We start from the raw sequence: 109,683 nt of genomic DNA, 5'->3' as shown, positions 1-109,683 counted from the left end.
TTTTCAGAGCTTCCTTAGCGTTACGATAAAGCTAGCATGGAAACGATAGGTGCAAGCAAGTTAAGGGTTGCATCGCGGATGTCAATCTAGGCTATAGCCTAGCCGGACAGCCTTCATGGCTTGTTTTTGATTTAAGTACTAAATTGCCCCAGACCATACGGCGAGAAGCCTTGAGGGGGAGCCTGACTCAAGATTTCAAATGAACCAGCCGATACAATGAAGGCACATTGATATGCCTAATAATGAGGTGAAGTAGTGAGTGATTGGCTAACCCGTTTTTCAATTAAAACCCGTCTCATCAGTTTGCTCATTCTGCTAGCTGCTACGGCTGCCGGCCTGACAATGGAGGGGCTTAACGGCATGCGCAGCAGCAATGCCGATATTAACCAGATGTACAACAACGTTCTGCTACCGCTCGATAAGCTTGGCGACCTCACCAATCACATGCACCATGCACGCACTCAGCTTTTGCTTGCTCTGCAACATCAGCCTGGTAGTGCGTTCGAAAAGGCACATGACCACCCCGCGAGCATGCATTTCGATGCTGTGGATAGAAGCGTAGGCAGCATGCGTGAGCGCCTTGCTGACTATCAGCGTATGCCAATGAGCAAAGAGCATCAGCGCTTGGCCACTGAACTGCAAAACAAGCTGTCTGATTATCTGGATAATGGTGTTCAACCGACGCTCAATGCAATGCGCCAAGGTGACTATGCGGGAGGGAATGCAATCCTGCTGAATCGCTTGCAACCTGCATTTATGACGACCTATGCCAGCGTGCGTAATCTGGTTGAGTCGGAGCAGGAGAGCGCCAATGCAAGCTACCAGCGCGCTAAAGAGAGCTTCGATCGTCTGGTTGTGATAATCGGTCTCACGCTAGTGGTTGCTCTGTTTCTGGCCACAGTCGTGGCTTTGGCTACTGTATCTGGCATCACAAAAGCTGTTCGCGAGCTTCAAGTCGGCGGTCAGCAGCTAGCTGATGGCAATTTGGGCTATCGAGTTACCTATCAGGGGCGTGATGAGCTGGGCGAAATCTCTAGCTCATTCAATGCAATGGCTTCGCGTTTTCACCACACCATTCAAGAGTTGGCGGGGGCTGTGGAGCAACTGGCAGCCGCAGCTGAGCAGACTGCTCAGATCAGCACTGAAACCAGTGACGGCATCCGCCGCCAGCAGTTGGAGACAGATCAGGTTGCTACTGCGATGAACGAAATGTCAGCTACTGTGCAGGATGTGGCTGGGAACGCGGCCAGTGCAGCAAGAGCAGCACAGGAAGCAGATCAGCAGTCGGAAAGTGGAAAGCTTGTTGTTCATCAAACAATCTCTTCTATCGACAGCCTAGCCAGTGAAGTTGAGCACGCGGCCACCGTTATCCATGAGCTTGAAGCAGACAGTGCTGGTATTAGCTCTGTGGTGGATGTCATTCGCAGCATCGCCGATCAAACCAATTTACTTGCCCTTAATGCGGCTATTGAAGCTGCAAGAGCTGGTGAGCAAGGGCGAGGCTTTGCTGTGGTGGCGGATGAGGTGCGCTCGCTTGCTTCGCGCACGCAACAGTCAACCAGCGAAATTCAGACCATGATTGAAAAACTGCAGGGCGGGGCAAATCGTGCTGTTGCGGTCATGCAAAGTAGTTGCACCAAAGCACAAGCTGGTAAACAACAGGTTGCCAGCGCAGGTCATATGCTGGATCAGATCAGTAACGCTGTTGCGATTATTAATGACATGAATGCCATGATTGCATCTGCCGCTGAGGAGCAAAGCTCTGTCGCGGAGGAGATCAATCGTAACGTTACTAGTGTCAGCCAGATTGCCGAGGAAACTAGCGAGGCTTCCCGTCAGAATGTTGCCACCAGTAAGCAACTATCTGCTCTGGCAACCCAACTTCAGCGTCTGGTGCATATGTTCCGTCTTTAGGCAAACTGACGCAGGATTGTAGTCTCGTACAGCGCCTCCTCCATCGCCGGGTCGCTGTAGCCGAACCAGTTCTGCATCAAATGCACGCACAACATCGCCATCAGCGGATAGGCTGGACTGCCGCCTTCACCCTTCGGGTAGTGCGGCTCGATCAAGGCGATCAAACCCTTCCACGGCACCACCTGATCCATCTCGATCAGGAACAACTCTTTGCGGGCCTGCTTGCGCTTGCCGGCATACTCGGCGTAGGCGAAGGTCATCTGCTTCATCGGAAAACTCGGCGGGTGGAATCCGGGTATTTTGCCAAAATCAGGAAGTCTTCTTCAGAGTTTCCTTAGCGTACGTTTTTCTCCGAATTCTGCGGGGTCCCCTGCCAGACCTCGGTGACGAAGGGCAGGCACAGCGCGACGGCCGCTCGCACGAGGTCCAGCGCCACGAGCAGCGAGCGCCGCGGGAGCCGGTCGGCGAAGGCCTGCGCGACCGGCGCGACCCCCGCGTAGGCCAGCATCTTGATGGCCAGCGCCGTCCCGAGCACCGCGCCTGCATCCGCGCCGGCCAGCTCGTAGGCCAGCAGGCCGAGCGCCACCGTCATCAGGCCGGTGCCGACGAGCGCGATCACCTGGGCGGTGAACAGGTGGCGGTAGGTGCGGTTATTCAGGACGGAGAGCATCGGACGGCCTCAGAGCAGTTTGGTCAGCGCCTTCATTTCGGTCAGAACGGAGTCCTCGTCATGGGACAGGCAGTGGTCGATGTGGTCGTGGATCAGGACGCGCTTGGCCGCCGTCACCGCGCTTTCCACCGCCGCGAGCTGGCGGGCGATGTCGAGGCAGGTTTCTCCCCCTTCGATCATCCCGATGACGTGCCGCAGATGCCCCTCGGCGCGCTTGAGCCGCTTCACCAGGTCGGGATGGGTGGTGTGCTTATGCATGTCTTCCATGCTGAAATCATATCCCCCCAGGGGGGATACTGCCACTGGATGTTAGATCAACGGCTGCTTGCCAGGCGGGGGGAATGGTCGCCGAGCCAGGCTAAGGCAATTGCCCGGAGCGGCATCCCGGCCGTGGTGAGACGCGAACACAAATGTGTACAACAATTCACATGAGAACATGTTCATGTGTTATATTTTGAGCCACAGTCAAAGACCCAGTTTCCCGAGGCCCCATGTCCCAATCCCACGCACATGACCATGGTCACGATCACGACCATGATCATGACCACACCCCGACCGTGACCAGCGCCAACGAGCGCAAGGTCCTGCTGTCCTTTTTCCTGATCTTCGGCTTCATGGTCGTGGAGGCCGTCGGAGGCGTGCTGTCGGGCTCGCTGGCCTTGCTGGCCGACGCGGGCCACATGCTGACCGACGCCGCGGCGCTCGCACTGGCCTACGCAGCATTCCGGTTCGGCCGCCGCGCGGCCGACAGCAAGCGCACCTTCGGCTACCTGCGCTTCGAGGTCATCGCCGGTTTCCTGAACGCCGTGACCCTGTTCGCGATCGTCGCTTGGATCGCCTACGAGGCGTGGGAGCGGCTGCAGGCGCCGCCCGTGATCCTGGCCGGCCCGATGATGATCGTCGCCGTGCTCGGCCTGCTGGTGAACGTGCTCGTGCTGTGGATCATGACCCGCGGAGAGACCGATCACGTCAACGTGAAGGGGGCCATCCTGCACGTGATGGGCGACCTGCTCGGCTCGGTCGGCGCCATCGTCGCTGCGATCGTCATCTACCTCACGGGCTGGACGCCGATCGATCCCATCCTGTCGGTCCTGGTCGCGGCGCTGATCCTGCGCAGCGCATGGAAGCTGCTCGCCAAGTCGATCCACATCCTGCTGGAAGGCGCGCCGGAGGATGCTTCGCCGGAGAAGGTGGAGCAAGGCCTGATGGGCGCCGTGCCGGGCCTGGCGGCCGTCAGCCACGTTCACGTGTGGCAGCTCACCTCCGGGCGCACGATGGCCACGCTGCACGTTCGCCCCAACGTGGACGAGGAAGCACGCGCCGTGGTCAAGCGCGTCGAAGCGGTGCTTCGAGAGCAATTCAGCATCGAACACGCCACGGTCGGGATCGACTGGAACTCGGGCACCGACGAGAACGTCTGCAGCTTGCAGCCCACGTCGGAGCGTCAGGACCACAGCGGCCACGATCACAGCGGTCATGACCACAGCGGGCACGACCACAGCGGCCATGATCATGGCAATCACAAGCATGGCGGCGGGCACAGCCACGGCCATGACCACGACCATTCCGCTCCTGGTCACAGGCATTGAGGCCGCGCGAGCCGGCTCGCACTCCACTTGAGGATTTGCATCCATGACGTCCCGCAAAACCACCAGCGCCGACACCGCGCAATGCTCGACCACCAGCCACGACGCGGCGACCGATGCCCTCGCAATGTCGCAAAGTGACGTCGCTGTTCTGGCCGAGACCTTCCGCCTGCTGGGCGACCAATCGCGATTGAAGATCCTGCTGCAGTGCATGCATGGCTCGGTCGCCGTGGGGGACATCGCCGAAGCGCTCGACCTGTCGCAGTCTCTGGTCAGCCATCACCTGCGGCTGCTGCGCGGTGCGCGCCTCGTGCGCGGCGAACGCCAAGCCAAGCACATCTTCTACAGCATCGCGGACCAGCACGTCAGCCAGGTGCTGCAGGACATGGCGGTCCACATTTCCGAGGACAAAGCCGACGACTGACCAGGCCCAAGCACCCAGGCGAATGGCAGGTTGCGAGGCGCCGGTACCCACGCCGCCGGTTAGCCTCAAGGACGTCCTCGATGCGGCCTGGGCGCAACACCCTGAATCGCGGGCCCTGCCTGGGCGCCGGGATGCCGCGCAGGCACAGCAATGGGCGGCGGCAGCTTGGACGCCTGAGCCTCCCGCGCTCGCAATCACCCACAAGACCGACCGGTTCAACCGCACAACGGCACTCGTGAGCTGGATGTCGGAGTGGCCACAGCGACGACGCGGGGTTTTCCCACCACCTTGTCCATGCAGCCTGCCCGCTAGGGCAACCCAAAGGGCTTGACCTTGCCTTCGTTGTAACGCCTAGCCTCCACACAAATTTCTGCAGAGCGCTTCGGAAGGGCCGGAGTCCTGCATCCAAGAAAGGGGCACTTCGGGGTTCTAGGGATTTTCCGTCCAAATGCGACATTCAGACTGCTAAGTGATTGATTTATTGTGACTGGCTATGTGAAGCGCCAAAAAAGTAATACCCCTCTGGAGGCCGCGGACGGCGTGGCCTCCAGAGCACTTTGTCGTTTTTGGACGGAAAATCCCTAGAACCCCATACCGCCCGCATAACACTGCCATTCAAAAATCCCTGTAAAAACCGGATTTTTATCCATCAAAGCAACGATCGCCATCACATAAACCACAACAAACACCAAAGACAGTGCGCCAGTTTGACCGCCATCAATTTACTGACGATTGCATCATTCATACTGCGAGCGATTAAATATTTATTCAGATGGAGCTAAATCATGACTGACAAATCACGCTCGGTAACGATAGGCAGTTACCTGGCACTGGCGTTCGCCATCGTCTTCTTTTCGGGACTGTTGCAGTCCAACCAGTGGTACGGAGTGTTCGACTTCACCACACTGAACGGTTCGTTCGGCACCATGGTACAGAGCGTCAGCGAGAACGGCGACGGCCTCAAGACTGCCATGACCGACATGCGCGGCAAGGGGGGCAACGGCGCCCGCGACGGCTTCCTGTTTGCCCTGACCCTGATCCCCACCGTGATGTTCGCCCTCGGCATGATCAATGTGCTGGAACACTACGGCGCCCTGGATGCCGCCCGCAAGCTGCTGACCCCGCTGCTGCGCCCGCTGATGGGGATCCCTGGCAACACGGGCCTGGCGCTGATCGCCTCCCTGCAGAGTACCGATGCCGGCGCCGCCATGACCCGCCAGCTCAAGGATGAAGGGCTCATCACCAAGCGCGAGACCGACGTCTTCACCATGTTCCAGTTCTCCGCCGGTGCCACCATAGTCAACTTTTTCTCCTCCGGCGCCGTGCTGTTCACCCTGACCCTGGCCGATGGCAGCCCGGCGGTCAGCTCCTCCATCGGTCTCGCCGTGGTGGTGATGTTTGCCTTCAAATTTGTCGGAGCCAACCTGTTTCGGGTCTACCTCAACCTGACCGAAGGCAAAAACAGCGACAACACCCAGCACGCCACGACCCCCAGCACTCAGGAGCAAGCCAAATGAGCCAGGCCAACGTCAAGAAACCCATCGTCACCGATATCTTCGTCGAAGGGGCCAAGAAGGGATGGGTCATTGCCACCACCTCCACCGTCCCCAACGTGCTGATGGCCTTCGTCATCATCAAGGCGCTGCAGATCACCGGCGCCCTGGACGCCATGGGGGCCATCTTCTCCCCCATCATGGCGGTGTTCGGTCTGCCCGGTGAGGCAGCTGCAGTGCTGATCGGCGCCTGGATGTCCATGGGCGGCGCGGTCGGCGTGGTCATTACCCTGTTCGATCAGGGGATCCTCAACGGTACCCACATCGCCATCCTGGCCCCCGCCATCTACCTGATGGGCTCCCAGGTGCAGTACATGGGCCGCATCCTCGGCTGCATCGGCACCGAAGGGCGCTACATCCCCATCATGGTCGCCATCTCAGTGCTCAACGCCTTCGGCGCCATGTTGGTGATGAACATCCTTCTCTGACCCTTTTCGTACAACCACACAAGTGGAGCAACCGATGACTTTTTCTCTGGATGAATACCTGGCCGAGCTGGCCCCTCTCATCAACCTGGATTGCGGCTCATTGCACCAACCTGGCATAACCGCAGTGGCTGATCTGATGGCCGCCAAATACGAGGCCATGGGTGGCTGGCACATCAAGCGGGTCGACTGCGGGGTAGCCGGGGTGGGACTGGAAATTCGCAACCAGCCTGATGCCGAGCAGATCGATGTGATGTTGATTGGCCATATGGACACCGTCTTCCCCCTCGGCACCGCCGCCGCCCGCCCGCTGAGCGTCGATGGCGAGCGGGCCTACGGTCCCGGCGTCTCCGACATGAAATCCGGCCTGCTCAACATCGTCCATGCCCTGCGCGCCCTGCCCCGCGAAGTGCGCGACAGCCTGAGCATCTGCGTCTGCATGAACCCGGACGAAGAGATTGGCTCCCTGCACTCCAGCGACTGGCTGGCCTCGGTGGCCAAACAGGCCCGTCAGGTGCTAGTGGCCGAAGCAGCCCGTGCCGACGGATCCTTGGTCAAAGCGCGCAAGGGGATGGCTCGCTATCGCCTCGATTTCACCGGCAAGGCGGCCCACGCGGGCAACGAGCCGCAGAAGGGGCGCAGCGCCATCACCGAGCTGGGTCACTGGATCCTGGCCATCAATGCCCTCACCAACTTCGAGAGCGGCACCACCCTCAACATCGGCATCGTCGAGGGGGGCAATGGCGCCAACATAGTGCCGGCCCATGCCAGCGCAGTCGTGGACGTGCGCTTCTGGGACAATCAGGAGTACAGCCAGGTCAACGACCGGCTGCTGACCCTGGCCGAGCGCCCTCATCTGGAAGGGGTCACCATCAAGCTGACTCGCGAGGCCCACAAGCCGGCCATGGTGCCGTCAGAAGGCACCAAGGCCCTGATGGCCATCGTGGAAGAGTGTGGTCAAGAGCTGGGTCTGCCCATCCGCTGGCAAGAGGTCGGTGGCGGCTCGGATGCCAACCTGACCGCCGCCCTCGGCATTCCGACCCTGGACGGTCTGGGCCCTATCGGCGCCGGTTTCCACAGTGACGAGGAGTATCTGGATCTGGCGAGCATTGCCCCGCGCATCGAGCTGCTGGTGAAGGTGCTGACCCGCCTGGCCGCGTGATATCCCCATCCATGGCCAAGGCCAGCCGGTTTGCACCGGCTGGCCTTTTTTATATCCGGCGACGCCGTCACTCCAGCGGCGGCAGAAACTTCGCCATCACCTTGCCGGTATGCCCCTCCTCCTCAAAGGCCACCAGCGTCTTATCCAGCTGAGTAATGAGCTCCTGAGCCCGCGGCGATCCCTTGCTCACCATCAGGTAGAATCCCTTGCGATTGGGTAGGCGCAGATGGGTCAAACCGGGTTCACTCTGGTAGATGCCAAGGCTGAGGCCGCTTAGCAACGGCTCGACCGAGTTTGGCAGAAAATCGCAGCGCCCCCGCGCCAGCAGGTCGAGAGCCTGCTGCAGCCGCTTGACCCGCCGCAGCTTCTTGTTGATGCCATAGGGGGCATAGTTGTAGCCAAGCAGTCCGCACATCCGGCCGCGGCTGGCCACCTCCAGATCCGGCGCCTCGGGGAAGCGGCGCTTGAGGTAGAAGAGACCGAGGCGGGTGTGATAGAGGGGAACACTGTAGTAAACATGGGCCGCCAGCTCCGGCTTGTAGCTGGCATCCCAGGTCAGCTCGCACAGGCCGTTTTGGCCATAGTCGACCAGCTCCTGCTTGACCCTGGCCCATGGCAGGTAGCGGATCTGGGGAGACAAACCATTCTGGCGCAGGGCATCGAGCACCAGGGTCGCCGCCGCCCCGGTCAGCCGTTCGGGTTCCGGCACGCCGTTGTGGCGCACCCAATAAGTGTAGGGAGGCCATTCACTGCCATTGCCGAGGCAGATCCGCACCGGCGCGTCACTCTCCTGTGCCGAGGCGACCGGCATCAACATGGCAAGGATCATGCCCGACAACAGCCAGAATCCCTTCATCCCTCTTCCTCCATGTGCCAATCTCCTGAGTGCAGAGCGTCTTGCCCTCTGTGCTACCCTCACAGCCCGTGCTCCGGGCGCCATAGCGCCAACAGGAGGGGCGGAATATCGCCATAGGCCAGGGTCGGCGTCTGGTGCCACTGCGCCAGCTTTTGCAGCGCCTTCCCCAGCTCCCCTGCCAGGGTGCGGGTCACCCTGACCCCAGCCTCCAGATAGAGGTTCTTTATCTCGAAGATCCCCTGCTGGCGATGGGCCTTGGCATCCATCCGGCCCACCAGTTTGCCGCAATGCAGCAGCGGCAGCACGAAGTAGCCGTACTGGCGCTTGTGCGCCGGGGTATAGCACTCGATGCGGTAGTCGAACTCGAATAGCTCGCGGGCCCGCCTGCGATCCCACACCAGAGGATCAAAGGGCGACAAGGCCGTGGTATGGGTCGCCCTGAGGGTGCCCCCCTGCGCCTTGACCAGCTCGTCAGCCAGCGAGGCGTGGACGAAGGCGCCGTGCTGCCATCCCTCCACCCGCACCGGAAACAGCTCTCCTTCGTCGGCCAGTTGATGGAGCAGGGCATCGTATTTGCCGCGTCGCAGCCGGTAATAGTCGGCCACCCAGCCGGCCTTGACCAGCCCCAGCGCCCGGCAGCTGGCACGCACCATCTCTCGCTGCGCCGTCTCCGGGCTCGGCAGATCCCGCTCGTCGCACCAGCCGGGCATGACCCGCTCTGCCAAATCATAGACCCGCTGGAAGTTGCGCCGCTCGCGCACCATCAGGCGCCCCGCGGTGAAGAGCACCTCGAGATGACGCTTCTCCGGCTTCCAGTCCCACCAGCCGTTGCCCTTCTCTCCCTGGCGGGCAAAGTCGGCTGCTCGCACCGGCCCCTGCTGGCGGATCTGCTCGAGTAGCCGGTCAATGTCCTGCTGATGGGTGGCGAGCCAGTGGGCCGAAAACTTCCAGCCCATGGCGGCAGGATCCAGCATGCGATGGCGCAGCAGCCGGTAATCCTCCCGGGGCACGAAGCAGGCCTCGTGGGCCCAGTATTCGAAGAGGTCGCCCTCGGCCAGCAGCCGCTCCAGCCAGACGGGATCGTAGTGGCCGAGGCGGCTGAACAGCACCAGGTAGGGGTTCTAGGGATTTTCCGTCCAAATGCGACATTCAGACTGCTAAGTGATTGATTTATTGTGACTGGCTATGTGAAGCGCCAAAAAAGTAATACCCCTCTGGAGGCCGCGGACGGCGTGGCCTCCAGAGCACTTTGTCGTTTTTGGACGGAAAATCCCTAGAACCCCATATTGGCGGTCATGCCACCTCATTGCGCCGACTTGATGCCGTTATTTTTACCGGCGGTATTGGCGAGAACTCCACGTTTATCAGAAAACTGGTGTGTGAACGGCTGCAGGTATTTGGCATCGCCATGAGCGAAGCGTTGAATAAACAACCCAATGCCATGGGATGCCGGATTATTTCTGCACCCGCTTCGGCAATATTTGCAGCCGTCATTCCGACCAATGAAGAAAAAATGATTGCGCTGGATGCCATTCGCCTGGGTCAAGAGATCCGTCAGGTCGAGTGTGTCTGAATATTTCAACTGTAATGTCATGAATCGTGAACGAGGTTTATTGAATGAAAATTGATGTGCAATTGGAGCAGGATAGTTATATCCAGGCATGGCAAGGTTTTGCCGGTGAAAACTGGAAACATGAAATCAATGTTCGTGATTTCATTCAGCAAAACTATACCCCGTATGAAGGCGATGAACAGTTTCTGGCCGATGCTACCGAGGCGACCACCACCTTGTGGCACAAGGTGATGGAAGGGATCCGCATCGAGAATGCCACCCACGCGCCGGTCGATTTTGATACCAATATTGCCACGACCATTACTGCCCACGGACCCGGTTATATCGAGCAGGGGTTGGAAAAGATCGTTGGTCTGCAAACCGATAAACCGCTGAAAAGAGCGCTGCACCCCTTTGGTGGTGTAAATATGATCAGAAGCTCTTTTGAGGCATATGGTCGGGAGATGGATCCCGAATTTGAATATACCTTCAGCGAATTGCGCAAAACCCACAATCAGGGTGTATTTGATGTTTATTCACCCGAGATGCTGCGCTGCCGAAAATCGGGAATTTTGACCGGTTTGCCGGACGGTTATGGCCGTGGTCGCATTATCGGAGATTATCGTCGGGTTGCACTCTATGGCATAGATTATCTTATCCGTGAGCGGGAGCTGCAGTTCGCCGATCTGCAACCGGCCCTCGAACGTGGCGAGAATCTGGAGCAGGTGATCCGTCAGCGTGAGGAGCTGGCTGAGCACAAGCGGGCGCTGGTGCAGATCAAGCAGATGGCGGCGAGCTACGGCTGCGATATTTCCGGCCCGGCTCGCACCGCGCAGCAAGCGGTGCAGTGGCTCTACTTTGCCTATCTGGCTGCGGTGAAGTCGCAAAATGGCGGGGCCATGTCCCTCGGTCGCACCGCGACCTTCCTCGACATCTATATCGAGCGGGATCTGAAGGCGGGGCTTATCAGCGAGCAGGATGCCCAGGAGCTGGTCGATCACTTCATCATGAAGATCCGCATGGTGCGCTTCCTGCGCACCCCCGAGTTTGATTCCCTCTTCTCCGGCGACCCCATCTGGGCGACCGAGGTGATCGGCGGCATGGGGCTGGATGGTCGCACGCTGGTGACCAGGAACTCTTTCCGTTACCTCCATACCCTCAAGACCATGGGGCCTGCGCCCGAACCCAACCTCACCATCCTCTGGGCGGAAGGGTTGCCACGTGCCTTCAAGACCTACGCGGCCCGCGTCTCCATCGATACCTCATCCCTGCAGTATGAAAATGATGACCTGATGCGTACCGACTTCGAGAGCGATGACTACGCCATCGCCTGCTGCGTGAGCCCCATGGTGATCGGCAAGCAGATGCAGTTCTTCGGTGCCCGCGCCAACCTCGCCAAAACCCTGCTCTATTGCATCAACGGTGGGGTGGACGAGAAGCTGAAGATCCAGGTTGGCCCGAAAGTGGCGCCCATCATGGACGAGGTGCTGGATTACGAGACCGTCATGACCAGCCTCGACAGCTTTATGGATTGGCTGGCGGTGCAGTACATCAGCGCGCTCAACCTTATCCACTACATGCACGACAAGTACAGCTACGAGGCCTCGCTGATGGCGCTGCACGATCGCGACGTCTATCGCACCATGGCCTGCGGCATTGCCGGTCTGTCGGTGGCGGTCGATTCGCTGGCGGCCATCAAGTACGCCAGGGTCAAGCCGGTGCGCGATGCGGACGGGTTGGCGGTCGATTTCGTGATTGAGGGGGAGTATCCCCAATACGGCAACAACGACGAGCGGGCCGACTCCATCGCCTGCGATCTGGTTGAGCGCTTCATGAAGAAGATCCAGGCGCTGCCGACCTACCGCAATGCGGTGCCGACCCAGTCGATCCTGACCATCACCTCCAACGTGGTCTATGGCCAGAAGACCGGCAACACCCCGGATGGTCGCCGCGCCGGTGCACCGTTTGCGCCGGGGGCCAACCCTATGCACGGCCGGGATCGCAAGGGGGCGGTCGCTTCGCTGGCCTCGGTGGCCAAGTTGCCGTTCAAATATGCCAAGGACGGGATCTCCTACACCTTCTCCATCGTGCCGGGGGCGCTCGGCAAGGAGCACGCCAATCGCGAGAACAATCTGGTGGGGCTGATGGATGGCTACTTCCATCACGAGCGGGATGTGGAAGGAGGTCAGCACCTCAACGTCAACGTGATGAACCGCGAGATGCTGCTGGATGCTATCGACAATCCGGACAAGTACCCCAGCCTGACCATCCGGGTCTCCGGCTATGCGGTGCGCTTCAATGCCCTGACCCGCGAGCAGCAGCAGGATGTCATCTCCAGAACCTTCACCAACATGATCTGATTGATGCGCCCGGAGTGAGCGGGTTTGCTCCGGGCTGACCACTTATATGAAATCAAGGAGAAAGCTTAAAATGCGACAGGTTATCAGTACCAAAGCGGCACCGGGTGCCATCGGCCCCTATGTGCAGGGCGTTACCTTAAGCAGCGTGACCGGCAACATGATCTTCACGTCGGGCCAAATCCCGCTGGATCCGGTGAGCGGTGAGATCCCGGAGAGCATCGAAGCGCAGACCCTGCGTTCGTTGCAAAACGTTCAGGCGATTGTCGAGGCGGCAGGCGGCCAAGTGCGCAACATCATCAAGACCACGGTGTTTGTCTCGGATCTGAACGACTTTGCTGCGGTGAATCAGGTCTATAACGACTTTTTCACCGAGCACGATGCCATGTATCCGGCGCGATCCTGTGTGGAGGTGGCCCGGTTACCGAAGGATGTGAAGATCGAGATTGAGGCGATTGCTGCGCTGTAGCCCCCATCGGAAGGTGTCAGCAAGCCAAAACAAAGCGGCTGCCATAGGCAGCCGCTTTTTCTATCTGGTCATCGGGCAGATCAGGCGATCCGTTCGATACGAGCCATGTAGAAACCGTCGAAGCCGGTCTCGGACGGGCTCACGGTGTGATCGTCACGCAGACGGAAGTTCTCGTTGGCCGCGAGGAACTTGTCCACCTGCTGGCGGTTCTCCTGCGGCAGGATGGAGCAGGTTGCATAGACCAGCAGACCGCCCACCTTCACCATCTGGCTGTAACGCTGCAGGATCTCTTCTTGCAGCGCGACCAGCACCGGCAGACGCTCGGCGGTATCACGCCACTTGGCATCCGGATTGCGCTTGAGGACGCCCAGACCGGAGCAGGGCACGTCCAGCAGTACGCGGTCGGCGCTCTCTTTGAGGCGCTTGACGGTCTTGCTGCTGGTGATGACCCGGGTCTCCACGTTGTGGGCACCGGCGCGACGGGCACGCTGCTTGAGGTTCTCCAGCTTCCACTCTTCCACATCCATTGCCAGCAGACGGCCTTTGCCCTGCATCATGGCGGCGATGTGCAGGGTCTTGCCACCGGCACCGGCGCAGGCGTCGATAACGCGCATGCCCGGGGTCACTTCCAGCGCAGCAGCCACCAGCTGGGAGCCGGCATCCTGCTGCTCGAAGCAGCCATCGGCAAAGGCCTTGGTGCGGAACAGGGCGGCGTCGGAGGTGACCTGCAGGGCAGTCTCCACACCTTCAACCGGAATGGTGGTGACCTGCTCTTTGGCCAGAATGGCCTGCAGCTCATCACGGGTGCACTTGAGGGTGTTGACCCGCAGGTAACGCTTGGGCATCCAGGCCAGGGCGGCACGCTCGGCAGGCCAGGCTTCACCCAGTTGCTCGCTGCCCAGTTTCTCCAGCCAGCTCGGGCAACCATCCATCAATACCGGGTTCTTCTTCGCCTCGGTCAGACGGCGGCGGAATGCTTCTTCATTGAAGCGATCCAGGGTCGGGTTGTTGGGCTGGGCAATCTTGTGGAAGGCGTGCCAGCTGTGCAGCAGCGGCCAGACATTCTTTTCGGCCTGACGGACCTGGATACCGGTCAGGAAGCAATAGAGGCTGAGACGGCGCAGCAGGTCGCCGGTGACCAGGGCAATCCTTGCCTGTTCTTGCGGTTTGAGTTCGATACCGGAGAAGTGACGGGCATAAGCGCGATCCAGGGTGAGACCCTGACCGAGCACATCGTCAACAATGGCAACGACCAGATCCCCGAAACGGGGCAACAGTGGGGATTTGAGCATGAGATTAACCTTGGCCAGATAAAGATGAACCGCACCTTTGTGAAGAGGGGCAGTTCTAAAATTGACAAATCCGCGCAATGATAGGGGTTAGACGGGGTTGGCGCAACACTCCCACTCGGGAATGGTGGAAAGGGTTGCTTCAGCTTTGTATTGATGTGGCCGAATAAAAATAAAGTACAGGCCGCAATTCAGGCGATTGCATTAATACAAGGACTAAAAACAATGCATGTGACGAAATACTCTACGGTTGCCTTGCTGATGGTCAGCATGCTGGGCTCAACCAGCCTGATGGCCAGCGAATGGGGCACGGTTGCCGCCAGAGCAACAGCAGACGAAGGTTATGAGGTGCGGGCCCATCAGTTCCGGGTCGCCAAGGTGCCGCTCGACTATTTTGCCGCGTTGCAAGCGGGAGCCAACAAGCTGACCCTGCCGCTACCCGATGGGGGGGAGGTTACCTTTGCTCTGGGAGCTTACGACGTGCTGCCCGCAGACCTTGCAGCCAAGTATCCTCAGATCCGTACCTTCAAGGGTTACAACCCGGCGCATCCGGTCGATACCGGGCGCTTCGATCTGGGGCCACAGGGTTTCCACGCCATGTTCAGCCATCAGGGCCAGATGGTGTTTGTCGATCCGCTGCGCAATGCCGAAGGGTATGCCGTCTATTACCAGAAGGATGCCCATAGTCGTCTGGAAGAGGATGCCGACAAGGTAATCGGGCCGGGTGTCAGCAAACTGGTGCGCAAAGTGCAGGTTGATGGCAATGTCCGCAAGCGTTACACCATCGCTATCTCGGCAGCCGGTGAGTACACCCGATATCACGGTGGATCCAAGGTGCTGGCCCTGGCGGCCATCACTACCCTGCTCAACCGGGTGAACGAAGTCTATCAGCGCGACGTGGGGGCCGAGTTCGTGCTGGCCAGCGGTAATGACAGTGTGATTTTTAGCGATCCGGTCAGCGATCCCTTTGATAACACCGATGCGGATGCGGATCGCAACGTCGATGTGCAGGCGCAGGCCTTTGCTGATGGGGATTTGGGGGCATTTGATATCGGCCATGTGCTCAACACCGGTGGCGGAGGCTTGGCGGGGTTGGGTGTGTTATGTGTTGATGCCATGCCGCCTTATTACGCCTACGGGGCCAAGTCGTCAGGTATGACGGGTTCGTCAGACCCCGTAGGGGATGCTTTTTTTATCGATTATGTGGCCCATGAGATTGGCCACCAGTTCGGTGCCGATCACACCTTTAACGGTACAACGGGCAGTTGTGGTGGGGGCAACCGGGCCACCGGGCAGGCGTTCGAGCCGGGCAGTGGCAACTCCATCATGGCCTATGCCGGCATCTGCGGTGAGGAGAATATCCAGCCGCACAGCGATCCCTATTTTCATAGCAAATCCATCGAGCGGATGCGTGCGCACATGGCGACCGTATCGACTTGCGGAACCACACTCCCGTTGAGCAATAATGCCCCGCAGGCTGCCGCTGGTAGCGATTATGTGATCCCGGCCAATACGCCATTTGCCCTGAAGGGGTCGGGTGCAGATCTGGACGGCGATACTTTGCTCTACAACTGGGAGCAGATCGATCTGGGCAACGAATCGAGCAGTGTCGCAACCATGGTTGATGATGGTTTCAGGCCGATCTTCCGTTTTGTTTCTCCAACGAAATCGCCGGAGCGGATCCTGCCAAGCTTGCCATCGTTGCTCTCCGGTACTCTCGCCAAAGGTGAAGCTTGGCCGACCACCAATCGGGATCTCAATTTCAGACTGACGGTGCGCGATGGTCAGGGTGGCGTTGCCAGCGATGACATGAAAGTGCAGGTGATCAATACCGGCGCGGCATTTCGTATCACCAGCCCACTTTCCGGGGTCACTCTCACGCCGGGGGGCAGTCAGTCCATTGCATGGGATGTGGCGGGCACCACGGTGGCACCTATCAGTTGCAGCAAGGTGGACATCTCGGTGACCCAGGATGAGGGTGCGAGCTGGACAACCCTGGCGGCAGGTCAGCCCAACAATGGCGCTGCAACGGTGACGCTGCCCGCCAATCTCACCAGCAGCGTCAGGTTGAAAGTGGCTTGCAGCGACAACATCTTCTTTGCCATCAGCCCCCTCAAACTGCCTTTGGTGCAAGGTGGCTCTAATTCAGGTGGCGGTGGTGGTGGCGGGTCGCTCGGATTGTGGACGCTGGCACTGGCGCTGCTCGGCTGGCAACGGAGGCGCACATGAGGGGAGTCCCCCTGTTGCTGCTTGCCATGCTAGGTGGCTGTCAGGCCGATGCCAGCACGCTGGAACAGGAGCTGAGTGCCAACCTCGCCAAGCAGGATTATCGCCTAGTAGTGATAGCCGGGCGGGGAGAGTTCGCCCCCGGTATTGCAGCCGAGCAGCAGGCCTCAGCCAAGGCACGCTGCGGCGTGCGTTATCTGGATGGGTTGGGTGATGTGATAAGACCCGAGCAGAAAGAGGCACATGCCAGGCTGAGCGCTTATGCCAGCGAGTATAACCAGCTCATGGTGACGCACTGCCAGGCAGCATCGGGTGCTGACAAGCCGTAATACACCAATATATCCATCCAGATGAGGGGCTCTTCTGCCCCCAGGTTATCCGTGAAGGCGCCAATGGCGCCTTCATTTTTTTCCGCTTTTGAACGGAGTCCGCTTGTTTCACCGGAGGTGTGGGGATCGGTAGTAGCAGGATTTTTAAGCGTGATAGCGGTTTTGTGCGGATTTTCTTTTCTGTCTGTCACGCAGATCGGCCATTTACGCTGCACCATACTTGGGATCACCAAGGTAGGGCAAGGAGGCTCTATGAAGCATGGCATTGCGGTGATTATCACCAGTTTGTCTGTTCAGGTTGCGGCAGAACCCCAGTGGACCTTCATGGATGAGAGCGTGGCAAGGGGGGGCGTCTATGATGTGCGAGCTGACAAGGTCAGAGTGGTCGTTCCGGACAAGCCTTTTGAACCCGGGCATCTTGCCAGTGTGTTGACCTTGCCACTCCCAGATGGCACTACGGTGCAGTTTGATGTTCATCCCAATGCCCTGCTCCCTGACGCGTTGGCCCAACGTTACCCTTCTATCAATACCTACAATGGCAAGGCCATCGATCAGGCCACGGATACCGGTCGATTCGATGTCACCATGCATGGTTTTCACGGTATGTTTACTCACCGGGGGCGTACCTTTTACATCGATCCGCTTCAGGACGGTTTCTCCTATGCCGTTTATGAGCAGCAGGATGCCTGGCGCCGACAGGATGTGGATCAGGTGCTGGATTCTCTGGGGGACGATCGCGAGCGGGCCGTGCTGGTCGATGGCAATTTGCGCAAGCGCTACACCATCGCCATCTCGGCAACGGGGGAATATACCCAGTATCACGGTGGTACCAAGGTTGCTGCACTCTCGGCTATTGCAACACTGCTTAATCGGGTCAACGAAGTCTATCGCCGTGATGTGGGTGCCGAGTTCCAGCTTGCAGCCGATACGGACAAGGTGATTTTCACCGACCCGGCAACGGATCCCTTCACCAACTCGACCCAAGATATCGCCATCAACCAGACCCAGCAGGGGTTACTGTTAAATCCAACCTTTGATTTGGGTCATCTGCTGGCGACATCCGGTGGCGGCGTGGCGACCCTGAGATCCCTGTGTAACCCCTTCAGCCGTTCACGGGGCATGACGGGGGGCTCACCGCCTGTCGGCGATGCCTTCTTTATTGATTATGTGGCGCATGAGCTGGGGCATCAGTTGGGGGCCGAACACTCTTTCAACGGCACAGCCGACAGTTGTGCGACGGGTCGCAAGGCTGATTCAGCCTGGGAGCCGGGCAGTGGCTCGACCATCATGGCCTATGCCGGGATCTGTGGTGAAGAGAATCTGCAGGTTAACAGCGCGCCTTTTTTTCACAGCAAGTCGATCGAGCAGATGCGAACCCTGATGGCCTCTTTGCCCTCCTGCGGCACAGATCTGGCGCTTGCCAATAACGCGCCGGTCGTGGATGCGGGGAACGATCGGGTGATCCCCGCCAATACCCCTTTCACACTGGTCGGCAGCGCGCTGGATCTGGACGGTAATCCCCTGAGTTACACCTGGGAGCAGGTTGATCTTGGCAATGCATCCTACAGTGTGGCGACCATGGTGGATGATGGAACCCGCCCGCTGTTTCGCTTTGTCTCTCCGACATCGGATCCCCGCAGAACCTTGCCCGCCATGAGCTCGCTGATCTCGGGTGTATTGGCCAAAGGAGAGGCGTGGCCTGCGACCAATCGTAACCTTCAGTTCCGCCTTACCGTGCGTGATGGGCAGGGGGCGGTGAGCAGTGATGAAATGGTGGTTCAGGTGATCAATACCGGCGCAGCATTTGCCATCACAGCTCCGCAGATCGGCACCATGGTGGCGGGTAGTACCCAGATGGTGACATGGGATGTTGCAGGGACCGATCAGCCTCCCATTAACTGCTCTCGCGTGGATTTGGCACTGACACAGAATGGCGGATCTAGCTGGACGACGCTGGCAAGCGGGTTGGCCAATAACGGCTCGACCAGTGTGGTGTTGCCTGCACCGTTGACCAGCACGGCCAGGCTGAAGTTGGCATGCAGCAATAATATTTTTTTCTCTATCAATGGGATAAAAGGTAATGCGTCGGCCACGACGGAGAGTGCAACCGTGATCAACAATAACAGTGCGGGTGGCGGCGGTGGTGGTGGCGCTGTGAGTCTTATCGTGATCCTCCTGATGGGAGGGGCAGCCGGATGGCGCAGATATTACGGCTAGTCGCCAGTTTGCTGCTTTTGCATATATGCGCAGAACAGGTTATGGCCGCCTCTCTGACCGAAACAATAGAGGAGAGCCTTGCCGCGCAGGATTATCGGCTCATCGTGCGCGGCGGGCGTGGCGGTATGGCCCCGGGAGTTGTGGAGTCACTGCAAGCAGAAGCGAGGACCCGATGCGGAGTGCGTTATCTGGAAGGGTTCGGTGATGTCATTGAGATGGGCAAGGAGGCGGAGTTCGAGCAACGGATTGACTATGCCGCCCGATATAACCGACGGATGCTGGAAAAGTGCATGCCGGAGGCGATTGAGAGGTAATTGAGAGGTAATAGTGTGCAGGTAAGCACAGCGGGGAGGCAGTTGCCTCCCCGCTGCGTTATGGCTTGTCACTGGCAGACGGGCGGAGCACAATGCCTGCGTCACTCTCTTGATGGTCGTGGAACCATTATTTATTTGAAGGAAAATCAAGATGATGGATGTTGCTGATCTGCGCCGTGAATACTCCCGTGGCGGGCTGCACCGGGCCGACTTGCCGAGCGATCCGCTGGTGTTGTTCGAGAAGTGGTTGGCGCAGGCTTGTGAGGCCAAACTGACCGATCCCACCGCCATGGTGGTGGCGACCGTCGATGCCGAGGGTCAGCCCTGGCAGCGTACCGTGCTGCTCAAGCACTACGACGCCCAGGGGATGGTCTTTTACACCAACATGGGTAGCCGCAAAGCGCAGCAGCTGGAAGGCAATCCCCGTATCAGCCTGCTCTTCCCCTGGCACACGCTGGACAGGCAGGTTCATGTGACCGGTCGGGTGGAGAAGATGAGCACCTTCGAGGTGATGAAGTATTTCCACAGCCGCCCCAAGGACAGCCAGATCGCCGCCTGGGTCTCAAAGCAGTCGACCCGCATCTCGGCCCGCGGCGTGCTGGAGGCCAAGTTCCTTGAGCTCAAGCAGAAGTTTGCCAATGGCGAAGTGCCGCTGCCGAGCTTCTGGGGCGGCTTCCGGGTGGTGATTGAGACGGTAGAGTTCTGGCAGGGGGGCGAGCACCGGCTGCACGACCGTTTCTACTACACCCGCGAAGGGGATGGCTGGCATATCGAGCGTCTGGCCCCCTGATCGCGCTGTTCAAATCCGTTTTCACAAGGAGTGTGTATGCGTCTGTATGGTGATCTGCGTTCTGGCAACTGCTACAAGGTGTGGCTGCTGGCCCGCTGGTTGGAGCTGCCTCTCGACTGGGTGGCGGTGGATATTCAGGCGGGGGATACCCGTACCCCCGCGTTTTTGGCCATGAACCCCAACGGCAAGATCCCGGTGCTGGAGATGGGCCAAGGCGATGCGCTGGCGGAATCCAACGCCATCCTCTTCTATCTGGCGCAAGGCAGCGCCTTGTGGCCCACCGATCCGCGCCAGCAGGCCGAGGTGCTCAAGTGGCTGTTCTTCGAGCAGTACAGCCATGAGCCCTATATCGCGGTGGCCCGCTTCATCGTTCACTATCTCGGCCGCCCCGAGTCCCAGGAGGCGCGGCTCGATGGGCTGAAAGCCGGTGGCGAGAAGGCGCTGGCAGTAATGGAGCAGCAACTGAAACAGAGTCCCTACCTGTGCGGCGATGCCCCGACCATCGCCGATATTGCCCTTTATGCCTACACCCACGTGGCAGAGGAGGGGATCTTCTCCTTGCAGGGGTGGCCGGCCATTCGTGACTGGATCGCCCGTATCGAAGCCCATCCCCGCCACCTGACGCTGCCTGCGGCCTGTCAGGCCAGCTGATGGAACTGCTGATCGAGGCGAGTCTGTGGCAGCAGCAGTGGGCTGCGCTGTTGCGGCACTGGCAGCAGCGAGGCCATCGCTGGCAGCTGCTGCTGGGCAAGGAGGCGGCGTCCTCCCTCGATCAAAGCGATGCTCCCTGGGCGAGTTGTCCCCCTGACGGGGTGCTCTGCCCGGGGGCCCTGCTGGCCGCCTGGCTCGATGGCGATCTGTTGGCGGATTTTCATGTCGATCCCAGCCGCCAGATCCTGATCAGTGCCTCCACCTCGCTGCTGACCCTCGCCAGGGAGCAGGGGCTGCTGACCCTTGGCCCGGTGGGGGTTGACCTGCCACTCACCCCCGAGGCCGATTTGGGCGCCGTGCTCAATCGCCTGCTGGCGCGCCGCGTGATGGTGCCGACCCTGGTTGAGGACCATCCGCTATCAGGCATCGTACTGCGACCACTGCAGGCGGCCGATGATCGCGAGATCGTGCGCTACTGCAGCGACGAGGCGCTGGCCCGCTACACCCTTAATATTCCTCATCCCTATCCGCCGGAGGGGGCCCGCGACTGGCTGGCGCTCAGCTGGCGCAAGGCGGCGCTTGGTCTTGGCTGGAGCTGGGCCATCACCTTGCCAGAGGAGCAAGGTGCGGCGCTGGTCGGGGTGATCTCCTTGCACTGGAATGGCGAGCTGGCCTGGTGGGTGGGCGTGCCCTGGCAGAATCGCGGTCTGGCCACCCGGGCGGCACGCTTGGTCAAGGGGTTCGCTTTTGACCAACTGCAACTGCCAGCGCTGACGGCTCGCCATATGCCGGACAATCTCGCCTCCGGCCGGGTGATGGCCAAACTGGGGATGCACTATCGCGGGCGGCGCCAGCTCAGCGGTCGCCAACCGTGCGAGGTGAGCTACTGGCGGCTGGATCGCGCTCCCTCCTTGCCCAACTCCTTGCCCGAGGAAATTGCCCATTGGCTTGCTGATGAGCGGATCGCCGTGGTGATCCTGTGGGATCCCGCAACGAGCAATCGGCAGAGTGCCAACGGCAAGCTGGCCATCTCGCTTTTTGTGGATGAGACCGGAACGGGGGAGGAGCCCTGCTGTTCGCCGCATCTTGAGCAGTTGCTGACGCTGCGCTGTTACCCCGTTGATCTGCTGGATCAGGCTGAACCGGAACAGATGTCCCATCTTGGTGGTGTGTTGCTCAAAGATCGGGATGAACAGGGGCTGGCATGGCTGCTGCAACTGGCTGCGCTGCAGCGCCAGGGGCCCGAACTGCTCAGCCGCGAGGATCGTGCATCACGGCTCCACTGGTTCAACCAATTGATGGCGCAGGCGCTGGGTGACCAGGGTGGCTCGCCGCAGATACGTTATCAGCAGTTACGGCTGCTGGTGGAGCTGCCGGAGCTGGTCGACGAGCTGGATGGCTGCTGGCATCAAACGCCCGAATTGACCTTCGCGCGGCTGGCGAAGGAGGCTCCCGCCCTCTGGCTTGCCTACTGCGAGGCGATGAACAGGGTCACCCCGGCTACGCTGTCAGTCTTGCAGCAGCAGTTTGCAGCTCGTTTTCCTGAGTGCACCCTCCCATTTTTGGACAAAGGTACTCAGAGTGACCAGCCGTTGTGTGGAATAATGCCTGCTCTGCTGTACGAGGAGTAATACCAGATGTTGAGAACCGAGCGCCCCGGTGACATGCTGCCGGTCTATGAGCTGCTGAGTGCCGCCTTCGGTCGTTCCGATGAGGCCGAACTGGTCAACCGCCTGCGCGAATGTGGCGCTGCCGTGGTGACCATGGTCGAAGAGGAAGAGTACGAGTTTATGGGGCACCTGATGCTAAGCCCGATCACCATTAACGGCCTGGAAGGGCCCTGGCTCGGTCTGGCGCCGGTCGCGGTTCATCCCGACTGGCAAGGTCAGGGGATTGGCTCTGATCTCATCCGTGAAGGGCTTGATACGGCGCTCGAGATGGACTGGAAAGGGGTGGTGGTACTCGGGGATCCGGTCTACTACAGCCGTTTCGGTTTCCGCCCGGCCAGCGAGTTTGGCCTGTACTGCATCTATGAGGTGCCTGCCGACTGCTTTATGGCGATGGAGCTGCAGGAGAGCGGTTTTGCGGGTGTGCGGGGTGAGGTGCTCTATCACCCCCTGTTTGATGAACTCCCCGACGAGTTACCGGATGCGCAGGCAGAAGAGGCCCATCTATAGCGAGAAGCTGTAACGAGAGTGATAGCGAACAGTCGCAGCGACAAGTCATAACGAAAAAGCCCTCATCGAGGGCTTTTTCAGTTTATATCGGTCCCTGCTGGGCTGACTCAGGCTAGTCACTCGGGCAAGTTAACTCAGGCGACGATGTCCAGCTGGGTGCCCTTGCGATTATCTTCGCCCACCATGTCGCCCATCTGCCGGGCGAGCGGGCTCTGCTGGAATTGCATGTAGTCGCTCAGGTTCTGCTGGCGCTGGTAGCGATTGGCCGCCTGATACACATCAGCAGTGCTCGGGCCCGACTTGCTGTCGGTCTCCTGACCGCTGGCCTCCAGGTAGCGCTCCACCACGGCTTTATCCTGCTGGTGGGCGGTATAGGAGACGGCCATGGTTCTGCGAGCCGTTGCTTTCTCCTCGCTCTGCGCCTGCAATTCATCCTTCTTGGCCAACGCTTCATTGCGGGCTTTATTGATCTGCTCGGGTGTCACATCGGGGTAGGAGGGGTATTTGCTGTAATCGGGCAGTGGCATGGGCTGGGAGGTGATCTGCATGGTGGCGCTTCTCTTCTGAACAGGAACGGCCGCATCATACGTGGCCGCTTTCGTTCAACAAAGCACCACTTGCCGGTTCATCAAGAGTAGGTTCAGCTTCGCAAATAGATTGTTAATTGAGCAGCTGCGGAGCCATTAAAAAGGCGCCAAAAGGCGCCTTTTTATCCTTCGGTTACCGCCGGATCAGTTGAAGAACCAGTAACCGCGGTTAACCAGACGGGTCAGCAGTTGCAGGAAACCGGCCTGATCGGCCAGCTCCACCATGTCGGCCTGAGTGATGATGTCTTTGTCGCACAGCAGCGAAATGGCTGCCGCATCTTCGCTTTGCAGGGTCCAGGCTTCGCCGTCGATATAGCACTGCTGGCTATCGCCGCTAAACCAGACGCTGCGCAGGCCCGGCACCTTGATGGCGGGCTCGCCCTGGGTCAGCAGGTCGGCAACCTCTTCGGCGCTATAGTCCGGCTCGACCGGATTGACATCCAGATCGTGCTTGGCCTCCGAGATCATGGTGCCGAACCACTCCTTGAACAGGGTCTCGTCATCGAGGGCCTGCTGCATCAGCTCACGCAGACGGTGCAGCTCGTGGGGTTGGATCTCGCCATGACGGGCACGGGGCTTGAGATCCGGGTCGCTGTAACGCTCGGTGCGCACCTCGTTGTCGATCAGATGATCGGCAAAGGAGGAGATAAGTGCCTTGGCATCCGGTGCGCGGAAGCCCACCGAGAAGTTCATGGAGGGCTCGATGGCGTAGCCTTCGTGGGGGAATCCGGGCGGAATGTAGAGGATATCGCCCGGCTCCATGATGACATCGATGATCGCCTCGAACGGCTCGCAGTGAAGCAGCGCGGCGTGGGCGGCAAACTCGTTGAGCGGCAGCGCATCACCAACCCGCCAGTGACGCTTGCCGATACCCTGGGTGATGAATACATCGTAGTGGTCGATGTGGGGGCCGACACCCGCGTGGGGGGTGGAGAAGCTCACCATCACGTCGTCCAGTCGCCAGCCGGGGATGAACTGGAACGGCACTGCCAGCTCGTTCACCTCGGGCGCCCAGTGGTTGCAAGCCTGTACCAGAATGGTCCAGTTCTCTTCGCCCAGATGGTCATAGGATTCGAAGGGGCCGTGGGCTGCATCCCACTTGCCGTCGAAACGGGTGACGAGGCGGGACTCGACCACCTCTTCCATGGCCAGACCCGCCAGCTCGTCCGGGCTGATGGGATCCTGAAAGTCGGTGAAGCCGCCCTTGATAAGGAGCGGGCGCTTCTGCCAGTAGTGCTCGAGGAAGTGAGCGATATCCAGATTGAGTTCGTACATAGATCTTCTCGTCAAAGGGTTCGACAAAGGTCAGGAGAGGTCTTGCCAGAGGCGGCTGCCAAGCTCGGGCAAGCCCTCTTGCAAACCCTGTATAGGGTGCCACATAAAATAACCGGGGCCCTGTTGCAGATCATGCACAGGGCCCCGGTGGTGTCATTTATCCGCTTATTTCAGCAGATCAACCAGACGCTGGGCGTCACCGATGTAGTTGGCCGGGGTCAGCTTCTTCAGCTCAACCTTCACCGCTTCCGGCAACTCCAGGGTGTCGATAAAGGTACGCATCCCTTCGGCATCGACGCGGCGACCACGGGTCAGCTCTTTGAGCTTCTCGTAAGGCTTCTCGATACCGTAGCGGCGCATCACGGTCTGGATCGGCTCGGCCAGCACTTCCCAGTTGGCGTTCAGGTCAGCGGCCATGGCATCGCTGTTGGCTTCCAGCTTGGAGATACCCTTGAGGGTCGCCTGATAGGCGATCAGCGAATAACCCACCGCCACACCCAGGTTGCGCAGCACGGTCGAGTCGGTCAGGTCGCGCTGCCAGCGGGAGATGGGCAGTTTGCTCGCCAGATGCTGGAACACCGCATTGGCCAGACCCAAGTTGCCTTCGGAGTTTTCGAAGTCGATGGGGTTGACCTTGTGCGGCATGGTGGAGGAGCCGATTTCACCGGCGATGGTGCGCTGCTTGAAGTGACCCAGCGAGATGTAACCCCACACATCGCGGTCGAAGTCGATCAGGATGGTGTTGAAGCGGGCCATGGCATCGAACAGCTCGGCGATATAGTCGTGCGGCTCGATCTGGGTGGTGTAGGGGTTCCAGGTCAGGCCCAAGGAGGTCACGAACTCCTCGGAGAACTGGTGCCAGTCCACATCCGGGTAGGCGCTGATGTGGGCGTTGTAGTTGCCGACCGCCCCGTTGATCTTGCCGAGGATCTCCACCGCCATGATCTGCTTGTACTGGCGCTCCAGACGGTAGGCGACGTTGGCCATCTCCTTGCCCATGGTGCTTGGAGTGGCCGGCTGACCGTGGGTACGGGAGAGCAGCGGCATGTCACGATACTCGTGGGACAGACGCTTGAGCTCGCTGATCAGCTTCTCGCAATAAGGCTTGATGACCTCTTCGCGCGCGGTTTTCAGCATCAGACCGTGGGAGTTGTTGTTGATGTCTTCCGAGGTGCAGGCGAAGTGGATGAACTCGCTGACAGCCGCCAGCTCCGGGTTCACTTCGACTTTCTCCTTGAGGAAGTACTCCACCGCTTTCACATCATGGTTGGTGGTGCGCTCGATCTGTTTGATACGGGCGGCGTCACTCTCGTTGAAGTTGCTGACGATGCCATCGAGCAGGGCGTTGGCGGCCGCGCTCAGGGCAGGGACTTCCGGGATCCCGGCGTGGCTGGCCAGTTTTTGCAACCAGCGCACCTCGACTTCGACGCGAAAACGCAGCAGGCCGAATTCGGAGAAGATAGGGCGCAGGGCATCGGCCTTGTCGCCATAACGACCGTCAATCGGGGAAACAGCAGTCAGCGCGGACAGCTCCATGGGGTGAACTCCTGATGATTTGTGTGGGGGTATCCGTATCCACTCGCGCGTGGGGCTGAGTCGTTATCAAGGCGGATGTGCGGCTGTTCACCCTGATGTCGACCTCGCTTGCCCGCGCGCGAGCCGATGATTAGTAACGTTTGGCCAGCTCCACCATCTTCTTGCGAGCGAAGATGATCTGGGTCCGGCTGCCACCGAGCTGACGCCACAGCACGCAGGCACGAATGCCCGCCAGCAGCAGGGCGCGCACCTTGTGCTGCACCAGCGGCTGCTGCAGGAACAGCGGGGTGCCCGCCACCTGGATTCTGGGGCCGATCGGGCTGATAAGATCGCTGTAGATGCTCGCCATGTTGGCCAGGATCTGCTCGTCGAGCAGATCGAAGTGTTGTTGCTGGCGACCAATCTGGCTGATCCGCTCACCCAGCATGTTGAGAATATCCTTGCGCTTGGCCAGCTTGCGCTCCAGCGCAATCAGGCTCACCACGTAGCGGGTCAGCTCGGCATTCTTCTGGCTGCCATCGGCTCCCAGCTGCTCGACCAGCGCACGGTAGCCGTCGCGAATGGCCAGATGGGTGTTGTTGAACACCTCGAGCGGCTGGCTCGGGTTGGTCACCAGAATGCTGGAGAGGCTCTCGCGCAGGGCGGCCTCGTCACAGCTGCCGTCTCGGGCCACCTTCTGCACCAGATACGCGGCCTGGCAGATGCCTGCAAAGGCCATTGTTCTGTCTTGGAATTTGTCGCTCATATCTTCACGGCCCTGTTCCGTTCATTCACTGGCAGATGTCCGCAGCAGGCCATGATCCGGCCTTGGAATGTATCGCTCACGTCTGCTGCCTTCTGTTAAGGATTCAAACCGGATGGCTGAAACGTTGTTCGATGATGCCGCCGCCCAGACACACTTCCCCGTCGTAGAAGACGGCGGACTGGCCCGGGGTCACCGCAGCCTGTTTCTCGTCGAAGATGACCCGGATGGTCTCATCGTCGATGGGCTGGATCAGGCAGGGGATGTCCTGCTGGCGGTAGCGGGTCTTGACGGTGCAGCGACGCGGCTCGCGAATGGGGGTGCGATCCACCCAGTGCAATTGGCTGGCAATCAAACCATCGGAGTAGAGGCGGGGATGTTCGCCCTGCGCCACCACCAGCACGTTGCGTTCGACCTCTTTGTCGACCACATACCAGGCCTCTTCGGTGGCATCTTTGCGACCACCTATACCGAGCCCCTTGCGCTGGCCCAGGGTGTGATACATCAGACCCTGATGCTCACCGATCACCTTGCCATCCACGGTCTCGATTTTACCGGGCTGGGCGGGCAGGAACTTGGCCAGGAAGTCCTTGAACTTGCGCTCACCGATAAAGCAGATGCCGGTGGAGTCTTTCTTCTTGGCGGTGATGAGATCCAGCTGCTCGGCGATGCGACGCACCTCCGGCTTTTCCAGGCAGCCAACCGGGAACAGGCTCTGACCCACTTGCTTTTCGCTCAGGGTATAGAGGAAGTAGCTCTGATCCTTGTTGGTATCGAGACCGCGCAGCAGGCGCGGGCGGCCGGTGCTGTCGTCACGGCGCACATAGTGGCCGGTGGCGATATAGGTGGCACCCAGCTCTTCGGCGGCAAATTCGAGGAACGCCTTGAACTTGATCTCCTTGTTGCACAGGATATCCGGGTTCGGCGTACGGCCAGCCTTGTACTCTTCGAGGAAGTGCTCGAACACGTTGTCCCAGTACTCGGCCGCGAAGTTGATGGTGTGGAGTTTCATCCCCAGCTTGTCGCAGACGGCCTTGGCATCAGCCAAATCCTGGGCGGCAGAGCAGTACTCGTCCGTGTCGTCTTCTTCCCAGTTCTTCATGAACAAGCCTTCGACCTGATAGCCCTGCTGCTGGAGCAGGTAGGCCGAGACGGAAGAATCCACGCCGCCGGACATGCCGACGATCACCTTGATTTGGCTGTTGTCTGTCATTAGTCGAAGTTACCAGTTCGTTTAAACGGGGCGTATTCTACCAGAGTTTTGCGCCCCCGGTCACATATCCATGCCGCAGTTCCCATCAGGAGCCTGATAGCAGGAAATCGTTTTTCTGTTGTTGGCCTGTGCCGCCGGAAAAGAGTGTCAAATGGCCTCAGATAAAGGCCTTGAGCGCCGAGAGCGGCAGCCGTGTCCCCGCCAGATAGTCCTGAATGCACTGCCATACCAAGGGGCTGCGCAGGGCCGGTTTGCATTCCGCTATTTCTTCCAGCGTAAGCCAGTGGCAAGCGAGCACATCGCCGTCAGGATCCTCTGGATGGTGCTGACCGGGCGCTTTTTCAAGGTCGAAGATCAAGGCGGTGCGCACATAGGTGGCCTCGCTGTCGGCCGGTTTGAACAGATAGGTGCCGAGCCAGGCGGTCGGCGTGGCGGTCAGACCCGTCTCCTCTTTCAGCTCGCGGCAGGCCGCTTCCAGCAGGTTTTCTCCCGGCTCCACATGACCTGCGGGCTGGTTGAAGCGGCGCTGGCCTTTTATCTCCTCTTCCACCACCAGAAAACGGCCTTGCCACTGCACCACGGCAGCGACTGTCAGGCGCGCCTCCATGCGGGCATAGCTGGTGGTCGATTGCTCTGCCTGATTGCTCATCATGACTCCTTGTCGCTGCTATTGGGATTGACTGCGCGGGCCGGTCTACGTGCCGTACCGCGCCCGCTGCTGCGGGGTTTGCCGCCGGTCGGGCTTGAGGTTGCTCGCTCGGTTACGTGAGTGCTGCGGGGACGCTCGTCCCGTCCCGGCTGGCTGGCCCGCCGTGGTGCATCCCCTGCCGGTTTGGCGGTATGAGCCCCCGCACGGAAGGAGGATGGACGCGGGCGGCTGGTGGAGAGCGGCGCCAGCTCGGGGGCGGGCAGGGTGCGGCTTGTCCCCGGCGCCAGATCATCGAGGGTCCATTCACCGATGGCGTAGCGAATAAGGCGCAGGGTGGGGTGACCGATATGGGCGGTCATCCGCCGCACCTGCCGGTTGCGCCCCTCGATGATGGTGATCTCCAGCCAGCTGGTGGGGATCTCCTTGCGCTCGCGAATGGGCGGATTGCGCGGCCACACCGCAGGTTCATCCATGATGCGTGCCCCGGCGGGCAGGGTCATGCCGTCATTGAGCTCGACGCCGGCGCGCAGGGCGGCCAGCTTCTCTTCACTCGGGATCCCTTCCACCTGTACCCAGTAGGTCTTGGGGGTCTTCTCCCCCGGCTGGGTGAGGCGCGCCTGCAGCTTGCCGTCGTTGGTGAGCAGTAGCAGCCCCTCGCTGTCGCGATCGAGCCGCCCCGCGGCATAGATGCCGGGTTCGGTGATGTAATCCTTGAGGGTCTCGCGGCCCGCCTCGTCGGTGAACTGGCAGAGCACCATATAGGGCTTGTTCAACAGCAACAGCTTGCGATCCTCGGGGGCCAGCTCCGGTTTGCGGGGAGAAACATGGCGGGATGCGGCAGGTTTGGCCGCCGAGCGCGGGGCGTTATCGCGCGGCGAACGGCTGACAGAGAGACGGGAACGGGGAGATTTCATCGGATACACACTTCAGACAGACGATGGCAGCGAGTGTACCACAGGGTGCTGAGGGCAGGATGAATGGCTGCGTGACAAGACGCGTGCAAAGAGCCCTGTATGACATGGGGCCGGGTGGTTTAGTGTCGCAGGCTTAGCTCAGCAGACTCTCGATCACGATAGCTTGACGGGCGGGGGGCGAGCCCGCTAACAGCAGGGCGTGGCTGACCACATCGTCGATCATCGCCTGCGCCAGTCGGGTGAGGGGGCGCAGGGTCTCCCGCCCGCTGCCAACCGGCACCGCCAGCAGAATAATGGTCTCTACCGGCCCGATTTGAGAGCCCCACTCGATGGATTCTTTGCAGCTAAGCAGGGTCAGCGCTGGCTGGCTGATCCCTTCGCTCAATACATGGGGCATGGCAAGGCCCGGGCGAATGATGGTGGCAGAGACCTGCTCGCGCCGCTCTACCGCGGCGGTCAGTGTGGCGCGGTTGGTGACCAGCTCGGCGGGCAGCAGATCGATCAGATGTTCGAGTGCCTCGGCCTTGCTCAGCCGTTCGGGGCTGTGTGCCAGCTGGCGCAGGGCAAAATGGTAGTCGGGCAGGGCGTTGGCCAGTCGCAACTCCGCCAGCGCGGCGGTGCGCGGGCGCACCAGCGGTTGACCCAGTTCGCCGCACCAGCAGGTGAAGGCCATGTGGGCCAGTTCGGCATCGCACCCTTCAATCTGCAACTGGCAGAGATCGCCGGGCTGGGTGGCGAGGGTCAACAGGGAGAGCTGGTTGCTGGCGGCAACAGTCTGGCGCCGGGTGAGGTTGGCGCAGCGGATGGTGGATTTGAACATCCCCGCCAGCCGGTTCAACTGCTTGGCCTGGGTGATGCTCAACCCCTGCTGGCAGTAAAAGGTGATCTCGCGGGTCAGCATCAGGCCGGGATCGGCAGGGCCTTGAGTACGGCGTTGGCATCCAGCAGCACGGTTTCCAGTGTCACCTGATGGATGGGGCAGCCGAGGAAGCGCTCTTTCTGCTCAATCTCGATATCGGAGGCAATCAGCACCAGATCGGCGCTGGCGATATCGCGGGCGGTCAGCATGTTCTCCATGCCCATGGCGCCCTGTGTTTCGACCTTGATCTTGAGCCCCAGCGCAGTGGCGGCTTTTTGCAGGGCATCGGCAGCCATATAGGTATGGGCAATACCGGTCGGGCAAGCGGTGACGGCGACGATCTTCATCTGCTCTCTGTGATGCTGACAAGGGGGAGCCACAAGATAGCGCCAGCGGGGGGCTTTTACCAAAAGTCCATATGAAAAGTGGGATCTTGATGGGGATATGCCTGCCCCTTGAGCGGCAGTGCAGGCAGATGTCGGGCCAGTCGGGTGTCTGGGTTCCCCAAACGACAAGGGCCACCGCTGTGGGTGGCCCTGAACAATCAGCGACAATCTTGAGGGGATCAGGCGGTCTGGGCTGCCAGCTCGGTGGCTTTCAGTTCGCGCTTGATGCGGCGGATCTTGCGCTCTTCGGCTACGGCAACACAGCCCATCAGCACCAAACAGGTGGCTGCGGCGATGTCCAGCGCAGCGAAGGTGCCGGTCCAGCCGGTCAGGCCGAAGATGGGGGTGCCATCGGCGATCATGCCCAGACCCAGTTTGGCGAAGCTATCACCGATCAGGTAGGCAAAGGTGCCCTTGACGCCATCGGCCACGCTGATGCCCTGCTTGGGTACGAAGCCCACGGCGGCCACGCCGATCAGCAGTTGCGGACCAAACACCAGGAAGCCCAGGGTGAACAGGGAGCCCAGGAACATAAACTGGGTAGTCGCATGCTGGTAGAGACCCAGGGTCGCGATGATCAGCGCCAGCGCCACGCAAGCCACCAGACCACGACGGCCGTTGGCCAGATCGGAGAGGTAACCCCACATCAGGGTGCCGACCAGTGCGCCCACTTCGAAGAAGGTGAAGCCCTGAATGGCGATCTCTTTGGAGAAGCCCAGTACCTGGTGAGCGTACACGGTGGACCACTGGTCGATACCGATGCGCACCACGTAGAGGAAGATGTTGGCAAAGCAGAGCAGCCAGATCACCTTGTTCAGCAGCACGTACTTCACGAAGATCTGACCCTTGGTCAGCTTCTGCTCTTCGGTGGCGATATCTTCTTCGCTCGCCACTTCGTCAAACAGCTCTTCTACCTTGCCCAGACCATAGGCTTCCGGTGAATCACTACCAAAACGCAGGCCGATAAAGCCGACTACCAGCGCGATGATGGACGGGAAGATAAACATGCCGAGCACGTTGCCATCAAACAGGTAGTTGGCACCGAACAGCGCCACACCGGCCGCACCGGCACCGCCCACGTTGTGGGAGAGGTTCCACATACCCAGATAGGTGCCGCGCTTGTTGCGAGGGGTCCACTTGGTGATGGTGGAGTAGCTGCACGAACCGCCGCAGCTCTGGAAGAAACCGCTGGCCGCGTAGAAGAAGATCATGAAGTAGAGGCTGAACCCGGTGCCGCCCATGCTGGCACTGAAGCCCAGCATGCAGAGTGCGGAGAGGATCAGCATCAGCGGCAGGAACTGCTTGGTGTTCTTGCCATCGGCGTAGTAGGAGACGATGGTCTTGCCCACCCCGTAGGTGATGGAGAAGCCAAGGCCGATCATGCCGAGCTCGGTCATCGAGAGACCGTACTCCTGGATCATGTCATTTTGCGCAATGTTGAAGTTCTTGCGGATCAGATACATGGTCAAATAGCCAATAAATACAACCAGATAAGATTGCATAAACGGCTTGAACCAGAGCTTGCGCCGGGCTTCGACCGGCAGGTCCAGGGTGGGGACCCGGACCTGTTGGAGAAATTTCAACATCTTCGTTCATCCTCTGCGAGATAGACGGTATTTCCGCCGCGCCCCTCATTTGTAGATAGGTTGTAAGAGGTCACGCCACGGAAGGGGGAACGGAAAGTCAGGGGCTGCCAGCCGTTGCTGCGCTCGACGCTCCATCCATATAAACCCGGGCCCGGCACGGGGTGACGGGGCACATTGCCCGTCGTGGTGCGGGTCACGACATCAGGTGAGGTGACTCTAATCAGGGGGGAAATAAATGGCTTGAGAGCCATCCCTAGTGGGGCTAGGAAATTTTCCTAGTTTTTGCGCTTTCGCGGACAAAGCGTGAGAAACATCACACCGCTGATGCCGGATTGCTGCCATTTCAGCCAGCTGGCGGGGGGAAGGGCATCTTGCAAGCGGTGGCGCGAGAGGTGGCGCAGAGAGAAAAAGGGCCAGCCCGAGGGATTGGCGGACTGGCCAAAGAGGGGGACAGGAGTGCCCGGTGCACTCCTGCGTATTGTCTAGACCCTCAAGGTGGAGAGATTGTCGCTGTGTGGGGAGGATTCCCCTTCACAACTCAACGCGACCGCCCGGGCGACCAGTTGCTGCAGGGCAAGCTGGATCTGCGCGGCCTCGCTGTTTGCCAGCGGCAGCTGGCACCAGAGGAGCAGATGATCGTCCTGACCCAGCGCCACCCGGATGGTCGAGGGCTCGGCGCTAAAGAGGTTGCCGCGCAGCAGGTCGCGCGCATGCGCGTCGCTGCCAAGGGCACTGGCACGCAGAAACATGACCATGCTCTCTGTGCCTAGCGGGGCCAGATGAATGGCCCAGAGCCGGTCCAGGGTGAGGCAGGCATGGCCCGTCTCGTCCTGTTCGATAGTGTTGATGCCAAGGTGGGCGGCCAGTTCGCCCAGACGAGTGACATAGAGGTTCATGGTGTGGCTCATCCCAGATAGTTGTTGCTGACGTTGAAGCGGCCCTTGTTCTCATCCTGCGGACGGCAGAAGTGGCAGACCAGCTGGTCGGGCAGCCACCCTACCGTGTCCTTGAACCCCTGCAGCAGATCTGCGAAGTGAACCCCCTTGGCCTCACGGTTGAGCAGCACAAAATCAAAAGGCTGTTCGGCCCCGTTGCGGTTAATCCGCCCGATCAGCTCGGCAGCCTGCTCCGGTTGGGTGCGAATGCCGCCATCGAGCCGGTAGTTGGTCGCCTCCCGGCTCAGGGTGCCGTAGATCTGGCTCTCGTCGTGAAAGCCGACCAAGCCATCCTTGAGCTTCTCGGCGAAAGCCATGGTGTTGGAGACCAGCACATTGTTGCGGGTCGAGGCGAAATCAAATTCGATCCCCTCCGGCTTGGTAAAGGTGCCCTCATTGATGCCACTGCCGTGGGAGGAGAAGAGCACGTTCCGGTTCAGCTGCTGCTGGCCGCTGAACAGATAGGCGATCTCCTTGCCATTGATGATGATGGGGGTGATGGCAATCTGATGTTGCCGCTCAAGCGAAACTCGCGTGGCTTCAGGCAGATTGGTGCCATTGACCTTGATGTGCTGGCCATCGCTCAGGCGAGCGGCAATACCATTTTTGGCAAACAGGCTGTCGGCCTTGGCCAGATCTTCGGCCCGCATGGCGCTCTTGCCGGGAATATGGATACCGTAACTGCCCGGTTTGCTGGCGCTTGGCCAGATGGCCGGACGGTCAAAATCGGCAGCCGGCTTTTCAGCGAGCACACTGACGGCGCCGCCCCAGCGGGCCTCCAGCTGTCTGGTCAGTTGGCCAGCACTGTAGGCATCCAGCTGGCGCTTGGCATCGGCCAGGGTCGGGGCATGTTTCATCCCTTCGCCCGGAATAAAGACGCCGAACTGTCCCGGCTTGCTGGCACTGGGCCAAATGGCTGCGCTATTGCTGCCGGGGGCCGGTTTGCTGGCCAATACCTGCACATCCTGCCCGGCGAAGTGGTGGCAGAGATCAACAGTGTTGTTCTGCTGGCGGGGCGGGAGGGCCGGCGCCGGTTTGGCCGGACGCTCCGGCAACGCGGGTGGCAGCTGACGAGCGGCGGCATCAAGCAGCAGCTTGGCATCGGTGAGGGAGAGTTGGTCGGATCGCAATCCGGCGAGGATGGCGCGGCCCCCCTTGTCCTGATGCAGGGTGAAGCTGGCGATATGCGGCAGCAGCCCGGCGACTTCCTGCTGATTGAGGGAGATGTTGCGAACCTGCTCGAAGACGGCGTGGGCAAAGGCACGCTCCTGTGACGAGGCGCCGACCCCAGCGCTGGCTGCGCCCTGGTTAGCCAGGCGGCCCGCCTGCTCGGCATGGCCGAGCTGATTGATCTGTTGATTGACGAGTGTTTGTAGGGAGTGGATCTGCATTGAACCTCCGGTCTTATGTATGACGAGGATTCTATGAAGATGACGGCGGGGGCTCCGTCACTAAACAGCGCTTAATTTGTAGAAAATGGTTGTTGTGCAAGGCCACGTGATTGCAGGAAAAGCAAAAGAGGGGCCACTGGGCCCCTCTTTGATTGCAGGTTGATTGCAGGTTTCAGCAGGAGGTGGGAACTCAGGCCGCCTTGGCCAGGGTCACCTCGTCACTCTTTTTGACCCGCAGCTTTTTCAGGGCAACCGCCACCACGCCGGTGACGATGGCGCCGCAGATCATGCAGAGCAGGGCCAGCAGCGGCTTGTTGACCGCACCCAGCAGGGCCACGATGGGGCCACCGTGGGCAACGCTGTTGGTGATGCCGAACAGGAAGGCCATCACTGCAGCGGTCATGCTGCCCAGAATGTTGGCCGGGATAACGGCCAGCGGATCACGGGCGGCAAACGGAATCGCCCCTTCGGAGATCCCCACCAGACCCATGGCACCGGCGGCTTTGCCCGCTTCGATTTCAGAGGCATCGAAGATACCCAGCTTGCGACCGAGCACGGTTGCCAGCGACATGCCAAGGGGCGCGGCCGGGATGGCGCAGGCCATGGCACCCATAAACTGGGTCTGACCGGAGGCAATCATGCCGACCGAGAACAGGAACGCCACCTTGTTGACCGGGCCACCCATATCAAAGCCAGCCATACCACCCAGCACGATACCCAGCAGCACCAGGCTGCCGCCGCTCATGGAGAGCAGCATGGCGTTGAGGCCAGTCATCATGTCGGCAATCGGGGCGCCGATGATGAAGATGAATACCGCAGCGATAAACAGGGAACCGACGATGGGAGCGATCAGGATCGGCACCAGCGGCTGTACCATCTTGTGGTACTGACGGGTCGCAATCCAGCGCACCAGATAGCCGACCAGCAGGCCCGCGATGATGGCACCGATAAAGCCGGTCCCGGCGTCAGCGCCGTAGAAGCTGCCGTTGTTGGCGATCCAGCCGCCGATAAAGCCCGGTGCCAGCGCCGGGCGATCACCGATGGCGTAGGCGATATAGCCCGCCAGAATGGGGATCATCAGGGTAAAGGCGGCCACGCCCACGTTGAGGATCTGGTTCCACATGCTCCCTTCCGGGATCTGCATGCCGCTCGGGGTCGGGTTGCCGCCGATGGCCAGCGCCAGCGCAATCAACAGACCTCCGGTCACCACGAACGGGATCATGTGGGATACGCCGTTCATCAGGTAGCGATAGAGATCGGAACTGCCGCCCGCGCTCTTCTCTTCACCCTTTTTATCTTCTTTGCCAGCCACATAGGCCGGGGCTTTCAGTGCCTGCTCGATCAGACCCTTGCCATCCTTGATGGGAGCCTTGACGCCGGTTTTGATCAGAGGCTTGCCCGCGAAGCGGGCCATGTCCACCTGCTTGTCACAGGCGACCACGATGGCGGTGGCGCGGGCAATCTCGTCCGCAGTCGGGCTGTTCTTGACGCCGATGGAGCCGTTGGTCTCCACCTTCACCTCGTAACCCAGCTCACGGGCGGCGCGCTCCAGCGACTCGGCCGCCAGATAGGTGTGGGCGATACCGGCCGGGCAACCGGTGACACCGATAATGAAACCCTTGCTGGTGGTCGGGGATGCGCTCTGTTCCTCTTTCTTGGCCAGCAGCAGTGCCAGCGCGTCGGCCGGGCTCTTGGCTGCCAGCAGCTTGGCGATAAAGCCTTCTTCGATCAGCTTGCCGGAGAGCTCGGCCAGCACTTCGATATGGTGATTGGCGCCGCCATCGGGGGAGGCGATCATAAAGAAAATGTGGGACGGCTTGCCATCTTCGGCGCCGTACTCGATGCCGTTGCGGCTGATGCCGATGGCGACCGCCGGGTTGCAGACCGCCGCACTCTTGGCGTGGGGCAGGGCCACGCCTTCCTCAAAGCCGGTGTTGCCCAGCTCTTCGCGGGCCCACAGATCCTTGATAAAGGCCTGCTCGTCGCTGACCTTGCCTTGCGACGCCAGCAGGCGGGCCATCTCGGTGAAGACCTCTTCCTTTCGCGTCGCTTTCAAATCGAGGTTGATCAGATGTTCATTGATCAAGGTGGTGATCATGGCGCTCTCCCCGCTTCCGGTGACGGAAGCTATGCGTGAGTACGTATCGACGTACTGGATAAAAATGACCTGAACATTATCGCGGCTCGCCCGCCCCCTCCCTATCGGACAAATGTGCTAATCACTGGATTTTTGTGCGCAGTAAAACGCGATGTGATGAAGATCCCGTTTTCAGGCAGGACTCGCCATTTTCAGGTCATTGCTGATTTTTTCTTTAAAAACAAACAAATGAATTGGTATCAAGCGTGCGGCAAGGTTTGTTATGCGCCATATCAATAAATTAATCACCTGCGGGGTCTGGATTTATATGTGGTTTAACGGTGCCGCGAGATGTGACCTTTCTCACAAAAAGTCGCGCTTTCGCCGGGCGGATTAGGATTTTTATGCGCCTGATGGTGGAGGCCAATTGGATTGGCAAGGCGAGCACAGAGGAGGGATGGGAGACGTAGGGGACAATAAACGAAGTGAATGGCACCGCCTGTTTGGGAAGCGGGTGTGGTGGCAAGAGAGAGGATGGCAGAAGGGTAGAGGTGATGACGCGAATGTCCGAATACGCTGCGCTATTCGCACCAGCGGGCCATGACCGTGCAGGCACGAAATGAATGTTGCATCCGTCAGTTTAAAATACTGTGCGGGCCTTAAATTTCGAATATTAATGTGGTTATTGTAGTTATAAACCCACGTAGATCACAGATAAACCCTACCGCAGCAGGTAGCATGCCCCGACTGGCACTAACAATAAGCGAGAAAAATAACAATGCACTTCACTCTCAAACTGAGCGCGGTGGCGGTACTGCTTGCCCTCTCCGGATGCCAAAGCAGTGACGACAGTACCCCGGGCGATGTCAATCTGCGGTTGATGGAGACCTCCGACGTTCACTCCAACCTGCTGAGCTTCGACTACTACCAGAACAAGCGAGATGATTCGCTGGGCCTTGCCCGCACGGGCTTGCTGATCAAGCAAGCCCGTGACGAGAACAGCAACAACCTGCTGATCGACAACGGTGACCTGATCCAGGGCACTCCCCTGTCTGACTATGTCTTTTCCCAATACAAGGGCGATCCCGATTATCTGACCAAGTCGGCAGGTCACCCCGCCATCAAGGTGCTCAACGAGCTGAAATATGACGTGGGCAACCTCGGCAACCATGAATTCAACTACGGCCTCGAGTTCCTGGCGAAAACCCTCTCCGGGGCCAACTACCAGGTCGTGAATGCCAACGTCTTCGACGGCAACACCCTCAAGCGCGGCAGTGATGGCAAGGTTGACTGGGATGCCATGCCGCAACACTTCAAGCCCTATGTGCTGCTGGATCGTCAGGTAAAAGATGCCAACGGCAAGATGCAGACCATCAAGGTGGGTGTGCTGGGGATGAACCCGCCCCAGATCCTCCAGTGGGACAAGCACAACCTTGAAGGCAAGGTCGTCGTGGCTGACATGGTCGAGACTGCCGAGCACTACATCCCCGAGATGCGTGCCAAGGGTGCCGATCTGGTGATCATTGCGGCGCACTCCGGTATCACCGGCACCCCGCAAGAACCTCTGATGGAGAACGCCGCCATCTATCTTGCCCAGGTGAAGGGGCTGGATGCCCTGCTGCTGGGCCATGCCCACAAAGCCTTCCCCGGCGAGTATCCCGATATCGAGAACGTGGATAACAAAACGGGCAAGATTGCTGGCGTTCCGGCCGTTATGCCCGGCGTGACAGGTAACCATCTTGGCATCATCGATCTCAAGTTGACCTATCAGGATGGGCGTTGGCAGGTGGCGGATAGTCACTCTGAACTGCGCAAGGTCAAAGCGTTGCCAAGCGGTGAAGAGGATCAGGGGGTCGTGAATCTGATCCAGACCGTCCACGACGAGACCATTGAGTGGCTGAGCCTGCCTATCGGCAAGCTGACCGCCCCTATTCATAGCTTCTTCTCGGTCGCGCAGGATGATGCCTCCATCCAGATCGTGAGCGATGCCCAGCAGTGGCATGTCGAGCAGGTGAAAGCGGATTGTCTGAAGCAGAACGGCCTTAATTGCGGCCTCAAGGAAGACCTGCCCGTGCTGTCGGCGGCGGCGCCGTTCCGTGGCGGGCGCAACGGTCCCAACGACTACACCTGGGTGCAGGCGGGCGACATCTCCGGGCGCAACGTCGCGGATCTCTATGTCTTCCCCAATACCTTGCAGGTGGTGAAAGTCGATGGCGCCACCGTGAAAGAGTGGCTGGAGAAGAGTGCCGTCCAGTATCGTCAGATTGACCCGAACTCCGATCAGGCGCAGTGGCTGGTGGTTGACGATTTCCGTCCCTACAACCTCGATGCGATCAAAGGGGTGAGCTACGAGGTGGATGTCACCCAGCCTGCTCGCTATAACCAGGATGGCAAGAAGGTCAGCGACAGCCAGCGCATTAGCCAGCTCACCTACAATGGCAACGCGATCGATCCGAAGCAGAACTTCTACGTGGTCACCAACAACTACCGCGCCAGCGGTGGTGGCAGCTTCCCGGGCATCAATGGTCAGGCACTGGTACACGAAGATCCGATGGAAACACGTGAAGTGCTCTCTGCCTATGTGAAGCAGCTGACCAAGGACAACCAGGAAGGTTTCGAGGTTAAAGCCGCTGACAACTGGCATCTCAAGCCGTTGCCTGCGAAGACCAAGGTCTACTTCTACTCCTCGCCAAACCCCGAGGTCGAGAAGCTGGCAGGCCCCACTCTGAAACGGGTGGAAGGCGTGGTGGCCAACGATCCCAAGTTTGCCAATCATGCGATCTACCAGCTGTTAGGTCAGTAATGCCGGGCGGCCTGCGGGCCGCCTTTTTTTACCCCGCTCTTGCCATTACACGGCTTGTGGGCCGATCAACCACCCCGGCTGCTGCGCTTGGCTCGATAGCGATGCACGAGCCAGTCAATTCCCGCCATTGCCGCCGCGACGCCGATCATGATCAGAGTGAGGCGGCCGCCCTTCTGCCATGAGAGCAAATCCATATGAAAATCCTGCCGGATAAATTCCGGGATCAGACCGATAGGTGCGGTAATTGCCAGATAGGATATAAATTTTTTGAAAAACAGATAGTCAGGTTTTGGCGTCTGTTTGTATTGGTCCATCAAGTCTCCTGTTAGCGCTTAACGGTCAGTTGAGTGAGATAGCTATTTACCGCTGCCCGAGTCGTGAAACGGTGCTTGTCATTTGGGAATCGATCAAACAGTTCGCGATGAAATTGGCGGGAGCTTTTGCCAGCTCGCTGCCCATATTCCGATGCCCACACCAGCAGTTGTTGAAAGTTCTCTTCCGCAGCCACTGCATCCCGTTGTCTGGCGCTTTGTGATCCGCGCGATAGCAGTGAGTCACGGCATACAGACCAGTCGAGATCGAGAAAGAGCAGGGTATCGGCGGTATCAAGCAGTTGCTCGGCCAAGGCACCAAATACCCCTTCGACCACCCATGAGTGCTCTTGAGCAAGTGTTTGAATGGCATGGTCAATCTCATGCTGGGGCCGTTTCTGGTTAAAGCCGCCCGTCTGCCAGACGATGGTGTCCAGATTGACCTCGCGGATAGTTAACCGCTCAGCCAATCGGGCCGCCAACCAGCTCTTGCCCGAGCCGGAGTTGCCAATAATCAGAATTCGTTTCATCTCTGGGTGCTCTTTCTGGAACAGATATCTGGAGGCTGGAAAGTAGAGGTGCAAAGTGCTGTGCTTATTGCACCCTACCGGGGGGATTACGCGAATGTTAGAATATGCTTCGTAATTTATACCTCCAAGTTTTTATGCGTTTATTTTATTAAGGTATTGCAGCAAACATTCTGGGGGTTTTGCAAAGGGAGATATTTCTTCAAATAACTTTCTTGGATCTCTTCTTGAGACATTAAATTTTACTGACGTGTTTAAGTAAGTCCGTTTTCTTTCATCATTAGCATCATCAATGAGTAGCCCTAGAATATATGAGAAAAAATGCCAGTTAAACTTACCTCTAAAGGTTAGTTCTGGGTTAATATTCTTCAGTGCTTCATCTGCCAATCTTAGCATTTCTTGAGTTAGCTTTGGTGCTGTCGGATGTTTTGTTTCAATGAGGTTAAGATCGTATTTGGCTTCTATGTTGGCATTAGTAACATGAATGAACTCAGTGGGTAAGCATTTAGGAAGATTTAGTTTTTTAGCTTTATCTACGGTTGCGTAATTCCTTTGAGCATATATCCACATATTATATAGGCGTATTGATTCATAGAATTTCATTGATAAAGAATCATATAGTTTTAAACATTTAGTGAAACCATCGTCGGTAGGCAATAATAAAAATCTACCTATCAAAAAATTTATAAAAGTCTCTCTGTTGTACACAATGTTTTCCACCGAATATGTTGGTGTAATGTAAACGTCTTTGGGTATGGAAGGATTTTTTTGTTCATCAAAATCTTTGTCAACAAAAAAACCTACGATACAATCACCAAGGTCCTTGGAGAGAACTTCATTTGCTTCAATAACTCCATCTTTTCCATCACAATTTAGAGGTAGGATGTACTTATCGTGGTACATATTTTTTGCATTCTGAGGGTAAAAGTAGACATCATCCTCACCTTCAAGAAATAAAAAAACATAGGTTTTTTTATTCTTTAGCAATTTGAATTTATGAATTGATATAGCGACAGCGGAGCGACTCATCTGGGCATTTATCTGTTCAAGCATCGGAGCTGAGTTCCTTGTTGATATGAATGAAGTCAGATAAATTTTTTGCTTTCGTTTTTAAATTGTTGTCATAAATAAATGGTGAGTGTGTGACAGCTATAAGCAAACTACATTTTTTCGATGCTACGATATCTGGGAGTAAGTTCATTTGCCAAAAAATAGAAAGCGAAAGTTCCGGTTCATCAAATAGAATAATGAATTTCTTTTTAGAATTAAGATATATCTTTGAAAATAGTGAGACTATTTGTTGTTCTCCAGAGGACAATGCACTTAGAGAGATTTTATTTTTTGATTTATTACTATGGACATAGATATCTGCATTTGATTTATCGTAAACTAATTCTGTTTGTTCCAAATATCCATTGCAAACTTCGACAAATTTATCTGTATATAGGTCAATTTCTTTTTGCTCTCCATAGACCTCAACGAGTTTACTGAGAAAATATACTAATAAATTATCTGAAGCCGGATAACTACCACTCTCTACTATATCTATGATGCCTTTTTTATCGCTTGGGCTAAACATTGTTCCGACGCGAGCCAATACAACCTCAATATCGGATTTTGAAATTTTCGATAGGTCTGGTACTTCTGTTACATCACCGCGCACTAATTGCCTTAACATTTCCCCAGATAAATTAGTGAGTGCTTTACTAGATAGTTTTGATACTTCTGATTTTATTTCTTCAAATTTTTCATTTACATCTTTCATTCCGAATTGTATTGGGATGTCAGAAGAACCGGATATTCTTAAATCAACATCATCTTCTTCGTTAATATCAATTTCTAGATTTTTTAAATCTTCTTCAACTCGACGATATGTAGGGAAGTATAAAATATCAGCTTCACCAATATTATGTTTTATGATCTCATTAAAACGATTGAAAGTCTTTTCCGGATGAGAGATAAGTAATTTGAAATCACTGTTTAATTCATCTTTCCATTTGCTTTTTTGATATCCAAGTCGAGTTGATAAAATTTCACTATCAATGCTATCTATATCAAACTCGTTACTTTCTATTTCAGAGATGACTTTTTTGAATTCCATGGAATTTTCAAAAAATGAATTTAAATTACGCTGAACCCTTAAAAAAGATTGTCGGCCTTTATATTTAGTCAGCAACTTCAATTCATATTTGCTAAAGCTAATAATGTCTTTATTGGAAAACTCTAGTTCAATTTTATCAAACTCATAGTTTTCTAGTTTTTTAAAGTCAGCTTTTAGCATATGATAAAGCATATTAATAACAGTGGTTTTTCCACTGCCATTTTCACCAACCAGTATTAATTCGTTATCTTCAAATATAAAGTCAACATTTTGAATGTTGAATAGATTTCTTATTGAAAATCTAGATATGATATGATTCAATTTTATCTCCAGATATGATTTTTTCTAGCGTTACATGAATTCAAAGTGTCGTTAAATCTCTAAAGAATTTTAGATGATTTTAAAAAGTCATAGATTATTATAAGTCTAAGGGAACACAAAGAATTTATAAATGCGTGTAAATTAATTAAATAGATAATGGAATATGTCACGCGATAAATTCACGCAATAAATCAATGAGTTCTATTGCAATATGCTTGTTTTATACTTATCCTTTAATAAAGGAAGGCTAACTAAGAATAATATCACGTATTTAACAACTAAATACTTGCGTCTACATTTACTATACATCGCGCTTGAACATGGTTGTTAATATTATAAGTATTAAAACTACCCATATACTGGTTGCAGAAGACAAGTTGCACCCTGAGTCACAAGTGTATTGAATTGTCTCAAAGAGAAAAAAACACGCTACCGCCCGTGGATTACAGCCTCCAGCCTGCTGCGGTTATCCGACGATGTGGGGGGATGGCGAAACGGCTGCACAGGGTGATCTCTGCAAGAGTGGTTGCCAAGTGGGGCATATTAATCGAGATGTGGGCAGAGTAAAACCGCCGTCGGGCAAAAAACCTGCCAAAGATCAATAAATTACTCACTAAGAGGTTTCTATCTGACCGTTTTGCACAGCAACCGCAGGCAGAGCTTCACCTCATGCCGGGTACAACCGCCACTTAATACTCCAGAAACTTCTCCCCGCACCGCTCACAAATAAGATGTTTTACATGGGTGGCCTGATAGGCGAGGGTCTGGCCGAAGACCGCATTGGTCAGGCTGCTGGAGCGAAAGGCTTGCCAGAAGGCTTTGCGCGGGTCTTTGGGCATCACATCCTGGCTGTGATCCCGTGGCACCAACACCACGATATGGCGGGTGCGCTCCCTGCATTTGTCACAGCGATGGATTTCAGTTGGCGGGTTCTGGTCGTGCGGGTTGCTCATAAAGGGGCTCGTGAAGAGAGGGAGGCGCCCATCATATTCCTCTCCACTTGGCTCTCAATCTCTCCTTGCCAGCGCAGTGAGCAGGCTCACGTTTTGCGCCCCTTCTTTACTACTTGACCTCGACAGCCCCTTGCCCGCGCGTTGCAACCGTGTGCCTCAGGCCGGTTCCCGCTTCTGCGGTTTGCTGGTGAGCGGTGATGATATGGCGGTTGGGGCGAGCTCAGGCTGTTGCAGGCTTGCCCAGCCAGCTCAGGCCGATTCTCGCTTCTGCGGTTTGCTGGTGAGTGGTGATGTGATGGCGGATGGGGGCAAGTTCGGGCTGCTGCAGACGGGCCAGCCTTGCCAACTCAGGCCGACTCCCGCTTCTGCAAGTTGGGGGTGATGATATGGCGGTTGGGGGCGAGCTCGGGTTGCTGCATCCGGGCCAGCAGTCGCCTTGCCGCCTGTCGGCCAATCTCCCGCGCCGGTGAGCTGACAAAGGTGAGAGCGGGGGTGGTGAGTTCCGCTTCCGCCACGTCGTCAAAGCCAAGCAGGGCCACCTGCTGGCCGATGTAGTTGTCCTTGCCCACGGTGCGGCCGCTCGCCTCGACGCCATAGATGGCGCCGAGCGCCACCTCGGGGTAGTGGCAGAGCACGGCGGTCACCTTGGGGTGCTGGTGCAGCAGCTGGGCGATGGTGTCGGCGGCGCTGCGCTGGGTGCGCTCGCACTCCAGTACCCACTCCGGTTTGAAGGGGAGGCCATATTGCAGCAGGCTGGCGCAGTAGCCGCCGATCCGCTCGGCGCGGGTGAGGGAGTCGGCCCGCCCGCCGACGTAGGCGATATGGCGGTGACCCTGTTCGATCAGATAAGTGGTGGCCTGTTTGGCGGCGTGGGTATTGTCGGGGCCGATAAAGTCCACATCATCCCGATAGTAGGAGCGGGCGGCGCACACCACCGGCAGTTCGGAATCGAGCAGGGTCTCCAGTGTCTTGGCCGCCGCGCCGCGCACCGGATTGAAGATGATGCCCGCCACCCCCTGCCGTGACAGGGACTGGATGCTCTGCTGCAACCGCTCCGGGCTGTGGCCGCACTGGGTCAGAAACAGCAGATAGCCCTGCTGCTCCAGCACCTCGCTCACCCCGGCGGTCACTTCGGTATAGAAGGGGTCGGTGATGTCGCGCAGGATCAGCCCCACCAGATTGGATTGCTGGCTGCGCAGGTTGGCGGCGGCGCTGTTGGGCACGTAGTCGAGCTCTTTTATCGCCTGCTGCACCCGCTCGGCGGTGGCGGGCGAGATGCGCCCCTTGCCGTTGAGCACCATTGAGACGGTGGTGACCGATACTCCCGCCCGCTGGGCGACATCGGTGATCTTGACGTTTTTCGAGACGAGCGGTTTGGACGGCATAGGGCGAACGGGGTGCGATGGCTGATTGAGAGCGAGGCCCCAGCATACCTGCTCAGATGCTCAAGTGAAACGTTACATCACCATTGGGCCGATCCGGCTCACAAATTTGGATCCAGCTGCCAGCCAGCCCCCTAATTCTGTGATCTTGTCGGCACTTGTAGTTTGATAAAACGATTTATCATCCGGCAAAACCTGATGCTGACCCGCGCCTCTGCTTCGAGATTGCGTCGAGATCGCCTCGAGCGGGGGAGGGCAGCCGCAGATATTGCTGTTTATTCACAAGGAGCCGTTTCATGGCCAAGCCTCAAGCCAAATCCACCATCTGGGAGTTCCTGCAGAGCCTCGGCAAGACCTTTATGTTGCCGGTCGCCCTGCTGGCCTTCTCGGGCATTCTGCTCGGTGTCGGCAGCTCGCTCACCAGCGATGCGGTCAAGCAGAGCATGCCCTTCCTCGACAATACCGTGCTGCAACTGCTGTTCCTCTGGATGACCAAGGTGGGGCTGGTGGCCTTTATCTACCTGCCGGTGATGTTTGCGGTGGCCATTCCGCTGGGATTGGCGCGAGAAGAGAAGGGGGTTGCGGCCTTTGCCGGTTTCGTCGGCTATGCGGCGCTCAACCTCTCCATCAACTTCTACCTGACCGTGGCCAACGTTATCGGTGATGCCGCGGCGGAGAAGGCCTACGGGGTGAAATCGATCCTCGGCATCAGCTCCATCGACACCGGGATTCTGGGGGCCATCATCGTCGGGGTGATCGTCGCCAAACTGCACGCCCGTTTCTACACCTACAAGATGCCCGATGCGCTCGCCTTCTTCGGCGGTGCCCGCTTCGTGCCCATCATCACAGTGCTGGTACTGGGTGTGGTCGGCTTGGTCGTGCCGTTCGCCTGGCCCTGGTTTGCCGCAGGCATTAATGGTATCGGGGCGCTCATTTCCCACGCCGGTCCCTTCGGCCCCTTCCTGTTCGGTACCGGTGAGCGTCTGCTGCTGCCGCTCGGTCTGCACCACATTCTGGTGGCGCTCATCCGCTTTACCGAAGCGGGCGGCACGTCACTTGTGTGCGGCAACGAGGTGAGCGGCGCGCTCAATATTTTCTACGCCGAGCTCTCTTGCGCCGACACCAGCGGCTTCTCGGTCTCTGCCACTTCGTTCCTCTCTCAGGGCAAGATGCCTGCCTTCCTGGGCGGTCTGCCGGGGGCGGCGCTCGCCATGTATCACTGCGCTCGCCCGGAAAATCGCGGCAAGATCAAGGCGCTGCTGGTCTCCGGTGTGGTGGCCTGCGTCATTGGTGGCATCACAGAGCCGCTTGAGTTCCTGTTCCTGTTCGTGGCGCCGGTGCTCTACGTTATTCACGCCATCCTGACGGGTCTGGGCTTTATGACCATGGGGCTGCTCGGCGTCACCATCGGCAACACCGACGGTAACCTCATTGATTTTCTGGTGTTCGGCGTGCTGCAAGGCACCGCCACAAAGTGGTATCTGGTGCCGGTCGCGGCCGCCATCTGGTTTGCCATCTACTACAGCGTGTTCCGCTTCGCCATCGTGCGCTTTAACCTCAAGACCCCGGGCCGTGAGATTGAAACCAGCGAGGCTGCCCAGCCTGCGGGCAAGAAGGCTGGCAACAGCGGTTACAACGGTGAAATCATCCTCAACGCCTTGGGCGGGGCCGATAACATCCTGGCGCTCGATAACTGCATCACTCGCCTGCGGATGTCGGTGCAGGACATGAGCCGGGTCGATGACAAGGTATTGAAGGCGAACGGTGCCATCGGGGTGATCAAGCTCGACGAGCACAACCTGCAGGTGGTGATCGGCCCGCAGGTGCATCTGGTGAAAAACCAGCTGCAGAGCCTGATGGGGGCCTGAACCGGCCAATAAGATCCGAACGGGGGGCGCAAGCCCCCCTTGTTTGCCTCTCCCAATATGTCTCCTGTTTATGGAGGGAGAAACTTCATGCACGATATTTATGACTTCGACCGCGTGGTCGACCGCCACGGCACCTACTGCACCCAGTGGGACTATGTGGTCGACCGTTTTGGCCATGCCGATCTGCTCCCCTTTACCATCTCCGACATGGATTTCGCGACCGCCCCCTGCATTCGCCAGACGTTAGCAGCCCGCCTTGAGCACGGGGTATTTGGCTACAGCCGCTGGAATCACGACGACTTCAAAGGGGCGGTGAGCGACTGGTTTGCCCACCGTTACGGGGCGAGCCTCGACCCCGAGACGCTGGTTTACGGCCCCTCGGTCATCTATGTGATTGCCCAGCTGGTGAGCCTCTGGTCGGCGCCGGGCGAAGGAGTGCTGGTGCATACCCCCGCCTACGACGCCTTCGGCAATATGCTGGTTGCCAATGACAGGGTGCTGTTGCCTTGTCCGCTTAAAAAAGAGCAGGGGAGTTACCAGATAGACTGGGTCTGTTTCGAGCAGCAAGCGGCCCGCCCCGATTGCCGGATTTTGCTGCTCTGCAGCCCCCACAACCCCACCGGCCGGGTCTGGACGCGGGATGAACTCGGCCGGATGGCCGCCATCTGCCAGCGCCACGGGGTCAAGGTCATCACGGACGACATCCATATGGATGTGAGCTTTGCCCGCTACCTGCCGTGGAGTGAGGTAGCGCCGGATGACCACTGGGCGCTGGTGAGCTCGGGATCCAAATCCTTCAATATTCCCGCCCTTGGCGGCGCCTACGCCTTTATCGCCAACGCCGAGGCGCGGGCCGCCTATCTGCAGCGGCTCAAGGCGGCCCATGGCCTCTCATCGCCGCCCATTCTCGGGGTGCTGGCCCATATCAGTGCCTATCGGGACGGCGCAGCCTGGCTCGATGCCCTGAAAAGCTATCTGCATGGCAACCTCACCCAGGTGGCGGCGCGGCTCAACGCGGCTTTCCCCGCCATCGACTATCGGGTGCCCGAAGGGACCTATCTCGCCTGGATTGATCTGCGCGGCCTTGGCATCGATTCCACCGAACGGATGGATGCGCTGCAGACCTTGCTGGTGGAGAAATACCGGGTCGCCATCATGCGCGGCGACACCTACGGCCCGGAAGGCAAAGGCTATATCCGCCTCAACGTCGGCTGCCCCCGCTCGAAGGTCGATCAAGGACTCGACGCCCTGATCGGCGCGCTGGGGGAGGTGGGGTAGGGCAAATCCATTCAACGTGAGAAACAAAACGGGGCCATCAGTGATGGCCCCGTTCTGGTTGCGCTGTGTTCCCTTATCAACCGACGCCAAACTCAGGCGCGAATGGTCGTCGGGATAGCGCAGTTCGGGCGTGATACGGCTGGTTCGATTGCGGGCTCACTGACCCCAGGGGTTGCCGGGGCCGTGCTTTGGGTCAGGGCGTCGGCTTGATGCAACATGCGGCTGACCATGTCGGTCAGGAGATCCACATCCAGTTTATCCAGCCACTCGCGGCACCAGAGCAGGGTGCTCTGCTCGCTGCCGCGACTGAGTTGCAGCACCGGCCAGTCGGCCATGGCGGCGAGGGAGGGGGTCTGGATATCCCCCAGCGGGATAAACAGGGTCACCAGTTGATCCCGCTCGCGAATATGGAGGCTGAAGGGGCCCGCCTGCAGATCCAGTCCCTCTTCGTGCAGGCACTCCTGCGGCAGGGATAGCTGGCGAACGAGGGTCGATAGCATGGCATGAAACATCATTAATCCTCCTGACGGGCGTTATCAAAGACCGACTCTGTGGGCGGCCACAGGTTGGCGATAGGGGGGCGGGCGGGGGTGCCGACCAGTGGCGCACCGATGGTTGCGGCCCAGGGGTCGACCACTTTGGCGTGTGGCCCCCAGCTCTCCGGCTTGGTGAGTTCACTCCCCTCGGCACGGCCAATCACCACAAAGCAGTGAGTCTGGGCGTGACCTTGTGCGCCACGGTGGGCCAGCACTTCGATCCGCTGATCACTGTTGTGGCGCAGCAGTTCGGCCGCCGCCGAATAGGCCAGGGTCGAGCAGCAACCGGCCTTGGCGTCATCCACCGCCTTCGCGATGTTTTCCATGGTGCGCAAGGAGAGTGGCTGCTTGTTTTTGGTGATCTGGATGGCGGCCATATTGGCGCTGTTGTTGGCGCGCTGGTTGGCCGCCAGACGCTGGGGATCCTGCCCGAAGTCGTTGAGTTTGCCGATGATCTTCTGGTAGCCCGGGTTGTTGGGCCGGACAAAGGTCTGGGCGTCGGTGCAGGCGTAGCTGCCCAGTTTTTCCAGTCCGGCCATGCTCTTTTGCAGCAGTGCCTGAGTGCCACCCGCCATCACTTTCGGTTCATGTCGCGGGGCGGCTCTGGTGATGGCCCCCTGTTCGGCCAGCGCCTGTTTCAGTTCGGTCAGACGAGCGCCGCGAGCGGCCACCTCTTTCGGGTGGTGCTGTTCCCAGTGCTGGATTGCATCCTGCACCCGCTGCGCCTTGCCGCTATCGGGGGCGCTTTGCAACTGGCGCAGGGCGCTGATGACCTGCTTGAGATCGCCGCTCTGGAAGTGGCCGATGCCACGCTGAACGGACTGTTCGAACAGTTTGTTGCCCCGGGTCAGCAGCGGGCTGGCTTCTGCCTGATGAGACGGCGCGGTGTGGTTGAGGTGAATGTGTCCACCGATTGCTGGTAAGGCCATGATGTGATTCCCGACAGGGTTGACGATAAGGGGATGATAACGAGCCGTGGCGGTGCGCTATATCAGGGGGCGGTCGGGGATTTGTCAGTTTTTCACTGTTTATGCCGTTTGTTCGGCGATGTGGGCAGCTTGCAGCCCTACCACTGTGGCCCTTCGCTCTGGCGCCACTGCTCCAGCCAGCGCAGGACTTCGGCGGTCGCCTCGATCTGGTCGGCGGGAATGTAGTTGTTGAGCTGGGCATCCCGATAGAGGGCGCGGGCCAGCGGAATGCGCTGCAGCACCGGGATCCCCTCCTCTTCGGCAATTTTGCGCACCTGCAGCGCCTGGGCATCGGTGAACTTGAGGGTGATCACCGGCAGCGGGGTTTCTCCCCGCTCGTAGCGGATGCCGATGGCGATATGGGTCGGGTTGGCGACGATCACCGAGGAGCGCTTCACGTCGGCGCGCATATTGCTCGACTGCAACTCCTGATGGAACTGGCGGCGCTTGCTCTTGATCTCGGGGCTCCCCTCCATCTCCTTGTACTCCCGCTTTACCTCGTCCTTGCTCATCTTGAGCTGCTTGATGTGCTGGTAGTGTTCGAAGGCGTAATCGGCGATGGCAATCACCACAAAGCCCATGGCGCAGACCGCCATCAGCTGGCCCAGCATGCCCCCCAGCACCGGGGTGATGCAGCTCATGCCGCAGCCGGGCAACTGGAGCATCGCCTGCAGGTTGCCCTCGATGGTGACCCATACCAAGAGGCTCAGCAGGGCCACCTTGAGCAGGGATTTGGCGAACTCCATCAGGCTCTTGATGGAGAAGATCTTCTTGGCCCCCTCCACCGGATTGATCTTCTTGATGTCGGGCTTGATGGACTCGCCGCTCAGCAGAAAACCGTACTGGGCGAAGTGGGAGACGAGCACCACCAGCGCCGAGACCGCGAGGATCGGGATGCAGAGATAGGCCATCTCCTGCATCAGGTTCTCCAGCACATGGTTGAGCGCCTGGCTAAAGGGGAGGTTGAGATGGGATTCGGGGATCAGCATCAGCTTGCCCAGATGTTCGAGGTAGTAGTCGGACATCGCCATCAGCATGCCGATCAGGCTCAGGATGATGGCGGTGGAGACCACCTCCTTGCTCTTGACCACCTGCCCCTTCTTGCGAGCGTCCCGCAACTTCTTGGGGGTGGGCTGTTCGGTCTTCTCGCCGCTCATCGCGCCTCCAGAATGGGGATCAGCAGTTGCAGCGGGTCCATCACCGCCAGCACCTGCTTATAGGCGTGATCCATCATCAGCTTGATGTAGATGACCAGCAGCAGGCTGGCGACGGCGCTCTTGATCGGCATCGCCAGCACGAAAACGTTGAGGGAGGGGGCGAAGCGGCTGATCAGCGCCAACCCGAATTCGGCCAGAAACATGGCGATCAAGAGCGGCGCCGCCAGCAAAGTGCAGAGCAGCAACATATGGCTGAACTGGCCGTAGAAAAAGTTGACCCACTGCTCGTCGATGGTGGGAAAAAAGTGGGCGACCGGCCAGCTGATATAGCTCTGGAACAGGGCGGCCAGCAGGGCAAGAAAGGCGCCGCTGGCAAAGAACAGGGTGATCAGGGTCTGGGTCAGCAGCAGGCCGGTGGGACTGGTCTGGCTGCCGAGACTCGGGTTGAACAGGGATCCCATGGCGGCACCGCGCTGGTTGTCGATAAGAAACCCGCTCGCCTCGATGGCCCAGAAGGGGATGGCGGCGACAAAGCCGATCAGCAGGCCGAGCAGCACCTCCTTGGCGATCAGCATGGCCAGCGCCATGCCGTCGAGCTGATCCGGCAAGGTGTCGGCGACCGTGGGATAGGCGTAGAGCGCCAGCGAGCAGACCACGCCGTTGCGGATCATCGCTCCTCCCAGCATCTGTTTGCTCAGCACCGGCAGCATCACGAAGCAGCTGATAAAACGCGGTAGCAGCAAGGTATAGGCCAGCATCTGGGCCTGCAGGCTCTCCAGCGTCATTGGATCTGCGGCACCTTGAACAGCACCATGTCGGCAAAGCTGTAGAGCTCGTTACCCAGCCAGGCGGTGGTGGCAAACAGGGTGATCACCACGGCGATCAGCTTGGCGACAAAACCCAGGGTCTGCTCCTGGATCTGGGTCAGCGCCTGCAGCAAAGAGACCAGGGTGCCCACCAGCGCGGCGACCAGCACCGGCGGCATGGAGAGGATCAGCACCAGCCAGAGCGCCTGGCTGGTGAAGTGAAGGATATCGGCGTGACTCATGCTAGCCTCCGTAACTGATGACCAGCCCGTGGGTCAGGCGGGCCCAGCCATCGAGCAGCACAAACAGCAGCAGCTTGAAGGGGAGCGAGATGGTCATGGGAGAGACCATCATCATCCCCATCGCCAGCAAGATGTTGGAGATGATGAGATCGATGGCGATAAAGGGCAGATAGATGAGAAACCCGATTTCGAAGGCGCGGCTCAGCTCGCTCACGGTAAAGGCGGGCAGCAGGATCAGCAGGCTGTCGGGCTCCAGCCGGTCGGCATATTTGCTGGGCCAGAGCTGCTTGGTGCTGTCGATAAAGAAGGCGTGCTCCCGCGGCTTGATCTGCTTTTTCAAAAATTCGCGGTAGGGGGCCATCCCCTCGTCGAGGAACTTCTCCACCGATTCGGATTTGGTCAGCGACACCTCGTTCTGGCGCAGGTAATCCTGGGTGGCAAAGCCGACCGGCGCCATCACATAGATGCTGAGAATGATCGCCAGCCCGTACATCGCCATGTTGGGGGGGATCTGCTGCACCCCGAGGGCGTTGCGCAGCAGCGAGAAGACCACCGCCAGCTTGACGAAGGAGGTGGCCATCACGGCGATAAAAGGGAGCAGGGCCAGCAGCGCCAGCCCGACGATCAGGTTTAGCTCGTCCGGCAGCTGGATCATGACTGTGACTCGTTGCCTAGGCGCTCGACCCGTACCCCCAGGCGGCCCTGGATCTCCACCAGTCGGCCCACGCCCAGGGAGTGGCCGTTGCTGATGATGCGTACTTCGCCATCGAGGGGCGTGCCAAGATCGATCAGGGCGCCCGGTTGCAGGCTGGTGAGGGTGTGCCAGTCCAGCGTCTGGCGGCCCACTTCAAAGCTCACCTGGATCGGCAGTTGCTCCAGTTCGGTCGGGCCGAAGGGTTCAGCGGGTTCAGCGTTGTGCATGGCAATCAGTTCCAGATGTTGTTGATGGGGTTGGCAGTAGGCAAAGGGGCGACCCTCCACGCAGATCAGTAGTTGTTGGCCGAGCAGCGGATGCGGCGGTGGCAGCAGCACATCGCCGATGGCGAGGGTGGCGAGCTCATCCAGGGTCAGCCCCATCTCGCCCCACTGCAGGGAGAGGGTGAGGGGTAGCGGTAACCGCTGCTGCCGTGGCCGTGGCGGCAACTTGCTCAGCAGGGGCTCGGGCTGTTGCAGCCAGAGGGCGAGGCTGGCCCCCTCCCGTTGCAACAGCAGTTGCAGGGCGGGTTCGTCGGCCTTATCACGACTCTCTTGCCGGGTCAGCGCCGAGCAGGTGAGGCCCCCGAGGGGTTGTCCCAGCCGCTCGATCAGCGCCAGTTGCAGCGGCTCGGGCAGACTGAACAGCGCCGCCTGCTGCAGGTCGGGTGCCAGCCAGTGCGCCAGCTCGGCGCCGTGGCACAACAGCGGTAAAGAGAGCCCCTGCCACTGCAGTTGCAGTTGGGTATCGAGCGTCGCTGGTGGCAAACCGATGGCGAGGGCCAGCTCGCCGCCGCTCCAGTTAAAGTGCTGGCGGTACTGGCTCAGGGTCTGTTGCAAAGTCAGCTCCGCCAGCGAGGCGGAGCTGAGGGTAATCGGTGTCATGCGTCGGCATCCCACTCTTCGTAGATGGATCGTGTATGGCGCGAGCCCTGTTCACTGTCGGGCTGGCCGAAGAGATCGAGGGCGACCCGCTCGCCGGGATAGAGGCGCTGCAGGCGGTCGACCAGATCGCTGCGCCCCTGATTGAGCAGCAGCTCTCCTTGCTCCGTGGCGAGGATCTCGATCTGCAATTCGCCATGGTGGTGATCGATGCGAATGGCGAGATCGCCCAGCTGTGGCAACGTCAGACGCAGTAGCGGCGGACGCTCCGGGCGGCCCAGCTCCTGATAGATATCCACCGCCAGCCGCTCCAGCAGCTGACCCAGCTCCCGAGGGGCCTCGGTGGGCGCCAGCCGGGCGAGTTGCAGATCCCCGGGGGTTTTCACCGGTAGAGGGAGCGGTTGACCGCCGCCCTCGGGCATCTCGTCGCTCAGGGTGAGCTCATTGATGTCGGTGTCAGTGTCAGCGTCAGAGGCGATCTGCTCGGCGAGCTCACGGGCATCGACTCGGGCGGCATCCTTCAGTGGCTGGGCTGTTGTCCTATCCACACCAGAGCAGCTCCCGGCTATCTGCCCGTTGTCCGCTTCCCGATCGGAACATGTTGGAAGATCTTCCTGCGCCGATGACGGTGTGCCCTGTGCGCCCTCTCGCCCCGGCTGCGACCATGCTTCGGGGGCTTGGTGCGCGCTTGCCTCCCGCGCTATATCCTGCGAGTGCGGATCTGTTTGGTGCGCGGTTTCTTGCTTGTCACGGGCCGCCACATCCGCGAGGAAAGATCCGGATTGATCTTCTTGGATGGGCGATGCGTGCTGCTGTTTTTTTGACCTGGTGTGAGCGGCAGCGAGATCCTGCTGTCGGGCTTTATCGGCCTGCTCTTTTTTCTGTTGTTGCGCCAGCCGCAACTGTTGCTGCAACGGCTCTCGGCTCTGGCCATTCTCTCTGTGCCGGTAGGACGCCTTTTTTTCCTGTTCCTGCCGCATCGCCTGCTCGAAACGCTGCTGTTGCGATCGACTGGCCTCAGCCATCGGGGTGTCGCTTTGGGCTGTTGCTGCGCCCTGTATCGGGAGGATTCGGTTCATGACTCGTTACATCCTGATCTGCTGGCGGAACTCTTCCTGTTCCTGCTCTTCGCTGTAGTCACGCAGGGCTTGCTGTGAGGCCTGCTCCTGACGGTGTAGTTCGGCAAATTTCTGCTGCTGCTGGCGGGCGCGGTGTACCGCCAGCTGGCGCTCCTGCAAACGGATGCGCTCTTCGGCGACCCGCTCGGCCTGCTCGGCGGCGCTTTGTTCCAGCTGCGCCTCTTTCTCCCGCAGCAGCGCCACCTGCTGTTGCCACGCTTTGAGCCCCTTGCGATCGAGTTGCTCCGCCTGACAGAGGGCGAATAGCCGATCTTCTTCGGCCAGGCGCCACTGGCGATAGTCGAGACTCTCCTGATCCGCTTCGCGCTGGCGGCTATGGGCGAGCTGCAAGCGCGCCTGTTGGGTGGCGAGTTGCTGTTCTGCGCGATCCAGCCGCAGGTCTTTGATGCGTTGCAGGCGGCCAATCATCGGGTCAGTGTCTCCAGAGTGGCGAGGGCGTCCGGGAGTGAACTCGGCTCATGAGTACCCTGTTTCAGCCACTGGCGAATTGCCTCGATACGGGCAATCGCCTCGTCGGCTACCTTGTCCTGCCCTTTCTGGTATTCGCCGATCTGCAGCAACAGCTCCACCTCTTCATATTTCGCCAGCCAGCTGCGCAGCCGACCGGCCTGAGCCTGATGCTCGGGCTCGATGATCTGGTTCATCACCCGGCTGGCGGAGCGCAGCACGTCGATGGCCGGGTAGTGGTTGGCCGCCGCCAGTTTGCGCGACAGGATGATGTGACCATCGAGGATGGAGCGGGTCTCGTCGGCGACCGGCTCGGTCATGTCATCCCCCTCTACCAGCACGGTATAGAGGGCGGTGATGGAGCCCTTGTCCGACTGACCGGCCCGCTCCATCAGGCGGGGCAGGGCGGCAAATACCGAGGGCGGATAGCCCCGTCGGGTCGGTGGTTCGCCAGCGGCGAGACCAATCTCCCGCTGGGCACGGGCAAAACGGGTGACGGAGTCCATCAGCAGCAGCACCCGTTTACCCTGATCGCGGAAATACTCGGCGATGGAGGTGGCGACAAAGCCCGCCTTGGCCCGCTCCATGGCGGGGCGATCCGAGGTGGCCACCACCAGTACAGCCTTCTTGAGCCCCTCTTCTCCCAGATCCGCTTCGATAAATTCGCGTACCTCGCGGCCACGCTCACCGATCAGCGCCAGCACGGTGACATCCACCTCGGCGCTGCGAATAAGCGACGCCAGCAGGGTGCTCTTGCCGCCACCGGCGGCCGCGAAGATCCCCATCCGTTGCCCCTCGCCGCAGGTGAGCAGGCCGTCGATGGCGCGAATGCCGAGCGAAATGGGCTCGGCGATGCGCTTGCGGCTCATGGGGGCCGGGGCGTCGCGATAGACCGGATACCAGGCCTCGGGCTCCGGCAGATGGCCGCCGCCAAAGGGGTTGCCGAGGCCATCGAGCACCTGGCCGAGCAGATGCTCGCCGACCCCGACCTGATGCATGGCGCCGGTCGGGCTCACCTCGGTGTTGGAGGAGATGCCAAACATCTCGCCAAGGGGGGTAAGCAGCGCTTGATGCTGGGCAAAACCGATCACCTCTGCCTGCAGGGAGAGAGTGTTGTCGGGGTTGCGCAGATGGCACAGCTCGCCGATCCGCGCGCCCGGAACGACTGCCTTGAGCAGGGTGCCGGTCACCTGGGTGACCCGGCCACGGATCTGGATCAGGCGGCACTCGTCGATGGCATGCCGAAGCTGGCCGGGGATGTGGTCGAGGGAGAGGGTCATAACAATCTGCGCCATTGAAACTGGTGGCCACTATAGGGGATGGGGGGCTGCGGGGATTTCAGCGCGAGTCGGGACTTTTTAGAAAACCGTTGGGGGCGGGCTAAAAATTCACGGCCGATTTTGGCATAGGGAGGCGGGGGCGATTTTTATAATGCCATCCTCGTCAATCCATTCGTCACGGGAGTTTCCATGGCCATTATCCAGAGCAACCCCTATGCCCCTGCCGCCCAGCCCGAGCTGCGTGGTGAAGAGGCTGCATCCCGTCAGGCTCCCCTGCAGGGTGGGCAATTTCAGGGGGAGCGGGTCGTGCTGGCCAGTGCCGCCCAGTCGCTGGCCGATGCCGCCGAAGAGCTCACCTTCGTCTTCTCCGAGCGATCCGAACTCTCGCTCGCCAAGCGCAAGCTGAGCGACAGCCACGCCCGCATCAGCGAGATCGAGGCGCTGGTGGGGGACTACCTCGACAAGGTGCCGGAGCTGGAACGCCAGCAGAAGATCAAGGAGATGGTGAGCCACCTCGGCAGCGGTCGGCTGGCCAACCTCTCCCAGTTGCTGGCCTACCTCGAGAGCTATTCGGGGGAGGTGAGCGAGCAGTTCGAGGCGCTCTGTCAGGCGCGCAAGGCGCTATCCGGACGACCGGAGATGCAGGGCACCCTGGCGCTGGTCGAGCAGGCGCTGGCCAAGCTGGCGGACGAGCAGGGCAGTGCCATCGTACTGGGTGCACGCATTACCGGCCCTGCGGCCGAAGCGGCCAAAGCGGGCGTGGGGGCCGAGCAGGATCTGCGAGATCTCTATCGCGATGCGGTGCAGGACTACCGTGCCCTTTCTGCCGCCTGGCGCGATATTCACAGCCGCTTTGGCAACGGTGCACTGGAGAAGGTGACCGGTTTCATGATGAAGGCCCTGAGCGCCGATCTCGACAGCCAGCAGCGCTGGCTCGACCCGGTCAAGCTGGAGCGGGTGATGAGCGACATGCATAAGCTGCGGCTGCTTAACACTCTCTCGGCGCAAGTGGACGAGCTGTGGCAACGGGTGAAGGAGGGCTCGGCCCATGGCATACGGGCCTTCTGATCTGATGGGCGATCTGATCGCCCTGGTGGAGAAACGCTGGGCCAGCGTGCGCGATGTGGAGCAGGTCGGTGTCGCGCTTGAGCTGTCAGATTGTCGCCAGCAGGTGCTGCTCTATCAGGAGCTCAAGCGGCTGATCCGCCTGCTGCCGGTGGAGCTGTTCAGCGAAGAGGAGCAGCGCCAGAACCTGCTGCAGTGCTGTCAGGGTGCGCTCGATAACGCCATCGAGCGGGAAGAGGATGAGTTGTCTGGAGAGTCGTCATGAACTGGATTGAACCCCTGCTGGTGCACTTTTGCCAGGATCTGGGCATCACCATCGGGGATAACCCCCATTCGCTGATCCAGCTTGAACTGGAGCAGAGCGGCACCCTGCAACTGGAACGCCATCAGGGGCAACTGACCCTCTGGTTGGCGCGCGCCGTGCCTTGGCATCAGAGTGGCGAGGCGATCCGCCGCGCCATGACCCTGACCGCGGCGGCGCAAGGCCCGGCGCTGCCGGTGCGCAGCGGCTGGCTGGGGGAGGATCAGCTGATCCTCTTCGTCACTCTGGATGAGCGGGCCGTGACCCTGCCCCAGCTCCATCAGGCAGTGACCACCCTGACCCGGCTGCAACGAGAGGTGCTGGCGTCATGAGCCGGATCACAGCTGCCCGTCATTGGGTTATCGAGTCGTCTGGCGTCAATAGACCCGCCCGTTTTAAGGGGGAGATGATATGAGCCGCATTACCGCTGCCCATATCGGGATCGAACAGCTCAGCGCCATCTCCCTTGACGATCAGGAGCGCAGCCTGCCGGGGCGTTATGCCCTGCTGCCAGATGGCCAGTCCATCGAACCCCATATCAGCCGCCTCTACCCCGAGCGGCTGGCGGATCGGGCGCTGCTCGATTTCGCCACCCCGGATCGCGGCTTTCACGACTTGCTGCGACCGGTTGATTTCAATCAGGCGATGCAGGGGCTGCGCAGTGTGCTGGCAGAAGGGCAGAGCCCCGAGTTGCGAGCTGCCGCCGCGCTGCTCGAGCAGATGCACGCCGATGAACAACTGATGCAGATGACCCTTCATCTGCTGCACAAGGTATGACCATGGCTCTTACGTCACAGCAGCAGGATGCGCTGCTGCTCACCGGTTGGCTGCAACTGCAATATGGCCACCCCGACAAGGCGAGCGTGCTGCTGACCGCCCTGCTGCAGATCCACCCCGGCCATCAGGGGGGGCGACGAACCCTACTGGTGGCCCTGCTCAAACAGGGCGAGGGGGAGGCCGCGCTGGCCCATGTCGATCAGCTGATGCAGCAAGGGGCGGCCGACGGCCCGCTCTGGCTCTGCCGCAGCCGGGCCTGCCAGTTGGCGGGTCGGCTGGATGAAGCCCGTTTCGCCTATCAACAATACCTCGAACTGGAAGAGCAGAATGAATCAACGCTCCCTTGAGCTGCTGCGCCGGATAGGCGAGCGCAAGGACATCATGCTGGCGATCCTGCTGCTGGCCATCGTCTTCATGATGGTCTTGCCGCTGCCGCCGGTGGCCCTCGATATCCTGATCGCTATCAACATGACCATCTCGGTGGTGCTGCTGATGATGGCGGTCTATATCAATTCGCCGCTGCAGTTCTCCGCCTTTCCGGCGGTGCTGCTGATCACCACATTGTTCCGGCTCGCCCTGTCGGTGAGTACCACCCGGATGATCCTGTTGCAGGCCGACGCGGGGCAGATTGTCTACACCTTCGGTAACTTCGTGGTGGGGGGCAATCTGGTGGTGGGGATCGTCATCTTCCTCATCATCACCATCGTCCAGTTTCTGGTGATCACCAAGGGCTCGGAGCGGGTCGCCGAGGTGAGTGCCCGCTTCTCCCTTGATGCCATGCCCGGCAAGCAGATGAGTATCGACGGCGACATGCGTGCCGGGGTGATCGATGTGCACGAGGCGCGGGAGCGGCGCGGGGTCATCGAGAAGGAGAGCCAGATGTTCGGCTCCATGGATGGCGCCATGAAGTTCGTGAAGGGGGATGCCATCGCGGGCCTCATCATCATCTTCGTCAACATCCTCGGTGGCGTCACCATCGGGGTGACCCAGAAGGGGTTGTCCGCCGCTGATGCGCTGCAGCTCTACTCCATCCTGACGGTGGGTGATGGCATGGTCTCCCAGGTGCCGGCCCTGCTGATCGCCATCACCGCGGGGATCATCGTGACCCGGGTCTCTTCCGAAGAGTCCTCCGATCTGGGTACCGACATCGGCGCTCAGGTGGTGGCCCAGCCCAAGGCGCTGCTGATCGGCGGTCTGCTGCTGGTGCTGTTCGGGCTGATCCCGGGCTTCCCGATGATCACCTTCTTTACCCTGGCTGCCATCGTCACGGCGGGCGGTTACTTTATCGGGGTGCGTCAGCGCAAGGCGCAGAGCAGCAACAGTCAGGATCTTCCTGCCGTGCTGGCGCAAGGGGCGGGAGCCCCCGCTGCCCGCAGCAAGCCAAAACCGGGCAGCAAACCGCGGGGCAAGCTGGGGGAGAAGGAGGAGTTCGCCATGACGGTGCCGCTGTTGATCGATGTGGATGCCGCGTTGCAGGCCGATCTGGAGGCGATCGCCCTCAACGACGAACTGGTGCGAGTGCGCCGCGCTCTCTATCTCGATCTCGGGGTGCCCTTCCCGGGTATTCACCTGCGTTTCAACGAGGGGATGGGGCCCGGCGAGTACCTGATCCAGCTGCAGGAGGTGCCGGTGGCCCGCGGTCTGCTGCGACCGGGCCATCAACTGGTGCAGGAGAACGCCTCCCAGCTCGATCTGCTGGGTATCCCCTACGAGGAGGGGGCGCCGTTGCTGCCGGGGCAACCGACCTTGTGGGTCGCTAATGAACATCAGGAGCGGCTGGAGAAGTCGCGGCTCGCCACCCTCACCACCGATCAGGTGGTGACCTGGCATCTCTCCCATGTGCTGCGGGAATATGCCGAGGATTTCATCGGCATTCAGGAAACCCGCTACCTGCTGGAGCAGATGGAGGGGAGCTATGGCGAGCTGGTCAAGGAGGCGCAGCGCATCATTCCGCTGCAGCGGATGACCGAAATTTTGCAGCGGTTGGTGGGGGAGGATATCTCGATCCGCAACATGCGCGCCATCCTCGAGGCCATGGTGGAGTGGGGTCAGAAAGAGAAGGATGTGGTGCAGCTCACCGAGTACATCCGCAGCAGCCTCAAGCGCTACATCTGCTACAAGTACGCCAACGGCAACAACATACTGCCCGCCTATCTGCTCGATCAGCAGGTGGAGGAGCAGATCCGCGGTGGCATTCGCCAGACCAGTGCCGGCAGTTATCTGGCGCTCGACCCAACCATTACCCAGAGCTTCCTCGATCAGGTGCGCCATACCGTCGGTGATCTGGCCCAGATGCAGAACAAGCCGGTGCTGATTGTCTCCATGGATATCCGCCGCTATGTGCGCAAGCTCATTGAGGGGGATTATCACGCCCTGCCGGTGCTCTCTTATCAGGAGCTGACCCAGCAGATCAATATCCAGCCGCTCGGACGGGTCTGCCTGTGAGGGGGGATCCGCTGATCCCCTGGCTGCAGGCCAGGGGGCTCGATGTAACCCCCTACCATCTGGGCAATACCCCCATCCAGCTCGGTCACGGTTTTTGCTATAGCCATATCTACCTCGCCTGGCGGGTCGATCCTGCGACCCGGCGGGTCTGGATCCTGCTGGTGCGTCGTGAGGGCGAGCGGGCCGGACTGGCCAATCCTTTTGCTGCCCTCTATCTGCTGGCCGACGCCACCCTGGCGGTGCTCGGGCCGGGCCATTTTCTCTACGGCAATGTCGATGTGTTTCGCGGCAGCAGCTTAAGCGGCGAACGGCTCGGCCAGTTCTATCTGCGTTGGACCGGTGCCAGTGAGCCCGAGCCCGGCTGGTTCTCACTTGATGTTGCAAAAGTTATCTCATTGTCCGCAATGCGAAAACGACAAAAGCACGGCCTTGCGTGACAGGCATGTCCAAAGGGGCCTCATAGAATAGGAGCCAAGATGAAACAACCGCGTTTTGCCCACCATAGCGAGACTATCGCGCAGGCAGAGCAGGCCATCGCCGACAGCGACCACCGCAACGCCCTGTTGCAGGAGATGCTGGCGGGACTGGCCCTCTCGGATCAGACCTGTCAGTTGTTGTTCGATGCCCCGACCGAACAGGTGGCGGTGGCCGAGCAGGAGCTGTTGGCGGAGATCCAGCGCCGGCAGGCACGACAGCCTGCCCAGCCGGGAGAGGCCCGCAAGAGCCGCCGCCCGGCCATGATGCGCGGACTGATGATTTAAGGAGTTGTGATGAGCACTATCCCTGACTACAACAGCAACCCGGCCGAGTTTATGCGTTGGCTTGATGGTCAATCCCTCGACAAGTTGCCAGGCAATAAAAATCCCAAGCTGGCCGAGTTGCTGGCCCTGCTCGAGGGCAAGATCACCATCAGTGCGGATCAGCCGACTCCGCTGACCAAGGAGCAGTTGGAGAAGTTGCTGGCGGCCTATCTGACGGATCCGGCCAGCGTCAACGGGGCCTGGCCTAAGGGACAATTTCAGGTTGGCCTGGAGGCCGCCATTACCGCCATCAAGGGAATGATAGAGCGGGGCGGGAAACAAACCCCGCCGGTCACCAGCTGGACCGTCTCTGAATTTATGTTGCTTGGTCTCAGCGCGTTGACCATGGATCGCGTCGATGACGACATCATCACCGTTTTTACCGGAGTGATGGCGTTTCAGGACAACAAGCGCAAGGCGCTCAGTGACGAACTGAAAGATATGACGGCCGAGTTGAAGATTTACGGGGTGATCCAGTCCGAGATCAACAAGGTGCTCTCTGCCAAAAACGACCAGACCTTCAAAACCGATTTCAACCTGATGGATCACACCCTCTATGGCTACGCGTCGGTGGCCGATTTTCAAAAGGGGCCCGAGTACAAGTTGCTCAAGGAGATGCAGAAGGATGGCAAGGTCACGGTCAAGGATTTCCTTGAGAGTGACAAGAAGAAGAGCGGCGCCATGAGTGGCATTGAAGCCGAGTACAAATATGACAAGGACAACAACAAGCTTGGCAACTTCTCCACCAGTGTGGGTGACCGTGCCCGTCCGCTCAACGATCAGGTGAGCGAGAAGACCACTCGTCTCAATGACGTCAGCTCGCGCTACAACGCCGCCATCGAGGCACTCAACCGCTTTATCCAGAAATACGACAGCATCATGCGCGACATTCTTGGCGCAATTTAAGGAGAGATCATGCAGACCGACACCACCCTGACTCCGGAATATGAAGCCGAGCTTGAGGCCTTTATGGCGGATGGCGGCACCCTGGCCATGCTGCAGGATATCTCTGGCGATACCCTGGAGCAGCTCTATGCGCTGGCCTTTGGCCAGTATCAGGCCGGCAAGTGGCAGGATGCCCACAAGATCTTCCAGGCCCTCTGCATGCTGGATCACTACGAGCCGCGCTATTTCCTCGGGCTGGGGGCCTGTCGTCAGGCGATGGGTGAATTCGAGACGGCAGTTCAGAGCTACAGCTTTGGCGCCATGCTCGATCTGAACGACCCCCGTTTCCCGTTTCATGCCGCCGAATGCCGGCTGCAACAAGGTGATTTGAACGGGGCCGAGAGTGGCTTCCACTCGGCCCACCTGCTGGCGGAGACAGATCCGTCGCAGGCCGACCTGGCGGCAAGCGCCAAGGTCATGTTGGAAGCCATCGCACTCAGAAGGGATCAGCAAGATGAACCCGATCAGCAATGAAAGACCCGTTTCCCCGCTGGGAAACACCGGTGACGTTGCGGGCCTGACGCCCGTTACCCACCCACGCAGTGAGACACGGCTCGATGCCGCAACAGCGCAAATCACCGGGCAACTTCGCAAGTCAGGCGTGGCCTTGAATGCCCCTCTTGCCGTGAGCAATGGTCAGCCCGGTGCAAAACAGGTGGCCGACATTGAACGGCTGCTGGCATCGGTCAAGCAGAACACCAGCTTGCTCCTGCCGCGTACCAGTGCACTGGTGACGGCAGCCTTTACGTCACCCGAATCCTTCGAGATTGAGCTGGGCAAGTTGACCAGCGATCTGGAGAAGACCCAGACCAGGTTGAAACTGGCAGATCTCAAGCGTGCGCGAGAGCTGAACGAGAAGAAGATCGGCGAGAACCAGGAGAAGCTCAAAGAGGCGGAAGAGAGTGCCCAGAAGGCCAAAAAGTCCGGTCTGGCCAGCAAGATCTTCGGCTGGATCAGTGCGATTGCATCCATCATCATCGGCGCCATCATGGTGGCGACCGGTGTAGGTGCTGCGGCAGGTGCGCTCATGATTGCAGCCGGCACGGTCGGGGTGGTGAATATGGCGGTGCAGCAGGCGGCAGCGGATGGCCTTATCTCCAAGGAGGTGATGGATAAGCTGGGCCCGATATTGACAGCGGTCGAAGCGATTCTCGCGGTGGCCTCAGCCGTGGTCACTTTTGGGGCCGGTGCCGTCAAGGGGCTCGCCAAGCTGGGCGTAAAAATGGGATTCAAGATGGCAGGTAAGGGGACGAGTGAGATTGGCCTCAAGCTTATCCAGAACTCCGCCAAGGCTTATCTGAAAGCCGCAGATATCTCGACCAAGCTGGGGGGAAGCACGGCGAGCACCATTGCGAAAGTCGCCAAGGTGGGTACCCAGGCGGCGGATATGATCGTCGATGTGGGCAGTGGGGTGACCAAGGTTGTCGATAATGCCTACCAGGCCAAGTCACTGGACAAGCAGGCTGAGCTACTGGAAAACCGTCATGAGATGACCGCGCTGCAGGGCGTTATCGACAAACTCAAAGAGGCGATTGCCCAGATCATCGAGGCGTTCCAGCAGACCATGGAGATGATCTTCCAGATGCTCAACGCCAAAGGCGACATGATGAACAACCTGGCCCGCAGACCCGCCGCTATCTAAGGAGTACCGACCATGATTGACAATAACTACACCAATAGCGTGAACCATGTCCCCCTGTTGCCGGAGGCGAGAGTGGGAGAGGGGCAGACAGGCAACCAGATAACCGCCCATGAAGCGGGTGGTTCAACTGGCCTGCCGGGGGCTGCCCGGAATGGTCTCCCCGTGCTGTCCCGTCCGGTCATCCCGTTCGATACCAAGGGGGTACCGCAGATGCTCGAGCAGCTGGAAAGCGTGATGGATATGATGTCACTGCTGTTCAAGCTGGCCCGGCAGGCTCGGGAAATGGGTCTGGTCCAGCGGGATACCGAGAACAAGCTGGTTATCACCCATCAGAAAGCACAGGTCGAAGAGATGCGCCATGGCGCCAAGCTGATGATCGCCATGGCGGTGGTGTCCGGTGTGATGGCGGGAATGTCGGCCATCATGGGGGGCTTCTCCTTGAACAAATCGGGCAAGGCGATCAAACAGGACAAGGCGCTTAACGCCAATATCGCCGGCCGGCAGAAAGAGCTGAAGCAGGTCGCTGATATCAAGAAGACGGCGGGCCTTGAAATGGGGGATGCAGGGCAGGATTTGACCGCCAGGATCAAGGTCGACAAGGCATCCCTGCAGACCCTGAACAAGAAATTTGAGGCCAATAACAGCCGTCAGCAGGTTTTCAATACCGTGCTCCAGTCTGGAGGACAAATGGGCAACTCGGCAGTGCAGGTATCGCAAGGGAACAGCCAGGCAGATGCCAAGGAAGATGAAGTCAAGGCGAGCATCAGCCAGGCCGAGAAGCAGAAGATTGAGGACAATATGTCCTTCAATGTCAGCTTTATGAAAGACGTGTTGCAAATGATGCAGCAGTACGCCCAGAGCCAGAATCAGGCCTGGAAAGCGGCATTCGGCGTTGCGTAAACGCCACCCCATGCAAGGCGCCCGTTCGGGCGCCTTTTTGTTTTTCCGGCCATTTTTCTTAAAAGTGGCGCCCTTGAGTGACAGCCCGTATTGCCGTGGCAGGCTAACATCTCCTCCTCTCTGCTGGAGGAAATCATGGATGTAACTGTCATCACCAATCGACTGCTCACTGAATTTGCCACCAAATATGGTTTGCCAGCCCTGACCCTGAATCAGGAGGGGGTTGCGGCGCTCTGTTTTGACGAGCAGTTGCAACTCAGCCTGATCCTGGTACCGGAGCGGGATCAGCTGGTGTTGCAGGCCGACGTGGCCGAGCTGCATCAGGTCGGCGAGGGGATCTTTCGTCAGCTGGCCAGCTTCAATCGTCACTGGTATCAGTTCAATCTTCACTTCGGTTTCGATGAAGAGAGCCTGACGGTGCAACTCTATCGCCAGATGACGGCAAGCCGGTTGACTCTGGCATACCTTGAAGAGAGCCTCGCCAGCATGCTGGAGCATGCCGAGTTCTGGCAGACGCTGCTGCAACCCACCACTCGGGAGGCAGGCAGCAGTGATCAGGTGATGGGAGTGCGGGTATAACCATGAAGATTCAGGAATCACAAGGCGCACTGGCCCTGCATGGGACAGAGCCGGGCAAGGCGGGTGCATTTGCCGGCAGAACCATGAGCACAGGGTCAGCCAGTGCAAGCCAGATCCCCCTGTCGGCCCTGCTGCGACGCTCCATTACCCTCAATCAGGTGCAGGAGCTGGCGCTGCAGCGACTGCAACAGGGTGAGCACACCCGGCTGAGCGAACGGCGGATCCGGGTGTTATGAGAGGTCTGCTGGCGCTGATGCTGTTGGCCATGCTGGCCGGTTGTGTTACCACCCCGGCGTCGAAGCCATCGCTACAGCAACTCAGGGGCGAGGTGCATTTCCCGCAAGCGTTGCCACGTCCGGCGACGGTCGAGGTGACGGTGCTCAGCGTGATCGAGGGGCATCCGCTGCAAGTGGCCGCCACCCGCTATGAGGTGACCATGTTGCCCTTGCAGTTTGATTTGCGATTGACCCCCCTGCAATTGGCGGAAGGTAATATCTATGTGCGTGCCAGATTGCGATTTATTGATAGCGCAGCGGTGCAGGCCATGCGTCAGCAGAAAGTTTTTAAGGTTTTTAATGGCGAGAAAATGGTTATTCAATTGCAACCAAGATCTTGTTATCCACAATGTCAGTAGTGGGCGTTTTTATATAAAGATAAGCAAAATCAGTTAGTTGTTAAGTATATGATTAATATTGAAAGTTTCTTTTTGTAACGAACTATCTTTTGCTGTAAATACAGCTGAAAGTATGAGCCATTGTAATGAATAAATAGTGTGTTCACTCTAATTTTTGGCTGGTTTTTCTGTTTGCGACTGTTGTAGGATTCACGTCCATTTCAATGACGATTAATTTTAAGTTGTTATTGTCATGGATTCATTCGTAAAAACAATAAATACAAAAATAAAAGACAAATAATAAAGCACCCGAGAGAGGCCTGCCTCCGCTGAGGTGTTACTGGCACTACACGCAGATTCAGGAAAACAAAATATGAAGGGCATTACTACCACAGAGAAGGGCGATATGGCCCTGCTCCAGTGGTGCATGTCTGCTTTTAACGTCATCGAACATCCGCAAGAGGGAATCTATATTCTCCTGGAAGGATCGATGACCTGGCAGGACTGTACCGATACCTATGAACTGTCTCCCAACGAACTCCTGTTCGTGCGCCGTGGTAACTACGCGGTCTGTACCGGTGACAGCCCCTGCCGCCTGCTTTGGCTACCCCTGTCAAACGCCTTTTTGCAAGGTTTCTTGCAACGTTTTGGTTCACTGTTGAGTGAAGTCGCCCGGCTGGAGGGGATGGCCCCCACGTTGCTGCCGTTTCACTCATCCCCTTTGCTGACCCAATGTATTCAGGGGCTGCGCGGGTTGACCGAACATGACCATCCCCCCGCACTGGCCCAATTGCGCACCGAAGAGTTGCTGTTTCTGCTCGCCTTTGGCGAACAGGGGGCTCAACTGATGTCAATTTTGCGTCAGCTGAGCAATCGCCAGGTCGAGCGGTTGCAACAGTTTATGGAAAAACACTATCTGATGGAGTGGAAGCTCAGCGAATTCGCCAAAGAGTTCGGCATGGGGTTGACCACCTTCAAGGAGCTGTTTGGCTCGATATATGGGGTTTCTCCCCGCGCCTGGATCAGTGAACGGCGGATCCTCTTCGCTCATCAGTTATTACTCAATAGCGAAATGAGCATCGTCGATATTGCGATGGAGGCCGGTTTCTCCAGCCAGTCCTATTTTACCCAGAGTTATCGCCGTCGTTTTGGTTGTACGCCAAGCCGTGCCAGACATGGCACAGATTAACGCCGGACTAAAATAATCTGACGTTTTTTATAAGCCGCGGAGCGAGGCAATGGATAGAATAGCCAGCATATCGAAACATCATTCCATTATTGCCCGCAGCAAGATGAGCAAGGCATAGCATGAGTCAGCAAGATCACCATTCACCTAACCAGGGCCTGTTTGCAGGTCGTCGGGTTACCGTTGTCCAGCCAGATACCCTGAGTCGGGATCGTCTGGTCGGCCAGCTGTCCGTGCTCCGTTATCAGGATGCCGGCGTGATCACCTCGCAGCAGATGGCCCTGTTGCAACGGCTGTTGCCAAGAACCCGGCTGGAGAGCCTGTTGGGCTCCATCTGGTTTCAGCGCCGTCTCGATGCTGCGCTGGCCGTCTCGCGCGAAGAGCTGCAACAGATCTTGCGGCTGGCTGGCAGCGATCGTTGCGACTGGATGCAACAGCTGGGGGACCGCATCAATCTGGCGGAGCGTCCCTTGTTGTGGCACTGGGTGCTCTATCCCTTGCACCGCTGGTGGGTTCAGCATCTGGAACCTCTCTACGGCGCCTGGCTTAACGAGCTGGAGCAGTTGCAGGTAATGCGCCGCCAGCTCAATGCCCAGGCGGTGTTCTGGCAGACCGTGGTCGATGTACCGGCCGGTCTGGAGAGCCGGATCGCCGAACAACTCGCACAGCTGAGCCAGCGCGAGCAGGAGCTCACCCAGCTGCAGCGCGATTGCGAGACACGTCTTCAGCTGGCCTGGCCTGCCTGGTATGCGCAAACGAGCAAGGAGGGCAATCCGGATCTGCTGATGCCGGTGCCGCGGGAGCTCGGCGTATTCTGGCATGCCCTGCAGGCACTGCCCCATCAGGATGATGCCGCCAGAACACTGCACGAGTGGCTGGTCGGCCGGGGCATTGCCCTGGGTCAGGATCACTTCTACTGGCAGCCTCCTGCGCCCTAGATAGCCCGAGGAACTATGCACACGCTACTGAATCGATTGGCCGCAAACCTTGGCCAAGGGCCTTTTATTGCCGACGCACAGGGAAAGTACCATCTGCGACTCGATGGTTATCCCCTCTTTTTGACCCCCAGAAACGGTGAATTGCTGCTGAGCACCCCGCTTGCAAGTAGCCAGAGGAATGGCGCTGAGAGCCATGATCCGGCGCTGCTGAAGCGTCTGTTGCAACAGGTAGTGGCCTGGGGCCGCCATGCCCCCCATGCCCTGGTGCTGGATGATCTTGGCAATCTGCAGCTGGAGGCGCGGCTCGCGCTGGAGTGGCTCGACGAGCAACTGCTGGCGGAGCGCCTGAGCCAGCACATCGCGCTGCTGGAGCGGTTGGAACCCCAATTGACCGAGGCCGCACTGGCCCCCCAATGGAGACAGATGATATGGCACCCTTGAGCGTGCAACCCCTGCTGCGCCCCCTGTTGTGGATCTGCTTCGCCGTGATGGCGTGGCTGCGCCCGGCCATGGCGCAGGAGCTGGACTGGGTGCCCATGCCGTACAGCTATGTGGCGGAAGGGGAGAGTCTGCGCGATGTGCTGGTCAACTTCGGGGCCAACTACGAGGTCTCGGTGGTGGTCAGCGACAAGGTCAACGATCAGGTCAACGGCCAGTTCGAGCATGACGAGCCGCTCGCCTTCTTGCAGCAGCTCGCCTCCCTCTACAACCTGGTCTGGTACTACGACGGCAATGTGCTCTACGTCTTCAAGAACAGCGAAGTGCAGTCCCGTCTCATCAATCTGGAGCAGACCGGTGCCGCCGAGCTGAAACAGGCGCTGCAGCGTGCCGGGATCTGGGAGCCGCGCTTTGGCTGGCGCCCCGATGCGGATAACCGGCTGGTCTATGTCTCTGGCCCGCCCCGTTACCTTGAACTGATCGAGCAGACTGCGCTGGCGCTGGAGCAGCAGACTCAGCTGCGCAGCGAGAAGACCGGGCCGCTGGCCATCGAGATTTTCCCCCTCAAGTACGCGTCGGCCACCGATCGCTCCATCCAGTATCGCGATACCGATGTGGAGGCCCCCGGTTTAGCAACCATATTGGCCAGACTGCTCAGCGATGCCGGGGTGCAGATGGTCAACGGCGAGGGTAACAAGAAAGGGGCAGCGGTCACGTCCGGCCAGGCTATCGTGCAGGCCGACCCTTCCCTCAACGCGGTGATCGTGCGCGATACCCCTGAGCGGATGGCGATGTACGGCAAGCTGATTGCGGCGCTGGACAAACCGGCGGCCCGCATCGAGGTGGCGCTCTCCATCATCGACATCAATGCCGAGGATCTCTCCCAGCTGGGGGTGGATTGGCGAGTGGGGATCCGCACCGGTTCGAACCAGCAGGTGATCATCAAGACCACCGGCGATCGCAAGGGGATCGAAGGGGGCGCCGCGCTCGGCAGTCTGGTGGACTCTAAAGGACTCGACTATCTGCTGGCCCGGGTCAATCTGCTGGAAAGCGAAGGCAACGCCCAGGTGGTCTCCCGTCCGACCCTGCTGACCCAGGAGAACACCCAGGCGGTGATCGACCACAGCGAAACCTATTACGTGAAGATCAGCGGTGAGCGGGTGGCCGAGCTGCAGGGGATCACCTAGGGCACCATGCTGCGAATGACGCCCCGGGTGATCCAGATGGGCGACAGACCCGAGATCAGCCTGAGCCTCCATATCGAGGATGGTGGGCAGAAAGTTAACAGTACCGGTATTGACGGGATCCCGACCATCAGTCGTACCGTCGTTGACACCATCGCCCGGGTCAGCCACGGCCAGAGCCTGTTGATCGGTGGTATCTACCGCGACGAGATAAACGAGAACCTGAGCAAGGTGCCCTTTCTTGGCGACATCCCCTATCTGGGCGCGCTGTTTCGCAGCAAGGATACCCAGACCAAGCGCTCGGTGCGGCTCTTTATCATCGAACCACGGCTGATCGATGACGGCATCGCCCACTATCTGGCCCTCGGTAACGGTCAGGATCTGCGTGCCGGGTTGCTGGGGGCTGATGAGATCTCCAACCAGAGCCTCTCCCTTGGCAAGGTGCTGGGCGGCGCCCAGTGCCAGCCGCTGGCCGCAGCCCGTGATGTGCAGCAACTGCTGCGTCAGGGGGGCAAGAGCTCGTCCCTTATCCAGTGCCGGATGGGCAATGAACTGGGGTGGCGACTGGTCGAGATGGACAAGGATCAAAAATGTACGCCTGCTGCCAACTGGTGTGTGCAGGCGGGCAACGAGGGCGTCACCCGATGAGCTGGAAGTGCCGTGTCTATCGCGGGCTCAACCGCGGGGTGGAAGTCCCTCTGCCGGAGGGGCGTCTGGTCATCGGCGCCGATCCCCTCAAGGCCGATCTGGTGCTGGTAGATGAAGGGATGGCCGCCGAGCATCTGGTACTGCTGGTGAGTGGTGAGGGGATCACCCTGCAAGCCTGGGCCGACGGCATCACCCCGACTCAGGACGGTGTCGCCCTGACCGCGGGAGACTCGCTCAGGGCGGGGGCGCGACTGGAGGCTGGCCCGCTGCTCTGGAGCTTCTGTGACAGCAGCCGTTCACTGCCCGAACAGCTCGATGCGCAGGCCTTGGTGGCTGCGCCATCCCGTGCGCCGCGGCGGCGGGCGACTGGCGCCGATGTCTGGATGGGCGCCCTCTGTCTGAGTCTGGTGGTCGCGGTGATCTTGCTGCTCGGCACAGGCTGGTGGCATGGCGCTGACGAGAACGAATCTGCGCGCACAGAGCAGGCATTGAAGCGCTTTCTGGCCGCGCCGAACTACCGTCAGGTGGTGTTGAACAACAGCGATCCCGAGCTGTGGCAACTCTCGGGTTACGTCGATGAGAACAGCGCGCGTCTTGCGCTGCAGCAGTACCTCGACAGCAATGGTTTCAGCTATCGGCTCGAGCTGCGCACCATGGAAGATTTGCGGCAAGGGGCCGGTTTTATCTTGCAGAAGCTGGGTTATGAACAGCTGCAGATCCGCAATGGCAAGGAGCCCGGCTGGCTCAAGCTCAGCGGTGAAATTCAGGGGCAGGATGGCAAATGGAGCAGCATTGAATCCCTGCTCAAGCAGGAGGTGCCCGGCCTGCTGGGGGTTGAGAATCAGGTACAGATTGCCGGGGCCTATCGCAAGCGCCTCGATGTCTTGCTGCAGGAGCAGGGCCTGGCTGGAGCATTGCGGGTGCGCGAGGCGGGTGGGCGACTCGAACTCTCCGGTCAACTGGATGAGCGCGACCTTGGCCAATTTCAGCTGGTGAGCCAGCAGTTTCGCCGGGAGTTTGGTGCCTACCCGATGCTGGAGCTGATCAATCAGACCAGAACGCCGCGCCAGGATGAGCTGGAGTTCGATGTGCGCAGCGTCTCGTTTGGCCGGGTGCCCTACGTGATCCTGGCGGACAACCAGCGCTATCCGGTGGGGGGCGCAACTGCCAGCGGCGTGCGCGTGCTGGCCATTCGCCGCGATGCGGTGGTGGTGAGCAAGGGCAAGCAGCAATACATCGTCAAATTAAAAGGAGTCGAGCAGCATGATGACCAGTATGGAAGCGCGACTGTCCGGCGCTGATCCCGCCTTTACCCGCGAGCTGCGCGAGCAGCTTGTGCAGGCACAGGGCGCAGTGAAGCGGCAACTGCTGCGTGGGGGAACTCCGCAACAGTATCAGGCGTGGCAACAGCAGGCCGATGCCATCGAGGCGGGCATGAAGATACTTGAACAGATAGAGGGAGTATGAGAGATGGCCGATATTTTTAACCCGGGGAATACCCTGGACAAGGTTGCCGAGAATCTGAAAGACCAGGCAAACAAAGCCAATGAGGAAGTTCAAAAGGCGATTGAAGCGTTGAAAACCTCGCCGGATGATCCGGCACGGTTGGCCGAGCTGCAGCACAAGATCAACAAATGGTCAGTGATCTACAACATCAACTCCACCGTGACTCGGGCCATGAAAGACCTGATGCAGGGTATTTTGCAGAAGATTTGATGATGAACTCTCAACTCAAGCGACAGCTGGCCGAGCTTGCGCTGGCAGGCACCGGACACCATTGCCACCAGGAGGCGGCCACTATCGCCGACTGGCTGGCGGGCGAACCGGAGATGACCGAATGCGTGACGCTCATTCGCCTCTCCTCCCTGATGAACCGGGGAGATTATCAGGCAGCCTTGCTGCTGGGTGGCGAGCACTGCACGCTGGATATCGAGCCCTGGCTGGCCCTGTGCGAGTTTCGGCTTGGTCAGCAGGAGGCGCTGGCCACACGGCTGCTGCGACTGGAGCAGAGCGGCCAGCCTGCCTTGCAACAGTTTGCCGCAGGCCTGCGTGAGCAGATGGCATCATGAAAATTGAAGGCAGCGATCAGCTGGGGGGAGAGCAGCCGCAGCGTCAGCCGCTCCCGCCCGAATCCATGGCCCAACGCCAGTTCGAACGACTGCTGGCCAAGGCGCCCGAGCCGGATCTGTTCGAGCGCTGGCAACAGGGGGCTCCCCTTGACGGTTTGCTTGCTGGTGTGGCGCCAGTTGCCAAGCGTGAACTGCTCTGGCAGATCTACCAACAGGGCGACAAACCGGCGCCGGAGATTGGCAAGCAGCTGTTTGCCCCGGTCACCGACAAGCTGATCGCCCGTTTTGGCGAGCGCCAGCCGCCGGTGGTGGATGCCATCGATCTGCCGGAGCTGCGAGCAACCATGCGGGAGTTTGACCCCTTGGCGTCGCGGCGGGAGAAGGTGTTGCTGAACTTGTTGAGTGAGCTGAGGGACGGGCAGGGCGCTGTGCCCGCAGAACATGCGTTTCTCGATGCACTGGCCCGGCGCGAGCTGATGACCCTGATCCCGCTCAACGGCATGGTGGACAATCTGATGCGCAATTCGCACAAACTTGATCTGGAGGCGTGATGGAAATTGCACAGTCTGCCCAGGCGGTGGTCACCAGCCTGGATGAGTTGAAAGCGGTGGATCTCTCCTCGCCCCACGTCGCCAGTTTTGAACAGGCGATGGGGAGTACATCCCAGGGGATGGGGAGCTCCCTGCTGGGGGAGCTGGGGGAGTTGAAGCAGCAGTTTGTCGAGGCCAAGCAGAGCCTGCAAGCCGAGCTGGCCACCCCGGGGGATGACCCCAACAGCCTGATGCAGATGCAGTGGTCGCTGATGCGGATCACCATGCAGGAGGAGCTGATTGCCAAGACCGTGGGCAAGATGAGCCAGAGCGTAGAAACCCTGTTGAAGACCCAGTGAGGTAGTGTGAAGAGATCGATGCTGATGGGGGTGCTTGGCGCCTCGCTGCTGCTCAGCGGCTGCAAAGTGGAGCTCTATACCGGGGTCACTCAGAAAGAGGGCAACGAGATGCTGGCGTTGCTGCAGACCGAGGGGATCGCCTCGGACAAGCAGCCGGACAAGGATGGCCATATCAAGCTGCTGGTGGAGGAGTCCGACGTGGCGCAAGCCATCGAGACCCTCAAGCGCAAGGGGTATCCGCGGGAGAGCTTCTCCACCCTGCAGGATGTGTTTCCCAAGGATGGCCTCATCTCCTCGCCGACCGAGGAGCGGGCTCGTCTCACCTATGCCAAGGCGCAGGAGATCTCCAATACCCTGTCGGAAATAGACGGCGTGCTGGTGGCTCGCGTCCATGTGGTGCTGCCGGAAGGCAATGAGGGGATCAGCAAGAAACCCTCGCCCGCCTCGGCTTCGGTCTTTATCAAGCATGCGGCGGATATCCAGCTCGATACCTACATTCCGCAGATCAAGCAGCTGGTCAACAACAGCATCGAAGGGCTCGCCTACGACCGGATCAGCGTGGTGCTGGTGCCCTCGGCCGATGTGCGCCAGAGCCCGTTGATGCCGCGCAATACCTCGCTGTTCTCCATTGAAGTGAGCGAAGGTTCAAAATGGCGGCTGGGTGGCTTGATTGCCCTGTTGTTGGCGCTGGTGGTGACCAGCAACCTGGCGCAATACATGTGGCACCGGAGCCGGAGTCGCGGATGACGGTCGGTTTGACCCCCTATCAGCTGCGCTTTTGCCCGGCCAGTTACCTCCATGAGGCGCACCTGCCCTCATCCTGGGCGCGGGTGCCGGAGCTCCTGCCGGAGTGGCGGACGTTGCCAGCCAGTAACGGCGCCTTGCTCGAGGCGCTGGCATTGGGGATTGGCTACGAGATGCCCGCGCCTCTGGGGGGATTGGCGCTGTTTCCACAAAGCGAGCTGTTGCTGTTGCTGCGCCGTCTGGGCGCCGTGTTGCATGGCGAGGCGATCCGCCACTGCCTGCTGGCACCAACGCTGCGCCAGATCATCGCCCTGCTGGGGGAGGAGGGGCACAGAGCCGTACTCTCCCAGCTCGACTTGTTGATCGGCCCCTGGCCTGCGGGTTGGCAACGGCCGCTGCCCGCTCAGTTTGATGAAGGCTTGCTGGAAGAGGCTGGCTTACAGTTCTGGCTGGCGGCGGCTGCAGAGGGCCACCCTGACTGGGCTCGCCGTCTCGCGCTGCGACTTCCCCCTGCGCCATCCGGGCCATCATGGCCTCTGGCGGCCGATCAGCTGCCACTGGCCCGGGCGCTTTGTCTCAAGATTGCCAAACAGGTAACCCCCCAATGCTGCCATTTGTTGAAATAAAGAGTGACCATCTGCAACTGGCGCCAAGCCAGCGTATTTTGCGTAGCCAGGATTACCTCTCCTACCTGAGCGCGCAGGAGCTGGTAGAGGCCGCCCGCGCCCAGGCGGCCGATATCGTGGCCGAGGCCTGCGCCGTCTATGAAGAGCAGAAGAGCCTTGGCTGGCAAGCCGGGATTGACGAGGCCCGGCGCGAACAGGCGGTGCTGATCCACCAGACCCAGTTGCAGTGCCAGGGGTACTATCGCACCGTGGAGCAGCAGATGAGCGAGGTGGTGCTGCAGGCGGTGCGCAAGATCCTGCACGATTACGATCAGGTGGCGCTCACCCTCAAGGTGGTGCGCGAGGCGCTCTCGCTGGTGAGCAACCAGAAGCAGGTGACGATACGGGTTCACCCCGAGCAGGTGCAGGCGGTGCGCGACCAGATCGCCCGGGTGCACAAGGATTTCCCCGAAATCGGCTATCTCGAGATCTCCGCCGATGCCCGCCTCGATCAGGGAGGCTGCATTCTCGAGACCGAGGTGGGGATCATCGATGCCAGCCTCGACGGCCAGCTGGAGGCGCTCTCCCTCGCCATGAGCTCGGCGCTGGAAAAGCGTGGTGAACAGCAGGCTCGACTCGCCGGGGTGAGTGCAGAAATCGGTTAGAGGGCGGTGTCATCACCGGATGGACCGGTAGCGGATAGTCTGCTGTCGGCCCCATCGTTGTGCTAGCCGCCATCTGGCAGATTCTTGTCGGGCTTGAAAACTGAACTTGGGTTCAGAACGTGGAGATCAGGGCTCCATTGCGAATGATTTGGGCCTGAATGTCTTGGCATAACATCTGAATGTGGGGCTCATCAATCTTTTCGCGGGGAATATAAATTCCGATAGTCCCCTTGTTGTACTCTTCGCCCATTTGCAGCGGGCAGATACCGAAGCGGGAAAAATAACCAGCCATGCTCACAGGATAAGGCATGACAGCATTGCTGCTATTGACAATATCAATACTGGTGAGCAGGGAGTTGCTGCTGTAAATGATTTTGTCATTCAGCTTCATAGCGGCGCGTTCCTGTTTTTTTCTCGCCAAGTCATCGACCAGATGCAGATATTTTTCCTCATCCGGTGTCACCAGCAGGCTGGGATAATCCACCAGATCCTGTTTGCTGCATATTTTCCCTGTGAGGGGATGACCCGCTCTGACAAATACCCCATCGTGAGAAAGAAATAGCGGGATAAATATCAGGCTGTAATTTTTGGCCAGCCCGTGAATTTCATGTCCGAGAAACAGATCGATATGATTGCCGAGCAGCAGATCGAGCAGGCGCAGATGGTTGCCGACTTCAATATTGATGGCGCAGGATGGGTTGGCCTGTTGATAGCGGGCGGTGACAGGTTGCAATACCGGTTGCCACCACGCATGTCCGGTGCCCACGTTTAGCGGCCGCGCAGTGCGCTCGCGCAGGCTGGCCAGCTGCCGGAGAGTGTCATCGTAGATCCGTTGCATCACGCGCGCCTGCTCCAGCAGCAGCTCTCCGGCTGCGGTAAGTGTCACGCCGCTGGCGTGTCTGATCAGCAAGGTCGTTCCCAGACTCTCCTCAAGTTTTTTCATGTTGTGTGTCAGCGTCGGCTGGCTGAGTCCCATTTTCCTGGCTGCCAGACTGACATTTTTGTGGGTGGCCACTTCAATAAATTGTCTTAGATGCTTGTCCACGAATATGGCGTCCGGTCATAAGCAGGTGGTGCGCCAAACTAGTGTAATCACCATGGGCTGTCAATTATCCCCCTTCACTGACCGGCTATTTTTATGTGGCTCCCTTCACGTTGTATTCAATTCATTTTTACCGCCTGATAGCCGGTTTGGTGCGAGGGATCACGTAATTTCATCTGGTTATAGATGTTATCTATGCCAATGGTGACGTGGTCTATTTTTCTGGCGAATGCTGACCACGTAGACTGGCAAAAACGGTTTTACTCAATGCTGTTTCAATAACAAAACAAAAAAGTAACGAAGGGAAAATATGAAAATTCGTCCATTGGCTTTATCCGTAGCGTTATGCTGCGGCGGGATTCTTTTGTCCGGTTGTAACGACAGCTCATCCAGCGGTAGCGATAATGGGGTCAAACCGGAGGTGAAGGCGCCCTGGGATTTTGATCTCTATATGGTTGGCGAATTTAGCGGCTGGGGCCGTGAGGACAAGTTCAAACTGACCTTCAAGGATGGGGTCTATCGTCTGGACAACCTGAAGATGAACTCGGGGATGTCCCCCTTCAAAGTGGCTGGCCCCGAGTGGACCAAATATCCCGATTTCTCTGCGGACTCCCGCAAGGAGACCAGCATCTTCCCCGGTCAGGTCTATCCCATGTACTACCAGAACAATGGGCAGAACAACCGTCTGGTGGTGACTGAAAAGGGGTTGCTCGACATTCAGGTCAAGGTGACCAATGCCGATCTGGCGGCACCGGCCATCGAGTTTTCAATGGTGCGTGATGACCCCAATTACAGCGAGAGCCTCTATCTGAAAGGGATTGATGGCAATCTGGAGCCCGTCCTGCAGATGGTCTATCAGGGAGACAAGCAGTATGTGATGGTGGCCAAGCTGACGGCGGGTGAACACAAGATAAAGATTGCCTCCGCGCAGGAGGGGATCGGTTTTGGGCTCAATGGCGTCATTGCATTGAACAACCCGGTCAAGATGCAGCGCTGCGATGCCCAGTGCCAGCTGGCAACCGTGCGGGTAGAGCAGGAGGGGTATTACAAGTTCCTGCTGGATGCCAGCCAGGATGAAAACGCCCCCCTGTTGCAGGTCAGCGTCGCAGGGGAGGGTGACCTTGGCATGATCAATCCCCATGAAGGGCATGAGCTGATCGAGAAGCGCGAGTATGAGACCTATAAACCGGGGGTGACGGAAACGGCAACTTTCTCGGTCAAGCAGGCCAGTGACGAGTATCGTAGCTATGCGCAGTCGACCACTCAGGAGTTGCGTGATCCGGGCGAGAACTTTACCACCTATCAGGAGCAGTCCGATCTGCCCCGCCTGCGCTCCGGCAACATGGTGTTTGATGCCCTGTTTGCGCTGGCTGCTCACGAGATGCGCCAGAACAGCGTGGCTCAGGTCAAGGATGGCAGTTATAACGGTGGGCAGGCGATCCCGTGCGACTGCTTTGAAACCGGCGCCAAGTGGCATTACGTCTGGACGCGGGATCTCTCCTACGCCACCGATCTGGGGCTGGGGGCGCTTGATCCCCTGCGTGCTCGCAACTCCCTGCGATTCAAGCTATCGGATTTCAGATCTGAGCTGAAAAGCGATCTGGACAGCTTGATCCCGCAAGGACGCCAGATCATTCAGGATACCGGTACCGGGGGCAGCTGGCCCATCAGTACCGATCGCATGAGCTGGGCCCTGGGGGCCGAGCGGGTGTTGGCTGCCCTGCCTGATGCCGAGCGCAGTGCGTTCTTGCCCGAGGTGTTTGAAGGGCTGAGCAACACCATAGAGAGTGATCGTCTGGCCGCCTTCGATAGTGCAGATGGTCTCTATGTCGGCGAGCAATCCTTCCTCGATTGGCGCGACCAGACCTATGCCAATTGGATCACCGCCGATATCGCCCACATCGGTATGAGCAAATCCCTCTCCACCAACGTGACCCACTATCAGGGGTTGCTGCTGGCGGCGCGGGTGGCGGTCGAACTGGGGCGCGATGAGCTGGCAAGCCGCTATAGCCAGTGGGCGGGTGAGCTGAAACTGGCGATCAATCGCGCTTTCTGGCTGGCGGACGAGAAGATGTATGCCAGCCTGATCAATACCAGTACCGATCAGAGCCCGGCCTACAAGTTCGATCTGCTGGGGGAATCCCTCGCCATTCTGGCCGGTGTTGCCGATGAGGCGCAGGCCAAAGAGATCATCAGTCGCTATCCCATGGGCCCTTATGGCGCGCCGGTCTACTTCCCGCAGCAACCCGATATGCCGGTTTACCATAACCGCGCCATCTGGCCCTTTGTCTCCGCCTACGGGCTGAAGGCGGCGGCCATGGTGCAGAACGTTGCCGTGGTCGATCACCATATCGACTCCCTGATGCGCGGTGCCGCGCTGAACCTCTCCAACATGGAGAACCTCGAGTGGCTCTCTGGTCAGCCCTCCCTGATGGATCTGACTCATCCCGATTTGACCGGGCCGGTGATCAACTCCCAGCGTCAGCTCTGGTCTGTCGGGGGCTACCTTGGCATGGTGACCGACACTACCTTCGGCTACAAAGTGGAAGAGGGTGGGATCCGGATCAAGCCGTTTGTCACCGCTCACCTGCACAAGCTGATGGGGGCCAAGCCCGAGGTCGCGCTCAAGGGGCTCAACTACCGTGGCAAGCAGATCGATATCGTGCTGCACCTGCCGGAGCAGGGCGGGGGGGGCAGTTACTATCCGGTGCGCGGCATTACCCTCAATGGCGCCCCGGTGGGGGAGCAGATCAGTGAAGGCATGCTGGCCCCTAGCAACCGGATTGAGGTGACGCTCGGTGCTGCCGTGGCTGATGATCAGGGGATCCGCCTGATCAAGGATGTGGCGCCGCTGGATGTCGAGAATCGTCAGGTATTCGCACCGACCGAGCCGACCCTGCTCGGGGTTAGCGAGCAGAGTGGCAAGCTGGTTGTTGCCCTGCAGGACCATGTCAACAAGGGGGCGCTCAGCTACAACATCTATCGGGATGGCAAACTGGTGGCCTCCGGGCTGGATCGTGCGACCAACTGGGTCGACGACATGGTGTTACAGCCGGGCCAGGCCTATTGCTACAGTGCCGAGGCGGTCTATCCGGAGTCCGGAAACCGCTCCCATCATGCCAAGCCGGTTTGCTATCAGCCTGCGCAGCAACATATCGCCATCGATGCGGCCAATGTCTCCCATACCGGCAGCGTGAGCGCCGCCGATGGGAGCATTCCTGTCCCTCATCTCAAGGATTGGGGCCGCCCCGACGACAGCTTGTTGGTGCAGGGGGTCAAGCTCGATGGCAAGCGCACCATTCGCCTGCAATACAGCAATGCCCAGCATGCTATCAATCTGGGGGTGACCAACGGGGTGAAACGGATCTCGGTGGTGAGCGGTGGCCAGGTTGTCGCCAGCGGCATGGTGCAGATGCCCCATGTGATGAAAGAGGGCGACCTCAAACCGCTGCGTGACTCGACGCCGTTCGTGGTGGATTTGCCCGCCGGGGAGTATGACATCCGGGTGAGCGATTTTTACAACATGAGTTACCTGAAGGCGAACGACACCTACAACGATGCAGGCGGTCAAAAGGGAGCGGTCAATCTGATCGATCTCGCCAGCATCACCGTCTCGGCCCGCTAAGCGGTCAAACAAAACGGCCAAACAAAACCGCCCCGGATATCCGGGGCGGTTTTTTTATTTAGCGATACAGAGGTGAGCCGTGCGGGCAAGCAAGGGCTTAGCGATAGCGGCCGCGTACCGAGCTGCTGGCGCGGCCTGCCATCTTAATCAGGCTCTGGCGGGTGTGCAGGTGGCAGAGTGCGACGCCGAGGGCATCTGCCGCATCCGCCTGCGGGGTGGCGGAGAGTTTCAGCAGATGGGTCACCATGTGCTGCACCTGCTCCTTGGCGGCGCCGCCGGTGCCGACCACCGCCTGCTTGATCTGGGTGGCGGAGTATTCGCTCACCGGCAGATAGGCGTTGACCGCGGCGACGATGGCGCTGCCCCGGGCCTGCCCCAGTTTCAGGGCCGAGTCGGCGTTGCGGGCCATAAAGACCCGCTCGATGGCAAACTCGGTGGGCTTGAACTGGGTGATGATCTCGCATACCCCGTCATAGACCTGCTTGAGGCGCTCCGGCAGCTCGCCGCAATCGGTGCGGATGCAGCCAGAGCCCAAGTATTCGGCCTTGCCGCCCACGACCCGGATAACCCCGTATCCGGTGATCCGCGAACCCGGATCGATGCCCAAAATAATGCTCATGGGTGTTGATTGCTCTAAACGCGAGTGATGGCCGCCAAGATAGCAAACTGTGGCCCGTTTGGCTGTATGTCCCGGGTCAAGCGGGCAAAGATTGGCCAGCCTGCGTCAGGCGTGGTTACCCCTTGAACAGCGCTATGGTGTCGCCATCCTGAAGGCTGCCCGCGCCGCGCACCACCACCCGATCCCCCTGCTTGAGGGCGCCGCTCACCGCCACCTGCTGGCTGTCGCCAAACAGCACGGTGACCGGCACCCGATTCACCTTGAGCGCCTTGCCGCTTCGCGCCACCTGATAGACCACGCTGCCATCGGTGCCAAGCACCAGAGCATCCCGGGGCAGCAGCATGCTCTGCTGCTCCCCCAGTGGCAGGGCAACCCGCACCGGCGAGCCGATGATGAAGTTGCCCGCTTCCGGTTTGAGGCGCAGCTCGATCAGCCTCGATTTGGGATCGGCGCTGGCAGCCCGCTGGTAATAGACGCCGTGACCGCTCAACTGCTCCCCCTCCACCCGCAGCCGGGTTTGCGGCGCCAGCTGCTGGGCCCAGAGGATGGGGGCTTGCAGGCGGATATCCGGCTGATCCGGGTTGACCAGCTCCAGCGCCTGCTCGCCCGCGTCCACATGCTCGCCGGGCTGGATGAAGTGGTTGTTCACCACGCCATCGAACGGGGCATAGATGTGGCTGCGGCGCAGCTGTTCCTCAATCTGGTTCACCTGTATGGCAGCCAGCCGCTCGGCCAGCGCGGCCTGCTCCACATCGTAGCTGGCCTTGTCGTACTGGCTTTGGGAGGCGCTCTTTTGCTGGTGCAGCCGGGTGATCCGTTGGGATTCGGCGCGAGCGAAACGCAGGTTGCTCTGCCATTTCGCCTGCTCGGCGCGAGCCTGCTCCAGCGAGAGGCGCAGCGCCGCGCTGTCGAGGCGCAGCAGCTCATCCCCTTTTTTGACAAAGCTGCCAAATTCGGCGATCCACTCCACCCGGCCACTCACTTCGGCGCTGAGCGCCGCCTGCTGGCGACTCGCCACCGTGCCGCTGACCCAGATATTGGCGGCCGCATCCCCTTGGGTCACATCCGCCAGGGTCACCATCTTGCCCTGATCGGCCAGGACCGGTAGCGCGCAGCCCGCTATCAGCGCCGCGCCAGCCAACATTCGGGTAATCATATGTGTCATCGATGAGCTCCTTGCTCAGGCCCGCTGGCGCAGGGGTTGTGGGATTGTCACCTGCTCCCCGAGACGCAGGAAGGCAGGCAACAGGATCAGGGTAAACAGGGTGCTGCAGCTCATGCCGCCGACAATGACGGTGGCGAGCCCGCGGTAAATTTCGCTTCCTTCGCTCGGGCTCAGCATCAGCGGCAGCATGCCGAAGATGCTGGTGAGGCTGGTCATGGCGATGGGGCGCATCCGGCTTTGCAGGGCATCGGCCACCGCCAGCTGACGGCTCATGCCTTCCCGCTCTGCGGTGCGGGTCTGATGCACCAGCAGGATGGCGTTGTTGACCACCAGTCCCAGCAGGATGACAAAGCCGATGATGGTGAGCAGATCCATCGGCAGCGGCACCAGCAGCCCGCTCAGCTGCAGTGCCAGCACGCCGCCAACCGAGGCAAGGGGCAGGGTGAGCAGCACCAGCAGGGCATCCTTGAGGGAGGCAAACACCCCCCACAGCAGCACCAGCAGGATCACCACGGCGAACAGGAAGATGGTCCCCAGATTGTCGAGCGCCTGTTGCAGGCTGTCGGCGTTGCCTGCGATCTGCAGCTCGCCACCGGCGGGTAGCAGGGGCCGGATGGCAGCAAAACTGCGGTTTTTCAGGGTGTCGATCACCTGTTCCATGGTCATGCCCGCCGGGGGGGCTATCTGCAGGATGATGCTGCGCCGCCCATCGGCCCGGAAGATGCTGGCCGGGCCCATGTCGTGCTCCACCCGCAGCAGCTCGCCAAGGGGGACGATGCGCCCGGAGGGGGTTGCCAGCGGCACTGCCTTCAGTTCGTCCGGATTGGCGGAGCTCTGCCCCATCAGCATGATGTCGAGCCGATCCTCGCCGTCGAAATACTCGCCGACCCGCAAGCCGTCGCCAAAGGTCTGGATGATGGTGGGCAAGGGCGTGCGATCCCAACCCACTTCGGCGAGACGCCGATCTTGCGGCACCAGTTTGAGCTCGGGGGCGGTGAAGTCGAGACTCGGCTCAGGCCGGATCTGTGCTCCCGGCAAGTCCTTGCTGAGGATCCCCATGCTGGCTCGGGCCGCCTGATAGAGCTCGGGCAGGTTGCCCCCCTGCAGCAGCAGGGAGACGCCGTTCTCGCTGTCAAAGCCGCCAAACAGCGACCCCTGACCGCCGAACACCCGGGTGTCGGGAATGCCCACCAGCAGCTGTTTCATCAACAGGCTCTCCAGCTCCTTGATGCGGGTCTCGTCCTTGGGGCGCACGCCAATCTGGGCGCCCCCCGGGTAGCGCAAGATGTAGTAATTCTTGAGGGCAGGCTCTTTCTCCCCCTTCATGTAGGGGGCGAGGCGGGCGATCAGGGTATCGATCACCTCTTCGCGCTGGGCCTTGAGGTTGACCCCGGGGGTGAAGTTCATCCAGACATCCACCGCGTCCCGTTTCACGTCCGGCAGATAGTCCATCTTGGGCAGCAGCGCCCAGGTGGCCAGTGCCGGCAGGCTCATCATCAGGGTGATGACCGTCCAGCGCTGGCGTGAGGTCGAGGTCCAGCGGATCACGTGACGGGTAGTGCGTTGCCACAGCGATTCATAGGGATCGGTCAGCGTTTCATGTCCCATCCAGCGCGCCGCCACCGCAGGCAGCACGGTGACGGCGACCAGCATGGAGACTGTCACGGCGCAGGCGATGGTCAGCGCCAGATCGGCAAACAGCTGACCCTCCACATCGTTGAGCAGCAGCACCGGCAGGAAGATGGCGACCGTGGTGAGGGTAGAGGCCACCAGCGCCGTCCACACCTGACGGGTACCTTCGAGCGCCGCTTCCGCCTTGCTCAAATCCCCCCGCTCGTGGCGCCGGTAGATGCTCTCCAGCACCACGATGGCGGCATCGAGCACCATGCCGACGGCAAAGGCGATGCCCGCCAGCGAGATGATATTGAGGGTGCGATCCATCACCTTGAGCAGGCAGAAGGTGAGCATGATGCTGATGGGGATGGCGAGGGCAATCATCAGGGTCGCCTTGAGCTGACGCAGGAAGAGCCAGAGGATGGCGCAGGAGAGCAGCACCCCGAGCCCCAGATTGGCGGTGACCATGCTGACGGCGCGATTGATGTATAGGGAGGCATCGAACGACTGCTCCATGTGCAGCCCGACCGGTTCCAGCACCTCGCGGTTGAGCTCGTTCACCCGGGCCTTGATCGCCTCAAGGGAGGCCAGGGCATTGGCACCGCTCTCCTTGAAGATCTGGGCGGCGATGGCTGTATTGCCGTTCTGGATCCGCAGCACCGGGTTCTCTTCCCTGGCCACCCTTACCTCCGCCACATCCCGAAGATAGATGGGCAGGCCATCGCGCCAGTCCACCACCTTGTCCCCCAGCGTCTCGACATCGTAGCGACCGGCGAAGCGCAGCTTGTACTCCCAGCGACCGATGTCGAGGGTACCGGCCGACACGTCCCAGCCGGTGGTGGCGCGGCTGGCCAGCACCGGGATCTCCACCCCCAGCTCGGCGGCGCGATAGGGGTCGAAGCGGATCTGGATCTGGCGCTCGTTGATCCCCTCGATCGCGACCGTCGAGACCCCTTCGATGCGCTCCAGCTCGGGTTTGACCCGCGCCTCGATCAACGCCTGATGGACATCGATCACCCCTTTGGCGCCGGGCAGTTGCTGGATGAAGAAGAAGGTGAGGGTATCGTTGCTGCTGTAGTTGTTGACGTAGGGGCCGCCAATCTTGTCCGGCAATCCCGAGACCCGGTTCAGTCGCGAAATTACATCGAGCTGGGCCCGTTGCATGTCGGTGCCGAGGGCAAACTCCATGTCGATTTCGGTAAAGCCGGGATAACTCTCGCTGGTGAGGCTCTTGAGCCCCTGAATCCCCTGCATCTCCTGCTCGATGGGGTCAGTGATCTCCGACTCCATCTCTTGCGGCGAGGCTGAACGCCAGCTCACCGAGATGTTGAGGTGTGGACGGTCGATGTCGGGGAACAGCTGGATCGGCAGTCCCCGGATGCTGAGCAAGCCCAGCAGGAAAATCAGCACGATCGAGACCGCCACCCAGATGGGGCGTTCGATCGCCGTTTTGGCGAGGTTCATTCACTCTTCCTGAGTTGTTGTTATCGGCCATTCCGCTGGCCTTGCTTCCAAAGCCCCTGCAACAGGGACTCAAGCATTTAACTGGAATTCTCCCAGCTTGTAAATGCATGGTTAACAAACAAAAAAACCGGCCACGAGGGCCGGTTTGGTGCAGGTTTGCCAGGGGATCAGGCGGCGTGCTCGACCTTGTTTGGTTGCTGGGAGAAGCCTTCCAGCTCGCCCGGGGCGAAGTTGTCTACCTGAATCGCTTCGTAGCGCAGGGCATCGGCGGCCAGCAGTTTGTCCGCTTCGTCCTTGCTCAGGATGGAACCGGCCAGCGCAGCGGCAACCAGCTCCGGCAGCGCCAGTTTGCGGGGCAGTTTGCCCTCTTTCTGGGCCTGCACCAGTTTCTTCTCGTAGGGCTGCACGGCGACCATGGCCTGGAAGGCACGCTCCATCAGACCGACCGGATCCGCCTCGTCTTTGCCGACGTAGCACAGCGCCGTCAGACGGTCGCGGAACTCGCCCGGTTTCATCATGGCCAGACAGATGGCATGGCAGCGATCGTCGGCCGGCATCTTGTAACCGACGCCAAACGGGAACACCACGCGCTTGAGTACGGCCCCCACCACCTTGTTCGGGAAGTTCTGGAAGAAGCCCTCGAACGCCTTGCCAATCAGATAGAGGTTGCGCTCCACCGCGTACTGCACGAACGGCAGATCGGAGACCATACGGCCCTGATCCTCGTAATGCTTGAGGGTGGCGGAGGCCAGATAGAGGTGGCTCAGCACGTCACCCAGACGGGCGGAAATCATCTCCTTGCGCTTGAGATCGCCACCCAGCATCAGCATGGAGACATCGGCGCACAGGGCCAGCCCTTTACTCATGCGAGAGAGCTGCTTGTAGTAGCGGGCGGTTTCACCGGCTACCGGCGCGCTGTTGAACTGACCCAGGGTCAGCCCCTGGAACAGGGAACCGAAGAAGTTGCCGGCGCCGAAGGCGATGTGCTTCATCAGCAGGGCGTCGAACTTCTCGAGACCGCGCTCCACGTCGGTATCGGCCGCTGCTTCCAGCTCGGCAAACACGTACGGGTGGCAGCGGGTGGCGCCTTGCCCGAAGATCATCAGGTTGCGGGTCAGGATGTTGGCCCCTTCCACCGTGATGGCGACCGGAATACCCATGTAGGCGTAGCCGGTGTAGTTTTTCGGACCGAGCTGGATGGCACGACCGGCGTGGATGTCCATGGAGTCATCCATGATCTGGCGCGCCATTTCGGTCATGTGGTACTTGGAAATCGCGGTGACGATGGCTGGTGCCTGACCCAAGTCCAGCGAACCTGCGGTCATACGACGGGCCCCTTCCAGCTGATAGGTGAGGCCGCCGATGCGAGCCAGCGCCTCTTGCACCCCTTCAAACTTGCCGATGGACATGCCGAACTGCTTGCGCACATAGGAGTAGGCGCCCACGGTGCGGCTCGCCATGTGACCACAGGCGGTGCCAAGGGCAGGCAGCGAGATGCCGCGCCCGGCTGAGAGGCACTCCACCAGCATGCGCCAGCCGCGGCCAGCGTAATCCGGGCCACCTATGATCCAGTCCAGCGGAATGAACACATCCTTGCCGAAGGTCGGGCCGTTCAGGAACGCCAGACCCATGGGGTAGTGGCGATCGCCGACGCGCACGCCCGGGTGGCTGGTGGGGATCAGCGCGCAAGTGATGCCCAGCTCTTCCTTGTCACCGAGCAGTTTTTCCGGGTCATAGAGTTTGAACGCCAGCCCCAGCACGGTGGCGCGCGGCGCCAGGGTGATGTAGCGCTTGTTCCAGTTGAGGCGAATACCCAGCACCTCTTCACCCTTGTGCATCCCCTTGCAGACGATCCCCTTGTCAGGGATGGCGCCCGCATCGGAGCCCGCTTCCGGCCCGGTCAGGGCGAAGCAGGGCACCTCTTTGCCATTGGCCAGCCCCGGCAGCCAGAAATCTTTCTGGGCCTGGGTGCCGTAGTGCATCAGCAGCTCGCCCGGGCCGAGGGAGTTGGGCACCATGACGGTGACCGCCACGCTCAGGCTCTTGGTGGCAATGCGGGTGACGATGGTGGAGTTGGCAATCGCCGAGAACTCGCGGCCGCCGTAGGACTTCGGGATGATCAGGGAGAAGAAGCCTTCCTTCTTCAGATAGTCCCACACCGGCTCCGGCAGGTCTTTGGTTTCGTTGACGATCTTGAAGTCATCAACCATGGCGAGCAGGGTTTCGACCTGATTGTCGATAAAGGCCTGCTCTTCGGCGCTCAGTTCGGCCTTGCCGTAACCGTGCAGTTTTTTCCAGTCGGGGTTGCCGCGAAACAACTCGCCATCCCACCAGACGGAGCCGGCTTCCATGGCCTCCCGCTCGGTAGCTGACAAGGGCGGCAGTATCTTTTTGAAGATGCCGAACACCGGACGGGTTACCACCTTTTTACGGATGGAGGGCACGCCGAGCACAACGGCTATCGCCAGCACCAGCAGGACAAGCAATGTGATCATACCGAAGTTCCTTCTATTTCACTGTTTCCGTTGATTTATTGTTGGTTGTTACACGGCCAGGGAAAGCCTGGTCGACTCCACGGGCGCCCCGACTCCGGACGCCAGATAAGGAATAACGTTGCGCACCAGCCCTTCCACATCGAGCTGCTGGCCAAAGTCGGCCAGGGCGATGTCGCGCAGCGCATCGGCGGAGGCCATGGTGAACACGACGGTGCCCAGGGTGAAGTGCAGGCGCCAGAAGAGATCCGCTGGCGACAGGGCCGGATTGGCCTTGGAGATCGCCTGGGTGATCCGCATCAGAATGGGACCGTAGTGGGCGGTGATAAAGCGGCGCAGGTGACCCTGGCTGTCGATATAGCCGCGCCCCAGCAACTGCATGAAGATGGCCGGGCCGTTGGCCCGCACCGCCGAGAGTTTCATCAGCGGTTCGACAAAGCTTTCAAACAGTTGCAGCAGGGTCAGCTGATCCTGCTCCATCAGCACCCGCAGGCGGGCATCCAGATCCGGCATAAACAGGCTCAGATAGCGATCGAGCACCGCCTGGATCAGCTCCTTTTTGGAGCCGAAGTGATAGTTCACCGACGCCAGATTGACGTCGGCCTCACTGGTGATCAGACGCAAAGAGGTATCGGCGAATCCCCGCTCGGCAAACAGCACTTCAGCGGCATCGAGAATACGGTTTTTGGTATCGATTTTACTCACTGGACACCTCACTTAAACGAATGTTTAAAAAGTACGTTTCATAACGTGAAGTGTCAAGAGAATGTGAATGAGTGTTAGCGGAATGTTTTTCGATGAAAAAAGCAAAGTGGGTGGAACTTAGTCAAAAAGCAGGACTCTATATCTATGCCACTGCAATTAAACATTAAGTCTCGCCCAACCTGCACCATGCTAGTTGGGCCTTTTTTTGCACGTTTGTTACTGGTTTGCGGTTTGCAGGCAAAAAAAACCGCCGCAGGGCGCGACGGTGGGGAAAGTGAGTTCGCGTCATCCTGACGGCAAACTGTCGATGCGAGTTCAGGCATGTATCGACGGGGGCAGTATGCCAGCCGGGAACTCTCAGACTATGTCAGCTTCGCGGTATTTTGTGACAAAGTGTGGCAAGCACTAGCGTGGCCCAAGCTGCCGCTCTTTGTTATGCTGCTCCCTTAATATCTAAAGGGGAGAGAAGATGAAGTACCCGGTCGATACCCATACTCACACCATTGCCAGTACCCATGCCTACAGCACCATCCACGACTATCTGCCGATAGCCAGGGCCAAGGGGATCAAGTTATTTGCCACCACGGATCACGGCCCCGAGATGGCCGATGCCCCTCATGTCTGGCACTTTGCCAACTTGCCAATACTGCCAAGAGTGGTGGATGGAGTCGGGATCCTGCGGGGTATCGAAGCCAACATCAAAAACCTGGAAGGGGAGATCGACTTCCCCGAACGTTACGAATCGCGCCTCGACATGATCATGGCGGGCTTTCATGAGCAGGTATTCCCTCCCTGCGATCAGGCCACCCATACCCAGGCGATGATCAACGCCATCAAGAGCGGCCGGGTCGACATGATCAGCCACCCGGGCAACCCCGCATTTCCCATCGACATTCAGGCGGTGGTCAAGGCGGCGGCCGACTATCGGGTGGCGCTGGAGATCAACAACTCCTCCTTTATTCACTCTCGTCCGGGTAGCGAAAGCAACTGCCGCGCTATCGTCGAAGCTGCGCGAGATCTTGGGGCCTATCTCACTTTCGGATCCGATTCTCACGTCGCTTTCAGCCTCGGCGATTTTGACCATTGTCACCGTCTGGTGACCGAAGCGGGCTTCCCGCAAGAGCGGATCCTGGTGCGCTCTCCCCGCGCCCTGCTCGATTTCCTCGAAAGCCGCGGCCGCGCTCACATCCCCGAGTTTGTCGATCTCTAAGAGTGCTAACATCATGAGCCAACTCATAAAATCGAGTTGGCTCGATTGACACGCCGGCCATTTTTCATGAATGTGGATGGCAACAAGCCGGTATAGCTCAGTTGGTAGAGCAGCGCATTCGTAATGCGAAGGTCAGGAGTTCGATTCCCCTTATCGGCACCATATAAAACAATGGGTTAGCTTCTAAGCGAAGCTAACCCATTGTTTTGCTAAATTATATTCCATGCCCCGTCTTTGCTTTTTAAGCCCCGCCCATGTGTCTTTTGGATGCCTAAATCGCGATTGTCTGCAAGGTGACGCCCGTTGTGCTCCGTTTCACTGAACCTGCACCTTGGGGCGTCAGCTGCTTGCCGATGAGCCACTGGCTACACCGGATCGCGCAGAGCCTCCAGTCGACCCTGGTGGACTGCCTTGACGAACTCGCGGTAATCCCGGCGAACCTGATCGGCATACTCAACGGCAAATTCACAAATTGACTCATCAAACGACGGACTGCTCCCCATGTAGCCAGCTATCAATCCGGCATCTCCCGAACGTGCATGGGCGCGAGCCAGTACCCTGGCGCTCAAGGTGCCGTAAATCGACAGTAGTTCGGCATCCCACCCCTCAATAATCGCGCTGATTTTGACATCCCTGAGCTGCCTGAAATAAAAGTGCTGGCCATTTTGGGCAAGGGTCCAACCGAGAAAGATGTCGGTTGCCGCTTGCATGAGCCGTTGCCCTGCGACAATGCGCTCGCCATGGTTGGCATGCTGGCTTTTCCCTGCATAGGGTTCGAGGACGGATGGACGAGCCTCCTTGACCTGCAAAAATAAGGGGTCGTTGTCAGCGGCCATAAACAAAGAGACGAGGCAGCGGGTGCCAACGCTTCCCACGCCGACAACTTTGGCTGCTACATCGCATAGCTGGAAACGATCAAAGAGTCGTCTGATGTGTTCGGGTAATGAGTTGCGATAGGTTGTCAGCGCTGCTTGATGGTCGAACCCTTCGCCAGTTTCCTGAATGACATGGAATATGAGCGGGGGATTGTCTTTGATCCGTGGTTGCTCATCATCGAATTCGGCCAGTTTCAGGAAAATCACCTCGGATGAACTGCTTTCCTGCGCTTTCTGAATACGTTTCATGATGCGCGTGCGCACCTCTTCATTGGGGGCTTCTGCCAATACATCGTCGAGGGTTACCCGGTCATACCAGATATCCAATGCACGCATGGACGAGTAATCCATCATCCGCTCTCGATAGGCTCTGGCAGATGCCTTGGTCGCCTTGGCGGCCGCGCTTTCCGACAGTTCAAGATGACGTGCAGCAATGACGATGCTCGCGGCCAATCGCTTCAAATCCCACTCCCATGGCGCCGGCAGGGTTTCATCGAAGTCGTTGATATCAAAATTGATCTGACGCTCCGGGGTTGCAACGCCACCGAAGTTCATCAGGTGAGCATCACCGCAGGCCTGCACGAATACGCCCGACACCGGGGTATGAACAAGATCGGCCGCCATGATGGCCGCCGATCCGCGGAAAAAGGCAAACGGAGATTCGAGCATCCGGCCAAAACGGATCGGGATTAGTTCAGGCACTCGGCCGCGATTGGATTCAATCAGTATGTCAATGGGATCGCGCCGATCGGCTGGCGATGTCCAGCCCGCATGGGTACTGCGAGGCACCTTGTCGCGCAGCGCTTTACCTTGAGCCCTGCGCTGATCTGGAGACAACACCGTGATTTTATTGCTTGAGGCAGGTGTTTTTTTGCCCTTTTTTTCGATTTTGCGCTTACTCACTTGAATGCTCCCCCGACATCGCAAGCCCTTCGTCCAAGGAACGGCGAACAACTTGCAGCGACATAACAGAACGACCCTGTGTGCATCACATGGTGACAATTTCAGGATAGATCTGATTGCAGATGCTTCCGGGCAATACCCGCTGATTTATGAGGGCGTTCTGGATAAATGTGATGGGGTTTGGGTGGGGAAGCCAATACAAGCACTCTGGAACAGTTGCTGTTTGAGCGGGGGACCATCTGCCGACTGACTAGCGCGGTCAGGCCGAGTGAGTGCTCGGCTTGCCAACAGAGCTGCTCACTCTAGCCAGTGAGTGCGCCTTCCTGATGCTCGACCGGCTCGATGAGGGGGGGGCGTCTGTCAGAAGCCCCAGAGTCATGTCGCCAATGCCAATCACCCAGCTGGCCACCCCGGTTTGCGCTTACTCGTCAGAGGTGACTGTATGAGTATCGGTGTGAACCTGACAGTGGCGTCCGGGGGCTAGCGCAATCCAGCCTGAATTATTGGGGGTCCGCTGGCACCAGCAATACCTCAATCCCTGCATCATGCAAACCTCTCAGTAGTTCTGCTGGTATTGCATCATCGGTGATTAGTGTGTTGATACGCGGTGTCTCAATAATTCTGTGTAGGCTGGATCGGCGGAATTTGCTGGAGTCGGTGACCACGATGATTTTCTTGGCAACTTGGCACATGCAGCGGTTAAGGCGTGCTTCTTCTTCATGATGGGTACTGACACCGCGCTCGAGGTCGATGCCATCCACCCCAAGAAATAGCAGGTCAAAATGGTAGTTTTGCAGGGATTGTTCGGCCTGCGCACCATAAAACGAGAGCGACTTGCGGCGCAGGTGGCCGCCGGTCATCAGCAGCTCGACCCCCTCTGCCTCCAGCAGTGCATTGGCCACGTTCATGCCGTTGGTCATCACCAGGATCTCCTGGTGCTCGCGCAGATGACGGGCCACCTCCAGCGTGGTTGTACCCGAATCGAGGATAAGACGACAGCCGGACGGCACCAGTGTGGCCGCCAGTGCGCCGATCCGTTGTTTGACCGGCGTGTTGAGCACGCTTTTGTCGGCAATGGTTCGTTCGGGCACCGCCTGATTGGGTTCACACAACAGAGCGCCACCATAGGCGCGTACAGCTATTCCTTGTTTTTCGAGGAAAGCCAGATCGTTGCGAATGGTGACGGTAGACACCTGAAACTGTGCTGATAAGTCATTGACTTGTACGCTGCCATGGCTACGTAGTTGCTGGATGATACGCTCACGGCGTTCACTGGTGCCGATAGTACTTTTCTCGGTAATTTGCATTATTCCGCTCTGTCCGCATTGGTTGTCCGGGTTGCACATGGACTTTCACTTTATTGCATTTTGCGTATTAACGCTTAGAGGGCAATGCAAATCAAGCCTTAACCTTACGCTTTTGTGACAGAAAAGTCACTTTAGTCAAACACCTTTCCTTTCCTTGTGTTTTTCGTGATCTGTCTCATAAAATTCACCCTCTTTCGTTTCGTTTTGTTTTTAATGGGGTTACCTTTCTGGAAAAGAAATGAAATTTCGCTGCAGTTTAATTTTGTGGCATTGGAGGGTAAGTGAAAGGTATCGCTCAGTTAATAGAAAGAAACAAGAACGGGGAAACTGTCGGCATCACCTCTGTGTGTTCTGCTCACCCGTTAGTGCTAGAAGCAGCACTAATGCTGGCCAAGAAAGAAGGAAGTGTCCTGCTTGTGGAGGCAACCTCTAATCAAGTGGATCAATTCGGTGGCTATACCGGCATGACGCCAGCAGATTTTCGCGAGCGTTTATATCTGCTGGCAGATCACTGTGGTGTTGCGCATGAGATGGTGATCCTGGGTGGAGATCACTTGGGTCCAAACCGATGGCAAGGGCTTTCAGCTTCCGAAGCCATGACACATGCGGAAACACTCATTGCCACGTATGTGGCAGCAGGTTTCAAAAAAATCCATCTTGACTGCAGTATGGCTTGTTCCGATGACCCTTTATCACTCAGTGATGAAGTGGTTGCCGAGCGTGCAGCTAGGCTTGCGGTAGTTGCTGAGCGTACTTGTTACGAGAAGTTTGGGTGCTGCGACCTGATTTATGTAATTGGTACCGAAGTACCCGTTCCTGGTGGGGCGCATGAAGATCTCTCAGAACTTGCGGTAACAACACCTCAGGCTGCGCGTTATACATTGGAAGCACATAGAGCGGCCTTTACTCGTCAAGGTTTGGGGGATGTATGGTCACGGGTCATTGCGTTGGTAGTACAGCCGGGCGTTGAATTTGATCATACGAGAGTGGTTGATTACCAAAGTGGCAAGGCTATTGGCTTGAGTCTGATGATCAAGGAATACCCCCACATGGTGTTTGAAGCTCACTCGACGGATTATCAAACACCGCAGGCTTACCAGCAGTTAGTACGTGATCACTTTGCGATTCTCAAGGTCGGACCTGCACTCACGTTTGCTCTGCGTGAAGCCTTGTTCTCATTGGCTGCTATTGAATCTGAGTTGGTGACTGCCAGTGCCTGTTCCGGACTGCGCAATGTGCTCGAACAGACCATGTTGGAGCGGCCTGGATATTGGCAAAGCCACTACCAGGGGAGTCCTAATGACAGACGTTTGGCTCGAGGTTACAGCTATTCGGATCGGATCCGTTACTACTGGCCTGAGCAGCGAGTAGATGAAGCGTATGCCTGTCTGTTGGCCAATCTGGAACAAGAGCAAATTCCGTTGCCACTGCTGAGCCAGTATTTACCAATCCAATATCAAAAAGTGCGTGAGGGGCTGCTTTCTGCAGATCCCCACAGTCTGATTCTTGATCAGGTTCAGGAAGTGCTGCGGCACTATTCTCGGGCTTGCTGTCCCCAGCCTGAAATGGCTATGTGAGGTATTACAGTCATGATTCTTGGTTATGAAAAAGAAACATTAATCGCAGCCAAAGGGATTGCTACTGCGAGTGAAATTCAACAACAGCCTGCGACATGGTTAGAAACATTAGGCATGGTCGATAAGGAAAGAAACGCCATAGATCAGTTTATTACTCCCTTACTAATGCAAGGTAATCTGCGAATTATTCTGACCGGCGCAGGGACATCTGCTTTTGCGGGGCGTGCGTTGGCCCCTTATTTATCGGCACGTCTTAACGGTAGAGTGGAGTCGATCCCCAGCACAGATATTGTTACTGATCCAAAAGAGTATCTGGACCAAGAGACCCCGACGTTACTTGTCTCGTTTGCCCGTTCGGGAAACAGTCCTGAAAGTGTGGCAGCTGTTGATTTGGCTAGCAGTTTGGTAAGTAAATGTTACCACTTGGTTCTCACTTGCAACGCAGAAGGGAAACTATATCAGCGTTGTCAGAATGAGGGTCGATCACTGGCACTGTTGATGCCGCCTCAGACCAATGATCGTAGTTTTGCCATGACAAGTAGTCTCACCAGCATGATGTTGACCTGCTTGGCTGTATTTTTGCCGAAACGGTTCAACCAGCATGCTTGCACTTCACTGGCAGGCGTCAGTGAGGCCATCCTGCAACAGGTCGTTCAAACGGTGCCTGTATGGAATGAACCACACCCACAACGAGTTATCTATCTTGGTAGTGGCAGTCTGCAGGGTGTTGCACAAGAAGCAGCGCTTAAGTTGCTGGAGCTGACCAGTGGGCGGTTGATTGCCATGTTCGATTCTCCTACCGGATTTCGCCACGGACCAAAATCAGTGGTCGATAGCAATACTTTAATCGTACAGATGATCTCCAATGATCCCTATACACGACAATATGACCTTGATTTGTTAAATGAGCTGCGTCGTGATGGTGTTGCTGCACGAGTTGTTGCCCTGGCCGATATTCCTGACAATCGGATTGAGGCTGGTGAATATATTTACCTTCCACAGACTCTGCGCGGCGATGATGCAGAGCTGGCATTTTGTTACCTGCTTTATGTCCAGTTCTACGCATTCCATACATCCATGATGCTTGGTATCAATCCGGATAATCCATGTCCGAGCGGTCGTGTTAATCGAGTCGTGCAGGGGGTCACAATCTATCCGCATCCCGAGCAGAACTTGAGTAAACCGTCATGTGCAACAGTTTACTGAAGCAAAGTTATCCACCTGTGAACTGGTTCCAATTCACAGGAGCATGGACCCACTCTATGCGTTCAGAGTTGGGAAAGCTTTATTCAGGTGGTGCCGGAAATAATGGCATTAATTACCCGACAGGGGAGGAGCTTTAATGGTCGAGCGGATCAGGGCGCGCCATCTGTTAACCGAAACAGGTTGGCGAGAGGCCTGCTGGCTAGAGCATGAGAATGGCTGGATAACGGCGATCGGCTCTCTCTCTCAAGAAAATATGGGGTTTGATGTCGAGCTGCTGGTGCCTGCGCTGATCGATGGTCATGTCCACGGTGGGGCTGGCGTCGATGTCATGGATAACGACAGCAACGTCCTCGGCACCTTGTCGATGGCCAAGGCAGCAGAAGGGGTCGGTGCCTTTCTCGCCACCACGGTCACCGCACCGCTTCCCGAGATCGAACAAGCTCTTGGCCGCATCTCCGACGGTGTTGCCAACGGCATGCCGGGTGCCGAGTTGCTTGGCTGCTATCTGGAAGGTCCTTACTTCACCCCGGACAACAAGGGCGCCCACGATCAAGCGCTGTTTCGGGAGTTGGATGTGTCCGAGTTGAACCATCTGCAACAGCTGGCTCGAGGCACCCTGAAAGTGGTCGCGCTGGCACCAGAAAAGCCCAATGCCATCACGGCTATTCGCCATCTCGCCGCAAACGGCGTGCGGGTGATGCTGGGCCACTCGGCGGCGGATCACGACACTACTATGGCTGCGCTGGCAGCGGGCGCTTCCGGGCTGGTGCACTGCTTCAACGGCATGCGAGGTCTGCACCACCGCGAGCCCGGCATGGTGGGTGCGGGTCTGGTCCATCCCGATGCCTGGTTGGAGCTGATCGCCGATGGTCATCATGTCCACCCGAGCGTGCTCAAACTCTGCCACTGCTGCGCCGGTGAGCGCCTGCTCCTTATTACGGATGCGATGCGTGCCGCCGGTATGCCAGATGGTCACTATCTGCTCGGCAACTATCGGGTCGAAATGAAAGAGGGGGTGGTTCGCACCGAGGCCGGTGGCCTGGCCGGTAGCACCCTTACGTTGCTAGATGCCGTGCGCAACATGGTCAATTTGGCAGGTATCCCTCTTGCCGATGCCATCCGGATGGCCTCACTGGCCCCGGCAAAGATGCTCGGCATTGCCGATCGCCTCGGCTCGCTGGCAGTTGGCAAACAGGCCAACCTGCTCGCCCTCACGACTGAACTCAATCAACAACACATCTGGGTGGCAGGCCGGGAGATAAACCCGACCCAGCTCTCCTCCCTTTTCTCAGGATCTCGCGTCAATCAGGACGCTCAGGAGTCACTATGTATCTGATCTCTTCCCATGAAATGCTCAAAGATGCTCAGCGCCGCGGCTACGCCGTGCCCGCTTTCAACATCCACAACCTGGAAACCGTCCAGGTGGTAGCCCGCACCGCCGCTCGGATGCGCTCTCCGGTGATTTTGGCTGGCACTCCGGGTACCTATCGCCATGCCGGGGTCGAATATCTGGTCTCCATCTGTCAGGCCGCCGCCCATGAGTACCGCATCCCGCTGGTGCTGCATCTGGATCACCACGAAGACGAGCAGGACATCCACAGCAAGGTCGAAGCGGGTATTCGCTCGGCCATGATTGATGCCTCGCACTTTGCGTTTGAAGAGAACATCGAGAAAGTGCGCAGTGTGGTCACCTTCTGCCACCGCATGGGTGCCAGCGTCGAAGCCGAACTGGGCCAGCTGGGTGGTCAGGAAGATGACCTCATCGTTGATGCCGCAAATGCCAAATTTACCGATCCGCTCAAAGCGGCCGAGTTTGTCCGCCGCACCGGCATCGACTCACTGGCCGTTGCCATTGGCACCGCCCACGGCCTTTACAAAGAAGAGCCACGTCTGGACTTCGCTCGCCTCGCCGCGATCCGCGAGCAGGTGGATATTCCGCTGGTGCTGCACGGCGCCTCCGGCGTACCGGAAGCCGATGTGCGCCGCTGCATCGAGCTCGGGATCTGCAAGGTCAACGTTGCGACCGAACTGAAGATCGCCTTCGCCGATGCGATGAAAGCCTTCCTTGGCTCTCATCCGGATGCCAGCGACCCGCGCCAGTATCTGGTGCCCGCCATGGCAGCTATGGAAGAGGTGGTCGAAGCGAAAATCCGCATGTGTATGAGTGAGAACCGTATTTGATTTGGATAGGTTATCTATTGCCTGCGATGTATATCCGTTTGTTGACGTCTATTAACGTGCTGCAATGAGCTGGATTCATCTGTTTACTATCCGCAAGTGAGATGCATTCTTATAGAAGAAATTAACCAGTTAGAAAAAGCATTGGTGAGGCCTCCCTCTTTCGATGTCTTTTTATTAACTTCGTGAAAGCGATCTCATTTTCGTTTTCTTTCAATTTATTAATGTCTGGACTAGCGTTAAGCTAAGTAAAACACAGTTAGTGCGGCGGGGACGAATAACGACATCAGGTATGTACTAGTAAGCATAATGATGTTGCTAGTTAATTTAATCAGATGGCTTAGTGTGTTGCCTGCATATATGCCGGTATGCCTATAACATAGGAATGAAATATATGACAACTCCAAATATTGTATGGACTAGGATTGATGAACGTTTGTTACACGGACAAATTCGTATCACATGGGGTAAACACACAGAGGCAAATCTGATTCTTGTTGCTAATGATGATGCAGCAGAAGGCCCCAATGCTGCCTTTATGCAAGCTGGTATGAAAGCTTCCGCAGGTGGAGAATATGCAGTTAGATTTTTCACTATTAAAAAGACAATTGATGTGATTCATAATGCATCAGATAAACAGCGAATATTTATTCTTTGTAATAACCCGACGGATGTTGCTCGTTTGGTCGAGGGAGGGGTTCCGATCACCCACTGCAATATCGGTAATATGCATTATCATGAAGGCAAGAAGCAAATCGCAAAAACAGTGTCTGTTGATGATAATGATATTAAAGCATTTGAGCGCATGACCCAAAAGGGGGTATGTTGCACGGTTCAAAATACACCTGATCAAAACGCATTGGATATCTTTGAACTGGTTAACGGCGCCGCCTGACATTAAAAAATAAGATATATTTACATTTACTTTCAAAAAGGAATTAAGCATGTTTTTCGAAGCTATGCTTGTCGCAATATGGGCATTTTTTTGTGGTATCGATAAATATGATGTCGCACTAAATATCCACCGTCCGATTATAACCGGTCCGGTAGTTGGATTGATTATGGGGGATATGCAAATTGGCTTGGTTGCGGGGGCTACTCTGGAGTTAGCTTGGTTAGGATTGGTACCTAACGCAGGTGCTCAGCCACCTGATGTCACAATGGGCACCATCGCAGCAGTCGCATTTGCTGTGATGACTGGTCAATCCGCAGAAGTGGCTATGGGTGTCGGGATGCCCATCGCAGTCCTGATGCAGATGCTAGTGATAGGTTTCTTTGCATTGACTTCTTTCACTATGGGCAAGGCGGATCGTTACGCTGAACAGGCTGATGCATCTGGTATCGATCGATTATTGATAGCGACAATCTCACTACGCTCCATGCTCTACGCTGTCATTGCATTTATGACAGTCTATTTTGGGGAGCACGGTGCCGCCTGGATAGATGCAAATGCACCAACAGTATTGCTTGAAGGGTTGGGCATCGGTGCCAAAATGGTGCCGGCGATTGGTTTCGCCATGCTGCTAAAAATCATGTGGTCCAAAGAAGTTGCAGGGGTGTTTTTTATCGGTTTTGTAATGACAACCTACTTGAAGCTGCCAATCATGGCTGTTGCAATCTTGGGCGCATCTGCCGCAGCACTTTATTACTTCTTTAGTGGTAATAGCAATTCAAATAAGCAAGCAGAGGAATTTGAAGATGGCATCTGATATTACTATGTCCCCATTAAAAACGGATCTCACTGTATCGCAGGTAAAAAGTAAATCGTTAGTAGATAACGTAGATGCATATGAAGATACCGCAGTTCGTCAAGTTATTACCAAGAAAGATTTATGGATTTGCTCATTGCGTGGCTTGTTTATGGAGGGTAACTTCAACTTTGAAAGAATGCAGGGCGGCGGGTTTGCGTACTCTATCATCCCTGCTTTGAAAAAGATTCATGGTAATAATGAAAATGATCTGGCTAAAGCCTTGAAAAATCATCTGCAGTTTTTCAATGCTAGTCCTAAGTTATTTACCTTCCTGCTAGGCACAGCTATAGCAATGGAAGAGAATAAAGAAAAACCCTCCACTGTCAACGTGATGAAAGTGGCTGGTATGGGCCCTACAGGTGGTATTGGTGATGCGATTGACCATATGACGCTGATGCCATTGACGCTAGCCTTGGGGGCATCTATCGCTATTGAAGGGTCTATTGCTGGGCCGTTTGTCTTTTTCTTGTTATATCAAGTAGTACACTTCTTTGTTTATTTTGGATTGATGTTCATGGGATACCGCGCTGGTACTGCAGCGATGGTTAACATGAGTGACGCAACCGAAAAGTTAGCGAAAGCCGCCAATATTATGGGTATTTTCGTAATTGGTGCGCTATCTGCGACTTTTATAAAGTTGCAGACGACGGCATCCTTAGAGCTCGGTGGTAAAACGGTAGAGCTTCAAGCTTCGTTGTTTGACAAAATAATGCCAAATTTATTGCCGTTAGCATTGGTATTCTTTATGTTCAAAATGGTGAAAGGTACGGGTTTTTGGGCTAAACCACCAGTACTGATTTTTTCAACATTAGCTGCCGGAGTTATCGGACATTATCTTGGTATTATCTAGAAATAGTCATCATTACTAGTGGGGGGCTATCCCCCCCCCTAAATTAAAGAGGGGTTCATTACATGATCGGTATTGTAGTATCTGGACATATCAATTTTGCATCCGGAATGGCGTCTGCAATAAAAGCGATTGTGGGAGAGCAAGAGCAGATTCGATTCGTTGATTTTGTTGAATCAATGTCTACTGATATGTTGGAACATGAATTGAGAAAGGCTGCTCGATATGTTGACTCTGGCGATGGTGTGCTCTTTCTGACAGATATACCTGGCGGTTCGCCAGCTAATCGTGCTTTAGCAATTCTGATGGACACAGATAAAATTGAAGTATTGGCCGGCGTCAATTTGCCGATGATTGCTAATGCGGCATTTGAACGTGATGGAGTATCACTCATTGAGTTGGTAGAGATACTGCAAGAGATCGGTAAAAATACAATGAAAGATATGCGGAAAGAGCTCGTGGCTGCTATGGCTAATGAGGATATCACTGAGGCCAACGGCCTTTAATTCTACTGTTTTAATATATTTAAGAGCACGTTAAGGCAATAAAGTATTCATGTCTGTTGCAATTTTTAAATGGCGTAGCTGATAGTAAAATATTAGAGATGAATTGATAGTAAGACGCTGTGAACGCTAATATTGCGATGCATATAAATTGAGGTTTTAAAATGGAAATTCGTCAACCCATCCATAGTGAACATGCGAAACACTTAGATACAAGTGGCCTGCGTCGCCATTTTCTGATCGAAGAGATGTTCCAGCAGAATAAAATCAATCTTACCTATAGTCACATAGACCGTATCATCGTTGGTGCCGCTGTACCACTTGGTGAGCCTCTTTCTCTGGAAGGTGGTAAGGAGATCGGGGTTGAGTTCTTTCTACAACATCGTGAGTTGGGTGTGATCAACATCGGTGAGCCAGGTTTGGTGACTGTTGATGGTAAGACTTTTGAGATTGGTGCTCGTGAGGCTCTCTATGTGGGCATGGGAGCGCGTGAAATTGTATTTTCCAGCGTAAAACCGGAGCATCCTGCGCGTTTTTATCTTAATTGTGCTCCGGCTCATCATGCTTATCCGACGCGCAAAATCTCTCGTGAAGACGCTGCTCCAGAATCTTTGGGAAGTCAGGAAAATTGTAACGTTCGTACCATCTATAAATACTTGCATCCTTCGGTACTGCCGACTTGCCAGTTGCTGATGGGAATGACAGAACTCGCTCCAGGCAATCTGTGGAATACCATGCCTTGTCATACCCACGAACGCCGCATGGAGGTTTATCTCTATTTTGACATGAGTGAGAACAACCTGGTTTTTCACTACATGGGTGAACCACAGGAGACTCGGCATCTGGTGGTGCGTAATGAACAGGCGGTGATAAGCCCCAGTTGGTCTATCCACTCTGGTGTGGGTACGGCAGCTTACACCTTCATCTGGGGTATGGTCGGTGAAAACCAGACTTTCCACGATATGGATCATGTTGCCATGAGTGATTTGAAGTAAACCCTACCAATTAATTTATGCGGGTTGCTTGACGCAAGCCAATCCGCCTTGTCGCAGGAAGAAATATGAACATGTTTGATCTCATGGGTAAAGTCGCTATGGTGACCGGCTGTAATACCGGTCTTGGGCAGGGCATGGCATTGGGTCTTGCGCAGGCTGGGGCTGATATCGTTGGTGTCGGTTACGAGCCTGCTGCTGAGACACAGGCTGCCATTGAAGCAATGGGTCGGAAATTTCACTACATCACAGCAAATTTGATGCAACAGGACTTGCTGGGGGCAATTGTCTCAGAAGCTGTCGAAGTAATGGGTGGTGTAGATATTCTAGTGAACAATGCAGGAATTATTCGCCGTCAAGATATTCTTGAGTTTACAAATAAGGATTGGGATGACGTAATTAATATCAACCAGAAGACGGTATTCTTCTTGTCACAGGCAGTAGCCAAGCAATTTGTTAAACAAGGTCGCGGTGGCAAGATCATCAATATTGCCTCAATGCTCTCGTTCCAGGGCGGTGTAAGAGTTCCTTCCTATACAGCCAGTAAGTCTGCGGTAATGGGTCTGACGAGAGCTCTGGCCACTGAACTTGCTCATCACGGCATTAATGTTAATGCCATTGCGCCAGGCTATATGGCAACAGATAACACAGCTGCTTTACGTGCGGACGAGGCTCGTAACAACGCAATATTGGAACGGATCCCAGCGAATCGTTGGGGTGCACCATCTGATCTGGCTGGCCCTGCGGTATTCTTGGCATCTGCTGCCAGTGACTATGTGAACGGCTACACATTGGCCGTTGATGGCGGCTGGCTGGCTCGTTGATAAGGAGAGCTGACTATGTCATCAGTAGCTAGAGCTGAGGTGCTGGCAGCGATGAAGCGTGTATATCGCTATCAAGCGGCCCATCAGACCCGTAGTGTGATTCGTCGTAGTGGCAAGGTTCGATTTATTAAAGATACAGATTGGGAGCGGGGGGTATTTTGGTCTTGTGTTGCGAATGCATGGCAAGCAACGGATGACACTGAGTACCTGGATGGGGTGATGAACTACACCCTGCATACCGGCTTTCGGGCCGGCCCCAACCCACGATTTGCTGATGATCACGTGTGCTGTCAGGCTTACCTGGATGTCTATCCATTGGTCAACCAGATTGAAGCGCTGGAGCCGACCATCAAAGCCCTCGATTTGATGTTGGAATCCCCGGTGCCTGGTCGCCAGGATTGGTGGTGGTGTGACTCTCTATTTATGGCTCCCCCCGTGTTTGCAGGGCTCTCCCAACTGACCGGTGATCACAAGTATCTGGATTATATGGAGCCTGCATTTTGGGATGCGGTGGATCATTTATTTGATCCACAAACCGGTCTCTTCTTTCGTGATCATCGCTATATCCCTGATGGAAAAGGGGGCGAGTTGCGTGAAGCGAATGGAGAACTGGTTTTCTGGAGTCGAGGGGTGGGGTGGGTGCTGGCCAGTATTCCTCGCTTGCTAGCGCGATTGCCTGAGAACCATCCATCACGGGAACGTTACTTGACACTGTTTTGCGGCTTGGCCAAGACAATATGTCGTTATCAACAGCCGGATGGATTTTGGCGTACCAGTTTGCTTGATCCGGAGCATTTCCCCGCTCCAGAAAGCAGTGCAACGTCATTGTTTTGTTATGGTTTGGCGTGGGGGATCAATCAAGGGATTCTGGCTCGTGATGAGTACTTCTCATCCGTGCTTTCATCCTGGCAGGCATTACTCGGTTGCATCCATGAAAATGGCATGATGGGTTGGGTACAGTTGCCTGCGTTTAACCCGCGTGATGTTCAGTCACACCATAATATTGATTATGGTGCGGGTGTATTTTTGCTAGCTGCAACAGAGGTAATGCAACTCGCGTAGTGTAGTGGCGTGTACCAGTCGTAGGATATGAAGACCCAGCTTAATTGGCTGGGTTTTCTTTTGCTTCGTTTCTTTTCTATTACATCTGGTTAATTGTGACTTAATGCAATAAATTCTTTCATCTCGTTATGTATACTGCTGCGAGAGTTACAATTTACTTAAAGTATTGGTGTCATGAACATGGATCAAAAGAGTCAAACAGCATTTCATATGATGGCGAAGCCAACAGGCTATCGTTGTAACCTCAAGTGTGATTACTGTTTTTATCTGGAGAAGGAGCACACCATTCATCAGGATAGTCCCACCGCGTCACAGGCTATGTCAGATGCCACTCTGAGGCGTTACATCCGGGAATACATCCGTTCTCAACATAGCCAGCAGATTGACTTCTCATGGCAGGGGGGGGAGCCAACTCTCGCAGGCTTGGACTTTTATCGCAATGTAGTGGCATATCAACAGCAATATGCGGATGGAAAGCACATTACGAACAGTTTTCAGACCAATGCGATCGGGATTAATCGTCAATGGGCAGAATTTTTTGCCAAACATAATTTCTTGGTCGGTGTGTCGGTAGATGGATTGCAAAGTGTACACGATGCATATCGTGTTTCAGTGAATGGTAATCCAACATTTGATCGGGTACAGCATGCGATAGAATTATTGAAGGAGTTTAGTGTAGAGTTCAACACCCTGACAGTAATTAATGATAAAAATTGGGATAAGGGGCGCGAAACCTATCTTGCTCTGAAAAAACTGGGTGCTAATTTTATGCAATTTATTCCTTTGGTTGAATTGTTACCTAGTAGTCAGGCTGATAATAATGGTTATTATACACCTATGCCAAATCCTCGACTAATGGATTTCTCTGTACCTGCTCAAGGATATGGTCGTTTTATGAATGATGTATTTGATGAGTGGCGTAGATCTGATATCGGAAAAGTTTTTATTCGTATGTTTGACAGCATATTAGCTGTCTGGATGGGATATCCCGCATCTTTATGTATTCACTCAAAAGAGTGTGGACAGGCAATGGTCATTGAGGCCAATGGTGATCTGTATTCTTGTGACCATTATGTATATCCTGCCAATAGGCTAGGAAATATCCATCTACATTCACTTGTCAGTATGGCTACAGGCAAGATGCAAAAAAAATTTGGTACCGTAAAGTCACAGAAATTGACCGAGCAATGCAAGCAATGTGAGGTCTATTCACTTTGTTATGGTGGATGTCCAAAACATCGAGTGTTATCGATATCCGGAGAGCGGTATCGTCATAATTATCTCTGCACATCATATCGCCAAATATTTTATCATACTGCTCCAACAATGCAGATGATGGCTGAGGAGATACAGCGTGGCGGCATTGCAGCGAATGTTATGCATAGGCTTTGATAATACAAGCATGCATGATTTTTCTCTATTATATAGCCATCCAACTATTTGAATGTGAGAAAGTCTCAATGAGTGATATTAAAATAACAAAACGGCCAATAGTACCTTATGAAAATCCGAACTGGAACATGTATCTTCACCTTTTTCAAGAAAACCTAGTAAGACTTTTTCACAAAAAACGTTCATATACACGCAATGATAATTATATATCAACGATTTTTTCAACACCTCATACTGAATTAAAATTTCAGTGTGATGAGTTAGTTAAATATGTGGCTGAGGCTTTTGAATATTATGCTGTTTGGGATTATACGCATGCTTATTATCCCGGACGGCCAAGCCAGCAGAATGCTCGAACTGATGCTATGGAGGGGGCTAGCCGGTTGTTACCTACGTTGGCTGCCTGGTTATATTCAAAGGCACCAAATGAAAGCAATTTAGTTTTGGCAGATGGTCGGCAGTTATCGCCGGCAGATATTATTTATACAGCTTTTCTTGCTGGAACAGACTCCAATCACCCTGGCTTTTGGGGGGTGATGCATGATTGCGATCAACGTATCTGTGAAAGTGCGGATTTAGCATTGACGCTATGGTTGAGTAGGGAACATGTTTGGATAAGATTTGATAATGATGAACGAGCAAAAATAGTAGCTTGGTTTAGCCAGGTAAATACACTGGTCACTGTTGACAATAATTGGCACTTATTCCCCCTAACCGTTCAGTTTGTCCTGAAATCGTTAACCGGTGTGGATCATGTAGACCATGATAAATACGAAAGAATTAAAGAGTTTCATGTCGGTGCTGGGTGGTTTCGCGATGGCGCACTAGGTAACTATGACTATTATAATGCGTGGGGATTCCACTATTCACTGTATTGGCTAGACCAGATTTTACCTGATTTTGACCCTGAGTTTATTCGTGGCACTCTAGCTGAATTTGTTGCTTCCTATCGTTATTTATTTACTACCCAGGGATTGCCATTTTTTGGCCGTAGTGCTTGCTATCGGCTAGCCGCAGCTGCCCCTCTGATTGCAGCTGCAGATCACGGCATCTTGCCATCAGGTGAAGTGAAGCATGCTTTTAGTTCTTCGCTTTCTTATTTTATTTCGAACGGGGCACTGGAAGCAGGCCTTCCAACTCAAGGAGTATTTGGGGGTGATGATCGGTTAATAGATAACTACAGTGGCCCAGCAAGTAGCCTCTGGTCTTTGCGGGCCTTGAATGTGGCTCTCTATTGCGGGGAGCGAAGTGGTCTCTGGGAGGCGCAAGCATTACCACTACCGGTAGAGCAAGGTGATTTTACTCTTGCGGTACCTGCTATTGGACTCCAGATCCAGGGTGTAAGGGAAACAAATGAAGTGGTTGCACTATTCCGTTTCGATTATACCGCGCAGCAGAGTCCTTTGACGCGACGTTTGGAGCAGCAACACTGCTGGAGTCGTTGTAAAGAATGGGTCATAGGAAGGGCAGAAAGACCGAAAAACAACCTGCTTCGAAAGGGCGTTACTTGCTACACCTCAAAAATGTTTCATTTCTTCTAGGATATCTTACGATTCTTTTCTTTTTATGTGATCAAGATCTTTGTGATTGTCATTTTGTTTCGCTATCCTCCTCTTATGGTTTGAAACGAAACTATTGGAGCATGGTGTGTTCCTGTGCCAATAAGATATTTGCGATATGGAACGTATTTGCTCGTCATAGGCTTATGAACTGGGTAAGCAGGAATACGTCAGCTCTTTCACTGATAGTGCATGGTGACTCATATGTGCCTTACGATTAAGGTGGATAACTCAAATGGATAAACAACCTGGTGGTATCGCGATACTCGGTGAGTGCATGGTTGAATTGAGCGGACCAGCATTCGGCATTCAGCAGCAAGCGTTTGGGGGCGATACCCTGAATACCGCTATTTATCTCTCCAGATTATTACCAGATCTATTTCCTCGTTATGTCACTGTACTGGGCCATGATCATTACAGCGATGGTATGTTGGAACGTTGGAAAGAAGAGCAGATAGATTGCTCTATGATATTGCGAGATCAGAATCGGCTTCCTGGCATGTATGCCATCGAGATAGATAAGCAGGGGGAACGTTGTTTCCATTATTGGCGCAATGAATCCGCAGCACGTTTTCTCTGTCAACATGATAAATTTACGTCATGCCTGGATAAACTACATGGTATAGATTTGCTTTACCTCTCTGGGATCAGTATCGCCATTTTACCTGAAGAGGATAAGGATACATTGATTTTGGCTTTGCAGTCACTTAAAGCCGCGGGTGTCACTATTGCATTTGACTCAAATTATCGTCCTCGTCTCTGGGATAATCATGCTCATGCGGCAATGTGGATTAATCGGTTATATCAACTCTGCGATATTGCGTTGGTAACTGCAGATGATGAAAGTCTGCTGCTGGATGAACCTCAGAGTTCAGAGATGATTATTGAGCGTTTGCACCATCTTGGTGTTAGCCAAGTTATTATCAAATTGGGTAAAGAAGGTGCAATGTGGTCCTTACTGAATGTTGGCTGCGGATTGAGTCGAGGTGAACAGGTCCAGAATGTGATCGATACGACAGCTGCTGGTGATTCGTTCAACGCGGGGTTTTTGGCTGCTCGACATCATAATCTATCGGTAGCGGAGTGTTGCCGATGGGGTAACAAGGTCGCAGCAGAAGTTATACAGCATCGAGGCGCTATCATTGGCCGCCACTATATTGAGACGTTAACGAGGGAGTTGAAATCATGATGAGCAGGTGGCAAGAGCGGCTGGGGAAATTAAAAGTAGTTCCAGTGATTCAGATCGACAATGCCATGGATGCAGCCATGTTGGGTAAAACTTTGGTTGAAAATGGTTTGCCTGCTGCCGAGATCACCTTTCGCACTCCAGCAGCAGCGGAAGCTATTCGTCAGATAAAGGCAACAATCCCTGATATTATTCTTTGCGCAGGAACAGTATTGACACGGGAGCAAGCGGATCAAGCTATTAGTGCTGGTGCTGATTTTGTGATTAGTCCTGGATTGAATCCAAACATTGTTAAATACTGTCAGGATGCAGAGATCGGGATTATTCCAGGTGTGAATAATCCTAGCCAAATAGAACAGGGGTTGGAGCTGGGACTTCAACTATTGAAATTCTTTCCCGCAGAGGCTTCTGGTGGTGTAGCTATGTTGAAGTCGCTAGCAGGACCATATCCCCAAGTTAGATTTATGCCTACCGGAGGAATTAACTTGAGTAATTTGCTGAGCTATCTGGCATTGCCACAAGTATTAGCCTGCGGTGGTACTTGGATTGCCACACCGTCAGCTATTAATAGTCATGATTGGAACTCTATTGGTCGTAATGTTAAAAACACTATCAGTTTGATTTCGAAGGGTTCCGCATGAATGAGTTTAAACATGTTGCGGTGCTATTGGCTGATGGATTCGAAGAGGCAGAAGCGGTCGTATTTATCGATATAATGCGAAGGCTGGATATTAAAGTAGATGTACTCTCATGCATGGCGACAACCAAATTATCAACATATTTTGGTACCAAAATTGAGGCTGATGCTCTTCTGGATGAAAAGGTAAATTTTCTGTATGACGCCATTATGATGCCTGGCGGACCCAAAGGAACCGACAATCTTTTTGGTTCTCTAGATGTTCACAACTTCATTACAATGCATATTGCTAACAACAAATTAATTTGTGCACTTTGCTCTTCAGGAGCAAAGGTTCTTGCTGCACATAACTTGTTACAAAATCACCAATATACTTGTGGCAGTGGATTGGAGAAGAAGTTTTCTGATGGTGAATATGTTGATAAAAAGGTTGTTGTGGATGGGCAGTTCATCACAGGCAAGGGTCTCGGTGTAAGTTTTGAATTTGCATTTACTGTTGCCCATCACTTATTAAGTGACAATCAAGCCAAGGTAGATTGGCAGGCACAACATATTTATTTTGAGCATTGGCCGCTGTCTGAATTGGATAATGGTTAGTTTTGGCCATATGCTGATGGTTTATTGGGCATGTAAACCTCAGAGATCCCCTCATTTTTAGAGACTCAAATAATTCCAAGTGTGCGGGTATATAAGCGGTGTTGCTTCAGGTA

106 protein-coding genes, 1 tRNA gene and 4 pseudogenes are annotated in these 109,683 nt (G+C 57.4%); 68 read left to right on the top strand and 43 right to left on the bottom strand.

Annotated elements, in window-relative coordinates; genetic code table 11:
- Positions 1-255 precede the first annotated feature (255 nt).
- The gene (locus OKC27_RS07840) at positions 256-1,914 is read left to right on the top strand and encodes a methyl-accepting chemotaxis protein (RefSeq protein WP_103260121.1); all 1,659 of its coding nucleotides are present in this window, start codon (positions 256-258) and stop codon (positions 1,912-1,914) included.
- Here the strand turns inward: OKC27_RS07840 and OKC27_RS07835 are convergent.
- The 3 genes and pseudogenes from OKC27_RS07835 to OKC27_RS07825 all read right to left on the bottom strand — a co-directional run.
- Positions 1,914-2,183 (bottom strand): annotated as a pseudogene (locus tag OKC27_RS07835) (transposase); the annotation flags it as partial. The gene OKC27_RS07840 and the pseudogene OKC27_RS07835 overlap by 1 nt on opposite strands.
- Positions 2,184-2,248: 65 nt before the next feature.
- Positions 2,249-2,584, bottom strand: coding sequence for a hypothetical protein (locus OKC27_RS07830; RefSeq protein WP_272804202.1), 336 nt, complete (start codon positions 2,582-2,584; stop codon positions 2,249-2,251).
- A 9-nt stretch (positions 2,585-2,593) separates the two neighbouring features.
- Positions 2,594-2,851, bottom strand: a complete 258-nt coding sequence (locus OKC27_RS07825) for a metal-sensing transcriptional repressor (protein ID WP_019396551.1) — start codon at positions 2,849-2,851, stop codon at positions 2,594-2,596.
- 224 nt (positions 2,852-3,075) lie between these two features.
- On the opposite strand from OKC27_RS07825, the gene OKC27_RS07820 reads away from it, so the two are divergent.
- From OKC27_RS07820 to OKC27_RS07800, 5 genes are all read left to right on the top strand, one after another.
- On the top strand, positions 3,076-4,173 hold the full coding sequence (locus tag OKC27_RS07820) for a cation diffusion facilitator family transporter (RefSeq protein ID WP_008786738.1): 1,098 nt from the start codon (positions 3,076-3,078) through the stop codon (positions 4,171-4,173).
- A gap of 43 nt (positions 4,174-4,216) precedes the next feature.
- Positions 4,217-4,594, top strand: coding sequence for an ArsR/SmtB family transcription factor (locus tag OKC27_RS07815; RefSeq protein WP_008786737.1), 378 nt, complete (start codon positions 4,217-4,219; stop codon positions 4,592-4,594).
- A gap of 785 nt (positions 4,595-5,379) precedes the next feature.
- Positions 5,380-6,111, top strand: a complete 732-nt coding sequence (locus OKC27_RS07810) for a nucleoside recognition domain-containing protein (protein ID WP_042025688.1) — start codon at positions 5,380-5,382, stop codon at positions 6,109-6,111.
- A complete protein-coding gene (locus tag OKC27_RS07805; protein ID WP_026457021.1) occupies positions 6,108-6,575 on the top strand; it encodes a YjiG family protein in 468 nt (155 codons plus the stop codon). Before OKC27_RS07810 ends, OKC27_RS07805 begins: the two co-directional genes overlap by 4 nt.
- A gap of 34 nt (positions 6,576-6,609) precedes the next feature.
- Positions 6,610-7,734, top strand: a complete 1,125-nt coding sequence (locus tag OKC27_RS07800) for a M20 family metallopeptidase (protein WP_210555960.1) — start codon at positions 6,610-6,612, stop codon at positions 7,732-7,734.
- Between the two features lie 67 nt (positions 7,735-7,801).
- Here OKC27_RS07800 and OKC27_RS07795 read toward each other — a convergent pair whose 3' ends face one another.
- Positions 7,802-8,590: a substrate-binding periplasmic protein gene (locus tag OKC27_RS07795; RefSeq protein ID WP_372587210.1), complete on the bottom strand. Its 789-nt coding sequence runs from the start codon at positions 8,588-8,590 to the stop codon at positions 7,802-7,804.
- A gap of 59 nt (positions 8,591-8,649) precedes the next feature.
- Positions 8,650-9,711: pseudogene (locus OKC27_RS07790) on the bottom strand (winged helix-turn-helix domain-containing protein); the annotation flags it as partial.
- A 128-nt stretch (positions 9,712-9,839) separates the two neighbouring features.
- Here OKC27_RS07790 and OKC27_RS07785 point away from each other — a divergent pair.
- The 3 genes from OKC27_RS07785 to OKC27_RS07775 all read left to right on the top strand — a co-directional run bounded on the left by OKC27_RS07785 (position 9,840) and on the right by OKC27_RS07775 (position 12,968).
- Complete coding sequence (locus tag OKC27_RS07785) at positions 9,840-10,163, top strand: hypothetical protein (RefSeq protein ID WP_270806156.1); 324 nt, start codon at positions 9,840-9,842, stop codon at positions 10,161-10,163.
- A 44-nt stretch (positions 10,164-10,207) separates the two neighbouring features.
- Complete coding sequence (pflB, locus tag OKC27_RS07780; RefSeq protein WP_270806155.1) at positions 10,208-12,502, top strand: formate C-acetyltransferase; 2,295 nt, start codon at positions 10,208-10,210, stop codon at positions 12,500-12,502.
- Between the two features lie 70 nt (positions 12,503-12,572).
- On the top strand, positions 12,573-12,968 hold the full coding sequence (locus OKC27_RS07775; RefSeq protein WP_111807836.1) for a RidA family protein: 396 nt from the start codon (positions 12,573-12,575) through the stop codon (positions 12,966-12,968).
- A gap of 80 nt (positions 12,969-13,048) precedes the next feature.
- On the opposite strand, the gene OKC27_RS07770 is transcribed toward OKC27_RS07775, so the two are convergent.
- Positions 13,049-14,260 carry an RsmB/NOP family class I SAM-dependent RNA methyltransferase gene (locus tag OKC27_RS07770; protein ID WP_042063700.1) on the bottom strand — a complete coding sequence of 404 codons (1,212 nt, stop codon included), beginning with the start codon at positions 14,258-14,260 and terminating at the stop codon, positions 13,049-13,051.
- 222 nt (positions 14,261-14,482) lie between these two features.
- Between OKC27_RS07770 and OKC27_RS07765 the strand changes: the two genes are divergently transcribed.
- The 8 genes from OKC27_RS07765 to OKC27_RS07730 all read left to right on the top strand — a co-directional run bounded on the left by OKC27_RS07765 (position 14,483) and on the right by OKC27_RS07730 (position 22,961).
- Positions 14,483-16,486 (top strand): reprolysin-like metallopeptidase, encoded by a 2,004-nt coding sequence (locus OKC27_RS07765; RefSeq protein WP_270806154.1) that lies wholly within the window; start codon positions 14,483-14,485, stop codon positions 16,484-16,486.
- Complete coding sequence (locus OKC27_RS07760) at positions 16,483-16,812, top strand: hypothetical protein (RefSeq protein ID WP_270806153.1); 330 nt, start codon at positions 16,483-16,485, stop codon at positions 16,810-16,812. The genes OKC27_RS07765 and OKC27_RS07760 overlap by 4 nt, the downstream gene beginning before the upstream one ends.
- 252 nt (positions 16,813-17,064) lie before the next feature.
- Positions 17,065-19,029 carry a reprolysin-like metallopeptidase gene (locus OKC27_RS07755; protein ID WP_270806159.1) on the top strand — a complete coding sequence of 655 codons (1,965 nt, stop codon included), beginning with the start codon at positions 17,065-17,067 and terminating at the stop codon, positions 19,027-19,029.
- Entirely contained in the window at positions 19,008-19,343 is a 336-nt protein-coding gene (locus OKC27_RS07750; protein WP_270806152.1) for a hypothetical protein, read from the top strand. The genes OKC27_RS07755 and OKC27_RS07750 overlap by 22 nt, the downstream gene beginning before the upstream one ends.
- A 151-nt stretch (positions 19,344-19,494) precedes the next feature.
- Positions 19,495-20,133: a pyridoxamine 5'-phosphate oxidase gene (gene pdxH, locus OKC27_RS07745; RefSeq protein ID WP_058052865.1), complete on the top strand. Its 639-nt coding sequence runs from the start codon at positions 19,495-19,497 to the stop codon at positions 20,131-20,133.
- Positions 20,134-20,169: 36 nt separating this feature from the next.
- A complete protein-coding gene (locus OKC27_RS07740) occupies positions 20,170-20,784 on the top strand; it encodes a glutathione S-transferase family protein (protein WP_270806151.1) in 615 nt (204 codons plus the stop codon).
- Entirely contained in the window at positions 20,784-22,415 is a 1,632-nt protein-coding gene (locus tag OKC27_RS07735; RefSeq protein WP_270806150.1) for a GNAT family N-acetyltransferase, read from the top strand. The genes OKC27_RS07740 and OKC27_RS07735 overlap by 1 nt, the downstream gene beginning before the upstream one ends.
- Positions 22,416-22,421: 6 nt before the next feature.
- Positions 22,422-22,961 (top strand): GNAT family N-acetyltransferase, encoded by a 540-nt coding sequence (locus tag OKC27_RS07730; protein ID WP_270806149.1) that lies wholly within the window; start codon positions 22,422-22,424, stop codon positions 22,959-22,961.
- 134 nt (positions 22,962-23,095) lie between these two features.
- On the opposite strand, the gene OKC27_RS07725 is transcribed toward OKC27_RS07730, so the two are convergent.
- From OKC27_RS07725 to OKC27_RS07665, 13 genes are all read right to left on the bottom strand, one after another.
- Positions 23,096-23,509, bottom strand: coding sequence for a hypothetical protein (locus tag OKC27_RS07725; protein ID WP_270806148.1), 414 nt, complete (start codon positions 23,507-23,509; stop codon positions 23,096-23,098).
- A gap of 183 nt (positions 23,510-23,692) precedes the next feature.
- Entirely contained in the window at positions 23,693-24,823 is a 1,131-nt protein-coding gene (locus tag OKC27_RS07720; RefSeq protein WP_270806147.1) for a ribosomal protein uL16 3-hydroxylase, read from the bottom strand.
- A 165-nt stretch (positions 24,824-24,988) separates the two neighbouring features.
- Entirely contained in the window at positions 24,989-26,359 is a 1,371-nt protein-coding gene (gene purB / locus OKC27_RS07715; RefSeq protein ID WP_234605262.1) for an adenylosuccinate lyase, read from the bottom strand.
- A 130-nt stretch (positions 26,360-26,489) separates the two neighbouring features.
- Positions 26,490-27,104, bottom strand: a complete 615-nt coding sequence (gene hflD / locus OKC27_RS07710) for a high frequency lysogenization protein HflD (RefSeq protein ID WP_005334622.1) — start codon at positions 27,102-27,104, stop codon at positions 26,490-26,492.
- 103 nt (positions 27,105-27,207) lie between these two features.
- Complete coding sequence (mnmA, locus tag OKC27_RS07705; RefSeq protein WP_197931045.1) at positions 27,208-28,314, bottom strand: tRNA 2-thiouridine(34) synthase MnmA; 1,107 nt, start codon at positions 28,312-28,314, stop codon at positions 27,208-27,210.
- Between the two features lie 157 nt (positions 28,315-28,471).
- The gene (locus tag OKC27_RS07700; protein WP_270806146.1) at positions 28,472-28,963 is read right to left on the bottom strand and encodes an NUDIX hydrolase; all 492 of its coding nucleotides are present in this window, start codon (positions 28,961-28,963) and stop codon (positions 28,472-28,474) included.
- A complete protein-coding gene (gene rluE, locus OKC27_RS07695; RefSeq protein WP_270806145.1) occupies positions 28,963-29,877 on the bottom strand; it encodes a 23S rRNA pseudouridine(2457) synthase RluE in 915 nt (304 codons plus the stop codon). The genes OKC27_RS07700 and rluE overlap by 1 nt, the downstream gene beginning before the upstream one ends.
- A 133-nt stretch (positions 29,878-30,010) precedes the next feature.
- Positions 30,011-30,778, bottom strand: coding sequence for a PTS sugar transporter subunit IIA (locus OKC27_RS07690; RefSeq protein WP_270806144.1), 768 nt, complete (start codon positions 30,776-30,778; stop codon positions 30,011-30,013).
- A complete protein-coding gene (locus OKC27_RS07685) occupies positions 30,778-31,083 on the bottom strand; it encodes a PTS fructose transporter subunit IIB (RefSeq protein ID WP_042656196.1) in 306 nt (101 codons plus the stop codon). Before OKC27_RS07685 ends, OKC27_RS07690 begins: the two co-directional genes overlap by 1 nt.
- A gap of 218 nt (positions 31,084-31,301) precedes the next feature.
- Complete coding sequence (gene uhpT / locus OKC27_RS07680) at positions 31,302-32,708, bottom strand: hexose-6-phosphate:phosphate antiporter (protein ID WP_042063684.1); 1,407 nt, start codon at positions 32,706-32,708, stop codon at positions 31,302-31,304.
- 482 nt (positions 32,709-33,190) lie between these two features.
- Positions 33,191-33,604 (bottom strand): CesT family type III secretion system chaperone, encoded by a 414-nt coding sequence (locus OKC27_RS07675; RefSeq protein ID WP_270806143.1) that lies wholly within the window; start codon positions 33,602-33,604, stop codon positions 33,191-33,193.
- An 8-nt stretch (positions 33,605-33,612) separates the two neighbouring features.
- Entirely contained in the window at positions 33,613-35,034 is a 1,422-nt protein-coding gene (locus OKC27_RS07670) for a hypothetical protein (protein WP_270806142.1), read from the bottom strand.
- Positions 35,035-35,224: 190 nt separating this feature from the next.
- Entirely contained in the window at positions 35,225-37,132 is a 1,908-nt protein-coding gene (locus OKC27_RS07665; RefSeq protein WP_270806141.1) for a PTS fructose transporter subunit IIABC, read from the bottom strand.
- Between the two features lie 757 nt (positions 37,133-37,889).
- On the opposite strand from OKC27_RS07665, the gene OKC27_RS07660 reads away from it, so the two are divergent.
- On the top strand, positions 37,890-39,914 hold the full coding sequence (locus OKC27_RS07660; RefSeq protein ID WP_270806140.1) for a bifunctional 2',3'-cyclic-nucleotide 2'-phosphodiesterase/3'-nucleotidase: 2,025 nt from the start codon (positions 37,890-37,892) through the stop codon (positions 39,912-39,914).
- A 65-nt stretch (positions 39,915-39,979) separates the two neighbouring features.
- On the opposite strand, the gene OKC27_RS07655 is transcribed toward OKC27_RS07660, so the two are convergent.
- From OKC27_RS07655 to OKC27_RS07630, 6 genes are all read right to left on the bottom strand, one after another.
- The gene (locus OKC27_RS07655; RefSeq protein ID WP_270806139.1) at positions 39,980-40,228 is read right to left on the bottom strand and encodes a hypothetical protein; all 249 of its coding nucleotides are present in this window, start codon (positions 40,226-40,228) and stop codon (positions 39,980-39,982) included.
- Between the two features lie 11 nt (positions 40,229-40,239).
- Positions 40,240-40,755 (bottom strand): AAA family ATPase, encoded by a 516-nt coding sequence (locus OKC27_RS07650; protein WP_270806138.1) that lies wholly within the window; start codon positions 40,753-40,755, stop codon positions 40,240-40,242.
- A gap of 132 nt (positions 40,756-40,887) precedes the next feature.
- Positions 40,888-41,805 carry a DUF4435 domain-containing protein gene (locus OKC27_RS07645; RefSeq protein WP_270806137.1) on the bottom strand — a complete coding sequence of 306 codons (918 nt, stop codon included), beginning with the start codon at positions 41,803-41,805 and terminating at the stop codon, positions 40,888-40,890.
- Positions 41,798-43,174 carry an AAA family ATPase gene (locus OKC27_RS07640; RefSeq protein WP_182933787.1) on the bottom strand — a complete coding sequence of 459 codons (1,377 nt, stop codon included), beginning with the start codon at positions 43,172-43,174 and terminating at the stop codon, positions 41,798-41,800. Before OKC27_RS07640 ends, OKC27_RS07645 begins: the two co-directional genes overlap by 8 nt.
- Positions 43,175-43,863: 689 nt before the next feature.
- Positions 43,864-44,127 carry a hypothetical protein gene (locus OKC27_RS07635; RefSeq protein ID WP_058052881.1) on the bottom strand — a complete coding sequence of 88 codons (264 nt, stop codon included), beginning with the start codon at positions 44,125-44,127 and terminating at the stop codon, positions 43,864-43,866.
- 347 nt (positions 44,128-44,474) lie between these two features.
- On the bottom strand, positions 44,475-45,512 hold the full coding sequence (locus OKC27_RS07630; RefSeq protein WP_270806136.1) for a Mal regulon transcriptional regulator MalI: 1,038 nt from the start codon (positions 45,510-45,512) through the stop codon (positions 44,475-44,477).
- A 293-nt stretch (positions 45,513-45,805) separates the two neighbouring features.
- Between OKC27_RS07630 and malX the strand changes: the two genes are divergently transcribed.
- Entirely contained in the window at positions 45,806-47,377 is a 1,572-nt protein-coding gene (gene malX / locus OKC27_RS07625; RefSeq protein WP_182937923.1) for a maltose/glucose-specific PTS transporter subunit IIBC, read from the top strand.
- Positions 47,378-47,464: 87 nt separating this feature from the next.
- Entirely contained in the window at positions 47,465-48,655 is a 1,191-nt protein-coding gene (locus OKC27_RS07620; protein ID WP_270806135.1) for a MalY/PatB family protein, read from the top strand.
- 92 nt (positions 48,656-48,747) lie between these two features.
- On the opposite strand, the gene OKC27_RS07615 is transcribed toward OKC27_RS07620, so the two are convergent.
- The 8 genes and pseudogenes from OKC27_RS07615 to OKC27_RS07580 all read right to left on the bottom strand — a co-directional run.
- On the bottom strand, positions 48,748-49,170 hold the full coding sequence (locus tag OKC27_RS07615; protein WP_270806134.1) for a hypothetical protein: 423 nt from the start codon (positions 49,168-49,170) through the stop codon (positions 48,748-48,750).
- Positions 49,170-50,120, bottom strand: a complete 951-nt coding sequence (locus tag OKC27_RS07610) for a hypothetical protein (protein ID WP_270806133.1) — start codon at positions 50,118-50,120, stop codon at positions 49,170-49,172. The genes OKC27_RS07615 and OKC27_RS07610 overlap by 1 nt, the downstream gene beginning before the upstream one ends.
- Before the next feature lie 137 nt (positions 50,121-50,257).
- Positions 50,258-51,316, bottom strand: a complete 1,059-nt coding sequence (ascU, locus tag OKC27_RS07605) for a SctU family type III secretion system export apparatus subunit AscU (protein ID WP_270806132.1) — start codon at positions 51,314-51,316, stop codon at positions 50,258-50,260.
- A complete protein-coding gene (ascT, locus tag OKC27_RS07600; protein ID WP_270806131.1) occupies positions 51,313-52,101 on the bottom strand; it encodes a SctT family type III secretion system export apparatus subunit AscT in 789 nt (262 codons plus the stop codon). Before ascT ends, ascU begins: the two co-directional genes overlap by 4 nt.
- Positions 52,098-52,364, bottom strand: coding sequence for a SctS family type III secretion system export apparatus subunit AscS (gene ascS, locus OKC27_RS07595; RefSeq protein WP_005334586.1), 267 nt, complete (start codon positions 52,362-52,364; stop codon positions 52,098-52,100). The genes ascT and ascS overlap by 4 nt, the downstream gene beginning before the upstream one ends.
- A 1-nt stretch (position 52,365) precedes the next feature.
- Positions 52,366-53,019, bottom strand: coding sequence for a SctR family type III secretion system export apparatus subunit AscR (gene ascR / locus OKC27_RS07590; RefSeq protein ID WP_182937920.1), 654 nt, complete (start codon positions 53,017-53,019; stop codon positions 52,366-52,368).
- Positions 53,016-53,942, bottom strand: a complete 927-nt coding sequence (sctQ, locus tag OKC27_RS07585; protein WP_270806130.1) for a type III secretion system cytoplasmic ring protein SctQ — start codon at positions 53,940-53,942, stop codon at positions 53,016-53,018. Before sctQ ends, ascR begins: the two co-directional genes overlap by 4 nt.
- Positions 53,939-54,334: pseudogene (locus OKC27_RS07580) on the bottom strand (type III secretion system needle length determinant); the annotation flags it as partial. The pseudogene OKC27_RS07580 and the gene sctQ, both read right to left, overlap by 4 nt.
- A gap of 435 nt (positions 54,335-54,769) precedes the next feature.
- On the opposite strand from OKC27_RS07580, the gene OKC27_RS07575 reads away from it, so the two are divergent.
- Complete coding sequence (locus OKC27_RS07575) at positions 54,770-55,096, top strand: hypothetical protein (protein WP_270806128.1); 327 nt, start codon at positions 54,770-54,772, stop codon at positions 55,094-55,096.
- Here the strand turns inward: OKC27_RS07575 and OKC27_RS07570 are convergent.
- Both OKC27_RS07570 and ascN read right to left on the bottom strand, forming a co-directional pair.
- Positions 55,025-55,486 carry a type III secretion protein gene (locus OKC27_RS07570; RefSeq protein ID WP_270806127.1) on the bottom strand — a complete coding sequence of 154 codons (462 nt, stop codon included), beginning with the start codon at positions 55,484-55,486 and terminating at the stop codon, positions 55,025-55,027. The two genes, OKC27_RS07575 and OKC27_RS07570, sit on opposite strands and share 72 nt — an antisense overlap.
- On the bottom strand, positions 55,483-56,805 hold the full coding sequence (gene ascN / locus OKC27_RS07565; protein WP_270806158.1) for a SctN family type III secretion system ATPase AscN: 1,323 nt from the start codon (positions 56,803-56,805) through the stop codon (positions 55,483-55,485). Before ascN ends, OKC27_RS07570 begins: the two co-directional genes overlap by 4 nt.
- Positions 56,806-56,994: 189 nt before the next feature.
- Here ascN and aopN point away from each other — a divergent pair, with 189 nt between their 5' ends.
- From aopN to ascL, 28 genes and pseudogenes are all read left to right on the top strand, one after another.
- Entirely contained in the window at positions 56,995-57,873 is an 879-nt protein-coding gene (gene aopN, locus OKC27_RS07560; RefSeq protein WP_270806126.1) for a SctW family type III secretion system gatekeeper subunit AopN, read from the top strand.
- Positions 57,854-58,135 (top strand): type III secretion system gatekeeper subunit Acr1, encoded by a 282-nt coding sequence (gene acr1, locus OKC27_RS07555; RefSeq protein WP_005334576.1) that lies wholly within the window; start codon positions 57,854-57,856, stop codon positions 58,133-58,135. The genes aopN and acr1 overlap by 20 nt, the downstream gene beginning before the upstream one ends.
- The gene (gene acr2 / locus OKC27_RS07550) at positions 58,132-58,503 is read left to right on the top strand and encodes a SycN family type III secretion system chaperone Acr2 (RefSeq protein WP_111809607.1); all 372 of its coding nucleotides are present in this window, start codon (positions 58,132-58,134) and stop codon (positions 58,501-58,503) included. The genes acr1 and acr2 overlap by 4 nt, the downstream gene beginning before the upstream one ends.
- A 79-nt stretch (positions 58,504-58,582) precedes the next feature.
- Positions 58,583-58,948, top strand: a complete 366-nt coding sequence (gene ascX / locus OKC27_RS07545) for a type III secretion system protein AscX (RefSeq protein WP_005334573.1) — start codon at positions 58,583-58,585, stop codon at positions 58,946-58,948.
- Positions 58,945-59,295: a type III secretion system chaperone AscY gene (gene ascY, locus OKC27_RS07540; protein ID WP_270806125.1), complete on the top strand. Its 351-nt coding sequence runs from the start codon at positions 58,945-58,947 to the stop codon at positions 59,293-59,295. The genes ascX and ascY overlap by 4 nt, the downstream gene beginning before the upstream one ends.
- Positions 59,228-61,393 (top strand): SctV family type III secretion system export apparatus subunit AscV, encoded by a 2,166-nt coding sequence (gene ascV / locus OKC27_RS07535; RefSeq protein WP_269475269.1) that lies wholly within the window; start codon positions 59,228-59,230, stop codon positions 61,391-61,393. The genes ascY and ascV overlap by 68 nt, the downstream gene beginning before the upstream one ends.
- The gene (locus OKC27_RS07530) at positions 61,390-61,830 is read left to right on the top strand and encodes an LcrR family type III secretion system chaperone (protein ID WP_270806124.1); all 441 of its coding nucleotides are present in this window, start codon (positions 61,390-61,392) and stop codon (positions 61,828-61,830) included. The genes ascV and OKC27_RS07530 overlap by 4 nt, the downstream gene beginning before the upstream one ends.
- A 39-nt stretch (positions 61,831-61,869) precedes the next feature.
- Positions 61,870-62,154 (top strand): LcrG family type III secretion system chaperone, encoded by a 285-nt coding sequence (locus OKC27_RS07525; RefSeq protein WP_042872885.1) that lies wholly within the window; start codon positions 61,870-61,872, stop codon positions 62,152-62,154.
- Positions 62,155-62,163: 9 nt separating this feature from the next.
- On the top strand, positions 62,164-63,099 hold the full coding sequence (locus OKC27_RS07520) for a virulence-associated V antigen (protein WP_270806122.1): 936 nt from the start codon (positions 62,164-62,166) through the stop codon (positions 63,097-63,099).
- 9 nt (positions 63,100-63,108) lie between these two features.
- Positions 63,109-63,612 carry a SycD/LcrH family type III secretion system chaperone AcrH gene (gene acrH, locus OKC27_RS07515; RefSeq protein ID WP_058052899.1) on the top strand — a complete coding sequence of 168 codons (504 nt, stop codon included), beginning with the start codon at positions 63,109-63,111 and terminating at the stop codon, positions 63,610-63,612.
- Complete coding sequence (aopB, locus tag OKC27_RS07510) at positions 63,593-64,780, top strand: type III secretion system translocon subunit AopB (RefSeq protein WP_442866067.1); 1,188 nt, start codon at positions 63,593-63,595, stop codon at positions 64,778-64,780. The genes acrH and aopB overlap by 20 nt, the downstream gene beginning before the upstream one ends.
- A 12-nt stretch (positions 64,781-64,792) precedes the next feature.
- Positions 64,793-65,680 (top strand): type III secretion system translocon subunit AopD, encoded by an 888-nt coding sequence (aopD, locus tag OKC27_RS07505; protein WP_270806121.1) that lies wholly within the window; start codon positions 64,793-64,795, stop codon positions 65,678-65,680.
- Positions 65,681-65,815: 135 nt separating this feature from the next.
- Entirely contained in the window at positions 65,816-66,259 is a 444-nt protein-coding gene (locus tag OKC27_RS07500) for a type III secretion system chaperone (RefSeq protein WP_270806120.1), read from the top strand.
- A 2-nt stretch (positions 66,260-66,261) separates the two neighbouring features.
- Positions 66,262-66,495, top strand: a complete 234-nt coding sequence (locus OKC27_RS07495) for a T3SS regulon translocated regulator ExsE family protein (RefSeq protein WP_270806119.1) — start codon at positions 66,262-66,264, stop codon at positions 66,493-66,495.
- Positions 66,492-66,893: a YscW family type III secretion system pilotin gene (locus tag OKC27_RS07490; protein ID WP_270806118.1), complete on the top strand. Its 402-nt coding sequence runs from the start codon at positions 66,492-66,494 to the stop codon at positions 66,891-66,893. The genes OKC27_RS07495 and OKC27_RS07490 overlap by 4 nt, the downstream gene beginning before the upstream one ends.
- Positions 66,894-67,245: 352 nt before the next feature.
- Positions 67,246-68,061: a helix-turn-helix transcriptional regulator gene (locus tag OKC27_RS07485; protein WP_058052905.1), complete on the top strand. Its 816-nt coding sequence runs from the start codon at positions 67,246-67,248 to the stop codon at positions 68,059-68,061.
- Between the two features lie 119 nt (positions 68,062-68,180).
- Positions 68,181-68,996, top strand: coding sequence for a T3SS regulon anti-activator ExsD domain-containing protein (locus OKC27_RS07480; RefSeq protein ID WP_270806117.1), 816 nt, complete (start codon positions 68,181-68,183; stop codon positions 68,994-68,996).
- 15 nt (positions 68,997-69,011) lie between these two features.
- Positions 69,012-69,437, top strand: coding sequence for a YscB family type III secretion system chaperone AscB (ascB, locus tag OKC27_RS07475; RefSeq protein ID WP_270806116.1), 426 nt, complete (start codon positions 69,012-69,014; stop codon positions 69,435-69,437).
- Positions 69,410-71,266 (top strand): annotated as a pseudogene (ascC, locus tag OKC27_RS07470) (SctC family type III secretion system outer membrane ring subunit AscC). The gene ascB and the pseudogene ascC overlap by 28 nt, the downstream one beginning before the upstream one ends.
- Positions 71,263-72,567 carry a type III secretion system inner membrane ring subunit SctD gene (gene sctD, locus OKC27_RS07465; protein WP_270806115.1) on the top strand — a complete coding sequence of 435 codons (1,305 nt, stop codon included), beginning with the start codon at positions 71,263-71,265 and terminating at the stop codon, positions 72,565-72,567. The pseudogene ascC and the gene sctD overlap by 4 nt, the downstream one beginning before the upstream one ends.
- Positions 72,530-72,733: an EscE/YscE/SsaE family type III secretion system needle protein co-chaperone gene (locus OKC27_RS07460; protein WP_111805601.1), complete on the top strand. Its 204-nt coding sequence runs from the start codon at positions 72,530-72,532 to the stop codon at positions 72,731-72,733. The genes sctD and OKC27_RS07460 overlap by 38 nt, the downstream gene beginning before the upstream one ends.
- 3 nt (positions 72,734-72,736) lie before the next feature.
- Complete coding sequence (gene sctF, locus OKC27_RS07455) at positions 72,737-72,982, top strand: type III secretion system needle filament subunit SctF (RefSeq protein WP_058052911.1); 246 nt, start codon at positions 72,737-72,739, stop codon at positions 72,980-72,982.
- Positions 72,982-73,335 (top strand): YscG family type III secretion system chaperone, encoded by a 354-nt coding sequence (locus tag OKC27_RS07450; protein ID WP_270806114.1) that lies wholly within the window; start codon positions 72,982-72,984, stop codon positions 73,333-73,335. The genes sctF and OKC27_RS07450 overlap by 1 nt, the downstream gene beginning before the upstream one ends.
- Positions 73,332-73,886 carry a YopR family T3SS polymerization control protein AscH gene (gene ascH / locus OKC27_RS07445; protein ID WP_270806113.1) on the top strand — a complete coding sequence of 185 codons (555 nt, stop codon included), beginning with the start codon at positions 73,332-73,334 and terminating at the stop codon, positions 73,884-73,886. Before OKC27_RS07450 ends, ascH begins: the two co-directional genes overlap by 4 nt.
- Positions 73,886-74,224, top strand: coding sequence for a SctI family type III secretion system inner rod subunit AscI (gene ascI / locus OKC27_RS07440; protein ID WP_270806112.1), 339 nt, complete (start codon positions 73,886-73,888; stop codon positions 74,222-74,224). Before ascH ends, ascI begins: the two co-directional genes overlap by 1 nt.
- A 6-nt stretch (positions 74,225-74,230) precedes the next feature.
- On the top strand, positions 74,231-74,971 hold the full coding sequence (ascJ, locus tag OKC27_RS07435; protein ID WP_182937902.1) for a SctJ family type III secretion inner membrane ring lipoprotein AscJ: 741 nt from the start codon (positions 74,231-74,233) through the stop codon (positions 74,969-74,971).
- Positions 74,968-75,594, top strand: a complete 627-nt coding sequence (locus OKC27_RS07430; protein WP_270806111.1) for a Yop proteins translocation protein K — start codon at positions 74,968-74,970, stop codon at positions 75,592-75,594. Before ascJ ends, OKC27_RS07430 begins: the two co-directional genes overlap by 4 nt.
- Positions 75,573-76,238 carry a SctL family type III secretion system stator protein AscL gene (gene ascL, locus OKC27_RS07425; RefSeq protein WP_270806110.1) on the top strand — a complete coding sequence of 222 codons (666 nt, stop codon included), beginning with the start codon at positions 75,573-75,575 and terminating at the stop codon, positions 76,236-76,238. Before OKC27_RS07430 ends, ascL begins: the two co-directional genes overlap by 22 nt.
- A gap of 112 nt (positions 76,239-76,350) precedes the next feature.
- Here ascL and OKC27_RS07420 read toward each other — a convergent pair whose 3' ends face one another.
- Positions 76,351-77,283: a LysR family transcriptional regulator gene (locus OKC27_RS07420; RefSeq protein ID WP_270806109.1), complete on the bottom strand. Its 933-nt coding sequence runs from the start codon at positions 77,281-77,283 to the stop codon at positions 76,351-76,353.
- Between the two features lie 520 nt (positions 77,284-77,803).
- Between OKC27_RS07420 and OKC27_RS07415 the strand changes: the two genes are divergently transcribed.
- Positions 77,804-80,905 (top strand): hypothetical protein, encoded by a 3,102-nt coding sequence (locus OKC27_RS07415; protein WP_333563341.1) that lies wholly within the window; start codon positions 77,804-77,806, stop codon positions 80,903-80,905.
- 97 nt (positions 80,906-81,002) lie between these two features.
- Here the strand turns inward: OKC27_RS07415 and ruvC are convergent, their stop codons facing one another.
- The 5 genes from ruvC to OKC27_RS07390 all read right to left on the bottom strand — a co-directional run bounded on the left by ruvC (position 81,003) and on the right by OKC27_RS07390 (position 88,964).
- Complete coding sequence (gene ruvC / locus OKC27_RS07410; RefSeq protein ID WP_005334512.1) at positions 81,003-81,524, bottom strand: crossover junction endodeoxyribonuclease RuvC; 522 nt, start codon at positions 81,522-81,524, stop codon at positions 81,003-81,005.
- A gap of 115 nt (positions 81,525-81,639) precedes the next feature.
- Positions 81,640-82,689 carry an efflux RND transporter periplasmic adaptor subunit gene (locus OKC27_RS07405; RefSeq protein ID WP_270806107.1) on the bottom strand — a complete coding sequence of 350 codons (1,050 nt, stop codon included), beginning with the start codon at positions 82,687-82,689 and terminating at the stop codon, positions 81,640-81,642.
- 15 nt (positions 82,690-82,704) lie between these two features.
- A complete protein-coding gene (locus tag OKC27_RS07400) occupies positions 82,705-85,767 on the bottom strand; it encodes an efflux RND transporter permease subunit (RefSeq protein WP_270806106.1) in 3,063 nt (1,020 codons plus the stop codon).
- Positions 85,768-85,934: 167 nt separating this feature from the next.
- Positions 85,935-88,262 carry an acyl-CoA dehydrogenase gene (locus OKC27_RS07395; protein ID WP_270806105.1) on the bottom strand — a complete coding sequence of 776 codons (2,328 nt, stop codon included), beginning with the start codon at positions 88,260-88,262 and terminating at the stop codon, positions 85,935-85,937.
- Positions 88,263-88,310: 48 nt separating this feature from the next.
- Positions 88,311-88,964: a TetR/AcrR family transcriptional regulator gene (locus OKC27_RS07390; RefSeq protein ID WP_158112199.1), complete on the bottom strand. Its 654-nt coding sequence runs from the start codon at positions 88,962-88,964 to the stop codon at positions 88,311-88,313.
- A gap of 469 nt (positions 88,965-89,433) precedes the next feature.
- Here OKC27_RS07390 and OKC27_RS07385 point away from each other — a divergent pair, with 469 nt between their 5' ends.
- Together OKC27_RS07385 and OKC27_RS07380 are read left to right on the top strand one after the other, a co-directional pair.
- Positions 89,434-90,174, top strand: coding sequence for a phosphatase (locus tag OKC27_RS07385; protein WP_270806104.1), 741 nt, complete (start codon positions 89,434-89,436; stop codon positions 90,172-90,174).
- 86 nt (positions 90,175-90,260) lie between these two features.
- A tRNA-Thr gene (locus OKC27_RS07380) sits at positions 90,261-90,336 on the top strand.
- 203 nt (positions 90,337-90,539) lie between these two features.
- Here the strand turns inward: OKC27_RS07380 and OKC27_RS07375 are convergent.
- A complete protein-coding gene (locus OKC27_RS07375; protein ID WP_270806103.1) occupies positions 90,540-91,952 on the bottom strand; it encodes a DUF2252 domain-containing protein in 1,413 nt (470 codons plus the stop codon).
- A gap of 500 nt (positions 91,953-92,452) precedes the next feature.
- Positions 92,453-93,259 (bottom strand): DeoR family transcriptional regulator, encoded by an 807-nt coding sequence (locus tag OKC27_RS07370; RefSeq protein WP_270806102.1) that lies wholly within the window; start codon positions 93,257-93,259, stop codon positions 92,453-92,455.
- A 281-nt stretch (positions 93,260-93,540) separates the two neighbouring features.
- Between OKC27_RS07370 and kbaZ the strand changes: the two genes are divergently transcribed.
- From kbaZ to OKC27_RS07290, 16 genes are all read left to right on the top strand, one after another.
- Positions 93,541-94,836, top strand: coding sequence for a tagatose-bisphosphate aldolase subunit KbaZ (gene kbaZ, locus OKC27_RS07365; protein WP_213393744.1), 1,296 nt, complete (start codon positions 93,541-93,543; stop codon positions 94,834-94,836).
- A gap of 12 nt (positions 94,837-94,848) precedes the next feature.
- Complete coding sequence (locus OKC27_RS07360) at positions 94,849-96,042, top strand: SIS domain-containing protein (RefSeq protein WP_213393745.1); 1,194 nt, start codon at positions 94,849-94,851, stop codon at positions 96,040-96,042.
- A gap of 136 nt (positions 96,043-96,178) precedes the next feature.
- The gene (nagA, locus tag OKC27_RS07355) at positions 96,179-97,378 is read left to right on the top strand and encodes an N-acetylglucosamine-6-phosphate deacetylase (protein WP_333563340.1); all 1,200 of its coding nucleotides are present in this window, start codon (positions 96,179-96,181) and stop codon (positions 97,376-97,378) included.
- Positions 97,369-98,223, top strand: coding sequence for a tagatose bisphosphate family class II aldolase (locus tag OKC27_RS07350; RefSeq protein WP_270806100.1), 855 nt, complete (start codon positions 97,369-97,371; stop codon positions 98,221-98,223). Before nagA ends, OKC27_RS07350 begins: the two co-directional genes overlap by 10 nt.
- A 391-nt stretch (positions 98,224-98,614) precedes the next feature.
- On the top strand, positions 98,615-99,115 hold the full coding sequence (gene agaV, locus OKC27_RS07345; RefSeq protein WP_270806099.1) for a PTS N-acetylgalactosamine transporter subunit IIB: 501 nt from the start codon (positions 98,615-98,617) through the stop codon (positions 99,113-99,115).
- A 49-nt stretch (positions 99,116-99,164) separates the two neighbouring features.
- The gene (agaW, locus tag OKC27_RS07340) at positions 99,165-99,929 is read left to right on the top strand and encodes a PTS N-acetylgalactosamine transporter subunit IIC (RefSeq protein WP_270806098.1); all 765 of its coding nucleotides are present in this window, start codon (positions 99,165-99,167) and stop codon (positions 99,927-99,929) included.
- The gene (locus OKC27_RS07335; RefSeq protein WP_270806097.1) at positions 99,919-100,821 is read left to right on the top strand and encodes a PTS system mannose/fructose/sorbose family transporter subunit IID; all 903 of its coding nucleotides are present in this window, start codon (positions 99,919-99,921) and stop codon (positions 100,819-100,821) included. Before agaW ends, OKC27_RS07335 begins: the two co-directional genes overlap by 11 nt.
- Positions 100,822-100,883: 62 nt before the next feature.
- The gene (agaF, locus tag OKC27_RS07330; protein ID WP_270806096.1) at positions 100,884-101,324 is read left to right on the top strand and encodes a PTS galactosamine/N-acetylgalactosamine transporter subunit IIA; all 441 of its coding nucleotides are present in this window, start codon (positions 100,884-100,886) and stop codon (positions 101,322-101,324) included.
- A gap of 161 nt (positions 101,325-101,485) precedes the next feature.
- Complete coding sequence (gene kduI, locus OKC27_RS07325; RefSeq protein WP_270806095.1) at positions 101,486-102,316, top strand: 5-dehydro-4-deoxy-D-glucuronate isomerase; 831 nt, start codon at positions 101,486-101,488, stop codon at positions 102,314-102,316.
- A gap of 65 nt (positions 102,317-102,381) precedes the next feature.
- Positions 102,382-103,137, top strand: coding sequence for a 2-dehydro-3-deoxy-D-gluconate 5-dehydrogenase KduD (gene kduD / locus OKC27_RS07320; protein ID WP_213393752.1), 756 nt, complete (start codon positions 102,382-102,384; stop codon positions 103,135-103,137).
- Positions 103,138-103,152: 15 nt separating this feature from the next.
- The gene (locus OKC27_RS07315) at positions 103,153-104,199 is read left to right on the top strand and encodes a glycoside hydrolase family 88/105 protein (protein WP_270806094.1); all 1,047 of its coding nucleotides are present in this window, start codon (positions 103,153-103,155) and stop codon (positions 104,197-104,199) included.
- A 174-nt stretch (positions 104,200-104,373) separates the two neighbouring features.
- The gene (locus tag OKC27_RS07310) at positions 104,374-105,591 is read left to right on the top strand and encodes an anaerobic sulfatase maturase (RefSeq protein ID WP_270806093.1); all 1,218 of its coding nucleotides are present in this window, start codon (positions 104,374-104,376) and stop codon (positions 105,589-105,591) included.
- 68 nt (positions 105,592-105,659) lie between these two features.
- On the top strand, positions 105,660-107,132 hold the full coding sequence (locus OKC27_RS07305; protein ID WP_270806092.1) for a DUF2264 domain-containing protein: 1,473 nt from the start codon (positions 105,660-105,662) through the stop codon (positions 107,130-107,132).
- Between the two features lie 253 nt (positions 107,133-107,385).
- Complete coding sequence (locus tag OKC27_RS07300; protein WP_270806091.1) at positions 107,386-108,339, top strand: sugar kinase; 954 nt, start codon at positions 107,386-107,388, stop codon at positions 108,337-108,339.
- Positions 108,336-108,977, top strand: coding sequence for a bifunctional 4-hydroxy-2-oxoglutarate aldolase/2-dehydro-3-deoxy-phosphogluconate aldolase (locus OKC27_RS07295; RefSeq protein WP_270806090.1), 642 nt, complete (start codon positions 108,336-108,338; stop codon positions 108,975-108,977). The genes OKC27_RS07300 and OKC27_RS07295 overlap by 4 nt, the downstream gene beginning before the upstream one ends.
- Positions 108,974-109,570, top strand: a complete 597-nt coding sequence (locus OKC27_RS07290; RefSeq protein WP_270806089.1) for a DJ-1/PfpI family protein — start codon at positions 108,974-108,976, stop codon at positions 109,568-109,570. Before OKC27_RS07295 ends, OKC27_RS07290 begins: the two co-directional genes overlap by 4 nt.
- Positions 109,571-109,683 lie beyond the last annotated feature (113 nt).

Source organism: Aeromonas sp. QDB62 (genome assembly GCF_027705695.1).
GTDB classification, from domain to species: Bacteria; Pseudomonadota; Gammaproteobacteria; order Enterobacterales; family Aeromonadaceae; genus Aeromonas; species Aeromonas allosaccharophila.
The sequence above is the reverse complement of the archived record's forward strand: the minus strand, read 5'-3'. Positions and strand labels throughout refer to the sequence as shown.

Coding starts and splice junctions, on each gene's coding strand:
- OKC27_RS07830 (WP_272804202.1), bottom strand. CDS start 2,584: ATGCTCTCCGTCCTGAATAACCGCACCTACCGCCACCTGTTCACCGCC.
- OKC27_RS07825 (WP_019396551.1), bottom strand. CDS start 2,851: ATGGAAGACATGCATAAGCACACCACCCATCCCGACCTGGTGAAGCGG.
- OKC27_RS07820 (WP_008786738.1), top strand. CDS start 3,076: ATGTCCCAATCCCACGCACATGACCATGGTCACGATCACGACCATGAT.
- OKC27_RS07815 (WP_008786737.1), top strand. CDS start 4,217: ATGACGTCCCGCAAAACCACCAGCGCCGACACCGCGCAATGCTCGACC.
- OKC27_RS07810 (WP_042025688.1), top strand. CDS start 5,380: ATGACTGACAAATCACGCTCGGTAACGATAGGCAGTTACCTGGCACTG.
- OKC27_RS07805 (WP_026457021.1), top strand. CDS start 6,108: ATGAGCCAGGCCAACGTCAAGAAACCCATCGTCACCGATATCTTCGTC.
- OKC27_RS07800 (WP_210555960.1), top strand. CDS start 6,610: ATGACTTTTTCTCTGGATGAATACCTGGCCGAGCTGGCCCCTCTCATC.
- OKC27_RS07795 (WP_372587210.1), bottom strand. CDS start 8,590: ATGAAGGGATTCTGGCTGTTGTCGGGCATGATCCTTGCCATGTTGATG.
- pflB (WP_270806155.1), top strand. CDS start 10,208: ATGAAAATTGATGTGCAATTGGAGCAGGATAGTTATATCCAGGCATGG.
- OKC27_RS07775 (WP_111807836.1), top strand. CDS start 12,573: ATGCGACAGGTTATCAGTACCAAAGCGGCACCGGGTGCCATCGGCCCC.
- OKC27_RS07770 (WP_042063700.1), bottom strand. CDS start 14,260: ATGCTCAAATCCCCACTGTTGCCCCGTTTCGGGGATCTGGTCGTTGCC.
- OKC27_RS07765 (WP_270806154.1), top strand. CDS start 14,483: ATGCATGTGACGAAATACTCTACGGTTGCCTTGCTGATGGTCAGCATG.
- OKC27_RS07760 (WP_270806153.1), top strand. CDS start 16,483: ATGAGGGGAGTCCCCCTGTTGCTGCTTGCCATGCTAGGTGGCTGTCAG.
- OKC27_RS07755 (WP_270806159.1), top strand. CDS start 17,065: ATGAAGCATGGCATTGCGGTGATTATCACCAGTTTGTCTGTTCAGGTT.
- OKC27_RS07750 (WP_270806152.1), top strand. CDS start 19,008: ATGGCGCAGATATTACGGCTAGTCGCCAGTTTGCTGCTTTTGCATATA.
- pdxH (WP_058052865.1), top strand. CDS start 19,495: ATGATGGATGTTGCTGATCTGCGCCGTGAATACTCCCGTGGCGGGCTG.
- OKC27_RS07740 (WP_270806151.1), top strand. CDS start 20,170: ATGCGTCTGTATGGTGATCTGCGTTCTGGCAACTGCTACAAGGTGTGG.
- OKC27_RS07735 (WP_270806150.1), top strand. CDS start 20,784: ATGGAACTGCTGATCGAGGCGAGTCTGTGGCAGCAGCAGTGGGCTGCG.
- OKC27_RS07730 (WP_270806149.1), top strand. CDS start 22,422: ATGTTGAGAACCGAGCGCCCCGGTGACATGCTGCCGGTCTATGAGCTG.
- OKC27_RS07725 (WP_270806148.1), bottom strand. CDS start 23,509: ATGCAGATCACCTCCCAGCCCATGCCACTGCCCGATTACAGCAAATAC.
- OKC27_RS07720 (WP_270806147.1), bottom strand. CDS start 24,823: ATGTACGAACTCAATCTGGATATCGCTCACTTCCTCGAGCACTACTGG.
- purB (WP_234605262.1), bottom strand. CDS start 26,359: ATGGAGCTGTCCGCGCTGACTGCTGTTTCCCCGATTGACGGTCGTTAT.
- hflD (WP_005334622.1), bottom strand. CDS start 27,104: ATGAGCGACAAATTCCAAGACAGAACAATGGCCTTTGCAGGCATCTGC.
- mnmA (WP_197931045.1), bottom strand. CDS start 28,314: ATGACAGACAACAGCCAAATCAAGGTGATCGTCGGCATGTCCGGCGGC.
- OKC27_RS07700 (WP_270806146.1), bottom strand. CDS start 28,963: ATGAGCAATCAGGCAGAGCAATCGACCACCAGCTATGCCCGCATGGAG.
- rluE (WP_270806145.1), bottom strand. CDS start 29,877: ATGAAATCTCCCCGTTCCCGTCTCTCTGTCAGCCGTTCGCCGCGCGAT.
- OKC27_RS07690 (WP_270806144.1), bottom strand. CDS start 30,778: ATGCTGACCCGCGAGATCACCTTTTACTGCCAGCAGGGGTTGAGCATC.
- OKC27_RS07685 (WP_042656196.1), bottom strand. CDS start 31,083: ATGAAGATCGTCGCCGTCACCGCTTGCCCGACCGGTATTGCCCATACC.
- uhpT (WP_042063684.1), bottom strand. CDS start 32,708: ATGTTGAAATTTCTCCAACAGGTCCGGGTCCCCACCCTGGACCTGCCG.
- OKC27_RS07675 (WP_270806143.1), bottom strand. CDS start 33,604: ATGAACCTCTATGTCACTCGTCTGGGCGAACTGGCCGCCCACCTTGGC.
- OKC27_RS07670 (WP_270806142.1), bottom strand. CDS start 35,034: ATGCAGATCCACTCCCTACAAACACTCGTCAATCAACAGATCAATCAG.
- OKC27_RS07665 (WP_270806141.1), bottom strand. CDS start 37,132: ATGATCACCACCTTGATCAATGAACATCTGATCAACCTCGATTTGAAA.
- OKC27_RS07660 (WP_270806140.1), top strand. CDS start 37,890: ATGCACTTCACTCTCAAACTGAGCGCGGTGGCGGTACTGCTTGCCCTC.
- OKC27_RS07655 (WP_270806139.1), bottom strand. CDS start 40,228: ATGGACCAATACAAACAGACGCCAAAACCTGACTATCTGTTTTTCAAA.
- OKC27_RS07650 (WP_270806138.1), bottom strand. CDS start 40,755: ATGAAACGAATTCTGATTATTGGCAACTCCGGCTCGGGCAAGAGCTGG.
- OKC27_RS07645 (WP_270806137.1), bottom strand. CDS start 41,805: ATGCTTGAACAGATAAATGCCCAGATGAGTCGCTCCGCTGTCGCTATA.
- OKC27_RS07635 (WP_058052881.1), bottom strand. CDS start 44,127: ATGAGCAACCCGCACGACCAGAACCCGCCAACTGAAATCCATCGCTGT.
- OKC27_RS07630 (WP_270806136.1), bottom strand. CDS start 45,512: ATGCCGTCCAAACCGCTCGTCTCGAAAAACGTCAAGATCACCGATGTC.
- malX (WP_182937923.1), top strand. CDS start 45,806: ATGGCCAAGCCTCAAGCCAAATCCACCATCTGGGAGTTCCTGCAGAGC.
- OKC27_RS07620 (WP_270806135.1), top strand. CDS start 47,465: ATGCACGATATTTATGACTTCGACCGCGTGGTCGACCGCCACGGCACC.
- OKC27_RS07615 (WP_270806134.1), bottom strand. CDS start 49,170: ATGATGTTTCATGCCATGCTATCGACCCTCGTTCGCCAGCTATCCCTG.
- OKC27_RS07610 (WP_270806133.1), bottom strand. CDS start 50,120: ATGGCCTTACCAGCAATCGGTGGACACATTCACCTCAACCACACCGCG.
- ascU (WP_270806132.1), bottom strand. CDS start 51,316: ATGAGCGGCGAGAAGACCGAACAGCCCACCCCCAAGAAGTTGCGGGAC.
- ascT (WP_270806131.1), bottom strand. CDS start 52,101: ATGACGCTGGAGAGCCTGCAGGCCCAGATGCTGGCCTATACCTTGCTG.
- ascS (WP_005334586.1), bottom strand. CDS start 52,364: ATGAGTCACGCCGATATCCTTCACTTCACCAGCCAGGCGCTCTGGCTG.
- ascR (WP_182937920.1), bottom strand. CDS start 53,019: ATGATCCAGCTGCCGGACGAGCTAAACCTGATCGTCGGGCTGGCGCTG.
- sctQ (WP_270806130.1), bottom strand. CDS start 53,942: ATGACACCGATTACCCTCAGCTCCGCCTCGCTGGCGGAGCTGACTTTG.
- OKC27_RS07570 (WP_270806127.1), bottom strand. CDS start 55,486: ATGATTGGCCGCCTGCAACGCATCAAAGACCTGCGGCTGGATCGCGCA.
- ascN (WP_270806158.1), bottom strand. CDS start 56,805: ATGACCCTCTCCCTCGACCACATCCCCGGCCAGCTTCGGCATGCCATC.
- aopN (WP_270806126.1), top strand. CDS start 56,995: ATGGCCATTATCCAGAGCAACCCCTATGCCCCTGCCGCCCAGCCCGAG.
- acr1 (WP_005334576.1), top strand. CDS start 57,854: ATGGCATACGGGCCTTCTGATCTGATGGGCGATCTGATCGCCCTGGTG.
- acr2 (WP_111809607.1), top strand. CDS start 58,132: ATGAACTGGATTGAACCCCTGCTGGTGCACTTTTGCCAGGATCTGGGC.
- ascX (WP_005334573.1), top strand. CDS start 58,583: ATGAGCCGCATTACCGCTGCCCATATCGGGATCGAACAGCTCAGCGCC.
- ascY (WP_270806125.1), top strand. CDS start 58,945: ATGACCATGGCTCTTACGTCACAGCAGCAGGATGCGCTGCTGCTCACC.
- ascV (WP_269475269.1), top strand. CDS start 59,228: ATGAAGCCCGTTTCGCCTATCAACAATACCTCGAACTGGAAGAGCAGA.
- OKC27_RS07525 (WP_042872885.1), top strand. CDS start 61,870: ATGAAACAACCGCGTTTTGCCCACCATAGCGAGACTATCGCGCAGGCA.
- OKC27_RS07520 (WP_270806122.1), top strand. CDS start 62,164: ATGAGCACTATCCCTGACTACAACAGCAACCCGGCCGAGTTTATGCGT.
- acrH (WP_058052899.1), top strand. CDS start 63,109: ATGCAGACCGACACCACCCTGACTCCGGAATATGAAGCCGAGCTTGAG.
- aopB (WP_442866067.1), top strand. CDS start 63,593: ATGAACCCGATCAGCAATGAAAGACCCGTTTCCCCGCTGGGAAACACC.
- aopD (WP_270806121.1), top strand. CDS start 64,793: ATGATTGACAATAACTACACCAATAGCGTGAACCATGTCCCCCTGTTG.
- OKC27_RS07500 (WP_270806120.1), top strand. CDS start 65,816: ATGGATGTAACTGTCATCACCAATCGACTGCTCACTGAATTTGCCACC.
- OKC27_RS07495 (WP_270806119.1), top strand. CDS start 66,262: ATGAAGATTCAGGAATCACAAGGCGCACTGGCCCTGCATGGGACAGAG.
- OKC27_RS07490 (WP_270806118.1), top strand. CDS start 66,492: ATGAGAGGTCTGCTGGCGCTGATGCTGTTGGCCATGCTGGCCGGTTGT.
- OKC27_RS07485 (WP_058052905.1), top strand. CDS start 67,246: ATGAAGGGCATTACTACCACAGAGAAGGGCGATATGGCCCTGCTCCAG.
- OKC27_RS07480 (WP_270806117.1), top strand. CDS start 68,181: ATGAGTCAGCAAGATCACCATTCACCTAACCAGGGCCTGTTTGCAGGT.
- ascB (WP_270806116.1), top strand. CDS start 69,012: ATGCACACGCTACTGAATCGATTGGCCGCAAACCTTGGCCAAGGGCCT.
- sctD (WP_270806115.1), top strand. CDS start 71,263: ATGAGCTGGAAGTGCCGTGTCTATCGCGGGCTCAACCGCGGGGTGGAA.
- OKC27_RS07460 (WP_111805601.1), top strand. CDS start 72,530: ATGATGACCAGTATGGAAGCGCGACTGTCCGGCGCTGATCCCGCCTTT.
- sctF (WP_058052911.1), top strand. CDS start 72,737: ATGGCCGATATTTTTAACCCGGGGAATACCCTGGACAAGGTTGCCGAG.
- OKC27_RS07450 (WP_270806114.1), top strand. CDS start 72,982: ATGATGAACTCTCAACTCAAGCGACAGCTGGCCGAGCTTGCGCTGGCA.
- ascH (WP_270806113.1), top strand. CDS start 73,332: ATGAAAATTGAAGGCAGCGATCAGCTGGGGGGAGAGCAGCCGCAGCGT.
- ascI (WP_270806112.1), top strand. CDS start 73,886: ATGGAAATTGCACAGTCTGCCCAGGCGGTGGTCACCAGCCTGGATGAG.
- OKC27_RS07430 (WP_270806111.1), top strand. CDS start 74,968: ATGACGGTCGGTTTGACCCCCTATCAGCTGCGCTTTTGCCCGGCCAGT.
- ascL (WP_270806110.1), top strand. CDS start 75,573: ATGCTGCCATTTGTTGAAATAAAGAGTGACCATCTGCAACTGGCGCCA.
- ruvC (WP_005334512.1), bottom strand. CDS start 81,524: ATGAGCATTATTTTGGGCATCGATCCGGGTTCGCGGATCACCGGATAC.
- OKC27_RS07405 (WP_270806107.1), bottom strand. CDS start 82,689: ATGACACATATGATTACCCGAATGTTGGCTGGCGCGGCGCTGATAGCG.
- OKC27_RS07400 (WP_270806106.1), bottom strand. CDS start 85,767: ATGAACCTCGCCAAAACGGCGATCGAACGCCCCATCTGGGTGGCGGTC.
- OKC27_RS07395 (WP_270806105.1), bottom strand. CDS start 88,262: ATGATCACATTGCTTGTCCTGCTGGTGCTGGCGATAGCCGTTGTGCTC.
- OKC27_RS07385 (WP_270806104.1), top strand. CDS start 89,434: ATGAAGTACCCGGTCGATACCCATACTCACACCATTGCCAGTACCCAT.
- OKC27_RS07370 (WP_270806102.1), bottom strand. CDS start 93,259: ATGCAAATTACCGAGAAAAGTACTATCGGCACCAGTGAACGCCGTGAG.
- OKC27_RS07360 (WP_213393745.1), top strand. CDS start 94,849: ATGATTCTTGGTTATGAAAAAGAAACATTAATCGCAGCCAAAGGGATT.
- nagA (WP_333563340.1), top strand. CDS start 96,179: ATGGTCGAGCGGATCAGGGCGCGCCATCTGTTAACCGAAACAGGTTGG.
- OKC27_RS07350 (WP_270806100.1), top strand. CDS start 97,369: ATGTATCTGATCTCTTCCCATGAAATGCTCAAAGATGCTCAGCGCCGC.
- agaV (WP_270806099.1), top strand. CDS start 98,615: ATGACAACTCCAAATATTGTATGGACTAGGATTGATGAACGTTTGTTA.
- agaW (WP_270806098.1), top strand. CDS start 99,165: ATGTTTTTCGAAGCTATGCTTGTCGCAATATGGGCATTTTTTTGTGGT.
- OKC27_RS07335 (WP_270806097.1), top strand. CDS start 99,919: ATGGCATCTGATATTACTATGTCCCCATTAAAAACGGATCTCACTGTA.
- agaF (WP_270806096.1), top strand. CDS start 100,884: ATGATCGGTATTGTAGTATCTGGACATATCAATTTTGCATCCGGAATG.
- kduI (WP_270806095.1), top strand. CDS start 101,486: ATGGAAATTCGTCAACCCATCCATAGTGAACATGCGAAACACTTAGAT.
- kduD (WP_213393752.1), top strand. CDS start 102,382: ATGAACATGTTTGATCTCATGGGTAAAGTCGCTATGGTGACCGGCTGT.
- OKC27_RS07315 (WP_270806094.1), top strand. CDS start 103,153: ATGTCATCAGTAGCTAGAGCTGAGGTGCTGGCAGCGATGAAGCGTGTA.
- OKC27_RS07310 (WP_270806093.1), top strand. CDS start 104,374: ATGAACATGGATCAAAAGAGTCAAACAGCATTTCATATGATGGCGAAG.
- OKC27_RS07305 (WP_270806092.1), top strand. CDS start 105,660: ATGAGTGATATTAAAATAACAAAACGGCCAATAGTACCTTATGAAAAT.
- OKC27_RS07300 (WP_270806091.1), top strand. CDS start 107,386: ATGGATAAACAACCTGGTGGTATCGCGATACTCGGTGAGTGCATGGTT.
- OKC27_RS07295 (WP_270806090.1), top strand. CDS start 108,336: ATGATGAGCAGGTGGCAAGAGCGGCTGGGGAAATTAAAAGTAGTTCCA.
- OKC27_RS07290 (WP_270806089.1), top strand. CDS start 108,974: ATGAATGAGTTTAAACATGTTGCGGTGCTATTGGCTGATGGATTCGAA.